Origin of the sequence: Marinobacter maritimus (genome assembly GCF_007671675.1) — a bacterium.
GTDB lineage: Bacteria > Pseudomonadota > Gammaproteobacteria > Pseudomonadales > Oleiphilaceae > Marinobacter > Marinobacter maritimus.
Map to the genome: position 1 here is coordinate 457,613 of NZ_VCGW01000003.1, position 115,343 is coordinate 572,955.

105 protein-coding genes, 4 pseudogenes and 1 riboswitch (2 of these 110 running past the window's edge) are annotated in these 115,343 nt (G+C 53.8%); of the genes and pseudogenes, 49 read left to right on the forward strand and 60 right to left on the reverse strand.

The features are described from left to right. Positions 1–571, reverse strand: the 5' portion of a protein-coding gene (gene moaB / locus FFI90_RS14240) for a molybdenum cofactor biosynthesis protein B (protein WP_144778720.1). 2 nt of this gene lie to the left of the window's left edge; 571 of the gene's 573 nt are visible here — the first part of the coding sequence; it begins with the start codon at positions 569–571; the stop codon is cut by the window's left edge — 1 of its three bases falls inside, at position 1. A gap of 363 nt (positions 572–934) precedes the next feature. Here moaB and rho point away from each other — a divergent pair, with 363 nt between their 5' ends. The 3 genes from rho (at position 935) to FFI90_RS14255 (ending at position 4,940) form a co-directional block, all read left to right on the forward strand. Further along, positions 935–2,197, forward strand: coding sequence for a transcription termination factor Rho (rho, locus tag FFI90_RS14245; protein ID WP_144778721.1), 1,263 nt, complete (start codon positions 935–937; stop codon positions 2,195–2,197). Positions 2,198–2,446: 249 nt separating this feature from the next. Further along, the gene (gene ubiD, locus FFI90_RS14250; RefSeq protein WP_144778722.1) at positions 2,447–3,934 is read left to right on the forward strand and encodes a 4-hydroxy-3-polyprenylbenzoate decarboxylase; all 1,488 of its coding nucleotides are present in this window, start codon (positions 2,447–2,449) and stop codon (positions 3,932–3,934) included. Between the two features lies 1 nt (position 3,935). Next, complete coding sequence (locus FFI90_RS14255; protein WP_144779028.1) at positions 3,936–4,940, forward strand: 2Fe-2S iron-sulfur cluster-binding protein; 1,005 nt, start codon at positions 3,936–3,938, stop codon at positions 4,938–4,940. 34 nt (positions 4,941–4,974) lie between these two features. Here the strand turns inward: FFI90_RS14255 and FFI90_RS14260 are convergent, their stop codons facing one another. From FFI90_RS14260 to FFI90_RS14285, 6 genes are all read right to left on the reverse strand, one after another. Continuing rightward, the gene (locus FFI90_RS14260; protein WP_144778723.1) at positions 4,975–6,216 is read right to left on the reverse strand and encodes a heme biosynthesis HemY N-terminal domain-containing protein; all 1,242 of its coding nucleotides are present in this window, start codon (positions 6,214–6,216) and stop codon (positions 4,975–4,977) included. Next, on the reverse strand, positions 6,213–7,310 hold the full coding sequence (locus FFI90_RS14265) for a uroporphyrinogen-III C-methyltransferase (RefSeq protein ID WP_144778724.1): 1,098 nt from the start codon (positions 7,308–7,310) through the stop codon (positions 6,213–6,215). The genes FFI90_RS14260 and FFI90_RS14265 overlap by 4 nt, the downstream gene beginning before the upstream one ends. A gap of 2 nt (positions 7,311–7,312) precedes the next feature. Further along, positions 7,313–8,125 carry a uroporphyrinogen-III synthase gene (locus FFI90_RS14270; RefSeq protein WP_144778725.1) on the reverse strand — a complete coding sequence of 271 codons (813 nt, stop codon included), beginning with the start codon at positions 8,123–8,125 and terminating at the stop codon, positions 7,313–7,315. Further along, positions 8,106–9,047 carry a hydroxymethylbilane synthase gene (gene hemC / locus FFI90_RS14275; RefSeq protein WP_144778726.1) on the reverse strand — a complete coding sequence of 314 codons (942 nt, stop codon included), beginning with the start codon at positions 9,045–9,047 and terminating at the stop codon, positions 8,106–8,108. The genes FFI90_RS14270 and hemC overlap by 20 nt, the downstream gene beginning before the upstream one ends. A 117-nt stretch (positions 9,048–9,164) precedes the next feature. Then, positions 9,165–9,935: a LytR/AlgR family response regulator transcription factor gene (locus tag FFI90_RS14280; protein WP_144778727.1), complete on the reverse strand. Its 771-nt coding sequence runs from the start codon at positions 9,933–9,935 to the stop codon at positions 9,165–9,167. Then, entirely contained in the window at positions 9,932–11,014 is a 1,083-nt protein-coding gene (locus FFI90_RS14285) for a sensor histidine kinase (RefSeq protein WP_425463106.1), read from the reverse strand. The genes FFI90_RS14280 and FFI90_RS14285 overlap by 4 nt, the downstream gene beginning before the upstream one ends. 59 nt (positions 11,015–11,073) lie before the next feature. Between FFI90_RS14285 and argH the strand changes: the two genes are divergently transcribed. The 8 genes from argH to FFI90_RS14325 all read left to right on the forward strand — a co-directional run bounded on the left by argH (position 11,074) and on the right by FFI90_RS14325 (position 20,980). Continuing rightward, entirely contained in the window at positions 11,074–12,483 is a 1,410-nt protein-coding gene (argH, locus tag FFI90_RS14290; RefSeq protein WP_144778728.1) for an argininosuccinate lyase, read from the forward strand. Between the two features lie 44 nt (positions 12,484–12,527). Beyond that, complete coding sequence (locus tag FFI90_RS14295; RefSeq protein WP_144778729.1) at positions 12,528–15,398, forward strand: class I adenylate cyclase; 2,871 nt, start codon at positions 12,528–12,530, stop codon at positions 15,396–15,398. Between the two features lie 70 nt (positions 15,399–15,468). After that, entirely contained in the window at positions 15,469–15,624 is a 156-nt protein-coding gene (gene lptM / locus FFI90_RS14300) for an LPS translocon maturation chaperone LptM (protein ID WP_144778730.1), read from the forward strand. Then, complete coding sequence (gene lysA, locus FFI90_RS14305; RefSeq protein ID WP_144778731.1) at positions 15,611–16,861, forward strand: diaminopimelate decarboxylase; 1,251 nt, start codon at positions 15,611–15,613, stop codon at positions 16,859–16,861. The genes lptM and lysA overlap by 14 nt, the downstream gene beginning before the upstream one ends. Positions 16,862–16,875: 14 nt before the next feature. Beyond that, a complete protein-coding gene (gene dapF / locus FFI90_RS14310) occupies positions 16,876–17,793 on the forward strand; it encodes a diaminopimelate epimerase (RefSeq protein WP_144778732.1) in 918 nt (305 codons plus the stop codon). A gap of 16 nt (positions 17,794–17,809) precedes the next feature. After that, the gene (locus FFI90_RS14315) at positions 17,810–18,556 is read left to right on the forward strand and encodes a DUF484 family protein (protein WP_144778733.1); all 747 of its coding nucleotides are present in this window, start codon (positions 17,810–17,812) and stop codon (positions 18,554–18,556) included. A gap of 52 nt (positions 18,557–18,608) precedes the next feature. Then, positions 18,609–19,532, forward strand: coding sequence for a tyrosine recombinase XerC (xerC, locus tag FFI90_RS14320; RefSeq protein ID WP_144779032.1), 924 nt, complete (start codon positions 18,609–18,611; stop codon positions 19,530–19,532). Then, a complete protein-coding gene (locus FFI90_RS14325) occupies positions 19,532–20,980 on the forward strand; it encodes a GGDEF domain-containing protein (RefSeq protein WP_144778734.1) in 1,449 nt (482 codons plus the stop codon). The genes xerC and FFI90_RS14325 overlap by 1 nt, the downstream gene beginning before the upstream one ends. Positions 20,981–21,013: 33 nt before the next feature. Here the strand turns inward: FFI90_RS14325 and FFI90_RS14330 are convergent, their stop codons facing one another. Next, a complete protein-coding gene (locus tag FFI90_RS14330; RefSeq protein ID WP_144778735.1) occupies positions 21,014–21,247 on the reverse strand; it encodes a DUF2789 domain-containing protein in 234 nt (77 codons plus the stop codon). Positions 21,248–21,342: 95 nt separating this feature from the next. Here FFI90_RS14330 and FFI90_RS14335 point away from each other — a divergent pair, with 95 nt between their 5' ends. Beyond that, on the forward strand, positions 21,343–24,126 hold the full coding sequence (locus tag FFI90_RS14335; RefSeq protein ID WP_144778736.1) for an ATP-binding protein: 2,784 nt from the start codon (positions 21,343–21,345) through the stop codon (positions 24,124–24,126). A 30-nt stretch (positions 24,127–24,156) separates the two neighbouring features. On the opposite strand, the gene FFI90_RS14340 is transcribed toward FFI90_RS14335, so the two are convergent. Continuing rightward, positions 24,157–24,522 (reverse strand): hypothetical protein, encoded by a 366-nt coding sequence (locus tag FFI90_RS14340; protein WP_144778737.1) that lies wholly within the window; start codon positions 24,520–24,522, stop codon positions 24,157–24,159. 226 nt (positions 24,523–24,748) lie between these two features. Here FFI90_RS14340 and FFI90_RS14345 point away from each other — a divergent pair, with 226 nt between their 5' ends. Both FFI90_RS14345 and FFI90_RS14350 read left to right on the forward strand, forming a co-directional pair. Next, positions 24,749–25,339, forward strand: coding sequence for a septum site-determining protein MinC (locus tag FFI90_RS14345; RefSeq protein WP_144778738.1), 591 nt, complete (start codon positions 24,749–24,751; stop codon positions 25,337–25,339). Continuing rightward, positions 25,317–27,584, forward strand: a complete 2,268-nt coding sequence (locus FFI90_RS14350) for a patatin-like phospholipase family protein (RefSeq protein ID WP_144778739.1) — start codon at positions 25,317–25,319, stop codon at positions 27,582–27,584. The genes FFI90_RS14345 and FFI90_RS14350 overlap by 23 nt, the downstream gene beginning before the upstream one ends. On the opposite strand, the gene FFI90_RS14355 is transcribed toward FFI90_RS14350, so the two are convergent. From FFI90_RS14355 to FFI90_RS14365, 3 genes are all read right to left on the reverse strand, one after another. Next, the gene (locus tag FFI90_RS14355; RefSeq protein ID WP_144778740.1) at positions 27,578–28,264 is read right to left on the reverse strand and encodes a GntR family transcriptional regulator; all 687 of its coding nucleotides are present in this window, start codon (positions 28,262–28,264) and stop codon (positions 27,578–27,580) included. The genes FFI90_RS14350 and FFI90_RS14355 overlap by 7 nt on opposite strands. Positions 28,265–28,350: 86 nt before the next feature. Next, positions 28,351–29,781, reverse strand: coding sequence for a cardiolipin synthase (cls, locus tag FFI90_RS14360; protein WP_144779034.1), 1,431 nt, complete (start codon positions 29,779–29,781; stop codon positions 28,351–28,353). Further along, positions 29,781–30,830, reverse strand: coding sequence for an AraC family transcriptional regulator (locus FFI90_RS14365; protein WP_144778741.1), 1,050 nt, complete (start codon positions 30,828–30,830; stop codon positions 29,781–29,783). The genes cls and FFI90_RS14365 overlap by 1 nt, the downstream gene beginning before the upstream one ends. A gap of 399 nt (positions 30,831–31,229) precedes the next feature. Here FFI90_RS14365 and FFI90_RS14370 point away from each other — a divergent pair, with 399 nt between their 5' ends. The 4 genes from FFI90_RS14370 to FFI90_RS14385 all read left to right on the forward strand — a co-directional run bounded on the left by FFI90_RS14370 (position 31,230) and on the right by FFI90_RS14385 (position 34,705). Beyond that, complete coding sequence (locus FFI90_RS14370; RefSeq protein ID WP_144778742.1) at positions 31,230–32,033, forward strand: alpha/beta fold hydrolase; 804 nt, start codon at positions 31,230–31,232, stop codon at positions 32,031–32,033. Positions 32,034–32,073: 40 nt separating this feature from the next. Further along, positions 32,074–33,156 (forward strand): SMP-30/gluconolactonase/LRE family protein, encoded by a 1,083-nt coding sequence (locus tag FFI90_RS14375; RefSeq protein WP_144778743.1) that lies wholly within the window; start codon positions 32,074–32,076, stop codon positions 33,154–33,156. Continuing rightward, positions 33,156–33,620: an acyl-CoA thioesterase gene (locus FFI90_RS14380; RefSeq protein ID WP_144778744.1), complete on the forward strand. Its 465-nt coding sequence runs from the start codon at positions 33,156–33,158 to the stop codon at positions 33,618–33,620. Before FFI90_RS14375 ends, FFI90_RS14380 begins: the two co-directional genes overlap by 1 nt. Positions 33,621–33,721: 101 nt before the next feature. Further along, on the forward strand, positions 33,722–34,705 hold the full coding sequence (locus FFI90_RS14385) for an NADP-dependent oxidoreductase (protein WP_144778745.1): 984 nt from the start codon (positions 33,722–33,724) through the stop codon (positions 34,703–34,705). A gap of 4 nt (positions 34,706–34,709) precedes the next feature. On the opposite strand, the gene FFI90_RS14390 is transcribed toward FFI90_RS14385, so the two are convergent. Continuing rightward, the gene (locus FFI90_RS14390) at positions 34,710–36,632 is read right to left on the reverse strand and encodes a cation:proton antiporter (RefSeq protein WP_144778746.1); all 1,923 of its coding nucleotides are present in this window, start codon (positions 36,630–36,632) and stop codon (positions 34,710–34,712) included. A 21-nt stretch (positions 36,633–36,653) separates the two neighbouring features. Continuing rightward, positions 36,654–37,445, reverse strand: a complete 792-nt coding sequence (gene tcdA / locus FFI90_RS14395; RefSeq protein ID WP_186317994.1) for a tRNA cyclic N6-threonylcarbamoyladenosine(37) synthase TcdA — start codon at positions 37,443–37,445, stop codon at positions 36,654–36,656. A 201-nt stretch (positions 37,446–37,646) separates the two neighbouring features. On the opposite strand from tcdA, the gene FFI90_RS14400 reads away from it, so the two are divergent. Continuing rightward, the gene (locus FFI90_RS14400; RefSeq protein ID WP_144778748.1) at positions 37,647–38,390 is read left to right on the forward strand and encodes an SDR family oxidoreductase; all 744 of its coding nucleotides are present in this window, start codon (positions 37,647–37,649) and stop codon (positions 38,388–38,390) included. Positions 38,391–38,415: 25 nt separating this feature from the next. Here FFI90_RS14400 and FFI90_RS14405 read toward each other — a convergent pair whose 3' ends face one another. From FFI90_RS14405 to speA, 3 genes are all read right to left on the reverse strand, one after another. After that, positions 38,416–39,054 (reverse strand): ChrR family anti-sigma-E factor, encoded by a 639-nt coding sequence (locus FFI90_RS14405; protein WP_144778749.1) that lies wholly within the window; start codon positions 39,052–39,054, stop codon positions 38,416–38,418. Then, complete coding sequence (locus FFI90_RS14410; protein WP_144778750.1) at positions 39,051–39,650, reverse strand: sigma-70 family RNA polymerase sigma factor; 600 nt, start codon at positions 39,648–39,650, stop codon at positions 39,051–39,053. Before FFI90_RS14410 ends, FFI90_RS14405 begins: the two co-directional genes overlap by 4 nt. A gap of 171 nt (positions 39,651–39,821) precedes the next feature. Next, the gene (gene speA / locus FFI90_RS14415) at positions 39,822–41,732 is read right to left on the reverse strand and encodes a biosynthetic arginine decarboxylase (RefSeq protein WP_144778751.1); all 1,911 of its coding nucleotides are present in this window, start codon (positions 41,730–41,732) and stop codon (positions 39,822–39,824) included. A 214-nt stretch (positions 41,733–41,946) separates the two neighbouring features. Between speA and speE the strand changes: the two genes are divergently transcribed. Together speE and FFI90_RS14425 are read left to right on the forward strand one after the other, a co-directional pair. After that, positions 41,947–42,828: a polyamine aminopropyltransferase gene (speE, locus tag FFI90_RS14420; RefSeq protein ID WP_144778752.1), complete on the forward strand. Its 882-nt coding sequence runs from the start codon at positions 41,947–41,949 to the stop codon at positions 42,826–42,828. Positions 42,829–42,838: 10 nt separating this feature from the next. Next, complete coding sequence (locus FFI90_RS14425; protein ID WP_144778753.1) at positions 42,839–43,336, forward strand: DUF6231 family protein; 498 nt, start codon at positions 42,839–42,841, stop codon at positions 43,334–43,336. 5 nt (positions 43,337–43,341) lie between these two features. Here FFI90_RS14425 and FFI90_RS14430 read toward each other — a convergent pair whose 3' ends face one another. The 5 genes from FFI90_RS14430 to glnK form a co-directional block, all read right to left on the reverse strand. After that, a complete protein-coding gene (locus FFI90_RS14430) occupies positions 43,342–44,526 on the reverse strand; it encodes a WD40 repeat domain-containing protein (protein ID WP_144778754.1) in 1,185 nt (394 codons plus the stop codon). Further along, positions 44,526–46,451 carry an alpha/beta hydrolase gene (locus FFI90_RS14435; RefSeq protein ID WP_144778755.1) on the reverse strand — a complete coding sequence of 642 codons (1,926 nt, stop codon included), beginning with the start codon at positions 46,449–46,451 and terminating at the stop codon, positions 44,526–44,528. Before FFI90_RS14435 ends, FFI90_RS14430 begins: the two co-directional genes overlap by 1 nt. Continuing rightward, on the reverse strand, positions 46,452–47,318 hold the full coding sequence (locus FFI90_RS14440) for a DUF4123 domain-containing protein (protein WP_186317995.1): 867 nt from the start codon (positions 47,316–47,318) through the stop codon (positions 46,452–46,454). A gap of 169 nt (positions 47,319–47,487) precedes the next feature. Further along, positions 47,488–48,756: an ammonium transporter gene (locus tag FFI90_RS14445; RefSeq protein WP_144778757.1), complete on the reverse strand. Its 1,269-nt coding sequence runs from the start codon at positions 48,754–48,756 to the stop codon at positions 47,488–47,490. A 69-nt stretch (positions 48,757–48,825) separates the two neighbouring features. After that, on the reverse strand, positions 48,826–49,164 hold the full coding sequence (gene glnK / locus FFI90_RS14450) for a P-II family nitrogen regulator (RefSeq protein ID WP_071264623.1): 339 nt from the start codon (positions 49,162–49,164) through the stop codon (positions 48,826–48,828). A gap of 427 nt (positions 49,165–49,591) precedes the next feature. Here glnK and FFI90_RS14455 point away from each other — a divergent pair, with 427 nt between their 5' ends. From FFI90_RS14455 to trmB, 3 genes are all read left to right on the forward strand, one after another. Further along, positions 49,592–49,846: an accessory factor UbiK family protein gene (locus FFI90_RS14455; protein ID WP_144778758.1), complete on the forward strand. Its 255-nt coding sequence runs from the start codon at positions 49,592–49,594 to the stop codon at positions 49,844–49,846. 85 nt (positions 49,847–49,931) lie between these two features. Beyond that, positions 49,932–51,458 carry a YifB family Mg chelatase-like AAA ATPase gene (locus tag FFI90_RS14460; protein ID WP_144778759.1) on the forward strand — a complete coding sequence of 509 codons (1,527 nt, stop codon included), beginning with the start codon at positions 49,932–49,934 and terminating at the stop codon, positions 51,456–51,458. A 71-nt stretch (positions 51,459–51,529) separates the two neighbouring features. Continuing rightward, positions 51,530–52,282: a tRNA (guanosine(46)-N7)-methyltransferase TrmB gene (gene trmB, locus FFI90_RS14465; RefSeq protein ID WP_144778760.1), complete on the forward strand. Its 753-nt coding sequence runs from the start codon at positions 51,530–51,532 to the stop codon at positions 52,280–52,282. A 7-nt stretch (positions 52,283–52,289) separates the two neighbouring features. Here the strand turns inward: trmB and FFI90_RS14470 are convergent, their stop codons facing one another. The 10 genes from FFI90_RS14470 to FFI90_RS14515 form a co-directional block, all read right to left on the reverse strand. Further along, entirely contained in the window at positions 52,290–52,823 is a 534-nt protein-coding gene (locus tag FFI90_RS14470) for a hypothetical protein (protein ID WP_144778761.1), read from the reverse strand. After that, positions 52,823–53,971: a radical SAM family heme chaperone HemW gene (hemW, locus tag FFI90_RS14475; protein ID WP_144778762.1), complete on the reverse strand. Its 1,149-nt coding sequence runs from the start codon at positions 53,969–53,971 to the stop codon at positions 52,823–52,825. Before hemW ends, FFI90_RS14470 begins: the two co-directional genes overlap by 1 nt. A 4-nt stretch (positions 53,972–53,975) precedes the next feature. Continuing rightward, on the reverse strand, positions 53,976–54,575 hold the full coding sequence (gene rdgB / locus FFI90_RS14480) for an RdgB/HAM1 family non-canonical purine NTP pyrophosphatase (protein ID WP_144778763.1): 600 nt from the start codon (positions 54,573–54,575) through the stop codon (positions 53,976–53,978). A 7-nt stretch (positions 54,576–54,582) separates the two neighbouring features. Further along, positions 54,583–55,041, reverse strand: coding sequence for a DUF4426 domain-containing protein (locus tag FFI90_RS14485; RefSeq protein WP_144778764.1), 459 nt, complete (start codon positions 55,039–55,041; stop codon positions 54,583–54,585). Then, positions 55,038–55,643: a methionine biosynthesis protein MetW gene (gene metW, locus FFI90_RS14490; protein WP_144778765.1), complete on the reverse strand. Its 606-nt coding sequence runs from the start codon at positions 55,641–55,643 to the stop codon at positions 55,038–55,040. Before metW ends, FFI90_RS14485 begins: the two co-directional genes overlap by 4 nt. Next, on the reverse strand, positions 55,640–56,788 hold the full coding sequence (metX, locus tag FFI90_RS14495; RefSeq protein ID WP_144778766.1) for a homoserine O-succinyltransferase MetX: 1,149 nt from the start codon (positions 56,786–56,788) through the stop codon (positions 55,640–55,642). The genes metW and metX overlap by 4 nt, the downstream gene beginning before the upstream one ends. A 133-nt stretch (positions 56,789–56,921) precedes the next feature. Further along, a complete protein-coding gene (locus FFI90_RS14500) occupies positions 56,922–58,886 on the reverse strand; it encodes a dynamin family protein (RefSeq protein ID WP_144778767.1) in 1,965 nt (654 codons plus the stop codon). A 266-nt stretch (positions 58,887–59,152) separates the two neighbouring features. After that, positions 59,153–59,737 (reverse strand): YggT family protein, encoded by a 585-nt coding sequence (locus FFI90_RS14505; RefSeq protein ID WP_144778768.1) that lies wholly within the window; start codon positions 59,735–59,737, stop codon positions 59,153–59,155. A 30-nt stretch (positions 59,738–59,767) separates the two neighbouring features. Then, positions 59,768–60,601 carry a pyrroline-5-carboxylate reductase gene (gene proC / locus FFI90_RS14510; RefSeq protein WP_144778769.1) on the reverse strand — a complete coding sequence of 278 codons (834 nt, stop codon included), beginning with the start codon at positions 60,599–60,601 and terminating at the stop codon, positions 59,768–59,770. Positions 60,602–60,663: 62 nt separating this feature from the next. Beyond that, positions 60,664–61,368, reverse strand: coding sequence for a YggS family pyridoxal phosphate-dependent enzyme (locus FFI90_RS14515; RefSeq protein WP_144778770.1), 705 nt, complete (start codon positions 61,366–61,368; stop codon positions 60,664–60,666). Between the two features lie 152 nt (positions 61,369–61,520). Between FFI90_RS14515 and FFI90_RS14520 the strand changes: the two genes are divergently transcribed. The 3 genes from FFI90_RS14520 to FFI90_RS14530 all read left to right on the forward strand — a co-directional run bounded on the left by FFI90_RS14520 (position 61,521) and on the right by FFI90_RS14530 (position 65,409). Next, the gene (locus FFI90_RS14520) at positions 61,521–62,555 is read left to right on the forward strand and encodes a type IV pilus twitching motility protein PilT (protein ID WP_144778771.1); all 1,035 of its coding nucleotides are present in this window, start codon (positions 61,521–61,523) and stop codon (positions 62,553–62,555) included. A gap of 174 nt (positions 62,556–62,729) precedes the next feature. Next, positions 62,730–63,851, forward strand: coding sequence for a PilT/PilU family type 4a pilus ATPase (locus tag FFI90_RS14525; RefSeq protein WP_144778772.1), 1,122 nt, complete (start codon positions 62,730–62,732; stop codon positions 63,849–63,851). A 121-nt stretch (positions 63,852–63,972) separates the two neighbouring features. After that, positions 63,973–65,409: an OmpP1/FadL family transporter gene (locus tag FFI90_RS14530; RefSeq protein ID WP_144778773.1), complete on the forward strand. Its 1,437-nt coding sequence runs from the start codon at positions 63,973–63,975 to the stop codon at positions 65,407–65,409. 39 nt (positions 65,410–65,448) lie between these two features. Here the strand turns inward: FFI90_RS14530 and FFI90_RS14535 are convergent, their stop codons facing one another. Beyond that, positions 65,449–65,811 carry a hypothetical protein gene (locus FFI90_RS14535; protein WP_144778774.1) on the reverse strand — a complete coding sequence of 121 codons (363 nt, stop codon included), beginning with the start codon at positions 65,809–65,811 and terminating at the stop codon, positions 65,449–65,451. A 194-nt stretch (positions 65,812–66,005) separates the two neighbouring features. After that, positions 66,006–68,750, reverse strand: a complete 2,745-nt coding sequence (gene polA, locus FFI90_RS14540) for a DNA polymerase I (RefSeq protein ID WP_144778775.1) — start codon at positions 68,748–68,750, stop codon at positions 66,006–66,008. 87 nt (positions 68,751–68,837) lie between these two features. Here polA and FFI90_RS14545 point away from each other — a divergent pair, with 87 nt between their 5' ends. Then, positions 68,838–69,176: a DUF2782 domain-containing protein gene (locus tag FFI90_RS14545; RefSeq protein ID WP_144778776.1), complete on the forward strand. Its 339-nt coding sequence runs from the start codon at positions 68,838–68,840 to the stop codon at positions 69,174–69,176. A 9-nt stretch (positions 69,177–69,185) separates the two neighbouring features. Here the strand turns inward: FFI90_RS14545 and FFI90_RS14550 are convergent, their stop codons facing one another. Further along, the gene (locus FFI90_RS14550) at positions 69,186–69,662 is read right to left on the reverse strand and encodes a fibronectin type III domain-containing protein (protein WP_144778777.1); all 477 of its coding nucleotides are present in this window, start codon (positions 69,660–69,662) and stop codon (positions 69,186–69,188) included. 308 nt (positions 69,663–69,970) lie between these two features. Here FFI90_RS14550 and FFI90_RS14555 point away from each other — a divergent pair, with 308 nt between their 5' ends. Beyond that, a complete protein-coding gene (locus FFI90_RS14555; RefSeq protein WP_144778778.1) occupies positions 69,971–70,375 on the forward strand; it encodes a hypothetical protein in 405 nt (134 codons plus the stop codon). A 129-nt stretch (positions 70,376–70,504) separates the two neighbouring features. Here the strand turns inward: FFI90_RS14555 and FFI90_RS14560 are convergent, their stop codons facing one another. Together FFI90_RS14560 and pyrE are read right to left on the reverse strand one after the other, a co-directional pair. Continuing rightward, positions 70,505–71,158 carry a DUF4124 domain-containing protein gene (locus FFI90_RS14560; RefSeq protein ID WP_144778780.1) on the reverse strand — a complete coding sequence of 218 codons (654 nt, stop codon included), beginning with the start codon at positions 71,156–71,158 and terminating at the stop codon, positions 70,505–70,507. A gap of 3 nt (positions 71,159–71,161) precedes the next feature. After that, positions 71,162–71,800, reverse strand: a complete 639-nt coding sequence (gene pyrE / locus FFI90_RS14565) for an orotate phosphoribosyltransferase (RefSeq protein ID WP_144778782.1) — start codon at positions 71,798–71,800, stop codon at positions 71,162–71,164. 81 nt (positions 71,801–71,881) lie between these two features. On the opposite strand from pyrE, the gene FFI90_RS14570 reads away from it, so the two are divergent. Continuing rightward, the gene (locus FFI90_RS14570; RefSeq protein WP_144778785.1) at positions 71,882–72,688 is read left to right on the forward strand and encodes an exodeoxyribonuclease III; all 807 of its coding nucleotides are present in this window, start codon (positions 71,882–71,884) and stop codon (positions 72,686–72,688) included. A 56-nt stretch (positions 72,689–72,744) separates the two neighbouring features. Here the strand turns inward: FFI90_RS14570 and rph are convergent, their stop codons facing one another. Continuing rightward, the gene (gene rph / locus FFI90_RS14575; RefSeq protein WP_144778787.1) at positions 72,745–73,461 is read right to left on the reverse strand and encodes a ribonuclease PH; all 717 of its coding nucleotides are present in this window, start codon (positions 73,459–73,461) and stop codon (positions 72,745–72,747) included. Positions 73,462–73,688: 227 nt separating this feature from the next. Between rph and FFI90_RS14580 the strand changes: the two genes are divergently transcribed. The 8 genes from FFI90_RS14580 to FFI90_RS14615 all read left to right on the forward strand — a co-directional run bounded on the left by FFI90_RS14580 (position 73,689) and on the right by FFI90_RS14615 (position 81,564). Next, entirely contained in the window at positions 73,689–74,555 is an 867-nt protein-coding gene (locus tag FFI90_RS14580) for a YicC/YloC family endoribonuclease (protein WP_144778789.1), read from the forward strand. A gap of 290 nt (positions 74,556–74,845) precedes the next feature. Continuing rightward, positions 74,846–76,072, forward strand: a complete 1,227-nt coding sequence (locus FFI90_RS14585; protein ID WP_144778791.1) for a tyrosine-type recombinase/integrase — start codon at positions 74,846–74,848, stop codon at positions 76,070–76,072. Between the two features lie 179 nt (positions 76,073–76,251). Next, positions 76,252–77,382, forward strand: a complete 1,131-nt coding sequence (locus FFI90_RS14590; protein WP_144778792.1) for a hypothetical protein — start codon at positions 76,252–76,254, stop codon at positions 77,380–77,382. Further along, positions 77,379–77,759: a hypothetical protein gene (locus FFI90_RS14595; RefSeq protein WP_144778794.1), complete on the forward strand. Its 381-nt coding sequence runs from the start codon at positions 77,379–77,381 to the stop codon at positions 77,757–77,759. Before FFI90_RS14590 ends, FFI90_RS14595 begins: the two co-directional genes overlap by 4 nt. 425 nt (positions 77,760–78,184) lie before the next feature. Next, complete coding sequence (locus tag FFI90_RS14600; RefSeq protein ID WP_144778795.1) at positions 78,185–78,535, forward strand: hypothetical protein; 351 nt, start codon at positions 78,185–78,187, stop codon at positions 78,533–78,535. Positions 78,536–78,566: 31 nt separating this feature from the next. Continuing rightward, positions 78,567–79,529, forward strand: coding sequence for a DUF932 domain-containing protein (locus tag FFI90_RS14605; RefSeq protein WP_144778797.1), 963 nt, complete (start codon positions 78,567–78,569; stop codon positions 79,527–79,529). An 85-nt stretch (positions 79,530–79,614) separates the two neighbouring features. Beyond that, a complete protein-coding gene (locus FFI90_RS14610) occupies positions 79,615–80,616 on the forward strand; it encodes a YqaJ viral recombinase family nuclease (protein ID WP_144779036.1) in 1,002 nt (333 codons plus the stop codon). Positions 80,617–80,676: 60 nt separating this feature from the next. Further along, positions 80,677–81,564 carry a recombination directionality factor gene (locus FFI90_RS14615; protein ID WP_144778799.1) on the forward strand — a complete coding sequence of 296 codons (888 nt, stop codon included), beginning with the start codon at positions 80,677–80,679 and terminating at the stop codon, positions 81,562–81,564. 120 nt (positions 81,565–81,684) lie between these two features. On the opposite strand, the gene FFI90_RS14620 is transcribed toward FFI90_RS14615, so the two are convergent. The 7 genes and pseudogenes from FFI90_RS14620 to FFI90_RS20520 form a co-directional block, all read right to left on the reverse strand. Beyond that, a complete protein-coding gene (locus tag FFI90_RS14620; RefSeq protein ID WP_144778801.1) occupies positions 81,685–82,305 on the reverse strand; it encodes an SCO family protein in 621 nt (206 codons plus the stop codon). Next, a complete protein-coding gene (locus tag FFI90_RS14625) occupies positions 82,302–83,144 on the reverse strand; it encodes a cytochrome c oxidase assembly protein (protein WP_144778802.1) in 843 nt (280 codons plus the stop codon). The genes FFI90_RS14620 and FFI90_RS14625 overlap by 4 nt, the downstream gene beginning before the upstream one ends. 20 nt (positions 83,145–83,164) lie before the next feature. Next, complete coding sequence (locus tag FFI90_RS14630; protein WP_144778804.1) at positions 83,165–83,806, reverse strand: DsbA family protein; 642 nt, start codon at positions 83,804–83,806, stop codon at positions 83,165–83,167. Positions 83,807–83,856: 50 nt separating this feature from the next. Next, positions 83,857–84,810 carry a cation diffusion facilitator family transporter gene (locus FFI90_RS14635; RefSeq protein ID WP_144778806.1) on the reverse strand — a complete coding sequence of 318 codons (954 nt, stop codon included), beginning with the start codon at positions 84,808–84,810 and terminating at the stop codon, positions 83,857–83,859. Positions 84,811–84,915: 105 nt separating this feature from the next. Continuing rightward, the gene (locus FFI90_RS14640; RefSeq protein WP_144778808.1) at positions 84,916–85,266 is read right to left on the reverse strand and encodes a DUF3703 domain-containing protein; all 351 of its coding nucleotides are present in this window, start codon (positions 85,264–85,266) and stop codon (positions 84,916–84,918) included. Between the two features lie 12 nt (positions 85,267–85,278). After that, positions 85,279–85,705 (reverse strand): annotated as a pseudogene (locus FFI90_RS14645) (signal peptidase II). A gap of 4 nt (positions 85,706–85,709) precedes the next feature. Next, positions 85,710–86,321: pseudogene (locus FFI90_RS20520) on the reverse strand (cation efflux transmembrane domain-containing protein). 436 nt (positions 86,322–86,757) lie between these two features. On the opposite strand from FFI90_RS20520, the gene FFI90_RS14655 reads away from it, so the two are divergent. Together FFI90_RS14655 and FFI90_RS14660 are read left to right on the forward strand one after the other, a co-directional pair. After that, entirely contained in the window at positions 86,758–88,164 is a 1,407-nt protein-coding gene (locus tag FFI90_RS14655) for a hypothetical protein (RefSeq protein ID WP_144778810.1), read from the forward strand. Positions 88,165–88,236: 72 nt separating this feature from the next. Then, positions 88,237–89,772, forward strand: coding sequence for a hypothetical protein (locus FFI90_RS14660; RefSeq protein WP_144778812.1), 1,536 nt, complete (start codon positions 88,237–88,239; stop codon positions 89,770–89,772). Between the two features lie 30 nt (positions 89,773–89,802). Here the strand turns inward: FFI90_RS14660 and FFI90_RS14665 are convergent, their stop codons facing one another. Beyond that, complete coding sequence (locus FFI90_RS14665) at positions 89,803–91,038, reverse strand: ATP-binding protein (RefSeq protein WP_246123591.1); 1,236 nt, start codon at positions 91,036–91,038, stop codon at positions 89,803–89,805. Positions 91,039–91,286: 248 nt separating this feature from the next. After that, positions 91,287–91,583, reverse strand: a complete 297-nt coding sequence (locus FFI90_RS14670; RefSeq protein ID WP_144778816.1) for a hypothetical protein — start codon at positions 91,581–91,583, stop codon at positions 91,287–91,289. Positions 91,584–91,990: 407 nt separating this feature from the next. On the opposite strand from FFI90_RS14670, the gene FFI90_RS14675 reads away from it, so the two are divergent. The 4 genes from FFI90_RS14675 to FFI90_RS14690 all read left to right on the forward strand — a co-directional run bounded on the left by FFI90_RS14675 (position 91,991) and on the right by FFI90_RS14690 (position 99,957). Beyond that, positions 91,991–93,172 (forward strand): hypothetical protein, encoded by a 1,182-nt coding sequence (locus tag FFI90_RS14675; RefSeq protein WP_144778818.1) that lies wholly within the window; start codon positions 91,991–91,993, stop codon positions 93,170–93,172. Between the two features lie 1,080 nt (positions 93,173–94,252). Continuing rightward, positions 94,253–95,470 carry a TolC family protein gene (locus FFI90_RS14680; protein WP_144778820.1) on the forward strand — a complete coding sequence of 406 codons (1,218 nt, stop codon included), beginning with the start codon at positions 94,253–94,255 and terminating at the stop codon, positions 95,468–95,470. A gap of 24 nt (positions 95,471–95,494) precedes the next feature. Beyond that, positions 95,495–96,745: an efflux RND transporter periplasmic adaptor subunit gene (locus FFI90_RS14685; protein ID WP_144778822.1), complete on the forward strand. Its 1,251-nt coding sequence runs from the start codon at positions 95,495–95,497 to the stop codon at positions 96,743–96,745. Positions 96,746–96,759: 14 nt separating this feature from the next. Then, positions 96,760–99,957, forward strand: a complete 3,198-nt coding sequence (locus FFI90_RS14690) for an efflux RND transporter permease subunit (RefSeq protein WP_144778824.1) — start codon at positions 96,760–96,762, stop codon at positions 99,955–99,957. 91 nt (positions 99,958–100,048) lie between these two features. On the opposite strand, the gene FFI90_RS14695 is transcribed toward FFI90_RS14690, so the two are convergent. Beyond that, positions 100,049–101,371 carry a sensor histidine kinase gene (locus tag FFI90_RS14695; protein WP_144778826.1) on the reverse strand — a complete coding sequence of 441 codons (1,323 nt, stop codon included), beginning with the start codon at positions 101,369–101,371 and terminating at the stop codon, positions 100,049–100,051. A gap of 289 nt (positions 101,372–101,660) precedes the next feature. Between FFI90_RS14695 and FFI90_RS14700 the strand changes: the two genes are divergently transcribed. Beyond that, positions 101,661–101,888 carry a hypothetical protein gene (locus FFI90_RS14700; protein WP_144778828.1) on the forward strand — a complete coding sequence of 76 codons (228 nt, stop codon included), beginning with the start codon at positions 101,661–101,663 and terminating at the stop codon, positions 101,886–101,888. A gap of 63 nt (positions 101,889–101,951) precedes the next feature. On the opposite strand, the gene FFI90_RS14705 is transcribed toward FFI90_RS14700, so the two are convergent. Beyond that, on the reverse strand, positions 101,952–102,620 hold the full coding sequence (locus FFI90_RS14705; RefSeq protein ID WP_144778830.1) for a response regulator transcription factor: 669 nt from the start codon (positions 102,618–102,620) through the stop codon (positions 101,952–101,954). A 225-nt stretch (positions 102,621–102,845) separates the two neighbouring features. On the opposite strand from FFI90_RS14705, the pseudogene FFI90_RS20355 reads away from it, so the two are divergent. Continuing rightward, positions 102,846–102,977: pseudogene (locus FFI90_RS20355) on the forward strand (IS3 family transposase); the annotation flags it as partial. Between the two features lie 213 nt (positions 102,978–103,190). Here the strand turns inward: FFI90_RS20355 and mntP are convergent. From mntP to FFI90_RS14730, 5 genes are all read right to left on the reverse strand, one after another. Next, positions 103,191–103,748: a manganese efflux pump MntP gene (gene mntP, locus FFI90_RS14710; RefSeq protein ID WP_144778832.1), complete on the reverse strand. Its 558-nt coding sequence runs from the start codon at positions 103,746–103,748 to the stop codon at positions 103,191–103,193. 6 nt (positions 103,749–103,754) lie between these two features. Beyond that, positions 103,755–103,925: riboswitch (yybP-ykoY riboswitch) on the reverse strand. 52 nt (positions 103,926–103,977) lie between these two features. Next, entirely contained in the window at positions 103,978–104,916 is a 939-nt protein-coding gene (gene dmeF / locus FFI90_RS14715) for a CDF family Co(II)/Ni(II) efflux transporter DmeF (RefSeq protein ID WP_144778834.1), read from the reverse strand. A gap of 155 nt (positions 104,917–105,071) precedes the next feature. Then, positions 105,072–105,749 carry a hypothetical protein gene (locus FFI90_RS14720; protein WP_144778836.1) on the reverse strand — a complete coding sequence of 226 codons (678 nt, stop codon included), beginning with the start codon at positions 105,747–105,749 and terminating at the stop codon, positions 105,072–105,074. A gap of 16 nt (positions 105,750–105,765) precedes the next feature. Continuing rightward, the gene (locus FFI90_RS14725; protein ID WP_144778838.1) at positions 105,766–106,500 is read right to left on the reverse strand and encodes a HupE/UreJ family protein; all 735 of its coding nucleotides are present in this window, start codon (positions 106,498–106,500) and stop codon (positions 105,766–105,768) included. Between the two features lie 46 nt (positions 106,501–106,546). Beyond that, positions 106,547–106,909: a hypothetical protein gene (locus FFI90_RS14730; RefSeq protein ID WP_144778840.1), complete on the reverse strand. Its 363-nt coding sequence runs from the start codon at positions 106,907–106,909 to the stop codon at positions 106,547–106,549. A gap of 81 nt (positions 106,910–106,990) precedes the next feature. On the opposite strand from FFI90_RS14730, the gene FFI90_RS14735 reads away from it, so the two are divergent. Continuing rightward, a complete protein-coding gene (locus tag FFI90_RS14735; RefSeq protein WP_144778842.1) occupies positions 106,991–107,269 on the forward strand; it encodes a metal-sensing transcriptional repressor in 279 nt (92 codons plus the stop codon). 13 nt (positions 107,270–107,282) lie between these two features. Beyond that, complete coding sequence (locus FFI90_RS14740; protein ID WP_144778844.1) at positions 107,283–108,587, forward strand: MFS transporter; 1,305 nt, start codon at positions 107,283–107,285, stop codon at positions 108,585–108,587. On the opposite strand, the pseudogene FFI90_RS14745 reads toward FFI90_RS14740, so the two are convergent. From FFI90_RS14745 to FFI90_RS14770, 6 genes and pseudogenes are all read right to left on the reverse strand, one after another. Beyond that, positions 108,553–108,813, reverse strand: a pseudogene (locus FFI90_RS14745) (transposase domain-containing protein); the annotation flags it as partial. The gene FFI90_RS14740 and the pseudogene FFI90_RS14745 overlap by 35 nt on opposite strands. A 242-nt stretch (positions 108,814–109,055) precedes the next feature. Then, positions 109,056–110,174, reverse strand: coding sequence for a helix-turn-helix domain-containing protein (locus FFI90_RS14750; protein WP_144778846.1), 1,119 nt, complete (start codon positions 110,172–110,174; stop codon positions 109,056–109,058). A gap of 34 nt (positions 110,175–110,208) precedes the next feature. Continuing rightward, positions 110,209–110,802: a hypothetical protein gene (locus FFI90_RS14755; protein ID WP_144778848.1), complete on the reverse strand. Its 594-nt coding sequence runs from the start codon at positions 110,800–110,802 to the stop codon at positions 110,209–110,211. Between the two features lie 1,108 nt (positions 110,803–111,910). Then, entirely contained in the window at positions 111,911–112,588 is a 678-nt protein-coding gene (locus tag FFI90_RS14760) for an inovirus Gp2 family protein (protein WP_144778850.1), read from the reverse strand. Positions 112,589–112,882: 294 nt separating this feature from the next. Further along, positions 112,883–113,098 carry an AlpA family transcriptional regulator gene (locus FFI90_RS14765; RefSeq protein ID WP_144778852.1) on the reverse strand — a complete coding sequence of 72 codons (216 nt, stop codon included), beginning with the start codon at positions 113,096–113,098 and terminating at the stop codon, positions 112,883–112,885. A 147-nt stretch (positions 113,099–113,245) separates the two neighbouring features. Beyond that, positions 113,246–114,358 (reverse strand): helix-turn-helix domain-containing protein, encoded by a 1,113-nt coding sequence (locus FFI90_RS14770; RefSeq protein WP_144778854.1) that lies wholly within the window; start codon positions 114,356–114,358, stop codon positions 113,246–113,248. Between the two features lie 437 nt (positions 114,359–114,795). Here FFI90_RS14770 and FFI90_RS14775 point away from each other — a divergent pair, with 437 nt between their 5' ends. Next, on the forward strand, positions 114,796–115,343 hold the 5' portion of the coding sequence (locus FFI90_RS14775) for a hypothetical protein (RefSeq protein ID WP_144778856.1). 61 nt of this gene lie beyond the right edge of the window; only the first 548 of its 609 coding nucleotides appear in the window; the start codon lies at positions 114,796–114,798; the stop codon falls past the right edge of the window.

Consider the following 115,343-nt stretch of genomic DNA (forward strand, 5'->3'; position numbering starts at 1 on the left):
AGCGGGCGGCGCGTTTGCCAATAACCTGCTGAAGGCGCTCAACGGCACGCTCCGGCTTTCGTCCAACCAGGGCTGAGAAGTTGCAGGGGCCGTGACGGCTGTCGAGCTGGGTGCTCAGAATACCGTTCCAACCGGTCCGGCAGGCTCCTGTAGAGCCTGGCAGGCAGAAGATCGCAGTATGGTTGGCAAGGCCGCCGAAAGCCCGGGACTGAATAGTGGATGTGCCTATCTCCGATGCTGACTGGCGGCGGAACTCCTCACCAAAACCCTCAATGGTTTTGTCCAGCAGTGGTGCAACGGCTTCCGGCGTGCTGTCGCGCTCGTGAAAGCCTGTGCCACCGGTAATGATCACTGCATGGACATCGGGTTCGGCAATCCAGGATGATATTGCTGCGCGTACCAGATAAACATCATCGGGCAGTATGCGTCGCGAAATTAAGCGATGTCCGGCCTCTACAACGCTGTCCTCAAGAAACTGGCCGGACGAGTCTTCATCCGGCCCTCGCGTATCGGAGATTGTGAGAATCGCGATATTGAGAGGTTTGAGTTCGCTGGTTCGTTCACTGCTCATGGACGGCACTCCGAAAATAACAAAAATGTTGATTGTAAGTATCCCCATCAGTGGCAGGGAATGGAAGGGAGTAACCCATCAGGGGGAGGCGCCGAGCCTTGCTGGCGGGCTTTTGGGCGGCAAGATTGACGTTTATTTGCCCCCTGCACTTGACATTGGCGGGCAAGGTAGCAGATTATCGCTCTTGCCCTACGAACGGTTGTACCCACTCTACTGGCTTCAATATTTATATTCCGGATTTTGTTTACGCCGGTTGCTTCATCTGGCCAGAACCTGTTTTAACAACCAATCAATGAATTTGTTCAGGGGCATCCCTGTCATCCCAACTTCCGTTTAATTCCATTCCTGAAAATCTAATAACCTATGAATCTTACTGAACTCAAGCAGAACTCCATGCCCGAATTGCTCGATATCGCGCAAGAGATGGGCCTCGATAACCTGGCACGTTCGCGTAAACAGGATGTTATCTTCACCATATTGAAGAAGCATGCGAAAGGCGGCGAAGATATTTATGGCGATGGCGTACTGGAGATTCTGCAGGACGGCTTCGGCTTCCTCCGCTCTGCCGACGCATCCTACCTGGCCGGGCCAGATGACATTTATGTCTCCCCCAGCCAGATCCGCCGCTTCAACCTGCGCACCGGTGATACCGTTGCCGGCAAAATCCGCCCGCCCAAAGACGGTGAGCGTTACTTTGCCCTGTTGAAAGTCGCTGAGATCAACTTCGACAAACCGGACAACGCCCGTAACAAAATCCTGTTTGAAAACCTCACGCCGTTGTTCCCTGATGAGCGTATGCAGCTGGAAGCCGGTAACGGCAGCACCGAAGACTTGTCTTCCCGTGTGCTCGATCTGGTTGCGCCCATTGGTAAAGGCCAGCGTGGTTTGATTGTATCGCCGCCCAAGGCTGGTAAGACCATCCTGATGCAGAGTATTGCCCAGTCTATTACTCGCAATCATCCGGAATGCCACATCATTGTGCTGCTGATTGACGAGCGCCCGGAAGAAGTAACAGAAATGCAGCGCACCGTGCGCGGCGAAGTGATTGCTTCAACGTTTGATGAGCCACCTGCGCGTCACGTTCAGGTCGCCGAAATGGTCATCGAGAAGGCCAAGCGTCTGGTTGAGCACAAAAAAGACGTGGTTATCCTGCTGGATTCCATCACTCGTCTCGCTCGTGCCTACAACACGGTTATTCCATCCTCGGGCAAAGTGTTGACCGGTGGTGTGGATGCCCACGCTCTTGAGAAACCCAAGCGCTTCTTCGGTGCGGCCCGTAATGTAGAAGAAGGCGGCAGCCTGACAATTCTTGCAACGGCTCTGGTGAACACAGGTTCCAAAATGGACGAAGTGATCTACGAGGAGTTCAAGGGCACAGGTAACATGGAAATTCACCTGGATCGCAAAATCGCTGAAAAGCGTGTTTACCCGGCTATCAACATCCGTAGCTCCGGCACGCGCCGCGAAGACCTGCTGATGAGCGAAGCGGATATCCAGCGTGTGTGGATCTTGCGTAAATTGCTGCACTCCATGGACGACGACACTGCAGCCATCGAGTTCTTGCTGGACAAGCTGAAAGACACCAAGACCAACGACGAGTTCTTCCAGTCGATGAAGCGCCGTTAAGAGTCAGAGTCTTGGCGCCTCTGGGATTGTGGGGCGGGCAGTACCGGGGAGATCCTCCCCGGACACGCCGTAAACCCATCCATGGGGGCTCGGCATTGCCATCCCTGGCAATGCACGGTCCGGGGAGAATCTCCCCGGTACTTCCTTCATGTTTTGTATGCGCGTTTTGCTAATCATCCTGTCTTGGCACTCAGTCAGAACCAATCTCTTTGAATTCACGTACATTGCCGGAACTAACCGGAGCCAACGATGAAATACAACGATCTGCGGGACTTCATTGACCAGTTGGAGAAGCTGGGTGAGCTGAAACGCATCTCAGTTGAAGTAGACCCTAATCTGGAAATGACTGAAATCTGCGACCGCACACTGCGGGCAGGTGGGCCTGCGTTGTTGTTTGAAAATCCCAAAGGCTACGACATGCCCGTGCTGGCGAATCTCTTTGGTACAACCCGAAGGGTCGCTCTGGGCATGGGGCAGGAGAACGTCACCGCGCTTCGGGACGTCGGCAAGCTGCTAGCCTATCTCAAAGAGCCGGATCCCCCCAAGGGCTTCAAAGACGCCATCGAAAAACTGCCACTGCTGCGGCAAGTGATGCGCATGAGCCCGAAAGTGCTCAGGTCCGCTCCCTGTCAGGACGTGGTGATCGAAAAAGATCAGGTTGATTTGTTCCAGATTCCAGTTCAGCACTGCTGGCCGGGCGACGCAGGGCCGTTGGTTACCTGGCCGCTGGTGATTACCCGCGGGCCCCATAAAGAACGCCAGAACCTCGGGATATACCGACAGCAGGTGATTGGCCGTAACCGACTGATCATGCGTTGGCTGAGCCATCGCGGCGGAGCGCTGGATTTTCGGGAGTTTCAGAAAGCGAATCCTGGTAAACCCTATCCGGTAGCTGTAGCTCTCGGGGCAGACCCGGCTACGATTTTGGGTGCTGTGACTCCGGTGCCTGATTCACTATCTGAATACGCGTTTGCAGGCTTGCTACGAGGCAGTCGTACCGAACTGGTGCAGTGCGGCCTCAGCGATCTGCAGGTGCCAGCGAGCGCTGAGATTGTTCTGGAAGGCTTTATTTACCCCGATGATAACGCGCCGGAAGGCCCTTTCGGGGATCACACAGGCTATTACAACGAAGTGGACGAGTTCCCGGTGTTCACCGTTGAGCGGATGACCCACCGCAAAGATCCGATTTATCACAGCACGTACACCGGCAGGCCACCAGACGAGCCGGCTATTCTGGGTGTGGCGCTGAATGAAGTCTTTATTCCCATTCTGCAGAAGCAGTTCCCTGAAATTGTGGATTTTTACCTGCCGCCGGAGGGCTGTTCATATCGTCTTGCAGTAGTGACCATGAAGAAACAATACCCCGGCCATGCCAAGCGGGTGATGATGGGCGTATGGTCTTTTCTGCGGCAGTTCATGTACACCAAATTTGTGATTGTGACCGATGATGATGTCAACGCCCGCAACTGGGAGGATGTGATCTGGGCTATTACGACCCGGATGGATCCTGCCCGAGATACCATGCTGGTAGAAAACACGCCCATTGATTACCTGGATTTCGCCTCGCCGGTGTCCGGCCTGGGCTCCAAGATGGGCATGGACGCTACCAATAAATGGCCGGGCGAGACAAGCCGGGAGTGGGGCGAGCCCATAGCCATGACCGACGCGATAAAACAGCGGGTTGACGAGCTCTGGGATAGCTTGGGGATTGAAACTTCGCCTACCCGCCCTGATTGATATGAACAACAGGTGTTGGCGGGTGTGCCTCAAGCCCTCCGGGATTTATTTTTCCGCAGCAACCGGTACAGATTTGCTGAGCGCCGCTGCCAATGCCGGTATCGCCGTTCCTTTCGCTTGCAAAAATGGCGTATGCGAGCTTTGCGAGGCACGGCTGCTTAGCGGCTCCGCTCTGAATACCCGAAACCAACAGATGATTCCGGTCGGCGCGCGACTGATGATGTGCAGAACCGCAGCGCTCGACCATCTTGAACTGGAGAATAGTGCCGTTATGGCAGCAGGAAAGAACCAACCCCGAAAGTTTCAGGCAAACGTCGTGGAAGTAAGTTCTATCAACCACGATGTGTATCGGGTTGAGCTTCAGTTGCCAAGGCGGCGGGAGTTGTCTTTTCACGCGGGCCAGTATTTATCGGTCAACCTGCCGGACGCTGAACCCTGCTACTTTTCCATCGCCAGCAGCCCGACAGAGCAGAACATTGAACTGCATATTCAGGCTTCACCGGAGTGGTTGTCAGCGCAAAAGGTAATTGACGCCCTGACCTCCGGTGAATCGGTCAATCTGGAACTGCCCCATGGCAAAGCTTGCCTGGCTTGTGCTCCGGAAAAACCGTTGCTGCTTGTTGCCGCTGGAACGGGCTTTGCGCAGATGAAAAGCCTGGTTGATTATTTACGCGGTACGTCCTTTGCTCAGCCGGTAAAACTGTTCTGGGGAGCGCGCCGCCATGAGGATATGTACCTCAGATCCATGGCTCTGCAGTGGGAGCAAGACTTGCCAGGGTTCACATTTCAGCCCGTGGTAGGTGGTGATGAGGACAGCGAATGGAGCGGGCATCACGACCAGCTCGTACGCGCGGTGCTCGCCTCTGGTATGGACTGGAATAACGTGGAAGTGCACGCCAGTGGCTCACCGACGATGGTTTACACGCTGATGGACGCCCTGGTGGAAGCCGGGCTACCACCAGAGGCATTCTTTTCTGATGTGCTGGAGTATGCACCTCGAAGTTGAGGTGCTGTGGCAGACTTCAGGGAGAAATGGCCGGTCAGGCTTTAGGCATGGGCAGTTTCGGTAGTCCGTTATCGTTTGCCAGCCCCTGCATCATAAGTTTTATACTCATTTCCTCGTCGCCCATGTGAGCGCTCAGGCGGCTTAGCTCTGCCAAACCTTCCCTGCTGCGGCGTAACCTCAAACTCGTTTCGAAATACTCCCGCGCCTTGCCCCAGAGCTCGTTGCGCAGGCTCAGTCGGCCAAGTGCCAGCAACAGTTCTGCATTGTTCGGCCGGTCTTTTAACCACTGTTCGGCGGCAAGAAGCTGTTCGTCCGGCATGCGTCCTTCAATCCGACCATAGAGATTAACCAGGTCGTCACTCCAGTGATTGTGCAGAACTTTTCGGAGCAAAGTTTCCGTCTGTTCCTCATCGCCCAGATTCGCCAGCAGGCGCGCGTAGTCCCCGATGGTTTTCTCGTCGCGGCGCAGAAAGCCTGGCAGCTCATCCCAAAGGCGGGTGAGTGGTTCCAGTGACGTGTTCGGATTCTCCTTCTGCTGGCGCCGGCAGTCTTCCGCCGCCTGCTCCAGCAAGTTGTGCCATACCTGGCGCTCCAGTTCACCCAGCTCGTTTTCCGGAAGCACACTGCGCTTGCGCAGCTCTGGCAGCAGTTTTGCCAGTTCGCGCCAGTCTTCGAGACGCAGGTAAGTGTTTTTCAGAAGCTTGAGCACAAAGGGATGATGCGGAGACTGCTTGCGCAGGCGTACCAGCGTCGCCAGAGCCTGCTCCTGGCGGTTGCCGGCAAGTTGCAGCTGGGCCTGGGTAATACCAACGGCCATATCCGAACCCGGCGTGCTTTCATACGCCTTTCTTAGCAGTATATCTACGGCTTCGTGGTCGCCGCATTCAAAAGCGGCCTGCGCTGCCGCCAGATAGTTGATCAGGGGGGTGTCAGCATTGCCGGCTCCTGATGTAAGCATTTTGCGTGCTCTTGGCCAATTGCCTTCCGCCAATGCAAGCAGGCCCTGTGTTGTGCGCCGGCGTGCCCGTCGTTCCTTGCTGCGGGAGACCCAGTTGGCCACCAGTCCACCACCTTGGCGCATACGGCGTATCATGCCGATGGTCAGCACAATCAATGCGACCAAGGCAATGAGTAATGCGAGACCGACCCAGAAGTTGGTTTCAATCAGGTAGTGACCGAGGCTGATGCGGATGTAACCCAGGTCGTACTGCAACCCAAGGGAAAGACCGGTGCCGATTAGCAGGGCAAACAGAACGATCAGAATCAGGCGAATCATGAATCATCGCCTCCGTTACCTTTTTCCAGCCGGCCTGCGAGCCGTTCTTTGAGCAGGTCCAGGGATTTGCTGATGTCGGGGAGGTCCGGGGCGACGTTGCGTGTGGCCAGCTCTGCAAGCGTGCTGCTCAGAGCGCTCACTCGTGGATTGCTCGCGTCGTACCAGTCGTCAACGGCCGCCTGGGCCTTGATAAGCGCACGCTCATACAGGGGTTGGTTGCCCCTGAGCACGGCCATTTCCGATTCTTCCAACATCAGTTGCAGGTTCAGCCGCGCATAGGCGCTCTGATCCGGGGACAACAACGGCTTCACCGACTCATCCAGGCGACGAACCACAACAACTTGCATCAGGGTAGATTTGAATGTCTGCCAACCTCTGGCCAGAATTCCAGGCTCTCCGCCGGCTTCAGGGTCGTCTTCTGCCTGTGAGCCGCCGACAAACCCAGGCGCCTGTTCGCTGATAAGCGCCTGGTCGGTGAGCTGGTGAACGCTGTCGATGGCAGCTTCGAGGGTGAGGTAAAGGCCGGTCCTGTCGACACTGGAGATGCCTTTGAGCGCCAGAATTTCACGAGCCAGCTGCTGGCGAACAGGGTACACACCAATATCGTCAGACTCTGTGAGCACTTCATCGGCAGCCTCGAGTGCGGAAAGAGCACCGCGAATGTCTTTTTCGATTAACAGCCGCTGGTTGGCAATGCGCAGCAGGTATTCAGCCTCCGCAAGCAACCAGTCGGTGCGAGTGCGGTTTCCGGCTTCCAGAAGCTCGCGGGCATTGTGATCAATCTGCCGCTGCTGGGTAGCGATCAATTCCCGCTGGGACGATAGCTTGTCTTCGAGGGACTGAAGGCGCTGGCCTTGTTGGCTGCCACGATCGCCATAAAGGTTCTCAAGCTGGGCGGTATCCTGCTGCAGGTTGCTCAGTGTTTGCATCGTAGCCTGTTGGCCGTTCCATTGCTGCCAGTTCCAGACAGCCAGCGCTGCAACGCTGATGAGGGCGATGATAGCGATAACCCAGACCGGCCAGATTTTCTGTCGGGCAGGTTGCTCTTGGGCAATCGGGGCGAGTAATTGTTTTGTTGTTTCAGTCACGGGCATCCTTACTTTGCTTTTCCGGAGCCACCGTCCCGGCCTGCCAGTTGTTCTGCGACGGCGTCCACGATGTCATTATCGGCAAGGCTTCCTGGTATACACGGAGCGTTGAATCCCGCATTGTGAGCCTGATCGGCAATGCGCCGGGCGGGCACAATAACGAGTCTATCGTATAGATTATGGCTGCAATTCGCACTTAGTGCGATGAGATTGTTCAGGGTTTCTCCGGAGAGCGCAATAATGGCTTCCGGCGCAAACTCCTCCAGCGCTGTGTTGATCTGCGCGGGTGTGTAATTCGGGCAGAATCTTCGGTAAAGCGGCATCACCGTAACTCGTGCGCCGCGTGCCTCCAAAGTTCTCCGGGTCAGCTCACGCCCCTCTTCGCCACGGGCCACGAGTACTCGTTCACCATCGAAATGTGCCAGCGAGGGCAGTTCCAGAAGCGCCTCGCTGGTCCAGCCTTCGTCGGGCTTGCGCGGGGTTAGTCCGTACTCTGCAAGTGCCTTGGCTGTGCCTGCTCCCACGCCGTACCAGTTCAGGCCGGCCGGGAGTTGGGGCCACCAGGTGTCCAGCTCTTCCAGTAACAGACGAGCCGCATAGGGGCTGACAGCAATAACATGGGAGAACTCATCGAGACTGAGAAGGGTGGTTCGCCGTTCCGGCGTTTCTGGCAGGGGTTCTCGAACGACCAGCGGGAATATATGGGTCTCGGCGCCGGCAGCTTGAAACTGCCGGGCCAGGCGCGACGCTTCCGGCTCCGGCCGGCAAATCAGAACGCGCCGGCCGGCCAGGCACGTCGATTCAGTGCGGAGTGTGGCCATAAATTTCAGCCAGTATTTTGTCTGCGCCCATAGCCAGAAGATCTTCGGCCAGTTCACGGCCCAGGCGTTCGCCGTCAGCCCGGGGTGCACGACCTTCCACGCGGAGGATCTGGGTGCCGTTAACCGCACCAACCAGTGCCCGCAGCCATAAAGTGTCGTCGTTTTCCAGCAAGGCATAGGCCGCGATAGGTACTTGGCAGCCGCCTTCAAGGCGACGGTTAAGTGCTCGCTCCGCCCTCACTCGGTCGGCTGTGTCCGTATGGTTCAGGGGTTCCAGCATGGCGCGCAGCTCGTCATCATCAAGCCGGCATTCAATGCCAAGAGCGCCCTGGCCAACAGCTGGCAGTGACACGGTGTCTGGCATGGAGTAACGAATGCGGTCCTGGAAGCCCAGGCGCTTGAGGCCAGAGCTCGCCAGCACAATAGCGTCGTAGTCGCCGGCGTCGAGCTTGGCCAGGCGAGTATTCACGTTACCCCGCAGAACCCGGATTTCCAGGTCCGGTCGGTAAGCGCGAAGCTGGGATTCCCGGCGCAGGCTGGCGGTGCCAACTATGGCGCCTTGGGGTAGGGCGTCCACGTTATCGTAATGATTGCTGACAAAAGCATCTGTCGGGTCTTCCCGTTCGCAGTAAGCAACCAGGCCCAGGCCTTCGGGAAACGCCATGGGTACGTCTTTCATTGAGTGCACAGCAAGATCCGCGCGGCCATCGAGCATGGCTTCCTCCAGCTCTTTTACAAAGAGGCCTTTGCCGCCGATTTTCGCCAGTGGAACATCAAGGATCTTGTCCCCCTGGGTTTTGATCTTGACGAGCTCGACAATCACGTTGTCATGGAGCCGTTCCAGCTCGGCTTTGATAAATTCTGCCTGCCATAGCGCGAGGGCGCTGCTGCGGGTTGCAACACGAAGGGTTCGTTTGGACATGATGCTCACTGTCGGTTCTGAAAATGTTCGCCAAGGTTACCTTGTGGCGTCGTAAAAGTCCCGTGGATGCCTGCGTTACATCGCCCGCTGCGGCAGGGTTTGTAGCGTCGGCCACACTTAGCCCGGTTGTTGCCCTTGAAGCCATTGGCGCACATTGCTGGCGTGCCGGCGACTTACCTGAAGTTCCCCCAGGTTGTCTCTGAGCGATACCAGATTGTGGCCCTCCGATGTGCGCTTCAAAGCCTGAATAAAGCGCACACCGACCAGTGTGTTGCGATGAATTCGGAGCAACTGGCGCGGATAGGCGTTTTCCAGTTCTTTCAGGGTGTAGTCGGAGACAGCCTCGCCACGGGAATGGTGAATGGTTACGTATTTCTGATCCGCCTGACAATAGCGGATCCCGGCTATATCGATCAGCTCGGTGCCCCTGTGAGTGCGAACGGCCAGTTGCTCGTTTCCTGCGGTATTCCTGCCTGCGCTGTTGTCGACGGGCTCTCCCGAAAATGCCTGCAGCTGCACTCGGTTGACCCTCCCGGCTCGGGCAAGAGCTTCTTCCAGCGCCTGCTTGCGAACAGGTTTCAGCAGGTAGGCTATGGCCTGCACATCAAAAGCCTGAATGGCGTAGCTGTCGTATGCCGTACAAAAAATGATAGCAGGTGGGCTGTTGAGCTTGCTCAGGTGTGCTGCCACCTCCATGCCGTCGAGGCCGGGCATGCGTATGTCGAGCAGCAGGATATCCGGTTGCAGCTCTGCTACCTGAGCGAGCGCCGCATCGCCGTCTCCGGCTTCGCCGCAAACCTGGTAACCCGGCAAGTCATCGGCCAGCCGCCGGAGGCGCCCACGGGCAAGGGGTTCATCGTCAACGATCAGAATCTTCTGTTTTGTCATGGATGCTGTGTGGTTTTTGGTAGCCTTAAGGTCACCGTGTAAACGTCTCCCTGATGGCTGTGCTTGAGAACGGCCGGATCCCCGAACAGGGCTTGCAGTCGTGCTTGTATATTGCTCAGTGCCATACGATTGCCGTTGTGCAAGCTACCATTGCCATCGGGCTTGGGGTTTTGCACCAGCAGATACACGAAGTTGCCGCGTGCTTCTGCTTCGATGCGCACAGTGCCACCCTCCGGGCGGGGCTGTATGCCGTGATACACCGCGTTCTCTACCAAAGGCTGCAGTGTCAAAGGTGGAATGGCCTGGCGTTCCAATCCTTCGGCAATGTGCCATTCCAACTTCAGGCGCGGGCCAAGGCGCAGGGCTTCGATAGCGAGATAACGTTGGCAAAGTTCAAGTTCTTTTGCCAGTGGTATGAGTTGGTCGCCGGTGCGCAAGCTGGCACGAAAGAGCTCGGACAGGTCCAGAACGGCCTCTTCGGCCTGCTCCGGGTCTGTCGCAATAAGGCTGGCGATGGTGTTCATGCTGTTAAACAGGAAATGTGGTTGTATGCGTGCTTGCAGCGCAGCCAGGTGCGCCTGCATTTCTGCTTCCCGTTGTTGCTGCCATTGGTGTTGCAGGTAGAAATAGCGCAGAACCATAAGAACAATTAACAGCGCCAGCAACAGTTTTTTGGCAATCGCCAGCCAGTCGATGATCCCTGGCTGAGGGTGCAGAACGTTGTCGGCAAACAGGCTAAAGGCGAGTACGTCCAACATTACGATCGTTGCTATCGCGAGGGTGGCGCGGGGCACTGAAATTCTGGCCAGCCTGTGTCGCAGCAAACAGATCAGCGCAGCGCTGGTAAGGGTGGTCCATTGCACGAACAGCGACAGTAGCGCGAAATAGTTCCAGTCAATCCAGCCATCGCTAGCCTGAACAATAGCCAGCACCAGCACCAGCAGCTCGCTGGTAATAAGCAGCATGAATACCGATCGCACCCGGCACAGATCCGGTACGAAGAAATCCTGTGTGGTGGCCGCTTTGTCCCCGTGCAGGGGAGTCTCTTTTGTCCGGGTCAGAATGCTATACTCCCGCAACGTTCAATGTACCCAGTTCCCGCCAGATAATGCCGGGCTGCCAGCAGGAAAGATAGACCATGACGGATCAGAAAAAACCTGACCAGGCCACAACCTCCGAAAAACCCTGGGGCGGGCGCTTCAGCGAACCCACAGATGCATTCGTGGAACGCTTTACGGCGTCTGTAGGGTTTGATCAGCGCCTGTACCATCACGACATCACCGGTTCCATCGCCCACGCGACCATGCTCGCCGAGGTCGGCGTTCTGACGATGGATGAGCGCGATCTTATTATTGAAGGTCTGAACGGCGTAAAAGAAGATGTTGAGGCCGGGCGCTTTGAATGGTCCGTAAGCCTTGAAGATGTTCATATGAATATTGAAGCCCGGTTAACGGATCGCATTGGTATCACGGGTAAGAAGCTGCACACAGGCCGCAGCCGCAATGATCAGGTGGCCACGGATATCCGTCTGTATCTGCGCGATGAAATTGACGTGATTGCCGAGGAGCTTCGGCGCCTGCAGTCTGGCCTGCTGGATCTCGCCGAACGCGAAGCCGAAACCATCATGCCCGGTTTTACCCATCTCCAGACCGCGCAGCCGGTTACCTTTGGGCACCACCTTCTGGCCTGGTATGAGATGCTGGTTCGCGACGCTGAGCGTCTGCAGGACTGCCGCAAGCGCGTAAACGTGATGCCGCTGGGCGCAGCGGCACTGGCCGGTACCACCTACCCGATTGACCGTGCCATGACTGCCCGGTTGCTGGGCTTCGACCGACCCTCGGAAAACTCCCTGGATTCGGTCAGTGACCGGGATTTTGCCATTGAGTTCTGCAGCTTCGCGGCCTTGCTGATGACGCACATGTCCCGCTTCAGTGAAGAGCTCGTGTTGTGGACTTCAGCGCAGTTTGATTTTATTGATCTGCCGGATCGCTTTTGCACGGGTTCTTCAATCATGCCCCAGAAAAAGAACCCCGATGTGCCTGAGCTTGTGCGGGGCAAAACAGGACGGGTGACCGGCCATCTGATGTCCTTGCTCATACTGATGAAAAGCCAGCCATTGGCGTACAACAAGGATAACCAGGAAGACAAAGAGCCATTGTTCGACACGGTCGATACCATCAAAGGGTGTTTGAAAGCCTACGCCGACATGGTCCCGGCTATTCGTGCCAAAGCCGATAACATGCGCGTAGCGGCCAAGCGCGGTTTCTCGACCGCGACGGATCTGGCGGATTATCTGGTCAAGAAGGGCATGCCTTTCCGGGACGCCCATGAAGTTGTGGGTACGGCAGTGGCTTTCGGTGTCGCCGAAGAACGGGATCTTTCAGATATGACCATCGAAGAGCTCAAGCGCTTTTCTGGCACCATCAGCGAGGATGTATTCGACGTGTTGACTCTCGAAGGCTCGGTTCAGGCCCGTGATCACTTGGGTGGCACGGCACCTGTTCAGGTGCGGGCGGCGGTTGCTCGCGCACGAAGTCTTCTCGGCTGAACCCACCTTGCCCGGATTGGGAAAACCTTTCTCAAGGAGCCGCCTTGACCGTACAGGCAAGACCGATTGCCCTGGATTTTGATGCGGGCATTGATCGCAAAACCCTGCGCCGTCTGCGGGACAGGTTTCTTGTGGTTAATCGCCAGCGCTGGGAAAGGGCGCGCTCATCGCTCACCCATCGGCAGCAGGTGGTGCTTGAGGTTTTGCCGTTGGTGTTTCATACCAATCATCCGGCTCTGCCCGGCTATCTGGACGCTGATTGCCCCTATGGCCTGAGCCACTACCGACCGGAACCGGCAACCATAGGTGCTGCAAGACGGCTGGCGCGTACCTTCAGTATTCGCGACGAAGGCCGGCGCCGGGCTGATCTGGAGGCACTGTTTCTCATGGGTAGCCCTGGTACCCTTGGGCACTCTGTCGCCAGTGACCTGGATGTCTGGCTGTGTCATCGGGACGACCTTCAGGAACCCGGTGTCCGGCGCCTTGAGCGCAAGGCCGCGAAGCTCACAGAGTGGGCCTCTTCCTTTGGCATTGAGCTGCATGTTTTCGTGTTCGCTGCGGCCGACTGGCGGCAAGGCCGGCAGCGCGCTGAGGTGAGTGGTGAAAACTGCGGCAGCGCCCAGCACTACCTGTTGCTCGATGAGTTTTATCGCACCGGGATCCACTTGGGTGGCTGTTACCCGCTTTGGTGGCTCATTCCCTCTGAACAGGAAGGCCGCTATCAGGAATGTGTCAGCAAGCTGGTGGATTACCGGTTTATTCGTGGCAACGAATACATCGATTTCGGCGCAGTGCCTGTCATCCCGGCCAGTGAGTTTCTCGGCGCCGGTGTTTGGCAACTCTATAAGGGCATTGATGCGCCCTGGAAGTCTATCCTGAAGTTGTTGCTTATCGAATGCTACGCGCAGACTCAGGATCAGCCGGTTTTGTCACGGGTGTTCAAGCAGTCGGTATTCAGCGGCATCACCGATGTGGATGTTCTGGATCCATATGTCATGTTGTATCAACGCCTTGAGCAGTGGCTGACCGCAGCAGAAGCCGAGTCGAGGCTGGACCTGGTGCGCCGCAGTTTGTATGTCAAAGCGGGGCTGCCGCTGACCCGGATCGGCGCGGCGGACCAGCAGGGAGCAGAGCCCTGGCGAGGTCGGCTTTTGAGGAAGCTTGTGGCCGGCTGGGAATGGCCGGAAAAACACATCGAAGCGCTGGATAATCGGCAGCGTTGGCGGGCAGAAGAAGTCTCTTCATTGCGCCGCGTGGTGGTGTCGGAGCTAACTCACAGTTACCGGCTGCTCTCCAAAATGGCTCGTGATCACGGCGAACAGTCCGCGATCAGCGCAAACGACATCAACTTGTTGGGCCGCAAACTCTACGCAGCGTTTCAGCGCAAGGCTGGAAAGATTGAGCATATTAATCCGGGACTGGCCCCTTCGCTGACAGAGGAGAATCTTGCATTTCACCATCAGTCAGAGCAGGGCGGCGCAGGAACAGGGTGGTTGTTGTACCGTGATCTGGAAGATCCATCAGACGCCTTCTGGCAGCCTGTTATCCGGCGCTCCGGAAATCTTGCGGAACTCGTGGCCTGGTGCTACTACAACGGGTTGCTGACTCGCTCTACTCGCCTTAACGTCCGTTCCGGGCAGGGCATCGCGTCCGTCAGTGAACTGCGGGAAATGCTGGATGCGCTTACGGGTTTCGTGCCCTTTCCTGTTTTGCCAGCCGGGCGGGAGGCTCTTGCCCGTGGCGTTCACCCGCTGCGCAACCTTCTTCTGGTCAATGTAGGTGTTGATCCGCAATCCCGCCTTACGGAACGTGGGCTGCACAAGCTCAGTGCCAGGCATGATTCGCTGGGGTTCAGTGGCGGGCGTGAAAACCTGGTTATTACCATTGATCAGATCACGCTTAACAGCTGGCACGAGGTCAGCCTTCAGCACTACGCCTCCGGTGATACCCTGATTCAGTGCCTGAAAAATGTCCTTGCTTCAGTTGCCCTCGCTCCCCGCAACGTTCCCGGTATTGAAGTACACGGTCACAATCGGGGTCATGGCAGCGCTATTGCACGGAGGGTGCGGGAGCTGTTTGCCGATGTGTTGCGCCAGTTTTTTGCCGGAGGCACCGGACCACATCCTTTGCGTTACGTGATCGAAATGGATCACCGGTACTTTCTGCTGGAGTTCAGTGGCACCGAACCCGGTTTCATAGCTCTGGAAAGCCGGGCGGCCCTGATGGAGTGTCTTGCTCAGCCCCGGGACGTCTACCTGCCGGTGGTGTTTGATCGCCACGCACTGCTGGACAGCCCGGCTTTGCGGGCTGCCTGCCAAGCCAGTCAGCCGGACAGCATTCAGGTGTTTTACGCTCTTCGGGGCGGGCGCGCGCAGATCCAGGTGATTGATGAGCGAGGTTCGCTGTTCGGCTGGGATCAGCCGATTACCAGTCGCCGCCATCTGCTGACACCGCTGTTGCGATTTCTGGAAAACCTGGTTGAGCGACGCACGCTGCGCAACCGCGAGGGTCCGGTGGCTCTGGCCGGAGTGCGGTGCTATGAATTGGTCGCAAACAACGGCCAATGGCGCCCGGAATATCGGCCGCAAGCCGATACCGGAGCCCCTTTGTCAGGGCTTGAAGTGCAAGCGGTGGGTGTGCAGGAAGGCGATAGCCGAGTTCGCTTTGATCTCTACTGTGGCGAGCAGGAGTTTACGGTACTGCAATACGGTGACCAGCTCATTCCCGCGGTTGCCCATTATATCCACTCACTGCGCCAGAGCCGTGATCGCTATCCGGTTTACCTTACGGATGTGCACCTGCCCCATGATCTGGATCCAAGGGTGTATCAGCAGGATATACAGACCAGCCAGTACCTCTATTACCGGGCTTTTCTGGAGGATGCCCTGAACCATGAGCTGGAAGCGCTTCGATAGCCCTTCGCCCTCGCCGTGCGGGCCGCGGGTCAGGTATACTTTGGTCATTATAAACTCAGGGGTGGCAAGTATGCGCGCGTGGACACTGCCGATCGCGATTCTGGTTGTGGCGGTCACACTCGGTGGCTGTGGCCAGAAAGGGCCGTTATACCGGGAGAATCCGGAAGCGTCAGCCGGCCAGTACCAGACTCCGCTACACGATCAGGAACCTAATGGATCATTTTAACTACCGTGACGGCGAGCTTTACGCCGAAGATGTGGCTGTTTCTGCCATTGCCGAACGCTTTGGTACGCCGGCTTATGTATATTCCCGGGCCACGCTGGAGCGTCATTACAAATCCTACGACGAAGCCCTGAAAAAGCGCGAGCTTCTCGTTTGCTATGCCGTCAAAGCCAACAGTAATCTTGCGGTGCTGAATGTGCTGGCGCGCCTGGGTGCAGGTTTTGACATTGTATCCGCTGGAGAACTGGAGCGCGTTTTGCGTGCTGGTGGCGACGCTGCCAAAGTGGTTTTTTCCGGTGTCGGTAAACAGGAATGGGAAATGCGCCGGGCCCTGGAGGCGGGTGTTCGCTGTTTTAACGTGGAATCCGACACCGAGCTGGACCGGCTAAATGCCGTGGCTGGTGAGCTGGGCGTCAAAGCTCCAGTCTCGCTGCGCGTGAACCCGGATGTCGATGCCGGTACGCATCCATACATTTCCACGGGCCTGAAAGAGAACAAGTTCGGCATCGATATCGCAGAAGCACCGGCTGTTTACGCCCGGGCTGCGGCATTGCCAAACCTGGACATCAAAGGCGTGGATTGCCACATCGGCTCGCAGCTTACATCGATTGCTCCATTCATGGACGCCCTCGATCGCGTATTAGAGCTGGTTGATGCCCTGGCCGAAGGCGGCATTCATATCCGGCACCTGGATATGGGCGGTGGCCTGGGCGTTACCTACGACGACGAACAGCCGCCTGAGCCGTCCGAATATGTTCGGGCTCTGGATGAGCGTATTGGTGATCGTAAACTGTCGCTGATATTGGAGCCGGGTCGGTCAATTGCGGCTAATGCCGGCATATTGCTTACCCGAGTCGAGTTCCTGAAGTGCACGGAACACCGCAACTTTGCGATTATTGATGCTGCCATGAACGATCTGATCCGACCTGCGCTTTACAGCGCCTGGCAGGCTATTGTGCCAGCGCAGCCTCATCAGGACGTTGAAGAAAAGATCTGGGATCTGGTTGGCCCTGTATGTGAAACCGGGGATTTTCTTGGTAAAGACCGGCCTCTCCGGCTCCGGGCTGGCGATCTCCTTGCTGTGCGTTCTGCCGGCGCCTATGGGTTCGTGATGAGTTCCAATTACAACACCCGCAACCGCCCACCGGAACTGATGGTCGACGGAGAGCAGGTGCATACTGTTCGCCGTCGCGAGACCATTGAGGATCAGCTTGCACCAGAAAGCTGCCTGCCGGCATGAGCGGAGAGCGGGAGATGATCCAGCATCGCAGAAGCCAGGGGCCCCTGCTCCGGTTCAGTAAAATGCACGGCCTGGGCAACGACTTTATGGTGGTGGATGCCATCAGTCAGCCTTTTCGGCTGGGCCCTGAGTTGATCCGGGAACTGGCCGACAGGAATTTTGGTATCGGTTTCGATCAGCTGCTGGTTGTAGAGCCTCCCGGTTTGCCGGATGTGGATTTCCGTTATCGCATTTTCAACGCTGACGGCTCCGAGGTGGAGCAGTGCGGCAATGGAGCCAGGTGTTTCGCGAAGTTTGTCCGTGATCAGCGCTTGACCAACAAAAAGAACGTTCGGGTCCAGACCGCCGCAGGAGTGATTGAGCTGCGGGTAGGCAAAGACGGCATGGTGATGGTCAACATGGGTGTGCCTGAACTGAGCCCGGCGGCTATTCCTTTCGACGCTGAACAACGCAAAAACGTGTACACCCTGGAAACGGGTGCGGGAGTGGTTGAGCTCAGCGCTGTTTCCATGGGTAATCCTCACGCGGTTATTCTGGTTGATGATGTGGATACAGCGCCGGTTGCAGATTTGGGGCCACTTCTTGAAAGCCACCCCCGGTTCCCGTCCCGCGCCAACATCGGTTTTTTGCAGATAGTCAGCCGCAGCCATGCACGCCTCAGAGTCTATGAACGTGGTTCGGGCGAAACCCTGGCGTGTGGCAGCGGCGCCTGTGCTGCCGTGGTGGCCGGGTGTTTGCGTGGCCTGCTCGACAAGCGCGTAGAGGTGGATTTGCGCGGGGGCCGGCTGGTCATTGAATGGCAGGGTGAAGGGACGCCTGTTATGATGGAAGGGCCCGCCACAAGTGTATTTGAAGGGCAGTTACGACTGCCCGGTGAGCCAGGTGGTAATCGGCGCCGAAGGCCCGGCCGCCCACACAAACAACGGATCTGAAAGCCAGGAGAGCACGATGACAGACCAAACGGCCCAACAGAAGGCCGGTGAGCTCACCCGGGAAGACGTGGCTGAGTACCTGAAAACCAATCCGGATTTTTTTATTGATCAGGATGACCTTCTGCGCAGCCTGACCCTTCCACATGACAGTGGCCGGGCAATCTCTCTGGTTGAACGCCAGGTGCATCTGTTCCGTGAGCAGCGGGACACACTGCGACATGAAATGGCCGAGCTGGTTTCTATCGCCCGTCACAATGATCGCCTGTTTGAAAAAAGCAAACGTTTGCTGATGCAGGTGATTGAAGCCCGCAATCTAGTGGATATGGCATCCACCATTGATGACAGCATTCGCGGTGACTTCGGGCTGGACGCCGCATCGGTGATCCTGTTTACCGACGCGGAAGTGCCCGGCAGCTCTCAGGGCGCGCTTCATGTTGTGAGTCCGGCGGAGGCCCGGAATCGTCTCGGCAACTTGCTGGAAGGCAGCAAGGCGGTGTGTGGCCAGTTCCGGGAGAGTGAGCGTGAATTTCTGTTTCCGGATCGGGACGAGCCCATTGCATCGGTTGCTCTGGTGCCTTTACGACACGACGATCTGGTGGGGGTTTTCGCCGTTGGCAGTTGCCAGTCAGGCTATTTTGACCAGAGTATGGGCTCGCTGTTCCTCAGTTATATCAGTGACACCCTCAGTCGGCTTCTGCCACCTATGGTTCAGCGCCATACCGCTACCCCACCGGTAACCGACCTAGCGACGGAGTCACGCTAGAGTGACCGCTGTACCCGTAACGGCTCAATTACCCCACGAGCTGAGCGGGTACATGCGTGATTTTATCCAGCACCTTGCATCTGAAAAACGCCATTCTCCCCGAACCTGTGACAGCTACCAGCGTGACCTGAATCGGCTTGCCGCCTGGCTTGTCGAACAGGACAACACGCAATGGCGGTCCGTCAGCGGTTATGATCTGCGCCGCTACGTAGCCAACCTCAGCCGCCAAGGGCTCAACGGGCGCAGCATTGCCCGCCATTTGTCAGCCATAAGGCGGTTTTATCAGTATCTGTTGCGGGAGCGGCTGGCCACGGACAATCCGGCTTTGGATATCCGAGCGCCAAAAAGCGGCAGACGCCTTCCTGCAGTAGCCGACGTGGATCAGCTTAACTATCTTCTTGATGCCTCGCCTGATGACCCACTGGAAGTGCGCGACCGGTGCATGTTTGAACTTATGTATTCCTCTGGTTTACGTCTGGCGGAACTGGCCAGCCTGGATGTCGACGCTGTTGACTGCCAAGGCGGTGAGGCTCGGGTGGTGGGTAAAGGCAGTAAAACACGACTGTTGCCGGTAGGCGGGAAGGCGCTGGAAGCGATAGCCCAGTGGATGCCCATCCGCGCCGGGCTGGCTCCCGAGGCAGAGAAAGCCCTGTTTGTAAGCCGTCGTGGCGATCGCCTGAGCCATCGCAGTATTCAGGCTCGCCTGAGCCGGTGGGGGGTGGTCAAAGGCGCTGACCAGAAGCTCCACCCGCACATGTTGCGGCATTCATTTGCCAGCCACATGCTTGAATCCAGCGGAGATTTGCGCGCGGTACAGGAATTGCTGGGTCACGCGGACATAGCTACTACACAAGTCTATACTCATCTTGATTTCCAGCATTTGGCTCGGGTTTATGATCAAAGTCACCCCAGAGCGCGCCGGCGCCATTCGCGTGGCTCTGACGACCAGAACTCCGGACAGGAAGGAAACAACTGATGTCATCGGATCAATCCTGGAAAGAAAAATATTTCCAGGAGCTTGAGGTTGCAGAACACAGGGAGGCGCATTGGAAGGCTGAACGCAATTCGCTTGAGCGCATGCTTGTGCGCACGTGCCTCGCATCCGAAGGCCAGGCGCCCGATCTCGATCGTTTGCTTGCCCGTGTTCGATCTGACTTGCGCAAGAACAAGGTTGAGGTGGATAGTTGGAAAGAGCTGCAGGAGCAGATAGATCTCCAGGTCGCGCTGTTGGATGATGTGCCTGCCCGAAACGACAATAATCGGCCCGCTCTCGCTGTCGAAGCGGTTTCTGATTCAAAGCTTGTAGCCGAAACCATGCATGAGGCGGAACTCCCGAATGACGCGCCCGATGTCGGAAGCCAAAGCCAGCGGCTTCGGATCGCCCGACGTGTTGGTCATCTTCTGGGACAGCTGCTTAGCCAGGTTTCATTGGAGCCCGAGGCCGAGAAGCGGGCGAGAAACCTTCAAAGGGCGCTGCTGTCCAGCGATAACTGGGACGAGCTGCGGGATGGGCTGAATCAGGTTGCGGATCTTATTGTCGCGGCCGTTACCCGCAGTCAGAGAGAGTTTGAGGCCTTTCTCAAGCGCCTTGATAAGCGGCTTGAGGCGTTGCAAGATCATTTTTCTGCGCAATCATCCGCGCAGTCAGGCCGGCAAGCAGCCGCAGAAACGCTTGATCGAAACATCCGTGAAGAAATAAAGCTGGTTGGCCGGCACATCGAAGCGAGTGATGATCTTCAGGATCTCAAACAATCCGTCAGTCGCCACTTGGAGTTTATAGGCCAGGCGGTTGGTCGTTTTCGAGTAGAGGAAACAGAGCGGGAAAAAATGCTCTCCGAACAGCTGCTGGCCGTGCAGGAAAAAGTGGCGGTTATGGAGGCACATTCAGAACGGATGCTGGGGCAAGTGCGCAAGGAACGTGAGCGGGCTATGACAGACCTCCTTACGCAGTTGCCCAATCGGGAAGCCTGGCAGGAACGCTTGTCTTTCGAGTTCAATCGCTGGAAGCGTTACCAGTACCCACTGACCGTGGGAGTTCTGGATATAGATCTTTTCAAACGGGTAAACGATTCGTATGGCCACAAAGCCGGTGACAGAGTGCTTCAGTTGGTGGCAAGAGAAATCAAACACCGCTTACGCAACACCGATTTCGCGGCCCGCTTTGGTGGTGAGGAGTTCGTGCTGCTGTTTCCGGCGACATTGCCAGATGCCGCCCTGGTTGTGATGGATAAGCTCCGGGCTCATATCAGTGCGCTACCGTTTCATTTCGGGGGTGACCCTGTAACGATCACCTTCTCTGCAGGCCTGGCGGGATTTGCCCCGGTCGATACCGAAGAAACTGTCTTCGACCGCGCGGATCGTGCGCTCTATTCCGCAAAGAATGAAGGCCGAAACTGCGTCAAGATCAGCCCGACGCCAAGTTAACGCAGATCGATTGATCGCAGCGGCCATATTGCCTTAATGTCGCATGATAGCATCCAGTTCGTCGATCACCTCCGCCCAGTCACTGTCATCTTCCAGGCCTTCTTCCAGAAGCTGAGACTGACTTTCAGACCAGAAAGGCGCATCTTGCAGGGCAATTTCACGGGGTAAGGGAGAATAGCGAGCGGTAAACGCTTCTATGCTCTTGTCATCTGATGGTAGCCCGAGCTGATCAAAAAGAGTGCTCAAGTTGTGTTTGCTTGTGTCCATGAAGAGCTTCTCCCGATTAACCACTGCCTGAATGAAATTTCATACATTTGCAGGTATTGTTCCCTGAAATGTAGTGCAACCTCTGAGGATATCCAGTGAAGGCCACCCTTCTGTTTGTATCTTGCTGGCTGTTGCTGGTTTTTCAAACCACGGCGTTGGCAGACCCACCCCAAGCCTCACCTGCGCCGGTTCTGGGTAGCAAGGATCTGAATTGGGTCGGTGAACAGGATAGCCTCAGGGTTGGCGTGCGTGCGGATCAGGTACCGCTGGTTTTCGATACCGGAAATGGGCACCTTGCCGGCACCTATATCGACTATCTTGCGCTGCTTTCAAGCAAGCTGGGCTTGCCGATTGATCCGCTCGTCATCAGCAGAGGCGCCAGTGCGGAGGCAGTACCCGACCAACCGGCAATCGATGCGCTGCTGACGACGAGAGTGCCGGGTACACCGGTGCCTGATGGACAACGTTTTACCAGCCCTCTGATGTCACTCACCTATGGCCTGTTCGTCAGTGCAGGCGACGCCGCAATCCGCTCTCTCGCCGACCTGGAGGATGGTCGCATAGCGGTGATTGAAGGCGATCCCAATCAGTACACCATGCTCGATTCAGTAGAAAGTTTTACCCCGGTGCCTGTTCAGAGCTTGAGTGAGGCTGTCAGTCATGTGTTGTCCGGCCAGGCCGACGCTTTTCTTGGCCCGGTACCTGTGGTGTCGGATTATCTTCAGTCGGCAATGATCAATGGTATTGGCCTGTCCGTTTTACTCGATCAGAAGTCGGTGGACGTAGTCTTTCAGGTGGATGAGAGCAACGGCCAGGTGTTTCGTGTTCTGAATCAGACGGTAGAGGCGATCAGCCATAATGAACATCGGGTTATAAGGCAATCGTGGCTGCAGGTGGATCTGTCTGAACTGGAACAGAGCGGGGTAGAACTCTCGGCTTCCGATGTCGACTGGCTAAGGCGCCATCCGGAATTAAAGGTTGCCTATCGCTCTGACTGGCCACCGTTTGAGTATGCTCAGGACGGGCGTGCTACCGGCCTTGTGCCTGATCTCGTCGCACGCCTGGAAAATCAGCTGGGGGTCAGGTTCGACAACACAATTCTGGAAAGTCGCGTCGTTGCCGAGCAGGCTCTGATTTCCAAAAAGGTGGACATTCTGCCCGGCCTGTCTCGCACGCCGCGAACAGAGGAGTCGTTTCTTTTTACCCGTGCCTACGTGAACGTGCCGATTGCACTGGCTATACGGGATGATGGGCGTTTTATCGGGGATTTGCGGGAACTGCGCAACGAGCGAGTGGGAGTGGTGAACCGTCATGCGGCGCATGACTACCTGCTTATCAACCACCCGAATCTGGACCTTTACCCTGTCGCAACGGTAGAGGATGGGCTGCTGGCGCTCTCCAATGGCGATCTTGATGTCATGGTGACCCACATTCCCGCAGTCAGCTATACGGTTGCCAGGCTGGGCCTGTCCAACCTGAGGATTACCAGCATCACGCCCTACCAGTATGATCTTCGGCTTGCGGTTCGCAAAGACAGTCCGGAGTTGCATCGTATTCTGAATAAGGCACTGGGTAGCCTTGAGCCAGCTGAAACCGAGGCGATCTACAACCGGTGGATCCATCTCGATATTGAGCAGGAAGCCGATTACACCGTGGTTCGCCGGGTAGTGCTTATCGCTATCGTGGTAGTGCTTATCTTTCTTTACTGGAACCGCAAGCTCTCACGGGAGGTGGACGAGCGGATCCGCTCTGAAAATGCGCTGCGCCGCAGTGAAGATGAGCTGCGGGCAGCGAAGCTGGAGGCGGAACGGCTGGCCCGGGAGGCGGAGGCAGCAAGCCGGACCAAAAGTGAGTTTCTGGCCAATATGTCCCATGAAATCCGGACACCCATGAATGCGGTGATCGGCTACTCGGATCTGTTGAGCAATACCGTTACCGACCCTCAGCAACGCAACTATCTGGATGCCATCCGGGCGGGCAGTCGCAGCCTGTTGATGCTGATTAACGACATTCTTGATCTCTCTCGTATCGAAGCCGGGAAAATGCGCTTGGATTACTCACCGGTATCGGTACGCCGCCTGCTTGACGATGTTCGCCACATCTTCGATTTGCGTGCGCGGGAGCAGGGCATCACGCTGGAGGTGAGTGTCAGTTCAGACATGCCTGCTACCATGATGCTTGATGAAACCCGATTCCGTCAGGTGTTATTCAACCTTGTCGGTAACGCCATAAAGTTCACCCATGAGGGGGGAGTGGCCGTGCGGGCAACTGTTAGGTTAGCCAAGGGTAAAACGGGGAAAACTCAGGAGCACCAGACCTACTGTCTTTCGGTCAAGGTAACGGATTCCGGCATTGGAATCCCTTCCGATCAGCGCGACCGGATCTTCGACGCGTTTGAGCAACAGGAGGGGCAGAATACCCGCCGCTACGGAGGCACAGGGCTGGGGCTCGCTATCAGTCGTAAGCTGGCCCAGATGATGGGTGGGGAGCTGGAAGTGGAAAGCGAGCAGGGGAATGGTTCGGTGTTTACGCTCACCTTGCCCCAGGTTGAAGCGACCGGCGAACAGGCAGAGGACGAAGGTGAGACCAAGGAGTCCGAACGATTACTGGCGCAGACATTGAGTATGCAGGAGCGGGGTTGGCTGAGAGAGCAGCTGACGGCAGACTTTGGCAATGAATGGGAAGCCGTGCGCGAAAGCGGTGATCCGGAAGAGATGAGAGCGTTTGCGCTCCGCGTGCTGGAATGGGGTCAGCGGTACCGCTCCCGGTCAGTAACCAGCTTCGGGGAAAAACTGCTGGCAGATGTAGAAGCTTTCAATCTTGACGCCGTCAACAGTGCGCTTGAAGCGTTTCCAAAACTGCTGGGGCGAGCGGACTAAATAAACTTGCCGATACATCGCGCGGCAGGGTTATAAACAGTCGAATTGAGAACGGCGATCAAAAGCGACAGAGACCATGTCGTAGCCGGAATCAGACAGGCTACGAACCAGTTCCCGGTCTTTCAGCAGGGCCATGCAGACTTTGTGAACGCTGGCCTGGAGTTGTTCCGATGCGGGCTGAGTGGCCGCAAGGCGAAAATCCACGATCAGGTACTTGCGCTCGATCGCGGCAGAAACCGGAACATCCTCACGCTCGACGCTTTCATAGCCGATGTAGGTTGCATGATCCTGAGGGAAAACCTGGCTCATCACGATATCCAGATTTTCCGCCTGGACGGCTGGCGCAAAAAGCAGCGTTGCCACGGCTGCAGTGCGGATCAGATTCTGGATCTTCATGGTGTTGGCTCCCCGGAAGACTCTCCGGAACAAATGTAACGCAATGTAATGTTTGGTTACTGTGGATTATTGCAAAGACGACCGTTAATTACGCGGGGTTTGACTGATTTTTTTCAATTGTTTGCAGTTTGCATACATTGGGCCGCAGGGTTCTGTGTGCGTGGGGCTCCCCTGGCGTTGATCTATCAACTATTATGAAACGAAAATCGACGGCGGGAGAATTGCCATGTATCAGCTCGTATTCAAGGGTGAATGTGCCCCCGGCATTGAAATGGCGACGGCGCGCCGCAATGCTCGCACGCTTTTCAAGGCCAGTGTTGAGCAGGTAGACCGCATGTTCAGCGGCAGCCCGGTGGTCATCCGGAACAAACTGGATGAAGATCAGGCCGAAAAGTATCGGGCGGTGCTGAGAAAACACGGCATGATCGCCTATGTTCAGCCCATGCCCGGAAGCCAGTCGCAGGCAAAGCCAACGGTCCGGTCGGCCAGCGCCGCGCATGAGCCCGCGAAAACCGTTTCCCAACCTGTCAGCGCAACGCCCCGGGCTGGCACTCCAGATGTTGCTCCGGGTAATCGCTTGCCAGTAGCCGGTGACAAGGTAGATGACATTCTCACGGGATCGGCGCTCGGGCTCGATCCCGTCGGTGTAACTCTGGTTGAGCCGCAAGTGATAGAATCGCCGATGTTCCAGCACCTGGAAGACTGGACGCTGGCGCCGGCTGGCAGTGACATAGGTGTTGAGCGGGATCTGCCCCCACCCATTGTGCCGGACGTTTCGCACCTCTCGTTGGTAGATGACGAGCCAGACAACAAGTGAGTATGGGATTTATGGGATCGGCCAGGTTTTGAAACGATTATCCGAACTGCCCCCCGTCTGTCTGGTTTTAGCACTCCTTGTATCGCTTCCGGCTGCGGCCGCTGATAGCGCCGCTGAACGTCCCCGGGTTGGCGTTGTGCTCAGCGGCGGCGGAGCCAAAGGTATGGCCCACGTAGGCGTACTTCGGGTGCTGGAAGAAATGCGCATTCCGGTGGACATGGTGGTAGGAACCAGCGCAGGCTCGGCGGTGGGCGCTCTCTATGCCTCGGGTATGTCGGTAGCGGAAATCGAGCAGCGCTTTATCAGGCTGGACTGGTTATCGAGCTTTCGGGATGACCCCGGCCGGGCTTACAAGCCGGTTCGCCGGAAGCAGGTAGACTGGCGATTTCCTGTGGCGCCGGGGCTCGGTGTCAGCCTGGATGGTCTGCATCTGGGTGCCGGCATTATCGCCGGCCAGAATCTTGGTTTTATCCTCAACGAGCTGACCCGCAGCGTTGCGCTGGTTGAAGATTTCGATCGCTTACCCATTCCCTTTCGTGCAGTTGCAACCGACCTGGAAACCGGTGACATGGTGGTAATTGGCCTTGGTGATCTGGCTACGGCCGTGCGAGCAAGTATGAGCATCCCCGGTGTGTACGCTCCGGTCAGTCTTGACGGCCGTTTGCTGGTGGATGGCGGCATTGCGAATAACCTGCCGGTGAGTGTCGCCCGTGACATGGGCGCCGACGTCATTATTGCGGTTGATATAACCGATGAACTGATGGGGCCGGATCAGCTGCGGGAAGCCTTCTCTGTATTCGGCCAGCTAACCACCATCATGACCCGGCGCAACGCAGATCAGCAGCTCAAGTTGCTGGGTGACAAGGACGTGCTCATCCGGCCAGATCTGGAAGGCTACGGCTCGGCTGATTTCTTTAACGCCCCGGCATTGTTTGAACTGGGTGCCAGCGGCGCTCGAGCGCATGCGGTGGAACTCAACCCTCTGGCTGCGTCAAACGAGGCCTGGCATGCATACCGGTCGCGACTGGCCTCTGTCAGCCACAGCGCAGGACTGATCGTCGGCATTGAGATTGAGCATGATCGCCGGCTGGGCCAGGAATTCATCCGGGAGCGAATACGGCAAAAAATTGGCGAACCTCTGGATGTAGGCGAACTGGAAACAGATCTGAACCGCATATACGGGCTGGGTTATTACGAAACCGTGTCTTACTCCCAGTCGCCATCACCAGATGGAACGCTTTTAACCATTAAAGTTAAAGAGAAAAGCTGGGGGCCCAATTACCTGTCTTTTGGTTTGAACTACGAGGACAATTTGGACGGCGATACCCGGTTTAATCTCGCGGCTTCCCTGCGAATGACCGAACTGAATGAACTCGGTGCTGAGTGGCAGACAGGAGCCCAGCTGGGTACGGAACCGCGCGTCCGAACCCAATGGTATCAGCCGCTCGATTATGGTTATGAGCGTTTTTTGCTGGCGGGTGCTGAATATTCGCGCGACACAGTCAGCGTATATGACTCCGGAGGTGAGCGTGTTGCAGAGCTGGATGTGACACTCCGTCAGGCGGATCTTGGCCTCGGAATGGAGCTAGGTGGCAACGCCGAGGTCAGCTTCACCTACGCCCGCGGGTATGCCACTGTAGACAACCAAATTGGTGCGGCGGTCGCGCCCGAGGACGCGGTTCATCAGGGTTATGTCAGCCTTCAATTGGTGCACGACTCTCTCGACGATGCCTTCTTCCCGCAAGAAGGAGCGTTTGCCGGAATCCGTGGCCGTGTCGAGCGTGAAGACCTGGGTTCCGATCGGCATTTCGACTCGATAACGGGTATGGCGCTTGGTACGGGAAGCTGGAAGAGGTTTACCCTGACAGGACTGCTCTATGCTCATACGGTGACCCGCGGGGATGCGGGAATTGAAAATACGGTGCGCCTGGGTGGTTTCCGGCGTTTATCCGCCTACTCTCCGGGCCAGATTACGGGCGACAGTGCGGCTATGGCGTCTGTTTATGCCCGCCAGACATTCGGAGGCCCGATTACGCCATGGTTTGCAGGAATGGGGCTGGAGACAGGAAACGCCTGGGAGTCGCTCAGTGATGCCGGGTGGAACAGCTCGGTAAAATCCTGGAGTATCTTTGCGGGCGTGGACACTTTCCTCGGCCCGGTACAGGTGGCAACGGCGTACAGCAATAAGGACAGCTGGGCGGCTTACCTGAATATTGGTTTTTCGTTTGCCCAGATTTTCTATTGAGTAAGCCCGGCAAGGGTTTCTGTACCTGCAGCAGCCTCACGTACTTGCTGGCACTGCTGAATGGCATAGCGGCGGAGTACGGAAGCAAGCCGGTCTTCGTCTCTGTCCCTGATCGCGCTGATGGATTCACGCATGTGCGCCAGATTATCCTCCAGGACTCGCTTGCCTCCCCGATTGAAGGCAACGAAGGCACAGCGCCTGGCCGATGGCCAGAGATCATCGATTGCCGAGAGAATAAAATAATTGTCGGCGTAAGCCAGAGAAGCCTTGGTGTATTCAACACCCAGATCCAGAAACGCCACCAGATCATTCCTGCTGAAACAGCTTTCCATTTGTTGGTACAGCTGCTCCAGCCGCTCAAGATCCTCCGGTTGCCATTGCCTGGCAAGCTTTCGGCCGGTGTGGGTCAGGTACAACTCCAGCGTTTCGTAAAGGCTGTGCACAAAATAATCGTCCAGTGTTGTAACAAACGCGCCTTTGCGGGGCACGTTATTCACCAGGTGGCGCTTTTCAAGAAGTAGCAGACCCTCACGAATTGAGCCATTGCTGACTTCCATCTGTTTGGCCATGGCTGACTCGTAAATCCTCTCTCCGGAAGCAAGCTGGCCGAAAACAATCAGGTTCTCTATGTGGCGGGCGACCTGTTCGGTCAGTGTAACTTTGGGTTTGAAGGCCGTCATTGAAGGTGTTCACTGAGCTCGATTAGCGGAATGAGAGAAGAATAGTCGCATATTCTCTCGTTTGGGAGCCAGCATCCATGAACTGCCTACAGCAAAGGTGCAAGCAAGCGAACCGCCCGGCAGGTAAGCCGAAACAGAATAGAGCGGCCCTCATAGTCGTGTTCAGTCATCTTGCGGCAATGGATGAGGTCTTCTGTGAGCATGGAGTCCACGTCGGACACAAAAGACTCGGAGGTATTGATCGCCATGATTTCGAAGTTGAGACGCATGGATCGGTTATCGAGGTTTGCGGTGCCTACGGCCGCGTAGTGCGTGTCGACCAGGACCACCTTCTGGTGCATGAAGCCGGGTTGATACCGATAAATGCCAATGCCGGCCTGATTAGCCTGCAGCAGGTACGAGTACGCCGCCAGGCGGACAAGCTGACTGTCCGATTTTTCCGGGATGATGATTCGCACATCCACGCCGCGAAGAGCAGCCAATTGCAGGGCATTCACGACCTGCACATCCGGAACAAAGTACGGTGAGGCAATCCAGATGCGGGACTGAGCATTGTTAATGCAGTTAAGAAAAAACAGCGTGCAGGTCTCCCAGGTGTCTGCAGGGCCGGTGGGGAGTACCAGAACCTGCTCCTCTCCTGATTTATTACCTTCAGGGGCCCAGTCCAGATCCGGGAATTCATCACTGGCCCAGTTCCAGTCTTCCAGCCAGGCAAGCTGTAACCCTGTCACAGCGGGGCCTTCTATCTGGCAGTGAGTATCCCGCCAGGGCTCCTGGTCGTTCACGGCGCCAAGATACTCATCGCCCAGGTTGATGCCCCCGACAAAGCCGATCCTGCCATCACAGACCAGCAGCTTGCGGTGGTTGCGGAAATTTATCTGCAACCGGCGGCGCCGGATGTTGCCATCGCCAAATGAAGCAACCCGGGCGCCGGCTTTTGCCAGTCCTTTCAGGTAGGTGCGGGACAGCCCGAAGCTGCCTACGTCATCGTACAGGAACCATACCTGCACACCTTCTGAGAGCTTCTGTTCAAGAATGGTTTTGATGCGCTGGCCAATCTTGTCGGAACGCACGATGTAGAATTCTAGAAGAATATAGGACGTTGCGTTCTCCATGGCTGTAATCAAGGCATCGAAAGTCGCCTCGCCATCGCGCAGCAGTGCGCACCGGTTTCCTTCGGTAAAGGGCTGTCGCCCGAGTTTGCAAAGAACCTGCAGTTGTTTGTCGAGTTGCCTCTGCTCCGGGGTGGAGATAGAAGTTTGCTGTTGTTCAAAACTGTTGAGAAGTTCGGAGAGAGACTGATCTCCCATACGGCGTGCTTTGATATACCCGCCGAAACGTGAGCGGCCAAAGACCAGAAACAGCGGCACAGTGATATAGGGCAGGCCCAAAAGGCCGACAATCCAGGCGATGGCGCCCTGGGTGGTGCGGTAAGTCAGTAAAATACGATAAATACAGGCAGCAGAACCCAGATAGAGAAGGGTGACTGCGACTGCCAGTATTGAGGTGTCAGGCATCATTGATCGGGTTCCCGGGTAAGGTGCTGGGCACGGTACTGAGCCGGTGCAATACCTGTCCAGCGTTTGAAAGCTCGACTGAACGCGCTCAGCTCAGAGAATCCCAGAAGAAAAGCGATTTCCCCAAGAGCGTAGTGATCAGAAGCTACGTAGCGCAGGGCTTTGTCTTTTCGCACCTGCTCCACGAGTTCATGAAAACCCAGCCCTTCTTTTTTAAGCCTCCGATAGAGAGTCTGACGACTCATGTGGCACTGCCGGGCCAGGGTGTCTGCATCAATCTTGTCGGTCGACATTTGCCGCGATATCAGTTTGCGGATTTTGCGGCCGAATGAACGCCGGGTTTGCAGTCGTGCCAGTAGACCATTGACCTGTCGGAGGACGGCTGAATACACATAAGGGTTGCGGTGAGGAATCGGGTGGCTCAGGTGGCGGCTGCTGAATGCCAGCCGGGTTGCTGATGCGCCGAAAGTGACAGGGCCTCTCAGCAGTTTTTCATATTTGTCCGCGTAATCCGGGCGCGGGTGAGCAATTTCTGCCCATTCGGCCTGAATTCCGGAATAAATGAAATGTCGAGTACGGCACAGGGCTGCAGCCAGAGTGCGATCCATATCCTGACGGCAGTAATGCTCTGGTGAATCCGCCTGCCAGGTCAGAATGGCCTGATCGCCGGTCTGCTCGAAGCTCAGAGTTACCGATTCGTTGATCAGCCTGTGCAGGCGCACATACTGGGTTACCGCCTCGCCCAGAGTGTCGCAATTAAAGAAGACATGCCCAACCAGGCCCATGCGTTCCGGGTCGATAATCTGCCCGGCATTCAGTCCTATGGCCGGGTCCCCGGTGACTTTTTCGGCGTGTTCCCAAAGTTTGTAGTGCGCCTGAGCAGGCACGCGCCGGTCAGGGTCCTCCAGCGCTGACATATCCAGACCGATAAGTTCCTCTACGCGACGGCTGTCAAGAACCCCCTGGCGGCTCAGGTAATGAACCAGTGCCAGCGTGCTGGAGGCAGCAACGAAGAGTGTCGTTGTGGTGTCCTTTGGCGCAGTGTTCACATTAACCGTCTCATTAACGGGTTGTCATGGATGCTGATACAAAATGTCAAACGAGTGGGACAGTCTGTCAACGGGTTTTGCCTTCTTGAACGATAACATTTATTCATCAGGTTGAAGTAATTGGAAGGCCAGCCGGGAGGCTTTTATGGAACACGAAATTTTTGTACCCCGTACCCAACGTGAGCGTGAAAATGTTGTGGCACTTGCTGAGTACTTGAGCGACATTTATTGCTGCTAAGTATTCAGGAGCAACATTTATAACCTTCGGACCGGGCTTTGCCCGGTCTTTTTTTGCCTCAAGAAAACCCTCACCTTCTTTTGCTCCACTTGCTCGTGTTACTGGCAGTGTTACTGTATTGGCACTCAAACAATACTATCCCTGACGGAGATTGCCTGCCTATGAGCGTTAAACTGAACCATAGAATTACCGGAGAAGGGCCCCCCGTGATCCTGTTACACGGCGTGTTCGGGTCTCTCGAGAACCTTGGCGGTATTGCGCGGAAACTGCATGGCGAGTGGCAGGTCCATGCCCTGGATCAGCGTAACCATGGCAGCTCCCCCCATACGGATACCATGGATTACCCTTCTATGGCAGCGGATGTGGTGGCGTATATGGATGAGCAGGGGATCGAAAAAGCCTGCCTGTTGGGGCATTCGATGGGCGGAAAAGTCGCCATGCAGGTTGCTTTGCAAGCACCTGAACGCGTCGAGAAACTGATTGTTGCAGACATTTCGCCCGTGTCTTACAAGGCTGGCCACGACGCCATCCTCGACGGATTGAAACAGATCGACTTGAGTAATGCGCGTTCGCGCAGGGATGCTGATGCACAGTTGGCCCAGTTTGTGGAGATGGCAGCTACTCGGCAGTTTTTGCTTATGAACCTTGAGCGCATCCCGAAGGAGGAGCAGACCAGTGATGGCGCGGTGTATCGGTGGCGCCTGAACCTGAATGCGATCGAAGCCTGCTACGCCAATCTGGCCAAGGCGCCCGAAGCAGGTGCCCCTTTTAACGGCCCGGTTCTGTTTCTGAAAGGTGCCGATTCCGCTTATATCCAGGAAAAACACCGGGATGAGATCTACCGGCTGTTTCCGCATGCTCAGTTAAACGTTATTGAGGGCGCCGGGCACTGGCTGCACGCTGAGAAAACGGACACGTTTGTAGCGCTTTGCCGGCGGTTTCTGGAAGGTCGTGATGCAGATTGAACACCGGTAACAAGGAACGGATAACGGGCAGGCTTAAAGTATGAAGTACTTAATGGCAGGTTTACTGGTTTTATTCCTCTTGCTGGGTGGGTTTCTCCTGGCGCCGCCACCTATCGACGCCCAAGCATGGCAGCCGCCGGTACCTGAACCCATGACCGGTTTGCTGGCACCTAATGAACACCTGCGCGAAGCAGAGTTGTTGGCGCTGGGGCAGGTCTATGGGCCTGAAGACACAACCGTCAACTCGGACGGCGTGGTTTTTGCGGGAACCCAGGACGGGTTCATTGTGCGCGTGTTTCCGGACGGTCGAATTGAAAACTGGCTTTCCACAGAAGGCCGTCCCCTTGGGATGGTATTTGATCCAGAGGGGAACCTGATTGTTGCCGATGCCTGGAAAGGGCTTCTCTCTATCACGCCGGATGGCGATATCACGGTGCTTGCCACTGAGGCTGAAGGCGTTCCCTTCCGGTTCACCGACGATGTTGATATTGCAGCCGATGGCCGGATCTATTTCACCGATGCCAGCTCCCGCTTCTACCAACCGGACTACCAACTCGACCTGTTGGAAATGAGGCCCCATGGCCGGCTCCTACGGTACTCCCCGAAAACCGGTGAGACAGAAGTTCTGCTGGGCAACATGCACTTTGCCAACGGTGTTGCCGTGGCACCGGGCGGCGATTATGTGCTGGTAAACGAAACCTGGAAGTACCGCATTCTGCGCTACTGGATCAACGGCCCCAAAGCCGGCCAGTCGGAGGTGTTTGCGGACAATCTGCCCGGGTTCAACGATAACCTTGCGGTGGACGAACAAGGCCGATTCTGGGTGGCGTTTCCTGCGCCACGCAATGCCAGTATTGATAGCTTGCATCCTACCCCCTGGCTTAAGGAACTGGTCGCCAAACTGCCGCAAAGCCTGCAGCCCGCACCCATGGAATATGGTCTCGTTGTGGCGTTCGACAGTGAGGGCAATGTGATCACCAGCCTTCATGACACCAGTGGTACGCACCTTCAGGAAATCACGTCAGTGAATCCCCATGATGGTTATCTGTACTTCGGTTCACTTCACAATGACCGCATAGGGCGCTTGCCGTTGCGTGATATTCCGGGCCTTGGAGAGCCTTAATGACAGAGCAAAAACCAATACATTGGGATCTTCCCGACCCCTTCACTCTTGAGATTCTGGTGGTCGAAGACGATACCGACGAGCTTGGGCATGCCAATAATGTGGTTTATGTGCGCTGGCTGGAAGATATCAGTTGGGCGCATGTCAAGAGCCTGGGTATGACTTGGGAACTGCATGAGGCCACGGGCAAGGCCATGGCGATCACCCGTACCGAGATTGATTATCTTGCGGCCGCCAACCCCGGTGATCGGCTGATCATGGGCACCTGGCTCACCGGCTTTGATGGCCGCTTCCGTTCTGAGAGACAGTTCCAGCTGGTACGCCCGAAAGACGGGAAAACTCTGGTTCGGGCGGTGTCGACCCATGCCTGTGTCGATCTCAAAACCCAGCGCCCCTCGCGCGCACCGAAAGAGTTTGCAGATATTATGGCTGCAGCCTGTGTTAGCGGAGGAAAAGGCCTGTAGCCTGTCTGAGTCACTATTGCCCGCAACTTCTGGTAACCTGAAGTACGACAGAATATCCCGTCGCAATCCGTCACTATCAGCGCCCTATTCCGGAGATACCCATGGATACATCTATTGATCAGCATTCCGAATCGTCCATGAAAAAGGTGGTCTACCGCCAGTTTGGTGAGCGTGATGTTCTGCAGGTCGTAAGCTCGGATATGCCTTCACCGCAAGAAGGCGAAGTTCTGATCCGCGTTCACGGTGCCGGGCTGAACCCCATCGATTGGAAAACCCGCAAAGGGTTCGGGTTTGTGGCGCAGCAGATTGAAAGCTCGCTGCCGTGGACACCGGGATACGATGTGGCCGGGGAAGTGGTTGCCATCGGAGATGGCGTAACGACTTTGGCGCCCCGAGATCGGGTCATGGGAATGATTGGCTTTCCGCTGGATGGTGGAGGCTATTCCGAGTATGCCCTGGCAAGGGCGGATGAGCTGGCTATCGTGCCGGAAGAACTCGATCTGGTAACGGCAGGGGCGCTGCCACTCGCGGCGCTAACCGCCTGGCAGGCACTGTTTGAAGTGGCCAAGCTTGAGCCCGGGCAAAAGATTCTGGTGCACGCGGGCGCCGGAGGCGTGGGGCACCTGGCAGTGCAGTTCGCGTTGGCACGGGGCGCCCATGTTATTGCAACGGCTTCAGCGGGTAACCGGGATTTTCTTGCAGAACTTGGTGTTCATGAAGTTATTGATTATCACACCACCGATATCGCCGATGAGTGTTATGGGTTGGATGTGGTGCTGGATCTGGTTGGTGGCGACACAGGTAAGCGGTCCCTGCGCACCTTGGGTGAGAATGGCATGCTGGTTACAGTCCCTACTATTACTGCAGATGAGATCATCAGTGCGGCCGAAGAGTTGGGATTGAAAGCGCACGGTATGACCGTTCGTCCGGATGTGTTTCATCTGGATGAAATTGCCGAGCTTATCGAAGATGGCGACGTGAAGGTGCACATAGAGAAGGCGTTTTCGCTTGACCAGGTCGCACAGGCCCACGAACTTCTTGAAGGTGGGCATGTGCGCGGCAAGCTGGTGCTGGACTGCCGCTAGGCGCTCAGTTTCTTGGTGCAGAGCTTTCTGTTGAAGGCTCTTCACCTGGGACTGAAGGATTTTTATCGGGAGCTGTCGGCTCCTTCCCAAGAGCTGAAGGCTCTACGCCATTTCCCTTGTCTTTTCGCTCTTTGCGATTCTGGGGGGGTACCAGGCTGATCAGTATCCAGTCGTCATCGGGTTTCAGGTCGTCCATGCTGCGAACTGGCTTGATACGGCTCTTGCTGTCGAATATAAACAACACCAGAGCCTGGCCCTGGTATTTCGCCAGAAAGTCGTTGTACTCAAATTCTTCGCTGAGCTGGGTGGTTTTTATCGAGTAACCCTGGCTCGCCAGGCTGGCGAGTTTGGCATAGCTTATGTCGTTGAACAGGCCGCGGGTCATCTGGATTTTACCCGCCGTCTGGTGTCGCGCCTTTTGATCCTGATCGCCTTCCGAAAGGCTGAACACATTGGTGTCACCGAACCAGTCCAGAAAGTGGTAAGTCGCCAGCGAGTTCATGTGTTTGTAGGGCGAGATAACCAGTAGGTTACCGATTCCCGTGAGGTCAAGGTGGGTTGAAGCATGCTCGGAAACCGGGTTGCCAAAGTACACCTTCAGATTATCCATCCGCGCCTGGCGCACGTTCTCCCAGTTGGTGTCAGCCAGGGCAACCGGCACTTCATGCTTTTTTAACGCCTGCCCGATCATGCGGGCAACCGGGTTAGCGCCGAGAATCAGAAATCCATACTCTGCAGGCTCAGTAACTTTCAGCAGCCGGGCGATAGGCCGGGCTGTCAGGCTTTGCAGGGTAACGGTGGCAATAATCAGTACAAACACCATGGGTACGAGGGCTGCCGCGCTTTCGTAGCCAAGCTTCTGTAGTTGAAACGCAAACAGGGCAGAAACCGCCGCAGCCACAATGCCTCTGGGCGCAATCCAGCTCAGAAACAGTTTTTCCCGCCAGTTCAGGCCGGTGCCGATCGCTGATAGGAATACGCTAAGCGGCCGGGCAACAAGCATCAGCACTGCCAGCACCACGGCCAAGCCCCAGCCCAGATCCGCAATAGCAGCGAATTCTACCCGCGCCGCCAGAATGATAAACAGAGCCGAAATCAGCAGTACGCTCAGGGATTCCTTGAATTCAAGAATGCTGTCGACGGAGACCTGCTTCATGTTGGCCATCCAGATACCCATCACCGTTACCGTGAGCAGGCCGGACTCGTGGGCCATTTCATTGGAGAATGCATAGACGCCCAGCATGAAGGTGAGCGTGGCGGCGTTGTGCAGATAATGCGGCATAAGGTGTTTGCGCAATACCAGGCCATTCAGATAGCCGGCCAGGGCTCCGAGGACGAAACCGATCAGCAGGGTTTTGCCAAAAATATACAGGGAGTGACCAAACACATTGCCCTGGCCCCAGGAAACAATACCCTCGAATACCAGAACGGCCAGCAAGGCGCCCACTGGATCAATGATAATGCCTTCCCAGCGCAGAATATTCGCCAGTTTGGCGCTCGGGCGCACGGAGCGGAGCAGCGGTGCAATAACCGTTGGGCCGGTAACAATGGAAATAGCGCCAAAGAGCATGGCGACGGCCCAGGAAATGTCCAGAACCCAGCGTGCCGCCAAGGTGCCGATAATGCCGGTGACGATGGAACCAACAGGTATGAGATTGCGGGCCATTTTGCTGTGCCCGCGAATTTCATCAAAACGCAGGGTCAGGCTGCCTTCAAACAGAATGATGGCAACGGCCAGTGAAACCATCGGAAACAGCAGGTCACCGAACACCTCGTCCGGATTGAGAAAGCCCAGCACCGGGCCGACGAGAATCCCTCCGGCAAGCAGAAACAAAATGGCCGGTACTCGCACACGCCAGGCGAGCCACTGAAAAGATAATGAGAGGATGCCAATGCTTGCAAGAATTACGACTGTACTGGCTGGCATAAAGATTGGGTATCCGTGTGGTTATTGGTTAGTGCGCCGTGCAATGCGATTTAGCAGCCGGGAGGCTGCGAACAGACCAAAACTGGCAGTCACCGGACAGGCAGCGCCAAAGCCGGACGCGCAATCCAGCCGCGAGGGGCCTGCGGTTGCAGGTTTTTGCAGGCAGACTTCGCCATCTCCGGCCGGGTACGTCAGCTGTTCTGTTGAGTATACGGCCTCAATGCCGAAGCGTCGCTTGGGATTGCGGGAGAAACCGTATTCCCGGCGCAGAAGATTACGAACCTTGGCCAATAAGGGGTCCTGAGTGGTTTTGCTGAGGTCCGCTACCAGAATTTTGGTGGGGTCTGTCTGGCCACCCGCGCCTCCGGCGCAGATGATCGGAATTTTTCCACGCTGGCAGTGAGCAATCAGTGCGGCCTTTGGTTTTACGCTGTCGATGGCATCGATCACACCTGTCATGTCAGGCGTGATCAACTCCGTGAGGTTCTTCAGCGTGAGAAAACCAAAGTGAATTCGTATATCCGCATGAGGGTTGATGGCTTTCAATCGCTCGGCCATGGCATCGGTCTTGGTGCGCCCGTATTGGCCTTCCAGAGCATGAAGCTGGCGGTTGGTGTTGGACACGCAGATATCATCCATATCGACCAGGGTGATGGTGCCAATGCCGCTGCGCGCCAGTGCCTCGGCCGCCCACGAACCAACACCACCCAAGCCAATCACGGCAATGTGGGCATCGTGAAAGGCGTGCAGGGCGCGGCGCCCATACAGCCGTTCAATACCGCCAAAGCGGAAAGCGTAATCGTCGGCGTTCATGCGATCTCCGTTCAGATCCGGGCGCAAGCCGGAGAAACTCAAAGGGCGCGATTATACCCCAGTGCCAGAGCAGACAGAAAATTCCTCTCTGGGTGATTTCAATGCTGATCCATACGGCTGTTCCAATTTCGTGGTTCACTCGTTTGTGCGGTCTGCTGTGCCAATTGTTCGTATATCGTTGTGAACACAGGGAGAGATAACATGAAGCGAATTCTGGTGGCCGGTGTGTCCGGTGCGATTGGTGGAGCCTTGGCAGAAGCGATCCTGGAACGCGATGAAGAATCTGTTGTGGTGGGCTTGTGTCGTGATCCCGGGAAGGTGCCTGAGCCATTGCGCAACCAAAGTCGGATGACACTGCTGACGTGGAATGCGGAGGATGATCAGTCACCGGATAGCGTTGCCCGGGGACTAGGAAAAATCCTTCCTGCTTCGGAGGGTATAGATACGTTCATATACGCTGCCGGTTTGTTGCACGACAGCGATATGTTTCCCGAAAAGCGGCTGGAAGAGTTGAAAGCGGAAAGTCTTTCCCGGGCCTTTGCGGTGAATGCATCAGGCTTTGCCATACTTGTTCAGGCGCTGTTACCTTGGCTCCGCCATCGCGAGTTCAAACGGATTGTCGCCATATCTGCCAAGGTGGGTTCGATTGAGGATAACCGTATGGGGGGCTGGTATGCGTACCGAAGCTCGAAAGCCGCTCTCAACATGCTGGTTCGAACGCTTGCGGTAGAATTACCCCGCCGCTGCAAATCTGTTGCCTGTGTATCGCTGCACCCTGGAACAACCGATTCCGCCTTGAGTGACCCCTTCAAACAGTCTCTGGCGCAGCTTCAAGTGCACAGCGCCGACGACACTGCCAAAAATCTGTTAGCTGTCATTGAGGGGATAATGCCTGAAGACAATGGCCGCTTTCTGAGCTGGGACGGATCGCAGCTTCCCTGGTAGAAAGCGGTAATCGGGGTGTCAAAAATCACCTTATGAAGGGGTTGAGCATCCGGGTGAAGGTTCCGGTCAACTTGACCGGTGCGCTCAGCACAGAAAGTGTTATGCAATCTTCGCATCCAACCGCGACCGGCTTGTGTTCATCCTGGTCGGTCAGAACGACAAAGTCCCACTGGTTGAAAACGCCATTCTGATCAGCGAAAGCACCTTGTAACACGATGGTCGTTTCAGTACCCCGATGGGTGTGTGCGGGCGCTTTGCCTCCGGATACCAATTTTTGCAAAACCACCTGCTCATTCTGGCCGGGAAATTTCTCGGTTATATCCAGCACACTGACATCACCCAGCTGGCGCTTCCAGGGCAGGTTGTTAATGTCCTCTCCCAGCAATTTCTGGAGAATACTGATTCTGGGTGCAGGTTTTGCCGCAGGTTGGGGCGTTGGGGAGCTGTCTATTTTTGCCAGAATGCGGTCAAACATTGACTCGGAGACGCTGACTTTCGGCTGCTGCTCCATCATCACAGCGCCCAGGCTGTCGAGAGTATCTGCCCGGCTGCGGCAAAGGGAGCATTCGTTGAGGTGCAACCGGATGCACAGGGCATGAGGTTCGCTCAAATTGCCTGCACTGTATTCCATCAGGCTCATGCTTTCGGGGTGGTGCCGTGTCATGCTTTCTGGTCCTGCAAAATCACTTTCAACTTGTTCAGCGCGAGGCGCACCCGGCTTTTGACCGTGCCGAGGGGAATATTCAGTTCGTCAGCCACCATCTGGTGGGACTTCTGCTCCATATACACTTTCGCTATCACGGTAATCTGTTCTTCTGGCAGGTGTTTCAAAGACTCTCTCACACGCCGCTCGGACATCAGGCGATGCAGTGAGGTTACGGGTTCGTTATCGTCCTCGCCCGGGATTTGCCAGAGATCTTCCGTCTCAACTTGCATCTCTGCGCTGGTACGGCGCATCTTGCGCAGCATATCGATACGCTGGTTACGTGCGATGGTGAAGATCCAGGTTGAAGCTGCGGCTTTCTGCCAGTCGTATAGACATGCTCGCCTCCAGATTGAGACAAATACTTCCTGCACCAATTCTTCAGCGTGACTGGCCATACCGTTTGCCATGGCGTAATACTTGAGCTGTGGGGCAAAGTGTTCAAACAACGAATGATAGGCTTGGCGATCCTGGCTTTTCCCCACCTTCACCAACAGCTGGCTCCAAGGGTCCTTGCGGCCCTCACCACGTGTTGGTTTCTGATCCAGTGTGGACACCGGACGCTCCTTGACTGTCGAATGATTTAATATTGTTACATTGCCCATTGTATGCACTCGCCCGGGGTTTGTCAGTTCTGGTACTTACGCGCCGGCTCTTTGTGCAGATCAACTTGATGTAAAAGTTATTTTGTAACCCGGGTGATTTTTGTTCTGCTATTCAGAGAAACCCTAGTCTTCCAGATAGGTATACCCTTGAAGTCCGGCGGCCAGTTCCTCCATCAAAGGTGCCTGGGCATCCTGAGGCAGGTTGCTTGCTGAAAACTTCTCTCTATAGGCTGCCAGCAGAGCTTCGGGTTCAAAGTTCACGTACCTGAGCACGTGGGCAACCGTATCGCCGATTATGGGAACGCCGGTGTCGAATCCCCCTGAGTCGTTCAGGCGCACATCCACGGAATGGGTGTCTCCAAACAGGTTGTGCATGTCGCCCAGAATTTCCTGGTAAGCACCGGTCATGAAGAAGCCCATCAACAAGGCTTCGCCGGGTTTATCTTCCGGTAAGGGCAGGGTGGTTTCCGTGCCCTGGCCATCTACATAACGGTCAATGCGTCCATCGGAATCGCAGGTTATGTCCTGAATCACCGCACGCCGGCTGAGCGGGCGGTTGAGGCCGTTCACTGGCATGACGGGAAATATCTGGTCTATGCCCCACACATCGGGCAGCGACTGAAACAATGAGAAATTGACAAACAACTTCGCGGCCAGTTTTTCATTCAGCTCATCAATAATTTCACGGTGAGCTCTGCTGTTTTTATCGAGCTGCCCCTGCAGAAGTCGACAGCAGCGTATATAAAGCGTCTCGGAGTCCGCGCGTTCCTGCAAAGAGAGCGTGCCGTGGGCAAACTGGCCGTGAACATCTGCCATGGCATGCAACACATCGTGATAGATTTCGGCCAGCGAGCGCGGAGATTCAGGGTCCTCAAGGTTTTCAAGGTCGCGCCAGAGGTCCTGCAGTGGCGCCGGTGAATCCTGCCTTGGCTGTTTGGCGGATTGTTCCTCCGGCTCCTCGTGGTCAATCACATTGGTTACCAGCACCGAATGGTGTGCGGTCAACGCTCGGCCAGATTCGCTGATCAGATCGGGGTGAGGATGGCCGTGGCGATCGCATTCGGCTTGCAGCACGTGCACGACGTTGTAAGCGTATTCGTGCATGCTGTAGTTCATCGAGCAGGCGCTGCGGGAACGAGTACCCTCGTAATCAACACCCAGGCCACCGCCGATATCAACGGTGTTCACGGGTGCACCCATCTGCCTGAGTTCACTGTAAAAGCGCGCGCACTCACGAAGGCCTGTTTGAATATCACGGATATTGGCAATCTGTGAGCCCAGATGAAAGTGCAGCAGCTGAAGCGTGTCCAGAGCGCCCGCTTTGCGCAAGGTATTCACCACGTCCAGAACCTGGCTGGCAGACAGCCCGAACTTGGATTTTTCACCGCCGGTGTTTTGCCAGTTGCCCTTGCCGATAGTCGCCAGCCGAACGCGCACGCCGATAAGTGGTGACACCTCAAGCTTCCTGGCTTCGTCCAGAATGAGCGGCAGCTCAGACTGCTTTTCCACCACGATATAAACCCGGTGACCCAGTTTCTGCCCAATCAGCGCCAGGCGGATGTACTCCCGATCCTTGTAGCCGTTGCATACGATAACCGAGCCAGGCCGCCGTGCCAGGGCAAGCACCGCCATCAGTTCTGGCTTGCTGCCAGCCTCCAGACCAATTTGCCCATTGCTGGCGGCTGGCTCTGCGGCGATCAGCTCCTCAACCACCCTGCGTTGCTGATTTACCTTGATGGGGTAGACCGCGGTGTACCGCCCTTTATAGTCATGTTCTTCGGCAACTTTGTTAAACGCATTGCACAGCTTGTTCACCCGATCGTGAAGGATGTCCGTGAAGCGGATAAGCACGGGTAGCTGGAGCCCGGAGCCCACCAGTGAGCGAGTGAGCTCGGGCAAATTGATCTCGGCCTCACTCTTGCCGCGGTTTGGCCGGATAACAACCTCGCCCTCCGGATTAACACCGATATAACCATCGCTCCATTGGGCGATGTTATAAACCTTGTGAGCCGGGGAGTTGCTGGTATTGCTCATGGCTTCTGTCCTTCTGGTAAAACCGGGGCCGGGCAGGTCGGCTGAATGGCTGGTATTGTAGGGTTTAGCCTTTGCAGCTGAAAGTCTTCGCTGTCGTTTATCAAGGCCGCACGGTCGCTAAACCGCAGAAATCCCCAACAAATATTTTGGCTGGCCGCTGCACACCTCTACAATATGCACTTCAAATATGCCCCAGGTTTCGCAGGAGAGCACAATGACAACGCTGAGCAACAACTGGTTTACCGAGGTCTTCCAGGATCAGGGGACCGCATTTTCCCTGCAGGTGAAAAAGAAACTGCACGAAGAGCAGACGCCGTTTCAAAAGCTGGAAATCTACGAAACGGAAACCTTCGGTAACCTGATGGTGCTGGATGGCTGCGTAATGCTGACCACCCGGGACAATTTTCTTTATCACGAAATGATGACCCACCCGGCTTTGTTTACCCACAAAAAGCCGAAAAAAGTTGTGATTGTTGGTGGCGGCGATTGCGGCACTCTGAAGGAAGTATTGAAGCATCCTGACGTTGAAGAAGCCTGGCAAGTTGAAATTGACGAGCGTGTTACCCGTATGTCCGAGGAGTACTTTCCCGAACTCTGCGAATCCAACCATGACCCGCGTGCCAATTTCTTCTTTGGCGACGGCATAAAGTGGGTGCGGGAAGTGGATCCCGGCAGCATCGATATCCTCATTATCGATAGCACCGACCCGGTCGGCCCAGCAGAAGGCTTGTTTGCCCTGGATTTCTATCGTGATGCCATGCTGGCACTGGGTGATGGCGGTATTATTGTGCAACAGAGCGAATCGCCATTGCTGCACACCGAAACCATCATAAAAGACATCCATAACGACATGCGGAAAGCCGGCTTCGACCACGTGCAAACGCTGCCATTTCCACAGCCCGTATATCCCACCGGCTGGTGGAGCTGCACCATGGCAAGTAAAGACAATCCGGTAAGGTATTTCCGCGAGGACGACGTAAACAATCGCCCGTTCGTGACGCGTTACTACAATTCAGGAATTCACCACGGTGCGCTCGCCATGCCGCAGTTCATGATTGACGCGCTGGAAGACGAAACGCGACCGGCAGAGGGTTAGTTCCAGCTCTATGATCAAGCAAAACGAACCCAGCCTGACGCCTCAGCAGGCGCTTGCGCAAACCCTGGACGATTGTCAGCCTGACACACTGCTGGTATGCGGCACGCTGCCGGTTCGTCTGGGTCGGGCCTGGCACAAGCAGTATCCGGACAGACTTTACACCGAATTGTTGCTGTCAGCTCCCAACAACGGTCTGCCGTCGGCGGACACACACGATCTGGCACTGATTGAGGGCGCTCTGGAGCAATTGAGCCATGAAGAAGGCACCCTGATGCTTGGCCAGCTACGCAACTTTGGCACGCACCGGATAGCCGTGATTATCACCAGCGAGTCGGGCTGGCAAATGAGCGACTTCCTCAGCCTGGGTTTCACACGTCAGGAGCACTTGCATGGCACTCCAGCCCGCACGCTGTATACCTACAACATCGATAGTTACAATAGGCGGCGGGACTGGAACAACCCCCAATACTGGGCTAACCCCGAAATGTGGGACAAGGCACGCTGGTGAGCGTCCTACTCCACGACCCAGATTCGCTCCAGAGTCAGCTGATCAGGATCAAACTGATACACACTGATACCGCCGGTAGACTGATGCCCCATCGCCAGAATACCGGCCTCGGGTGAGGTGGCGATGGCGGTATTGCGGGAGTATTGGCTGCCGTAGGTGACCAGTTTGGGTGATTCGCCCAGATCAAAGTATTTCACGGGCCAGGGGCTACCGGTTTTGAATAGAGCGGCCATGTGACTGTTGTTGCCGAAGCGGAGGTAGTATTCGCTGTTGTGGATGAAGGCTAGGGCTATGGTGAAGGTATGGAGGCCTGCCGATGCTTCGATGAGGCCGCTATCGTCCCAATTTCGTAGGTCACCCGTTTCGTATGGTGAATCATCAAGGTAAACGCCACTGTGGTATGACGATAATCGATGCTTCATATCCGGCTGATTAGTGTTCCAGAACAGCCCGATTCCAGCTTCGTCTGCACTAACAACCCATTGTCCATCGGGGCTGAGCGTCGCATGGGTTTTGGAGGAGTTGCCATCCAGTTTCGCAGTCGGTTTTCGGGCTTCGATGTTCCATAAAGCAACACTGTAAAGGTAACGGTATTCTGCACCCTGATCCAGAACATCTTGTAGTGATCGATAGTAAGGTGGTTCAAACCCTTTAGGCTCGCCACTCCCTGCAGAAACCATCAATTGCTCCGAATCGTCCATTGAGAGATTGAGAAGTTTGTGATATCCAAAAAAAGCTCTGCCATCGGTTGCCTTCAGTGTTTCTGTAGATCCATCTTCCGATCGTCGAAATATGCCCCAACCAATGTCAGAGTAGTAATAGGTGTTGAGGTCCTGGGTCATAAAATGACCATAGGTGGGTTTGTCCAGCTCAAAAGCTTTTTGGACCTCGCCGTTTACCGATTGAGCGGTGACAACATTGTCGAGACCCTGCCAGAGAAACGTGGGTTGCTGTTTGATAAAGTATGCGCTGTAGATGTTGGCGTTGCGGCTGATAATTTTACGGCGATGTTTTTTTAAATCCCAAAGAATCAGCTTCTGATCCTTGTGGGCGGTGATGGCAAATGCCCCGTTCTCGGAAACAGAGGCGCTCATGATCGGTCCGGAGGAGTGATAGCCTTGCCACAAACCGTACCCAGCAGCCAACATCAGCCCCAGTAGCAAAAGCGTCCGTAAATTGAATTTGCTCATCAGTAACGTCCAAACTTTGAATTTGCCAACAATCTGTTTTGCATGATTTCCCGTTGATAGATTTCTTCAAATAATTCTTGGGTTGGGGTTTTCATACCTGAGTGGATGAAAAGCCACTTTGACTGGTTGGCAGGAATAAACTTGCCGTCATTCAAAGACTCGAAGATGAACTTGTCAAATGCTGTTGCCTCCTCATTAGCAACCTCATCAAACCCCACATACCCCAGCGCCGGCCTCGGCGATTGCTCCGGAAACCAACCATTCACCGCAAGCTTCTTCAAACGAAAAACATAATCCTTGGCTATCTGCAGGCTTACGCTGGCTCGGTGGTTCAGGGGCGCCAGCAGGGTGTAGTCCGGTGGCCGCTCGCCGTTACGCAAGCAATCTATGCAGGGCTGCCACAAGGCATCAGCTTCGGCAAGAATGTCTTTTTCGAGCCTGTCCCAGTTTGCTTGGACGGTTTTCTTGACGGCTTCGGGTACATACGCCGAGCGCTGAGGATGGGCCGTTTTCCCGGCTTCAAAGGTGAGGGGCAAGTAATCCTTGTAGAGCTTTTCAATGGCAGGCCCGAAGCCGTTATCCAGAAAGCTCGGGAAGCACCACCATTTTTTGTTATAAGCACCGTGCAGTTTACCGAGTATTTCATCCATTGGGGCATCGGCCTTGGCCAGAGTCCAGGCAGTCATTGCCAAGGGTTGAATGTGGTGCAGGGCCTTTTGCCACCAGGCTCTGTCGTCGGCATTTTCTGGCCCAAGAATCCCGTCGCCACGGGAATGCAGCACCACAATTTTGCGGGCTGCGCTATGGGCGGAAGGAAACACCCCTAGCCCCAGAGGGTGTACATCGCGGCTGTTGTTGTTGGTAAGTGCGTTGTCGGCAACGGCGGGTTGCCAGAGAAAGAGGTGGTCGACCAGGTTGCTTCTCCCTATCGTGCCCACAATGTTCAAGGCAGTGAGCGCAACCCGGGCGCCCAAGGAGTGGGAGATCAGGTTGATGGCAATGCCTGCATCCGCCAATTGCAGCAGTAGCGGGGCCAAACGTCGCCCGCTTGTCATAGCATTCAGCTCAGCTTGCATGAAGTCGGTGGAACCCGTATCGCCGGGCCAGGAAATGTTGATGATTCGGCTGTAAGGCATCCAGTCCTTGCCGTCAAAACCCGCTGCGCGATTCAACTGGTACTCCATGTGAATGGCCCAGCTGTGAGCGCCTGTGCCATTCACATCGTCATCTTCCAGTGGACTGGCGGTAAACTCCGATAGGGCTTCCGTGTCCTGCCAAACTGTAGCCTTATTAGGGTGCCAGGCGGTTCTGGGGCCTGGCCCATGGCCGCCGTAGTGTTTTTGACTGTCTTGGCGGTTCAGGAACCGCCCCCACTCTCCATGGGACACGTTGTAGCCATGGATGTAGATAAGCGCGTTATTACCGTTTTCCCGGAAGTAATCCAGTTGTTCGTCTGTTAGTAAATCACCCGATGCCGGCGCCGGCTCCCGTAGGCTGATGATCACCGGCGGCGGCAGGTGTATGACCCTGGCTTTGCGTTCGCCCTGAATAACGGTGAGGTCTACGCCCTCGTCGAGGTAATGGCCGGGGGCGAAGCGGCGTTGTTCGCTTACGGTATCGAAGCCTATCAGGTGTTCTCCCTCCGGCTCCTCCGGCCAGTGCCATCTGGCGTTGCCTGTGACGAGTTGAGTGAAGATAGCTTCGGCATTGTCTGGCGTATGTTCTGTGCCATCCTGCAGTGCCACCGTTGCAACATGGCCACTCTCATCTTTGATCGTGCCTGCGTTGATAAAAGCCTTGGGGCGCCTGAGGTTATCCGAGCGTTGTAGACGCACATTTGCTGTTTCGTGCGCGCAAATGGGCGCGCCATGGGCTCCCAGAGGTGCTGAGCTGGGTGAAAAGGGCAGGTTGCTTGCGGGTGTCATTCAGGTTCCCTCCTGTGAATGCGTCAGTGTTGCAAGTGTTTCCAGTGTGTCTGACCAATCGGCTCCTTGCCTGGTCTTGCGTACCGTCGTAAGTTCATCTTCGCTCAATACTCTGGTAAAGCCTTGCGTTACCAGAAGTCCAGCTCCTTCTATCAAAGCTTGCTCATTCGGAGCACTCAGCTCTATCAACTGCTGGAACCAGGAAGAAACGAGGTCATCAGCCAGCCCATTGCCTTGCGCAAGAGACGTTGCCAAAAGATGGCGGCGATAGCGTTCCACTGCAGCAAGATTCTCTTTGGTTAGCACAAGGGGTTGCGAGCACAGCTCATCTGACTCGTTCGAAACAGCCTGGGCTTTACTCGTCACAAGAGACCAGTTAGCGCCCGCATAGTGCCCATGAATTGCGGTTAACGGACCAAGCACCCGCAAACGCTGATAGGGTGAAAGCGATGCCCCAAGGCTGCCAAACGTTGCTGGATCTGCATAACGAAAAAGGCTGTCACCGTGGGGAGCACTAACGGTATTCAGGCTCACAAAGTGATCGCGAATGTCTTCCAGTGTCAATAATGGGCCGTGCAGTGCCAGAGCCCTACCTTCTGCCAGCCAGTTACGCAGCCAATTTTCACTCTGGCTTGTGGTGGGCAGGATAATCAGAGGGCCATCATGGGCTTGTTCACGGTATTCCGAATGGATATACGGCAAGTCGTAAATGGGTGCTGGGTCGTGCTCAAACAGCAGGCGCAACACTTCAGGGTGTTTTGCCTGATCAACCAGATACCAGCCGGCATCTGCGTTCGATGGGGTTTTGTGATGGTAAAACGACGTGGTTGCGTGAGCCTTCTGGCTCAGGGCTGTGGAGTCCTTCATGGCTGCCTTCATCTATCCTTAGATGACCAAAATGCAGTGTGATAGTAGCGGAACCCGAAAACACTGTCACCTTCCGGGGCTTGTCAAAACCACTTTCAAGAAACAGGACTCCTGAAAATGAGAAGGGGCGCCCAGCCAGGCACCCCTTCCAGTTCATCTACAGAGATTGTTACTTGCTGCTGACAAACTCCGGATAGGCTTCCATGCCGCACTCGGACAGATCCACGCCCTCGTACTCTTCTTCTTCGCTGACACGTACACCCATTACCGCTTTGATGATGCCCCACACCAGCAGACTGGCAAGGAATACCCAGCCGAAGATGGTTGCAGCGCCAATCAACTGTCCGCTGAAGCTAGCGCCACTGTTAGTGACAGGAACCAGCATCAGCCCGATAAAACCACACACACCGTGGGCCGAGATGGCGCCCACAGGGTCATCGATGCGCAGTTTGTCCAGGAAGATGATGCTGAATACAACGGCTACGCCGCCCAGACCACCCCAGAGGGTTGAGATCAAAGCACTGGGTGTAGAGGGCTCGGCGGTGATAACCACAAGGCCTGCAATGGCGCCGTTGAGAAGCATGGTCAGATCCGCTTTGCCGAAGAGCAAGCGCCCGGTAATCAGCGCGGCTATAGCACCGCCGGCGGCGGCTGCGTTGGTATTGAGGAATACCATGGCAACCGAGTTGGCGCTAGCGATATCGCCAAGCTTCAGAACCGAGCCACCGTTAAAGCCAAACCATCCCATCCAAAGGATAAAGGTGCCCAGCGCAGCCAGAGGCAGGTTGGCACCGGGGATGGCACGGATTTCGCCGTTGGGGCCGTATTTGCCTTTCCGGGCCCCAAGCAACAGTACGCCGGCAAGTGCAGCGGCCGCACCGGCCATGTGAACAATGCCGGAACCGGCAAAGTCGCTGAAACCAAGATCGCCCAGGTTATAAAGCCCGAAGACGTCCTTGCCGCCCCAGGTCCAAGAGCCTTCCAAAGGGTAGATGACGCCAGTCATGGCGACCGCAAAGACAAGGAATGCCCAGAGCTTCATGCGCTCAGCCACAGCGCCGGATACGATTGACATGGCGGTGGCTACGAATACCACCTGGAAAAAGAAATCCGCCGCGCTGGAGTATATCGCTCCGCCTTCGAAACCATCTTCCCGGGTGGCGAAATCCCCTAATACCGCTGCGGCATCCGTTTGCTCAATGCCGTTCAGTAACAGGGAGCCGTCGTACATGATGGCGTAGCCACATACCAGATACATGGTGCAGGCGACGGCATAGAGCGCGACGTTTTTAGTGAGGATTTCCGTGGTGTTTTTGGCCCGGACCAGCCCGGACTCGAGCATGGCAAAGCCTGCGGCCATCCACATCACTAATGCACCGCACATCAGAAAATAAAAGGTGTCTATTGCGTACTGCAGGTGAAAAATATTGCTTTCCATGAGAGGCCCTCCGCACGAGGCACTTCAGATTGGTTTTTTTGCGTTAGCTGCTAAATAATCAGAGCAGGGTCAGACGGCTTCTTCGCCCGTTTCGCCTGTCCGGATCCGGATCGCCTGTTGCAGTTCGGTCACGAAAATCTTGCCATCACCGATCTTGCCGGTATTGGCGGCCTTGGTGATGGATTCGATAACCTGATCCAGCAGGTTGTCGCCAATGGCAACTTCCACCTTCACTTTGGGCAGAAAATCCACTACATATTCCGCGCCACGATAGAGTTCTGTGTGGCCTTTCTGCCGACCGAAGCCTTTGACCTCAGTGACGGTTACGCCTTGTACGCCAATCTCGGATAGTGCCTCGCGGACATCATCCAGCTTGAAAGGCTTAATGATCGCTGTCACAAGTTTCATTGCTTTCTCCTTGGTAAAGCCGTCTCAACAGTGAGAGCCCACCGGCCAGTTGTTGAGTTCGGGGTGCTGCCGCTTCGCACGTCAATTGTGCGGATTGCGTGCAAAAGCTTTAGCACCGGGTATGCCAACGCAAAAAAATACTTTTTAATCAATGCTTTGGTTTGTTTTGGCGGCCATTTTGTATAAATTGGCTCGCCAGTTTACGCACCATAATGAAGCACCTTGTCACCCCGTGAGCCAGATCGGAGCAGGCCAGGGGGTGAGCAGGGCTATTATAGTGTTCACCGTGCCTAGTATGGCAGGGCTGGCGGTGTGATACACTCCTGCAAACCGACCACGGTGCTATTCTATTGCACTATCCAGGGCCGTGGCATTGGCCTGGTCTTTTGGTTGAAACTGAACGCTATTTTAATCAGTGAGGTGATGAGTGAAAGGTCCACAGGATATTTTCGCGCAGCTACAGGGGCAGTTCGGGCAGTTTGTTCCGGATATGGCACGTGCAGCCCGGGAAGACTTTGAAACCCAGGCTCGCGCCACGGTTATGGCGGTTCTGTCGCGCCTGGAGTTGGTAACCCGTGAAGAATTTGATGCCCAGCAAGCGGTGCTTATGAAAACCCGCGAGAAGGTAGAGGCGTTGGAAAAAAGGGTTGCTGAGCTGGACAAGGCTTCGAAGGCTCAATAGCTCTGAAAAATTTCCCGGCAGGACGCCGGGGCGGTCGGCTTATCCCGGCCACCATATTGATACTCACAAACCATGGAAGGTTGTTATGCTTGCCGTCGTTCATTCCCGCGCCAGCATTGGTGTTTCCGCGCCCGAAGTCACCGTTGAGGTGCACCTCTCAGGCGGTCTTCCTGCCCTCACTATTGTCGGCCTGCCGGAAACCGGCGTGCGCGAAAGCCGGGAGCGCGTCAGAAGTGCTCTGCTGAATGCGGGGTTTGAATTTCCTGCCCGTCGAATAACAATCAACCTCGCGCCTGCCGACCTGCCGAAAGAGGGCGGTCGCTTCGATCTTCCTATTGCGCTGGGCATTCTTGCCGCCTCCGGGCAAATCCCTGCAGAAAGCCTGTCTTCCTGTGAATTTCTTGGTGAGCTCTCTCTCGATGGTGCGCTTCGCCCGTTAAAAGGTGTTCTGCCTGCGGTGCTGGCTGCGCGTAGAGAAGGCCGGAGCTTGTTGATACCCAATGGCAACGCCGAAGAAGCAGCCCTTGCCAGCCAGGAAGATGTGCTCTCGGCTGGTCATATACTCGCGGTCTGCGAGCACTTGTGCGGCCGTGCCCGGCTGGTTTCTGTGCCCCGGGCCGTACCGGAATCTGCAGCTGTTGTCGGCATGCCGGACCTGGCCGATGTGCGTGGCCAAAGTGTCCCGCGAAGGGCGCTGGAGGTTGCGGCGGCGGGCGCGCACAATCTGATTTTTTTCGGCCCGCCAGGAACGGGTAAGAGCATGCTGGCCAGCCGCCTGCCCGGAATTCTGCCAGACCTGAGCGATGAACACGCCATGGAAGTAGCCAGTGTGCATTCGGTTGCCGGCCAACCGCTAAGAGCAGGAGGCTGGCGCCAGCCTCCGTTCAGATCCCCGCATCACACCGCCTCCGCGGTCGCTCTGGTGGGCGGTGGTAGCAGCCCCAGGCCCGGAGAAATTTCCCTGGCGCATCGTGGTGTACTTTTTCTCGACGAGCTGCCGGAGTTCGAGCGCCGAGTTCTGGAAGTGTTGCGAGAGCCCATGGAAACCGGAGAAATTTCGATCAGCCGAGCTGCGCGTCAGGTCAATTTCCCTGCACGATTTCAGGTCATTGGCGCCATGAACCCCTGCCCGTGTGGCTACAGTGGGCACCCGAGCATTGAGTGCCAGTGCACGCCCCAGCAGGTGATGCGTTACCGGTCTAAAATTTCCGGTCCCTTGCTGGACCGGTTTGACCTGCACGTGGAAGTGCCCGTGCAAAGTGGTGACGTACTGATGCAGTCCGGCGGTGACGGTGAACCCAGTTCCGTCGTGCGCGAGCGCGTGGCGCATGCGAGAGAGCGCCAGGCCCGGCGCGGATGCGTTAATGCCACCTTGTCCGGTCGCGAGTTGCAGGAAGCCTGCAGCCTTGAGTGTTCTGGTGAAAAGCTGCTTTCGGGAGCTATGGAAAAGCTGGGATTGTCCGCCCGGGCACTGCACCGGATACTGCGCGTTGCCCGCACTCTGGCGGATCTTGACGGGTCGGATGTGGTTGCGCAGCCGCATCTGGTGGAGGCACTGGGCTACCGACAGTTTGATCGCCAGACCGGCAAGAACTCTGTGGTATCCGCCTGATTCTTCCTACTCTGGTAAACTGTGCGCAAACTCCATTCACAACACCCGCAGCCTGGGGTTAAGGATTGCAGATGACTGACCAGAAAGAACCGCACGACCTTGGCGACGAAAATGCACCGAAACAGACGGCCAGCGACTCGCCTATCACCACCCGCCGTGGTGTTCGTAGCTTTGTGTTGCGTCAGGGGCGCATGACGGAAGGCCAGAAGAAAGCTTATGAGCGCAGCTGGCCGAAGTTTGGCCTTAGCCGTGAAGATGGCATGATTGATCCGCGCCAGATCTTTGGCCGGGATGCCATGCTCAACCTCGAAATCGGTTTTGGCATGGGCCGTTCGCTAGCGGATATGGCGGAAGCTGCACCGGAGCAGGATTTTATTGGTGTGGAAGTTCATCTGCCAGGCGTAGGTGCTTTGCTCAAGGACATCGAAGATCGTGGGCTTGAGAACATCCGCGTTTACAATATAGATGCCAATGATGTGATTGATTTATGCCTGCCAGACGCTTGCCTGGATCAGGTGATGGTGTTCTTCCCGGATCCCTGGCACAAAAAGAAGCATCACAAGCGCCGGCTTGTGCAGCCTGAATTCGTGCAGCGTATCCGCCATAAGCTGAGAGTAGGCGGTATCCTGCATCTGGCGACAGACTGGGAAAACTACGCAGAGCACATGATGGAAGTGATGGGAGAGTCCGAAGGGTTTGCCAATACCCAGGAGCAGGGCGAGTACTCACCGCGTCCGGAATATCGCCCGGTTACCAAGTTCGAGAAACGTGGCGAGAACCTGGGCCATGGTGTGTGGGATTTACTGTTTCACCGCACTAACTGATAGTGCGCTAGCCCGGCGCCAATGGATGGCGCCGGGCTGCCCGGACAATAACCAATCCTGCGATGCCAAGTGTCAAAGCGGTAAATTTGGCCAGCGCGCTGATTGCCGCGGCAAGACTTATGGCGTCTGTGGGCGAGTTCAGGTTATTGAGTAACAGAACGTTCTCCGTCACATCGGCCAGGCCTGCGGTTACAAACAGTGCGCGGATCCAGCGCGCAGCCGTGCGCTCGCGAACGCCAGGCCTGTCCAGAGTGCAGTGTCGGGTTAGCAGTATCAGCGTAAGGCAGTAGACGGGGATAAACAGGAAGTCTAGCCATAGGGAAAGCTTTGCCCGTTGCAGCCCTTCATCTCCCCAGCTTTGTACGATAGCCAAGGCCTGTTCGGCGTTCCCGGCCAGTTGGAAGCTGACGATCCCCTGATGCGCCGACCCCATTTTCAGGGGCTGATTGATCAGCAGCAAGGCCGCCAATAGAACCAAGGTCGCAATCAGGCAAGCTTTCAGGCTTTTGGGTAAAGCCGTTAATCCCTTTTCCGTGTCCATTACAGAAAACGCTCCAACAGACTGTTCAGATACCTTTGCCCCAAAGGTGTCGCCTGAAGCCGGCCACTGATCAGTAGTTTATCTTCACGCAGTTTCTCAAGTTGTACCGCAACGGATGTCAGGGGTAAACCCGTGCGTTCGAAAAAAAGGCTTTCATCCACACCTTTTCGCAGACGGAGCGCATTCATGAGGAATTCCAGAGGGAGCTCCTTCGCGTCGATTTTTTCGCGCCCGGCGGTGCGGCTGCCGACTCGGTTCAGGTAAGCATCTGGCTGTCGTGTTTTCCAGTAACGCCAGATAGTGCCGTCTGGAAGGCTGATTTTTCCGTGGCCTCCCGCACCTAGCGCCATATAGTCCCCGAACGACCAGTAGTTGAGGTTATGCTGTGATGCCTTGCCGTCACGGCACCAAGCAGACACTTCATAGTCGCTGAAACCCTGCTGCTGAAGGTACTCGCCGCCGCGTTGAGCGATCTCCCAGAGATGGTCGTCATCCGGCAAGTCCGGTGGCCGGCTGTAGAATTCGGTATTAGGCTCCAGGGTCAGCTGATACCAGGACAAATGTGGTGGTTCATGGCCCATGGCTGCTCTGAGATCTTCGAGGGCCTCGCCTGGGGTCTGGCCGGGCAGGCCATGCATCAGATCCAGATTGAAGTTATCAAACCCGGCTTTTCTTGCGGCGTCGATAGCCCTGTGGGCTGCCGTGCTGTCGTGAATGCGGCCAAGGGCTTTCAGGTGCGCCGGATTGAAACTCTGCACGCCAATCGACAAGCGATTAATGCCGGTATCACGGAAGGCTTCGAATCGACCTTCCTCCAGGGTGCCCGGGTTGGCTTCCAGAGTGATTTCTGCATCTGGTGCAAATGTCAGGCGCGCTCTGAGCCCCTTGAAAAGCTTCCGGTAGAAGTCACCACTCATCAATGATGGCGTTCCTCCACCGATAAACACCGTTTCAACCGTACGGCCTGATGCAAATTCAAGATCCTGATCCAGATCTTCGAGCAAAGCATTCAGGTAAGCGGATTCCGGGAGGTCATTCTGGATGGCGTGGGAGTTGAAATCGCAGTACGGGCATTTACGCACGCACCAGGGTACATGGATATACAGGCTTAGTGGCGGTTTGACCGGCACCGGTGTATGGGTGGTCACCGGCTCAGATCTCCGCCCGAAGCTGTTCCATCAGCAGTGCCAGGGCCCGGCCCCGGTGGCTTATGCAGTTTTTTTCTTCCCTGCTCAGTTCAGAGGCGCTGCAGTTCTTTTCCGGGCAAAGAAAAATCGGGTCATAACCAAAGCCGCCATCACCTTGCGGCGCCCTGAGTATCGATCCGGGCCAGCGGCCGTGGCAGATAATGGGTGTCGGATCCGCAGCGTGCCGGAGATACACCAGCACACAGTGAAATTGCGCACCGCGTTGACTGTCGGGTACATCGGCCATGGCATCCAGAAGTGCGTTCAGGTTATCAAGATCGGAAGCGCCGGCGCCGGCGTAACGTGCCGAGCGAACTCCGGGTGCGCCGTTCAGTGCGTCCACGGCCAGGCCACTGTCATCCGCCAGTGCGGGCAAACCGGTTTCCCGGGCGGCGTGACGGGCTTTCAGGATGGCATTCTCTACAAAGGTAACGGCCGGCTCTTCGGCTTCGCCAACGCCCAGCTCGCCCTGGGACACTGGAACCAGGCTCAGTGGCGCAAGTAGCTGGGTAAATTCACTGATTTTGCCTTTGTTGTTGCTGGCAATAACAAGTTGCTCGGGCATGGTCCGCTCAGTCGCTGAAAAGAGTGTGGGCGAATCGTACCGGCAGATCCTGGCTATGCCCGGAAGGGCGAGCGGTCACGTTGAACGTCATCAGTTCGCCGGATGAATACTGGTATTGGGCTATAAAGTACACGGAATCGCCTTCCTGTATTCTGCGGAAGGCCAGAAACTTTACCTGTTGTATGTCGTTTGAAGCCTTGCCTTCCACCTGGCCGGTAACGGGCTTGAGAATGCCACTCTCATTTTTCTGCATAATGGCAATGTTGACGATGCCAATCCCCTTGCTGCGCTGCAGATTATTGGCCTTGGCTGTCTCGGGTGTCAGGAAGGTGCTGGGCAAAACGCTCCAGTGCACCTGATAGTCCCCGAAGTCCTCGGATTCGGCATGGGCAGGAAGGCTGATAAGAGCAGCGAACAAAGCCACTGCCGCTAAGGTAAATATGCTATGTAAAGTGTTGGTTATCATTGCTGTTTCTCCCGGGTAATACGGTAAATCGCGATCTCTCCCAACAAATTGGGCCACAAGCGCGCCAACCAATTGTTCTGGTGCTGACCGTCCACCACACGTCTACTCTTGATTCGAATGCCTTTTTGGCGACACAAGGCCTCAAAATCCTTGAAGGTGCATAGCCGTATGTTGGGCGTGTTATACCATTTATACGGAAGCGCCTCGGATTCGGGCATACGACCACTGAGAGCCAGCCCCCAGCGCAGGCGCCAGTGTGCAAAGTTGGGGAAGGTGACTATGCCTTCATCGCCAAGGCGCAGCATTTCATCCAGCACCTTGTCTGGCCGTCGCACGGCCTGCAGTGCCTGTGTCATCAGTACAATATCAAAACTGTTGTCTTCGAAGTTGTCCAGCCCCTGGGTGTCCAGGTTTTGCTCAATCACCGAGACACCACGATTCATGCAGGTGGTTATATGGTCCGGATTGATCTCCAGGCCAAAGCCGCTGGCATTGCGTTCCCGCTTGAGGAAGTCGAGCAGGGTGCCGTCGCCACAGCCAAGATCCAGCACGTGATGGCCGGGCTTTACCCATTGCTGGATGATTTCGAGATCCGCCCTCATGCGCCCACCTCCCTGGCAACCCGGTCCATGTAAGCAGTGAAGATGTCGGTGTAGCGCGGGGTTGGAATCAGAAACGCATCGTGACCCCAGGGCGCATCAATCTCTGCGTAGCTGACCTTTCTGCGGGCTGCGATCATGGCGTTCACCATCTCTTCAGAGCGGGCAGGCGTAAAACGCCAGTCGGTGCTGAAGGACAACACCAGGAACTCGCAGCTGGCTTTCGCCATGGCTTTGGAAAGGTCGCCATCAAACTCGTAAGAAGGATCAAAATAATCCAGCGCCCGGGTCATCAGTAGATACGTGTTGGCGTCGAACACTTCCGAGAAGCGTTCTCCCTGATAGCGGAGGTAGCTTTCCACCTGGAACTCGGCGTCGTAACCAAATTTGTAGGCCTGATCTCTCAGCTCGCGGCCAAACTTTTCGCCCATGGAGGCATCTGAGAGATAGGTGATGTGCCCGACCATCCTGGCCAGCATAAGACCGCGGCGGGGCAGGGTGTTGAAGTCGTAGTATCGGCCGTCGTGGAATTCCCGGTCTGAGGTGATGGCCTGCCGTGCCACTTCGTTAAAGGCGATGTTCTGAGCGGTCAGGCGGGGGCTGGAGGCGATGGCTACTGCGTGCTTCAGGCGATCCGGGTAGTCCAGGCTCCACTGCAGCGCCTGCATGCCGCCCAGAGAACCACCCACCACGGCTGCCCAGCAGTCAATCCCGAGACGATCCGCCAGCAGTGCCTGGCTTTTTACCCAGTCACCAACGGTGATGACCGGGAAGTCCGGGCCATACGGCTTGCCGGTGGCGGGGTTGGTTGAGTTGGGGCCGGTGCTGCCATGGCATCCGCCCAGATTATTGAGGCTGACAACAAAGAAGCGATTGGTATCGACCGGCTTGCCCGGCCCGATGCAGGTATCCCACCAGCCTGGCTTGCGGTCGTCTACGGAATGATAGCCGGCGGCATGATGGTTTCCGCTCAGGGCATGGCATATGAGCACAGCGTTGCTGCGATCAGCATTGAGTTCGCCATAAGTCTCCACAACCAGATCATAGCGCTCCAGTGCTTGTTCGCACGCCAGCACTATCGGTGTTTCAAAATGGTATGTCTGTGGGGTGACTACCCCAACAGAATCCACAGGTATGGGATCAGACATCGGCGCGAAGGGTTCCTGAATCGGTCCGTTAGTGACTGCTTTGCTGGTAGGGGTAAAACCTCTATCAGCAAAGCAGTTTAAAGGCGGGCCGTCATGGCTGCAACCGACAGGCTCTGTGGTGGCCGGCGAGAGGTTAGATAGCGCCGGAGATATTAACCACTTTTTGCTGGATCAGGGTGGGCGCGGGTTTGCGGATCTGGCGCTGCATAGCGTCGGCTAATTCCAGTTGCCGGCGTAAATCGCTGATAGTGTTGTCCAGCCGCTCACGCTCGAAACGACCGTCTCGATCGTTTCTTACCATATCCCGGAGGCGCCGTATTTGATGCTCCAGCAATTGTTTCTGTTCCATGGAGTACTGCATGATTGGTAGCAGTGCTTCTGAAGGCCAGCGCTCCACATCGCTGCGCACTCGGGAATGCAGGGTTCTGGCTTCGCTCACCATCACATTGAAAAAGCGCTGCACCAGAACGGACTGCTCTGTGAGGAGGTTCTTGGGGCTGCCACGGAAACGCCGGGCTTTTTTGCGCAGTTCTCTCACCGCAATGACATGTCGGCCGGCACGCAGTGGAATAGGCTCCAGGTGCCGGGCACGGGTATCCTCGTTATATCGGCGGTAGATGGAACCTACCATTTTCTCCGCAAGGCGGCCCTCGCTGAGCAGATTGCTGAAATCGCTCTCGAGAAGCTCAAAAAACTGATCCATGGCCCTGTTCATGCCTGCGGTGGTCCAGCTTTTCGACATGCTTTTGCGGATCTTCCCGGCGTGGGCCTCAAAGCGATCTTCGGCGACCAGGCTTTGCAACATGTCACCTTGAGAGCCCATCAGCCTGCGGCTTGAGCGCAGCGTGATAAGCTTTTTGTAGTAGAAGTCGTAGTCTTTCTGAGCGCGATCGGCCAGCCGGGCGAGGGCTGCCTTGTCCATGGTGGTACCGGAGCAAGCCTGGGACTCTTCTTCGAGCGATTCGAGACGGGTCTGCATCACCGCCTGGCTATTTTGCAGCATGCCCAGCAGGTCATTGATCAGGCTTTGGGTGATCAGCTGTTCCTTGTGCATGAGAATACGCTGGATAATCAGTTGTTCCAGGTTGCCAATGTTGGAGCGCGTAAACAGATCGTTGTCTTTCCTGACCCTGGCGACCAGGCCCTGTTTGGCGGACAAGGGTATTACGTCCTGCTGCCGGATGCCGAGGTGGTCCGCGGTATACCCACGCACTCTTTCGATGGCTTCGTTGGTGTGCTTCTCGCCCTGAAGGTCGTCCCACAACACATCGATTTTGTTCAGTACCGCAAATCGCCCTGCGCGGTGATCGGCATTTTCGGTATCTATGTGCTCTTTCCAGATGGTCATGTCGCTGGCGGTAACGCCGGTATCTGCACTGAGCACAAAAATAACGGCATGAGCTTTTGGCAGCATGCTGATGGTGAGCTCTGGTTCAGAACCGAGGGCGTTAAGGCCCGGGGTGTCAAGAATGCGCAGGCCGCGTTCGAACAGGGGGTGACGAATACTGATTTGGGCATTGCGCCAGGCCGGAACCAGAACATTGCCCGGGTTGTTGCGGTCATGCTCTAACATGCCTTCATCAAAGCCGAGCGCTCGCGCCTGATCGGTATCAACACTTTTAACCCGGGCAACTTCCCCCAGGATCTCACGCATGATTTCAGGGTCACGCTCATCCAGGTCGTGCTTTACCCAGCGTTCGGGCTGTTTGCGAAGTTGCTGTAATGACAGGTTACCGGTGCGAGTCTCTATGGGGAGCAGCATCAGGTAGTTTTCGTTGGCGCTGCGGTCAAAAAACAGCTCGGTCGGGCACATGGTTGTGCGTCCGGCCTGGGAGGGCAGCATGCGTTGCCCAAACTCCGAGAAAAACAGCGCGTTTATCAGCTCTGTTTTGCCACGGGAGTACTCACCCACAAATGCAATGGTGAGCTCGTCCTCAACCAACAACTCAAGGCCATGACGGATCCGCGTGCTGATGTCTTCAGAGAACAGGTTGTTATCCTGGAGCCATAACCGGTAACGGCCAATCTGGCGGATCAGCTCTTTTTTCCAGTTGTGGTACGCCTCTACCTGCTGAGTCAGGTGCCCCTGATGATTCATCGGATTTTCCTTCTACACGACTTCTGGCGTTCCCCGGGCAGATTTGCTGGGATCCACGTGGCGACGAAATGGTGACGCATGAGTTAATTAATTACGGTTAATACTAGCTTGTTCCTGGAGTTTTTGCGGCTGAGTGCTTGCAGGTGTGTGGCTGTTATTGACATGACTTGAACGAAAAAAGCCGCAAAATCAACGAAGTGAAGATGCGGCTTGTAGCTCGGGCTTTTTGTGGAGAACTGTTACAAATTGTTTGTTTGTGACGTGGTTTACAGTCCCAGTCCAATCGCCCCTAGGCCGACCGCGACTTTCATATGGTCAATAACAACAGACAGCACGTTAAGGATCAGGAAAACAATAATGGGTGACAGGTCCAGTCCGCCCATGGATGGCATCAGTTTTCTCACTGGTCGCATGACGGGTTCTGTGATCTGGGCAACCAGTTGTATCGCTGGGTGACTGCTGCCTGGTGCAATCCAGCTGACGACAACAACAGCGATAACAGACCAGAAGTATATTTTGACGATCAGGTCCAGTACGGAAACCGCGCCCCAAACCAAAAGTATGAGTGGGTTAAATGATGGAATGCCGCCGCTCAGCGCGACAAGAATCAGGAAGAAAGTGATCGCCTGAATAAGAACGGCAAGAACCAGCGCTGCGCCGTCAATGCCGCCCCAGCCAGGAATGACTCGGCGCAGGGGTCTGAGCAAAGGGTTGGTGGCCTTCACCGCAAACTGGGAAATCGGGTTATAGAAGTCGGCCCGAGCCAGTTGCAGCAAAAAACGCAACAGTATAATCGTCATATAAAAGGTGGACGCGATCAGCAGGATCGTAATCAGGATGTCTGCCAGCATGTAGCCGTTTCTCCGTTGTCAGTGACTGTTTTACTCTTTGCCTGCCAGTTCTTTGGCCATTTCTTCTGAACGTTTGTACGCAGCGTTATACGCTTTCTTTACCAGAGCGCGCATTTCGCCTTCTTCAAACGTATTGACAGCCTGCTCTGTGGTACCGCCCGGAGACATTACATTTTTCTTCAGCTGAGCTGGATCATGCTCGCTTTTGGCGGCCATTTCTGCCGCGCCTGCCATGGTCTGAATGGCAAGCTGCCGTGCGGTTTCTGCGCTCACGCCGGCGTCAGTTGCCGCCGCCTCAAGAGCCTCAAGCATCAGGAAGAAATAGGCCGGGCCGCTGCCCGAAAGTGCCGTTACGCCATGAAGTAGCGCTTCATCCTCAACCCACACCGCAATGCCTATGCCTTCAAAAACCGACTGCACCATTTTTTTCTGGGCGCTGGTAACGCTCTCGCTGGCAAACAGCCCGGCAGCTCCCTTGCCGACCAGGGAAGGGGTGTTGGGCATTACCCGCACGATCGGAAGACCGCCGCCAAGCCATTCATCAAGCGTGTCGGCGCCCAGGCCCGCTGCAATCGATACCATCAGTGGCCGGGTGTTCTGGGCGATAGGTGCTATATCGCGGCAAACGTCCGCCATTGCCTGAGGTTTCACCGCAAGTACAACCATGTCTGCCTGCTGAGCGCAGTACCGGTTGTCTGTTGTGACACTGATTCCAAAGCGCTTTCGAATGGACTGCAGGTGCCCGTCGTCTGGCGCGCTTGCCCATATATTGCTGGCTTTGAATCCGCTATCCAGCATGCCGCCAATGATGGCGCTGGCCATGTTACCGGCACCGATAAACGAAATGGTTGGTGATTTGCTCAAGGTCTGCTCCAACGGTTATTCGGTTAGACATTCGGATCCGATAATAGCAGGAACCGGTCAATTCAGCTTTTGCGCGGGCGTTCGCCAAAGACGGCCGTGCCAATACGAACCCAGGTGGCGCCTTCTGCAATCGCCATTTCGAGATCGCCGGACATCCCCATGGATAAAGTATCCAGTGGCCCTGCTTCCGGATAGTCCCGCCGCAACTCCTTCAGAGTATTGGCAAGCTTGCGGAAGCTCACTCGCAGGGCGGATTCAGCCTGTTCCGGGTCGGGGATGGCCATCAGCCCCCTGAGTTTGAGCCCCGGTAACTGGCTTATCCCGGAAATCAGCTCTGGCAGTTCATCTGGCTGGCACCCGGATTTGCTATGTTCATTGTTAATATTGACCTGAAGGCAAATATTCAATGGGGGCAACCCTGTTTCTCTCTGTTCGCTCAGGCGCCGGGCCACTTTCAGACGATCCACGCTGTGCACCCAGGAAAAAGCGGAGGCAATCTGCCGGGTTTTGTTGGACTGTATCGGGCCGATAAAGTGCCAGTCGATCTCGGTCAGGTCGCTGAGCTCGGCCATTTTGTCCAGGGCTTCCTGAAGATAGTTTTCGCCAAATGCCAGCTGGCCACCAGCTACTGCTTCTCTCAGCTCCTCTGCTGGCCGTGTTTTACTGACCGCCAACAGGCTCACAGAATCGGGTTTTCGGCCTGCCTGCATTGTTGCTTTTTGTATGCGTCGGGTTACGCTCCCGAGGTTGTCTGCTATGCTGCTCATAGTATGAAATAGTCGCGTTTGGTCTGTCTGTTAATTGCCAACACGTTACTCGCAGGTCACTGAAATGCCAAGTGATCGCCAAATGGTAAGAGCCGGGTTGTGCCGAGCAGACGCTACCTGTGTAAAAAAAGAAAAGCCTTCCGAGGACTTCAATGGATATTACTGAACTGCTTGCCTTCTCGGCGAAACAGGGTGCGTCTGACTTGCATCTTTCCTCCGGCCTGCCACCGATGATTCGTGTTGACGGTGATGTTCGCCGTATCAATCTTCCGCCCCTTGAGCACAAAGAAGTGCACGGGCTGATATACGACATCATGAACGACAAGCAGCGCAAGGACTACGAGGAATTTCTGGAAACTGACTTTTCCTTTGAAGTGCCGGGTGTCGCTCGCTTCCGTGTTAACGCATTCAACCAGAATCGCGGGGCTGGCGCTGTTTTCCGTACTATTCCCTCGAAAGTGCTGACAATGGAAGACCTGGGCATGGGCCAGGTGTTCAAGGATGTGTCCTCTGTACCGCGAGGGCTTGTGCTGGTCACCGGGCCGACGGGTTCCGGCAAGTCCACCACGCTGGCGGCAATGATTGATTACATTAACGATACCCGCTATGAGCACGTTCTCACCATAGAAGACCCGATTGAATTCGTGCACGACTCCAAGAAGTGCCTGGTTAACCAGCGGGAAGTGCATCGGGATACGCTGGGCTTTAACGAAGCTCTGCGCTCAGCGTTGCGGGAAGACCCCGACATTATTCTGGTTGGTGAGCTGCGGGATCTGGAAACCATCCGTCTGGCGCTTACTGCGGCGGAAACCGGCCACTTGGTGTTTGGCACTCTGCACACCACTTCAGCGGCAAAAACCATTGACCGTGTGGTAGACGTGTTCCCGGCAGAAGAAAAATCCATGGTGCGCTCCATGCTTTCGGAATCGCTGCAGGCTGTTGTTTCCCAGACACTGATGAAAAAAATGGGCGGTGGCCGGATCGCTGCCCATGAAATCATGATTGGTACCGCCGCGATTCGTAACCTGATTCGTGAAGATAAAATTGCCCAGATGTACTCGTCAATCCAGACCGGTGCGTCGCTGGGCATGCAGACGCTGGATCAGTGTCTTGAGCGCTTGTTGCAGAAAGGTCTGATTTCCCGTGATGCTGCGCGGGCCAAGGCGAAAATGCCTGACAATTTCTGATTTCGAGCTTTCGGGAGAAGGAGAGAGGGGCCAAACTGTGCCAGGACACTCCGAGAATACGTCCCTGTAGGCTTGTCGGCAGCATCCATGCTGCCGACAGTCCCGGCGCAGCTTGTCACCTCTCTCCCCGGCGTTTATCGGGTCGTCATATAAAAAGAATGTAGGTAATCAATAATGGAATTCGAAAAACTGCTTCGCCTGATGGTAGAAAAAGGGGGGTCAGACCTCTTTATCACGGCCGGTGTTCCGCCCAGCATGAAAGTGAATGGCAAAGTGCTGCCGGTCACGAAAAACGCGTTAACGCCGGAACAGACGAGGGAGTTTGTATACGGGGCCATGAACGAAAAGCAGCAGGCCGAGTTCGAAGACTCTCATGAGTGTAACTTCGCTATCAGCGCCCGCGGCATTGGACGGTTCCGGGTGAGTGCGTTCTTCCAGCGCAACCTGTGTGGCATGGTTTTGCGGCGGATTGAAGTTAAAATTCCTCAGATTGACGAACTGTCGCTGCCAGAAATAATAAAAGAGCTGGCCATGACCAAACGCGGCCTCATCATGTTTGTGGGTGCGACGGGTACGGGTAAATCAACGTCTTTGGCGGCGATGCTCGGGCACCGGAATCGGAATAGCCGGGGCCACATCATTTCCATTGAGGACCCTATCGAATTTGTGCATCAGCACCAAGGCTGCATCGTGACGCAGCGGGAAGTCGGAATTGACACCGAGAGCTTCGAAGTGGCGCTGAAAAACACGTTGCGACAGGCGCCCGACGTCATCCTCATTGGTGAGGTGCGTACCCGTCAGACCATGGAATACTCCGTTCAGTTTGCCGAGACGGGTCACCTTTGCCTTGCAACTCTGCACGCAAACAACGCCAACCAGGCGCTTGACCGGATCATCCAGTTTTTCCCGCCCGAGCAGCACAATCAGATCTGGATGGACCTGTCCCTGAACCTCAAGGCTATCGTGGCGCAGCAACTGATTCCGACGCCGGACGGAAAAGGCCGTAAGGCTGTTATTGAAGTTCTTATTAACACACCTCTGGTAGCGGATCTGATCCGGAAGGGTGAGGTGCATAAGCTCAAGGGTTTGATGGCGAAATCCAACGAGTCCGGTATGCGGACATTCGATCAGGCCCTGTATGAGCTTTACGCTGAAGGCTCTATAACCTACGAAGATGCGCTGGCCCACGCCGATTCGGCTAACGACCTGCGCCTGATGATAAAGCTGGGTACGGACGCCCAAGGGGCAGACAAGTTATCGTCTTCTGTCGACAAGCTGACGATTCAGGATGATTGATCGGGTCTTTGCCAGCGAAAGCGGTAAATGATTAGGGTTTTAAACTAGTAGCTTTGGCATTTGAGGCGGCAGGCTGCGGCTGCGTATACTCGGCCCAAACTATAAAGGAGATACCGCTGTCATGAAATCTACACTGCTTACCCGTGCTGTTCGGCTGGCTACATTGGCCGCAATTGCTGCCCCCGCCAGCGTTTTTGCTGGTGGTTTTTCCCTCAACGAACAAAGCGCCAGCGCTATGGGCGTTGCAAACGCCGGTGCTGTCGCGAATCCCGAGAATGCGACTACTGTTTTTTTTAACCCTGCAGGCATGAGTCAGCTAAAGGGTACGAATATTTCTTTTGGTGCTGCTGTTCTCGATATTGATGCCAAAGCAAAAAACGGAGCCAGGGCAAACAATCAGCTCCCGTCCGTCCTCCCCCAAAGCGAGGTTCAGGGTACCACTGGTGGTGACATTGCAGATCCGGCAGTTTTGCCAAACATTTATCTGACTCACGAAATCAATGATTCGATTGATGTGGGCTTCGGCATCCACGCACCTTACGGTCTGGCTGCCGACTATGATGACGAATTCGTTGGTCGCTTCTTCGCAGACAAAACTGAGCTGACGGCGCTCTCATTTACGCCAGCCATTTCCCTGAATAACGGACAGGGTTTGTCTATGGGGATGGGTCTGAACGTCATGTATGTTGAAGGTAAGCTTACAAAATTTATGGATAACTCGGGCACTCTCGGCAGCGCCCAGCAAAACAGCATTCCTGTGGCTCCTGGAACTCCAGCTCAGGGATATGCTGATATTGAGGGTGATGACGTTGCCGTCACTTTTCAAGTTGGCTTCCTGTATGAATTGAACAGCCAGACTCAGATTGGTCTGAAAGCGCAGACAGGCACTGAGCTGGAACTTAAAGGCGATGCCAAGTTCACAAATGTTGCGGCTCTGGATCCGAACCTGGGAGCTGTCGGGGCGCTCAACTCGACCGAGCCGGCCAGAGTCCCGCTGGCAATCCCGGAAAGCATCAGTGCCGGTATCCGGCATCGCCTGACAGATGAGTTCACGGTTCTGGCAGGAGCGACATACTCCCGCTGGAGTCGATTTGAGTCTCTGGACATTTACGGGCGCGATTCCAGCAAGCCGTTGACCAGTCAAAGCCCGGGTGGCGAGCCTGGCAGTGGTCAACTGACTCATATTCCGGAAGAATGGAAAAACACCTGGCAACTCAACGTGGGCGGTATCTGGCAGGCAACGCCTGAGTGGGCACTCAAAGCTGGCTATGCCTGGGATGAATCGCCGGTTGATCAATATGTTACGGCACGCATTCCTTCCAGTGACCGTCACTGGCTGACGCTGGGTGCGCAATGGAAACCGGCTCAGAGCGGCTGGACTGTAGATGCTGCGGTAGGCACCTTGCTATTCACCGACGACCCGAAAGTGCTGGATAAATCCTACGTTCTGACCTCGGGAGGCACTGCTGCAAGCACTAGGGATCCAAACTCATTCTACGAGGGTGAGTACGATCTTGAGGCATGGAGTGCCGCTATTCAGGTCAGTAAAGCTTTCTGATCCGCTGCTCTCGCCCTGGGGCTGATTCCATTTCCGGAATCAGCCGACCACTTGTCCCCGATAAATTCTTTTCTTGGGCCGGGGCTCCTCCTCGGATTTTTCCGTTTGTCGTTCGCGTCTACCCGCCCTGATCGGCTGCCCTCTATACGTCCTCAGCACTTGACTTGGCTCTCCTTCCGCCGCGTTCAGTTCCGGAACCCTCTGTTTCAATGCGTTCCAGGTATGAATCAGCTGACGAGATCTGGTTTTGCTGGCGTATTCGGCCAAATGCTGCTCCAGGTTGGCCTCGTCGTAATGGAGTTTTACCCCGAATTCGGACTGAATCAGACGCCGACATTGGTGAACCAGTTTTAGCAGGTCAGGGTCAAACAACCAGCTGCGTTCGCTCGTTATTGAATTCATGGAAAGGCCTCACATCAGTGTCACTGCAACGGGTTTTATCCCGGACCTGCGAATAATGCAGGTTTTGTGCCGTACAGGATGATTAGTGGAATCACTGGTTTGTGAAAGACTGTATAACAAACACGCCCTGTTTCTGTGCGGTTCATATAGGACACGAACAGAAACAGGGCGCTGTGTTTCGGTCTTGGCGTGGGTTAGTGGGCCTGATCCCAGTTGTCACCAACGCCGGCTTCTACCAGCAGAGGCACGGCCAGAGTTGCGGCGCCGGACATGCGCTTGATCAGCCCTTCGCGGATCTCATCTACCGCTTCTTCTTTCACTTCAAGAATCAGTTCGTCGTGCACTTGCATGGTCATGCGAGCGGTATCAGCGTGTTCTGAAAGCAACCAACTTTCCACTTCAATCATCGCCAGCTTGATGATGTCGGCGGCTGTTCCCTGCATGGGGGCGTTGATAGCAGTGCGCTCTGCAGCCTGTTGAAGCTGCTTGTTGCGCGCGTTGATTTCGGGCAGGTACAGGCGACGGCCAAAAAGGGTTTCAACAAAACCGTCGTCATGGGCTTGCTTGCGTATGTTGTCCATATATCGCAAAACACCTGGATAGCGTTCGAAATACCGGTCGATATACTGTTGTGCCACTTTGCGGGCTACATCCAATTGGCGGGCCAGACCGAAAGCCGACATGCCGTAAATCAGGCCGAAGTTAATGGCTTTGGCGCTGCGACGCTGGTCACTGCTTACGTCATCCAGCGCCACGCCAAAGACCTCTGCCGCTGTTGCTTTGTGGATGTCCTCGCCCTTTTCAAAGGCCGTTAGCAGGCCTTTGTCGCCAGACAGGTGCGCCATGATGCGGAGCTCAATCTGAGAATAGTCCGCAGCGATCAGTTTGTAGCCTTTCTCGGCGATGAAGGCTTGACGAATGCGCCGACCTTGCTCGGTGCGGATAGGGATGTTCTGCAGGTTGGGCTCCGATGAGGACAGTCGCCCGGTGGCGGTTACAGCCTGGTGGTAGGAAGTGTGCACACGGCCTGTGCGGTGGTGAATCAGCTCTGGCAGCGTGTCTGTGTAGGTGGACTTGAGCTTGCTCAGGCTGCGGTGCTCCAGAATCAGTCTGGGCAGTTCATGCTCATGAGCCAGTTCCTGCAATACGGGCTCGGCGGTAGAAGGCGCGCCCTTGGGGGTCTTCTTGATTACCGGAAGCCCCATTTTTTCGTAAAAAATAACCTGTAACTGTTTGGGGGAGCCGAGATTGAAGTTCTCTCCTGCCACCTCGTGCGCTTCTTTTTCCAACTCGGCCATCCGTTCTGCCAGTTCCTGACTGTGCTGGCGCAAAGTGCTGGCTTTGATCAGCGTTCCGCGTTGCTCCATGCGCGACAGCACCGGCACCAGGGGCAGGTCTATGTTTTCATAAACTGATTGCAGCTTGCCAACCTTTGCCAGCTGGGGGCGCAGAACCTGATGCAGGCGCAGGGCTATATCTGCGTCTTCTGCGGCATAAGGGCCGGCCTTTTCCAGATCCAGCTGGTTAAAGGTGAGCTGTTTAGCGCCTTTGCCGGCAATGGATTCAAACGTGATGGTTTCTTCGCCCAGATAGTTCCGGGCCAGGGTGTCCATGTCGTGGCGAGACGACACGGAATTCAGCACATAGGACTCCACCATGGTGTCTTCTGCGATGCCTTCCAGACAGATGTCGTGGTTGGCCAGCACGTTTTTGTCGTACTTGAGGTTCTGTCCCACCTTTTTCTGTTTCGGGTCTTCCAGCAGAGGTTTCAACTGAGCCAGTACAGTCTCCCGGTCGAGCTGTTCTGGCGCGCCCATGTAATCGTGGCCAAAGGGTACGTAAGCCGCTTCACCTGCTTCAGTGGCGAACGATACGCCCACCACCTCGGCGTGCATGTAGCGCAAGCTTGTAGTTTCAGTGTCAAAGGCGAACAGCTCTGATTTTCTGAGTCTTGCGACCCACTCATCGAGTTCGCTCTGGTTTGTTATAACGCTGTAGCGCTTTCCCTGAGGAGCTGGCGGAGTGTCGTTGCTGGTTTCTGCTGCCTGATTACTGCCGTCTTCTGCGGGTTCTGATGCCTTGGCTTCCAGTTCGGCAGTCCAGCCGCGCAATTCATATTCACGGAACAGTTCCAGCAGATCTGCGTCGTTCTGTTGTCGCTCCTCAAGGTCTTCCAGTCCAAATTCCAGGTCTACATCCATTTTTATGGTGGCCAACTCCCGGCTCAGGGGCAGGGTATCAATGGCTTCACGCAGATACTCACCAATCTTGCCCTTGATCTCGTCCGCATGCTCAATCACGCCGCCGAGATTGTCATAAGCCTGCAGCCATTTCACCGCTGTTTTCGGGCCGCACTTGTTGACGCCAGGAATGTTATCCACTTTGTCGCCCACCAACGCCAGGTAATCAATAATCTGGTCGGGGCGGACGCCAAACTTCTCAACGACACCGTTCGGATCCATCCGGGTTTCGGTCATGGTGTTGATCAGCGTTACGTGGTCGCTGACCAGCTGGGCCATATCCTTGTCGCCGGTTGAGACCACGACATCGATGCCTTTGCTGGTGGCTTCATTTGCCAGAGTGCCAATCACATCGTCGGCCTCCACGCCCTCCACAATCAACAGTGGCAGCCCCATGGCTTTTACCATCTGGTGAATGGGCTTAATCTGCACGGCCAGATCGTCCGGCATGGGAGGGCGGTTGGCTTTATACTCTTCGTACAGATCGTGACGGAAGGTTTTGCCTTTGGCGTCAAACACGACGACCAGCTTTGAGCCGGGGAAGTCCTGCTCGAGGCGCCGGATCATTGCGATAACGCCTTTGATCGCACCGGTTGGGTGGTTCTTGCTGGTGGTCAGTGGTGGAAGTGCATGATAAGCACGGAATAAATAGGACGAGCCGTCCACAAGCACCACAGGTGGGGTCTTTTGTTCAGTCATGTCAAAGCGGGTCCGGAATCTGATTGAAGCGTGGGTTGGCTTATGCAACTCTGTACTTAATTCGATGGGCAAAAGGGTATCACGAAAATGAAAAAAATCGTCTGTTCCGCATTTCTGCTTGTCTTCGGCGTTGCGCCCGCGTTGGCACAGGACAGCGGTGCTCTGGATGAGACCCTTGTAGAAACACCCAGAGAGCCGGTTGTGGTTTCTGACTATCAGTCATCCAGTGATGGCCCGCAGATCGTGATTCGGCCGGGTGATGGCGAGGTATTCTACGAGTATCGGGTGAACGGACAGCTCATGGAAATAAAGGTTGTGCCAGAGGTCGGTCGTGAGTACTACCTGGTGCCGGCTGATGGCGGAGGCTGGATACGAGAAGCTGATTCCGGCATGCTGGTGCCGAGCTGGATTTTGTTCCGCTGGTGAGCGTTCCGCTCAGATCAAATCGACCATGACTGCTGGAGAGCGTCTGCTTTCCAGCCCCTGCGCGTCAATTGTTGTGATCGCGAATTCGTAAGCGCCAGGCGGTAGGCTCGTGAGAGGCTGGCTCGTCCGCTCTGGATTATTGATAGGTATTACGTTGAAGCGATCTTCATGTCGTAAACGGTAGTAGATCCGGAATCCTGCGATCTGCCCAGGCTTCAATGCTGAGCCGTCTTCACGTGTTTGTGGTGCGCTCCAACTCAGTGCTTTGGGCGGCTTTGTTTCTTCTGCTGCTGTGTTAGCCGGTTTTTCTTGCCCAAGTGTTTCAAGTAACCCACCTGTAGCCATGTCGAGCCGACTGCTTGCAAGCTCCGATGCGCGCAGGGTCGACGTGTGTGTGCCCCGGTCGTCTTCCTGACAGCCGGCTAGCAGTGCCAGTGCGGAGATAAAAAAAATAAATGGCAGGCGGGCGAGCAGGGTAATCTTCATCGCACTGTCCTTAGCACCTTCGCGCCAAGGCTGGCGTCGCGGACTTTATTATTAATAATGGGTTTGCAGAAACTTAAAGTATTATGCGAATTGAGGGGCGAGTGACAAGTGAATAATCCGTAAAATTACTCATATGCGACGTATGCACGGCGCCTGTTTTAGTATGAACATTCTAATTTTCCCCGGTAACCTTGGTTACAGAATCAAAGAAAAGCCTTCACCTTAGAGCTGATCAAGCAGGCTAGGCCTCAGTCAGAAGCGATAAGGGAAGAGTTTGAAAATACTTCAGTAAACCAAGGAGAAGTGACATGGGTAAACTTAAAACATATCAGGAACAGCTTCAGGAAATCGTAAACAAAGGCATCAATGCTGCTGAAGAGCAGCAGAAGAAGCTGGCAGCCAAGCCGTTTGACTACGCTGAAAAGCTGGAATCAGAAGCGCGTGAGTACAGTGTTAAAACTTTGCGCACACGTTATAACGGCTACAGCGACAGCCTTTTTGGCCAGCTGCGCACTCTGAACAGCCGCTTTGGCAGCTTCGCAGCCGATCTGGTTGCAAAGCTTGAAAAAGAAGCAGTTGAAGGCGCAGACGCAGTATCTGAAGCGGCAGACGACGTATCCAAAGCCGCTCAGGATACCAAGAAGTCGGTAGAAGCCAAGAAGCCCGCTGCGAAGAAGAAAGCAGCAGCGAAGAAAGAAACTGCTTCAGCCTGATTCAAGGTGATGCAGTAATGCCAGCACAGAGCTTGCGCTGGTATACGAAAAAGGCGCCAAGCTGAGTTTTGGCGCCTTTTTTATTTTTAATGGCGGTGTAAATGTGGTGTCGTTGCCGGCGACAGCGTATTAATCTGGGGTTTGGTCTGGGTCCAGTTCCAATGTGCGAGTTTCGCCGGTAACTTTTTCGAGCCGTTTTACATCGACCTCAAACGACCGTATCAGGGCATCTGTTTCCTGAGTTTGCCAGGAAATTTCCCTCTCGATATCGCGGATCTGTGATTCAAGGCGGCGGATTTTTTCGAGAGTCGCGTCTGGTATTTTTTGTCCGGATCGCTCCATGTTCGCGGCGCGGCTTTGCTCGTTATCGAGCTGGCTTGAGATGACGGAGATGTTACCGCGCTTGAGCTGAATCAGGCCTCGCAGTTCATCAAGCTTGCGATGCATGGCTCTGATTGCCTGGTCTGGATGGCTGAAGCGCTTCAATAGTTGGGCGTCTTTTTCGCGTTGAACGGCGAGTTCCGCCTGGCGCTGTTTTTCAGCTTCGCGAGCGGAGATTTCATCTTCTGTCGGTGCCGGCGGGATGACTTCCACGACGCGCCCATTTGAGTTGAGGATGTCGTAGCCGCGCTTTGTGGCTGGTTGAGGAATGGTGTTGCTGATTACGATCTGGCCTTCGTCATCCGTGTAGCGGTACATGCCAGCCTCCGCTTGGGGTGTCATGCCCAGCGACAGCAAAAATGCAGAGGCAGTAGCTGAAATTACGGTCAGGCGCTTGTGCATCAGTCAGACTCCGTAACGTTCCCGGTAGCTGGCTACCTTTGCGGCATGGCCAGAAAACTCCGGATTGGTTTCAAGATAGTCCAGAACCTGCTCCAGGCGGATGATACTGACCACCGGGATGCTAAATTCGCTCTCTACTTCCTGTATGGCTGAGAGCTTGCTGTTGCCTCGCTCCTGTCTGTCCAGGGCGATGAGCACACCAGCCGGCTCCGCGCCTGAAGCCCGGATGAGGTCAATGGATTCGCGTATGGCAGTGCCAGCGGTAATCACATCATCTACGATTAGTACTTTACCCTGCAACGGGGCACCAACAATATTACCGCCTTCGCCGTGATCTTTCTTTTCTTTACGGTTAAAGGCAAAGGGCTTGCTGTTGCCCTCGCGTGCCAGAGCCATGGCAGTCACGGTTGCCAACGGAATGCCCTTATAGGCAGGCCCGAAAATGATGTCATAATCCAGACCGCTGCGGTCGATGGCTTCAGCATAAGCTTTGCTGAGCTGCAGCAGGTCATCCCCGGTGTTGAATAGCCCGGCGTTGAAAAAGTAAGGGCTGGTGCGGCCGGACTTGAGGGTGAAATCACCAAAACGAAGTACGTTACGGCGGATGGCAAATTCAATAAAATTTTGCTGATAGTCGTGCATGGCAAGGCTTCTGGCGGGTGTGGATCTTTTAATAACGCGTGAAAACGGTATCATACACACAAACCGAATCAGGGAACACGTATGCGGGTAGTATCAATCAGCGTCAATGGTCTTGCCCGGGCCGTTGATAAAGGTTTCTTCGACTGGCTGGCCGAGCAGGATGCCGACGTTGTCTGTGTTCAGGATCACCGTATGCGCGCCTATGAAATTGAAGATTTCAATCTTATTCCCGAAGGGTATGAGGCCTACTTCATAGATGGCGAAAATAATGAGGACGGTGGCGTGGGTATTTACACGCGGCATTTCCCCAAGGCCATCATGTACGGGTTTGCCAACGAGCAGGCGGATCGCGAAGGGCGCTTTATTCAGGCGGACTTTGACAAGGTTTCGGTTGCCTCTGTGCTGGCGCCCTGTGCTCTTGGGCGGGAGGAGGAGTTGATCAGCGAGGATGATCTGACCGTTCTGGACCATAAAGATGATTTTATGGATGCGTTTGGGCTGCACATGCAGAAAACCCTGCGTAAGCGTCGCCAGTTCATTTTTGGTGCCAATCTGCAGACGGCACAGCATGTGACAGACGCCAGCCCGCTATACCATAAGTTGGACTTTTCCGGTTTCTTGCCCCACGAGCGTGCCTGGTTGGATCGTTTGTTTGATGAGATGGGCTGCGTGGATGCGTTCCGTGATATCAACAAGCAGAGTAATCAGTTTACCTGGTGGCCGGAGCAAACCGAGGGTTCGCGGAAAAATGCGGGTATTCGGGTAGACTATCAGTTGATGACGCCAGGTATTCGCAAGACCATTCAGGATGGCTGGATTGACAACACAACCCGCTTTTCCGATCACGCTCCGGTGATTATGGATTACGATATAGAGATTGGCGTGTAATTATCTGGGGAAACGCCTGTGCAACGGTGCCTCCCCAGACTTGAGAGTTGTCTTCCTTAGCCTTCCAGCGTTTCTTTCTGCAGTACGAACAACTTCTCAATGCCTTGCTTGGCCAGTGCCAGCATGCTGTCCAGTTCTTCCTGAACAAACGGCGCAGCTTCTGCAGTTCCCTGAATTTCGATGAAACCGCCCTGGTCAGTCATGATCACGTTCATGTCGGTTTCAGCTTCGGAGTCTTCCGGGTAGTCCAGATCAACCACCGGTGTGCCTTTGTATATGCCCACCGATACCGCGGCCACCATTTGCTTCAGCGGTGATTTTTTCAGGCGTTTGGTTGCAACCAGGTGGTTCAGGGCGTCGACCAGAGCCACGCAGCCGCCAGTGATGGCTGCCGTGCGGGTTCCGCCGTCGGCCTGGATAACGTCGCAGTCGATGGTGATGGTGTGCTCGCCCAGAGCTTCCATGTCGACGGCGGCACGCAGTGAACGGCCAATCAGGCGCTGGATTTCTACGGTGCGTCCGCCCTGTTTGCCACGGGCAGCTTCGCGGCCCATGCGGCTACCGGTCGAGCGGGGTAGCATGCCGTATTCTGCGGTGATCCAGCCTTTGCCTTCGCCACGCAGGAATGGCGGTACTTTGTTCTCTACGGAGGCAGTGCAGATAACTTTGGTATCCCCAAATTCCACCAGCACGGAGCCTTCGGCGTGGCGAGTGTAGTTCCGGGTAAGGCGAATCTCTCTGGGTTGTTCGGGCGTTCTGCCGCTTGGACGCATAGTATTTCCTGATTTCTGAGGTAAGTGTCCGGAAGCCTGTCCCGGGCGGATTCGGATTTGAAAGCCGGCAAGTATAACACGTTGAGCTCGGGTACCGGGTGACAGGGCAGGGCTCTCATGGCTGCCTGCATCGGAGTTTGAAGTCGGGTTCGCCGCAAGTGATCGCAGCCTGATAGACTCGGGTTCTATAATCAACGATCACGACCAATGACCAAGCCGGAGCTGCCATGATCAGAAGTATGACCGCATTTGCCCGGAAGGATGCTCAGGATGTGCAGGGAACGCTGACCTGCGAGATTCGGACCGTCAATCATCGCTACCTGGAACCGTCTTTCCGGTTGCCAGAGGTGTTGCGCGAGCTTGAAAATCCTTTCCGGGAGGAACTGCGAAAGCAATTGAAGCGAGGCAAGGTGGATGTGTCGATTCGTCTGCAGTCGACCGAAGCAGGTACGCCAGGTTTTGAGATTAATGAGGACATAGCCCAGGCGGTCAATGAGGCCGCAAATCACGTTAATCGAATGTTGGATAACCCTGCGCATATCAATGCTCTGGATATTCTGCGTTGGCCCGGAGTGTTGTCGGTGCCTGAGCAGGACTTCAGCTCTGTCCGGGAGGCAGGTATAGAACTGTTCAAACAAACGGTTGAGGAACTGGCGGTTGTCCGTGAGCGGGAAGGTGAGCGTTTGCGGCCTTTGTTTGAAGACCGCCTGACGGAAATGAAAGCGCTGGTTGCGACGGTTCGTGAGGGTATGCCCGGATTGCTCAAAGCGCAGGAAGCCCACCTGCGTGAGCGTTTTCTGAAAGCCAAAGTAGAGCTTGATCCGGAGCGCATTACTCAGGAAATGGTCATGTTGGCGCAGAAGAGCGATGTGGCCGAAGAGCTGGATCGGTTGGATGCACATATCTGTGAAGTGACAGACACCCTCAAGCGTGATGAAGCCATTGGTCGCCGGCTCGATTTTCTGATGCAGGAGCTGAACCGGGAGGCCAATACCCTGAGCAGCAAGAGCATTGATGCCGGTGTTACCCGGGCAGCAGTCGATTTGAAAGTGCTGATTGAGCAGGTTCGGGAGCAGGTACAGAACATTGAGTGATGTCCATTGGTGTTCATAAGTGTATTTAAGTAACTGTTTTTTAAAGCTTATAAATTAACATTGTCTACTGGCATCTATCAAGATCTAGTTTAATCCGGCATTAAATGGGGGGTATAATGGGGAGTGATTTGACGCTCTCCCCATTATAGGTGCGATTTTCCCATGAGTACTCCCCACTTTAGGCTCTATCCCCCGAACTGGCTTCTCTTGTCAGGCAGTGTGTGCTGCCCAGCTCCAGTAGCTGCCAGGTCAAACGGTAACTGTTTGATGACACGCATAGGGAGGAAGTAATGGGGAGCTTTACAGTTAAGAAAGTTCAATCTCTGATCAAAGAAGGTTCACCAGGCCGCTTCAGTGATGGGGGAGGGCTATATCTGATGGTGCCCAAAAAGGGCGCACCCTACTGGATGCTTCGATACACGCTCGCTGGCAAGCGGCGTGAGTTGACGCTTGGTAGTTGCGAGCAGATTTCTCTGGCTGAAGCACGAGAGCAAGCTGTAGAGACCAAGAAGGGCATTCGCAGTGGCCTAGATCCGATTGAAGCACGTAAGCGCGAGGAGCAAGCTACTCTCCGAACCGTCAGTGATCTCTTTGGTGACTGGTGCCAAGATCTAGAGAAACGCCTCAAGCACCCTCACATCCCAAAGCGAATCTTTATAAAAGAAGTTGCACCCTCAATAGGGCAGTTCACCTTGGATAGCGTTACTCCACTGGATGTGCGGGCCATCGTCAGAGCGGTAGCCAACAGCGGCCGCCCGGCCACCGCAAACGATACTCTGATGTACCTGAAGCAGCTGTTCAACCATGCCATTAAACTGGGTCTGCTCACTTACAATCCAGCTGCGGCCTTCAGTGTCACTGATGCCGGAGGTATAGAGAAGAGCCGAGACAGGGCACTTGCTCTTGACGAGATTTCAAAGGTTTTCAAGATCTTCCGAGAAAACAGTGACAGCCTCACCCGAGACAATTATCTCGCCTGCGCACTACTGCTCGTTTTGGGTGTGCGAAAGACAGAGCTTACGGAAGCTCGATGGTCCGAGTTCGACTTGGAGAACCATCGGTGGCAGCTATCTGGGGAGCGCAGCAAGTCAGGTGCCGAGATCGTCATTCCGCTTCCCCTTCAAACTGCCAGTTGGCTGCATGAGCTCAAAATCCGTGCCGCGGGCTCAGGTTATGTTTTTCCCAATCGGCGCAGCAGCAAGCAGCCCTACATGGGCAAGGACACGTTGAACCGCGCCATTTCCAAGCTATTCGGTAGAGAGCCGGGGAGGAAAATACAGCCAGAGAACATGATGGGGGATGTCGCCCCGTTCACCGTGCATGACCTGCGACGTACTTGCCGTAGCTTGTTGGCTTCTACTGGTGTGCCTGGGCATGTGGCGGAGCGCTGCCTGAACCACAAACTGAAGGGGGTTGAAGGGATCTACGACCGCTATGACTACTTCGACGAGCGAAAAGAAGCCTTGGTCAAAGTGGCGGAGTTGGTTGCGCCGTCCATTGATGGTGCCCCTGGTTAATCGCCCTTTATCATTTTTATATTTTTTCCTTAGTGAAGAAAGGCTGGTTGCCGGCCTAATTACAGGAAAAATCTAACGAAATGCACTATGATCGGAACGAAGTTGCGATAATTGCTGGTGAATAGGCAAGTGATAGTAGCTGTTACAGAACTTCAGTGACTATAGGAGCATTGCTCAAAATGGAACGAGTATCTTTTCTCAAACCAAGGATGGCGGGGAAGCGCTTTGACGACCATGCGATTCCTCTGGAAATGCTCAAGGAGCTCGCGGTATTGGAGGAAATGATCGTTGAGGTTGCTAAGTGGCATTACCTTAGTGATCATCCGAAACGCGAACGCTCACCCAGAGGTTTCACTAAAGGTATTTCCGTCAAGCTGACCGCTATTGACGAGGGCAGTGCTATGCCTGACATGTCACTGTTCGTCGATCAACGCCAACTTGTAACGCCAGCAAATCAGGATTATTTTGAGCGCGCCCGAGACAGCATCATCGACGCAATAGAGGCGGCAGAGCGAAATACTGAGATCAAACAACATCTGCCAGAGTCACTGCTCGGCTACTTCGATAAGCTTGGAAGAGGTCTGCGTCCGGATGAATTTATTGATTTTGCCCCAGGGGTAGTCGGGCGGAGCGCAAGGTTGAATCAGGCTACGCGACGAGCATTGAGGCTGGCTTCTTCGCAACTGCAAGAACTGACTGAGGAGGTTAGCTTAAGAGGGATAATTCCTGAGGCAGACCAAGCCAAGCTTAGTTTTGAGTTGGAAGCTATTGGCGGGCTTAGAGTTTCAGGGCCTATTTCGATGCAGCACTTTGATACCATTGTCAAAGCTTTCAATGGTTATCGAGACGGACTTCGAGTGAGTATACAAGGAATTGGTCTCTTTAGCCGGAACGGCCAACTGAAAAGCATGGTGGAAGTTGAGCACGTCACGCTGTTGGACGAATGCGATGTGGGCGCTCGGATTGATGAGCTGCGCCTGCTGCAAAATGGTTGGCTTGACGGCAAATTAGGCAAATCTCTGGACTCTGGCCAATTGAACTGGTTGGAGAGTCGGCTGGATTCCTACCTGAGTGAACCTCTGCCATCTCCCTATTTATACCCGACCGCAGAGGGTGGTGTGCAGTTAGAGTGGAGCATCAATGCTTACGAGATAACATTGGATGTTGATCTGGCAGCCAAATCAGGACACTTTCATGCTTTGCATATGCCCACTGAGCAAGAAAGTGAATTAGAGCTGGACCTCTCAAAAGACGATGACTGGGAGGAAGTTGTCAGTATGCTTGCAAAATTGAACGGAGAGTACTCGTGAAGGAAGACACCCGGCTACTGAGGCAAGTCCATCCAAGCTTTATCCAAAATGGCAGAGTTTCTTCGCAGGCCTTTCGACCTACTCCGAAGGACGGTAAGAAACTGTCGGTATATGACGGTGACGCTATAGAGGCGCCAGCCGCTTATGAGCATTACACTAAATCCCTGAGACAATCCTCGAACGGAGTTATGGCCGTGACTTGTCAAGAGTGTGCGCAGTTAGAACTTGATGCACAGAATGATCCTTTAGAAGATTTCCCCGAACATGCGCTCATCGACTTCAGTCCTTATGGTACAAGTGCAACCGAAAAGAAGGCTAAACTTCTGAGGAAAAGGGCAGAGGAGCGTAATTGGCTTTTCTGGAATACTGGTAGCTGATTCCGACTCGCCTTTCCCCTCAGATTCGCGGCAGGCTCGAGTTCTACAGTGAGGAGCATTCTCAGCGGCTTGCTCCCGAGAAATGGTAGTCGGTTTCTCTCTGGAACTTTTCACAGCTGAGGCATCTTTTGGGCAAGTGGTATACCTGACGTTCCTTGTTGCGACTTACCACAACACACGGTTTGTTTGGCTTTGTCCATTTATGGCGCATGCTGTTACCAGCCATGTGCGTCCTATTTTTTGATCTTTTTAATATGCACCTGTCAAGCCTAAAAGCTCCGTGAGCGTTTTTTAATCACGTCTTACCGTTTTCGTTAACAAAAGCATCACCTCTCGTATCCAATCAACGAAATTTCAAACATATATCACCTCTGTGAACCAAGGTCCTAACAATGCCTTCCCTCCCAATTCACAGAGGAAAACCAATGTCTGAACAATGTCCTAACTGCCAGTCTGTCCGGATTGGCAAGAACAATTACGGTAAGAAAACGGCTGGTGTGGTCGGAGCGTCTGCTGGTACTTATGGCGGCTACGCGGCTGCAACGGCTGGTGCTCAAGCGGGTGCGTCTCTTGGGGTCGTTGCTGGCCCCGTTGGTGCAGCGGTAGGTGGTATCGGTGGTGCCCTAATCGGTGCGTTGCTTGGTGGCGCAACCGGTGCATCTGCTGGCGTGATTCTGGGCGATGTCCTGGATGATCGTGTTCTCGACAACTATCACTGCCTTGAGTGCGGCTATTCCTTCAGTACTGATTCCGACTCTCACGACGATATCCGTTAATTCCCCTCGCATATTTCAAAGGAGAACAACCATGGCTCATCTTGTTGAACAAATGGCCTACGTTGGCCAAACCCCGTGGCATGGCCTGGGGAGTGAACTGACTTCAAATCAGCCCTTGGAAGTTTGGGCAAAGCAGGCTGGCTTGGATTGGCAGATTGAAGAAAGCCCGGTGCGCTTCGTCACCAATTCCGGTGGCCCTCTCGGAGAGATTTTGGCTTATCCGGATAGCAAGGTGCTGTATCGCTCGGATACCAAAGCTCCATTGTCTGTTGTTGGCAACCGGTTCAAGGTTGTTCAGCCAGAAGAGATCCTGGAATTCTACAGGGATCTGACAGAAGTCTCTGGTTTTGAGCTGGAAACAGCAGGTGTTTTGAAAGGTGGTCGAAAAATGTGGGCACTGGCGCGTACCGGTCAATTTGGTGTGCTGAAGGGCAACGACCAAACCAATGGCTACGTGCTTCTGGCCACAGCCTGTGATGGAACCATGGCCACAACCGCACAATTCACCAGTATTCGTGTGGTGTGCAACAACACTCTTGCGGTTGCGCTGAAGGATGCCACCGCAACGGCAGTTAAGGTGAAGCACAACACTGCCTTTGATGCGAACCTGGTCAAGAAGCAGTTGGGCATATCGGTTACTGCGTGGGACGACTTTATGTATCGCCTGAAAACATTGAGCGAACGCAAGGTCAAAACCACAGAAGCACGAAACTACTTCCTGAAAGTGTTCACGGAGGATGTGAAAGAGGGCGTCGGTAAAACTAACGAGCGATCCATGGCCCGCGCACTCGCGCTTTATGAAGGTGAGGGCATGGGTGCCGCTTTGGCCTCGTCAGATGGCACGGCTTATGGAATGCTGAGCGCAGTCACTGAATTTATCGACCACCACCGCAGAGCCAAAACCATTGATCACCGGGTAGATTCTGCCTGGTTTGGAACCGGCGCCGCCGTTAAGAACCGGGCGCTAGAGCAGGCCATGTCACTTGTGGCTTAACACTGCTTACTAAAACCAAAACGTCATAAAGCCCCGCTTGAGCCTATTGCTCTTGCGGGGCTTTTTTATGTCTGGAGGAAACATCATGGGCATGAGTGCAAAAGCAATTCAGAAGCAGCGTCCAGCTTTGCGGCTGGTCTCCACCAAAGATCTAAGTCGGGATGAATGGCTGAAGGTGCGCAAGAAGGGTATTGGCAGTAGCGATGCCTCTGCAGCCATTGGCATGAACCCGTATCAATCTCAGCTTGAGCTATGGATGGTCAAAACGGGCCGGGATGCTGGTCTGCCAAAGCCAAATTCCGATGATCCTAAATCCCCTGTGTACTGGGGGCATGTCTTGGAGCCAATCGTCGCTGAACAATACAGCCAGCAGACAGGCCGAAAGGTGCGCCGAGTGAACGCGGTGCTGCAGCATTCCGATCCTGACAAACACTGGATGCTGGCTAACCTCGATTACTCGGTAGCAGCCGATGACGAGGTGCAGATTCTTGAGTGTAAAACCGCAGGGGAATTCGGATCGCAGCTCTGGAAAGACGGTGTGCCGGATTACATCCAGTGCCAGGTTCAGCACCAGTTGGCGGTCACTGGCAAACAGGCAGCGGATGTGTGCGTTCTGTTGTGTGGCCAAGAGCTCAAAATTTACCGGATTGAGCGGAATGAAGAGCTCATCGATGCCCTGATTACGCTGGAGCGTCAGTTCTGGGATTTCGTGGAAACGGATACGCCACCACCTGCCGATGGAACCGATTCTGCAGACCGCGCACTACGCCATCTGTACCCGGTAGATCAAGGCGAAACTCTGGACTTCAGCCAAAGCAAGGAGCTGTCCCAAGCCTTTGACGAGCTTCTGGCTATCCGGTCTGAAATGGAAACCCTGAAGTCTACAGAGTCGCACCTAAAGCAACGAATTCAGAGCCAAATGGGGGAGGCCTCAAAGGCCACCTTCCCAAGCGGCAGTGTTAGCTGGAAACGAAGCAAAGACTCCGTTGCGTTGAACACCAAAAAACTGCTTAAGGAACAGCCAGAGCTGCTGGAGCATTACCCACTTACCAGGCCGGGAAGCCGGCGATTCCTCATGCAAGCATGAACACCCCTTGGCCACGCGGGTATGACAAATGCCCCGTGGCCCTTTTTCAGGAGAGTCATCATGATTAAAGGTTTAGCGATTACGCCCCCGGTGTTGGGGCGTATCAGTATTGGTCGGGTCGTTGAGAAGAACGGTATCCGGCTACCTCAGAAAGATAATCAATTTACCATTACCTCGCAGATTCAGGAAAAGGATGGGTGGCTACTGCATCCCATGGACGAAGAACTGCGAAAGGATGCGCCAAACGGCAAGCTGCGAACCATTCCGGTACGCATGTTGTTCAACGATGCGGATCTCAATTTGCGGGCGGAATACACCATGTTCGACCGGAAAAGTGGACGACCAATGTGTGTAGGTGATGGCGATACATGTAGGCGCCTCACGCAGTCAGGAGTGCAGTCCTTGCCATGCCCGGGGCCAACGTTGTGTGAGTTCGGTAAAGGCGGACTGTGTAAGCCCTACGGTCGTTTAAACGTAAAGGTGGGTGATGACGATGACCTGGGTACATTTATCTTCCGCACCACTGGCTACAACAGCATACGGACACTGGCGGCGCGGCTTAGTTATTACCAAGCAGTCTCTGGGGGCTTACTGGCATACATGCCGCTGGAATTGAAGCTTCGAGGGAAGAGCACGACGCAAAGCCGTCGCACACCGATCTACTATGTGGATTTGGTGATCAAGGAAGGGTTTTTGCTGCAGGAGGCTGTGGCTGACGCAAGGGAGAAAGCTAAACAAATGAAAGAGGAGGGCGTTAACCAGAATGCGCTGGACGCTGCGGCGACGAAGGGATTTGGTAATGCACTGTTTGAGTATGATGAGGATGAAATGTCTGACGTGGCGGAAGAGTTTTATCCAAGCGAGCCGCCCGCCAAAATGAATAATCCTTCAATTAGCATGTCGACATTTCAGAGGGGCGTGGAGAGAGATAAGTTGAAAACAGGTTAATCAAGGGTGACAAAACAGGCAGCCGAAACACCGGCTGCCTGTAAACGAACTTCACATTTTTTCCAGAAAGGGAGTCCGTGGATGCGGAAATGTGAACCGAGGCATCAATTCCGACTGAATTCAGGAACCCTCCTGAATAAGAGCTATGAGGTCATGTCGAATTTCTTCCCCGCTCAGATCGGTTCGCATTAACAAGCGGGGGTTGCCTCCGCGATCAAATACATAAATTGCGCTGCTGTGGGACACGGCATAATTACCATCCGGATCCGGTTCCTCATAACCGAAGGTGGTCCGATATCTTTTTGCCAGTTCGCGAAGTTGAGGTTCTTTTCCGGTGAGCCCCACAATATTGTCACCAAAAAAATCGACGTATTTTGCGAGGCGCTCAGGCGTATCACGTCGAGGATCGACACTCACGAACAAAGTGAGTACTTCTTCCTGAAGCTTCGGGTCCAGGCCACTGGTTGCCTGATTGAGTTTTCGCAGGGCCGTCGGGCAAACATCGGGGCACGAGGTAAACCCGAAAAACAGCATTCTTACGCGGCCACTGTAATCACTGCCAGACACCGGATCGCCTTGGCTGTTGATTAAGTCGAATTCCAGCTCAGGCATCAGGCCACTGATATTTTTCCCATGCCAGTCCTCATCGTTGCCAAAACAACCAGTAAGCAGCACGGGCATCACCAGCAATAAAATAGCCGGTAAGGTCTTTGTCCAGTGTAGCCAGAAACGGTTGATCATGAGGCTCTTTCCTGCAGCTTTTTGGAATGATTGGTGTATTTCCCGTCTTCATGCATGGTACGGCGGAGTATCAGAAGAATGCCGAGGACGCTCATCATGGCAGGTGGAATGTAGGTCAGTATACCGCCGAGGAGTTGGTCGACTTCCGGGTCCAGGGGCCAGGCACGGCCACAGACTTCGTAAACGTCGTAAACCATGTCTCTTGAGAATACGATCCATGCCCCCAGCAACATCTGGAGCACGCCTGCCGCCGCAAGCAGTAACATCCGTCTTCCGTAACCCAGTGACGAGGTAATGGCGGGTGGCCGGGGATCAAAAATCAACCACCAGAATAATAATCCGTCCAGCAGCATGCTCCAGTTCATGATCCAATACAGGTCTCGGCTGAGCATGGCGTCGAAATGAATTGGTGGCCACAGCCAGAAATAGATAAGACCTACAAACAGGAAGAGAGCGATGATGGGGTATTGCAGTACTTGATACACCCAGCCCACAGGCCGGAAGGCATTTTTTAAGCCGGGACTCATTCTGCTGTGCCAGAATCGCATTACTGGTAGGGGGTTCGACAACGCAATCAGTATTGGGCCGATGTGGTGAAGAATGAGGTGCTGGCCGCGATGGACGAAGAACATATACTGCGCGTAATAGTCGAAGCGAGTCTGCATGACGCCATAGCAAATCATGACGCCCAGAATGAAGGCAAAGATCCTCAGAGCGCCCGGCCGCTCTTCGTCTGGCATTCGCAGAAGGCCGACGCCGTAAAATCCAAGCACGAGCATAAAGCTCAGCACGGTCAGCGGCGAGAAATCGTAAGGTAACAGGTAGACGAGTAGTGACATGAGTTTGCCGGGTCAGTTTTTTATTTCAGTGCATTTACTTCGGAAGTCACCAGATCATACAGCTGCTGGGGCCCGAGCTTACTCAATGGCTGACCATTGACAAAGAAGGTAGGCGTGCCTGTAATCCCGACTTTCTGAACGTCGGCAGCGTCCTGCTGGATGATGGCATTGATTTCTGGCGCGTTCATCTGATTTCGAGCTTTGTCGACATCCAGCCCTGCTGACCTGGCAGCTTCCCAGGCGGCTTTCACCTCCGCATCATCATGCCATTGCGGCTGTGCTTCCATGACGGCATTAAGTACGGATACATAAACCCCTTGATTGCGGGCCGTTTCAAGAATTCGGACGGCTTTTTCCGATCCTTTATGAAACAGCACGTAGCGCAATACCAGCCGCACGTTGTCCGGATAGGCTGCAAGAATCTGTTTTACGTAGGGGTGCATGGCCCGACAGCCTTCGCAGGAAGGGTCGAAGAATTCAACAATGGTGACCGGCGCGTTTTCGGGGCCAATAACCGGTGAGTGGTCCCTCACAAAGGGTGTTTGTTCGACCGTGGCTGTCGCCTCCGTCGAGCTCTCGGATCGGTCGTAAATAACAAATGCGGCGGCAAACACGGCCAGGCAGAATGCGCCAAGGCTCAATACAAGAGTGCGGGTTCGCATGTCACATTTCTCCAGAAAGATCTGATGTATTAAAACTTAACGAACATCAATCAATGGCCTTGGTGGCCACGATTGTGTTGCGGTCCCTCATCGTGTCCGTACAGCACCGCTCCTTCATGTGGGTAGTGTGGGTGCTCGAATTCAAGCGTGGTATGGGCAATCCCGAAACGGTTTTTAAGAACACCCTTGATCTGAGATTTTATGGCTTCAATGCGGGTCCATCCCTGTTCAGTCAGAACAATATGGGCATCCAGCGCGGGTGTGTTTTCCTGCATTTGCCAGAGGTGAACATGGTGCAGTTCGGTGACGTCCTCTACCTCCTGCACAGCCTGCAGAACCGCTTCTCCGTCAACATCTGGCGGGCAGCCTAGCATCAGAGTGCGCACGGGCGCTCCAATTTCGGTGAAGGCAAGATAAAGGATATAAACTGCAATGCCGATGGTAATGGCCGGGTCGACCCACCACATGTCGTACAGAATGATGAGGGTGCCCGCCACGATGACCGCAACGGAAGCCAGGGCGTCCGACAGGTTGTGCAGAAACAGCGCGCGCATGTTCACACTGCCTTTTTGCATGGAATAGGTCAGAAGTGCCGTCAACGCGTCAACAACCAGTGCCACAGTAGCGATAATGACAACCGTCCAGCCCGCCACTTCGGTCGGTTCAACGAGCCGCATCCCACCCTCATAGATAAGGTAGAGCCCGATCACAATCAGCGTGGTGTAGTTGACCACCGCCGCAACCACTTCAATCCGACCGTAACCGAAGGTCATGCGGGAATCGGCAGGCCGGCGTGCAATCTTGCGCGCGGCAAAGGCAATAATCAGGGAGGCCATGTCGGAAAAGTTATGCAATGCGTCTGCGATCAGTGCCAGACTGCCTGAAAAAATCCCCCCGACAATCTGCGCGACGGTCAGTATCGCATTTGCCCAGATGGCAACGGCAACCCGGCGGTCGCCACTGTTCGGGTCAAGATGAGCATGAGTATGGTCGTGATCGTGCATGGTTACACCTACCAGTAAAATAAATCAGGGAGCTTTATGAACCCTGTAGTAACTATAGAGTCAACGCTTAACCTTGCAGATTGATGGAGTATCCGCCGCTTTGGGCTATTGTCTGGCACTTCGTTTCAGCACCTGAGCCAGATCTTCCGGCAGTGGCATTGATGCAAAAGGGCTTACGTTCGCGCGCCCTTTGTTACCAATGGGAACCCAGATGCGGGAAAAGAACAGGGCGGCAATCGTTCGAGTGAGCTGTCCCCGAACTTCGTGCATGTCTCGTAGATGCCAACCGAGTTTTAGCATGTGCAAGTGGGTGGCCGCATGGGCCAATGTGTATTTCTGGCTGAGGATATGGGCGCGTTCAAGATGGGTGAAGGCTTTCTGCAAATCCCCCACCCTTTCTGCCTCGTGGGCCGACTGAAGTTCCGAACGAAAGAACTGTCTCAATTCACTGTGCATGGGTGCCTGGTCCTATTTATTTACAGAATCGATTGTTTGGGAGGGCGAGTCTTCCGACTGTTTGTCGCGACTGTTTTCGGCCCTAAAGCTCGTGGCCAAAATCATGAAAACGCCCAAGACAATGAAAATGTCGGCAAGATTGAACGCCGGCCAAAACCAGGATTGCCAATGGAAATCCAGATAATCGACAACATAGCCTCGAAAGATTCGGTCGATTACATTTCCAATTGCGTCGCCAACCCCCGCCATTGGCGAAGAGACTGAATGTGACACCGGTGTTCCAAACGTGCACCTAGTTAAAGAACGAAGTGATTTCGATGGATTCGCCATAGGCCATAGATTGCTGGACGAGCCACTTAATGACTTGGTCTGCCAGCACGATCAAAGCGGAAAGGCTGAAAAAGGTCCACGCTGAAACCTTTGCGGATTCTCCCTGCATCGAATTAACCTTTTAGTGCGAGGATGCGCTTGGCACCCAAAAGAACGATACCGCCGATAATCAGGTCGGGATAATGGGAGCCGGTCCATGCGACAAGAGCCCCGGCAAGGATAACCCCCAGGTTTATAACCACATCATTGGCCGAAAATATCCAACTGGCTTTCATGTGGGCACCGCCCTCACGGTGTTTGGCGATCAAGGCCAAACAGCTGACATTGGCAATAAGGGCGACAGATGCGATGGCCATCATCATCAGTGACTGCGGTTCACTGCCAAACAGAAAACGCCTGCCAACTTCAATAAAGTGCCGGACTCCTCGGACTGATTGGCGGTCGACGATTCAGCCGCCCTGACGGATTCAGAGGTAGCAAACACCCAAGCCCAGAGTATCCAGTCTGTGGGTAATAGGCTCGTTTTCGCCTTGATGAATAATTTCCAGTTTTCGGTTCGTTAAATCGAATGAGAGTGACAGAACGTTGTCAAAGCCACCGAGAGCCATACGAATTATCCGCTCTTCCGACGGGCAATCCATTTTTGACACGTTATAAGTGCTGACGTGGGTGCCAGATGCAGCGGCTGTAGGAATGTGCGAGTTATTATCCATGGCAGATTTCATACAGCTGCATTGTTCTTTGCAAGCTTTGCTCATTGTTTGACTCCAAAGTTATCTCATTACCGATGTGAACTTTAAACCCTGTAGTTACGAGAGGGTCAATGTTTGTTCAGTAGCTTGAGGCCAGTCTCTTAATCAGCGGCTATTCGAAGGGTTACCACCCTCTTTGATCTTATAGTAACTAAAGTTGAGCGTGGTCTCTGAATGCAGGGAAGCCGCCTTGCAGGTTTCTCAAATATTTTCAGGATTTCAAGTTCATTTAAGGTTCGTGTGAGAGTCTAAACATGAGTTATATCAGGTTACTTAATGGCGGGAATGCTTCATTCCCGCCTTTTTTTTGACCTTTCGTCCGTTGTCTTAGCTGGTTTTAAGATTTACGCCACTATCCAGACGAATCGGAAAACACAAACAGTCGAAAAAGAAACTGAAGGGGAATAAGTTGAAACGCAACATTCTGGCCACTGCAATTACGGGGATAACGACATTGTCGGGAAGTTGGGCCGCAACGGCTGCGGAAATTGAATTCCATGGTGATATGGATAACCGATTTCAAGCCTACACCAACCAAAGGGATTGGTTTGCTGGCGGTAACTCGGGCGGCGGTACGCTGAAAGATGAGGAGCCGACCGAGAGCTTTGGCGAGGTCAAGTACCGGTTTTGGGCGAAGGCAACTTCTGATGACAAGAAAGTTACTGGTGTTTTCGCAACAGAGATTGGTGGCATCCGCTATGGTGAGGGCTCAGGTGGCGACTATTCCGGTGATGGCGTCAACATTGAAACGCGGTGGGCCTACGTGGATTTTTTGGTACCCAACACGCTAAACCAGCACGTATCGCTCGGCTTGCAGCCAGTGTCAGTGAACCGACATGTCTGGAGCGAAACCGCTACAGCCGCAGTGTGGAAGGGCTCGCTGGATTCCGGTTTTGACTACCAGTTGTTATGGGGGCGGGGTGACTCTTCCAATGAGAGCGGCGTTGACTCAGGCCAGGATGAAGGCTGGGATGGAGCGGACAACTTCGCGATCAATTTGAATAAGCGTTACTCACCTAACCTCAGTGCTGGCCTCTTTTACCTCTACCAGATGAACAATCAAATTGCTGAGGGAGTAGGTACGGTAAATAGCAGGGAATATGAACTGAAGAGCATTGCGGATAACTCCAAATATTCCGTTTCCAGCCTTGGGTTGGAGCTGGATTATGATCAGGAAACATCGCTGGGCCGCATGTTCCTGAAGGGCACGGCGATTGCCCAAAGCGGCACAATAGAGGGAGTAAATTTCGTTCCTCTGAATGGCGCTACAAACCCCAATACGAGCTACGACCTTTCGACTTTTCTCGGGCGAGGAGAGCTCGGGCTGCAGTTCGGCCCAAACCAGTTGACGTACACCGTGCTCTACGCATCAGGCGATGGCAATGAGCAGGATGGGAATTTCGACGCCTTCATCGCCACGGATGTAGACTTCAGCGACAGTATGATTTTTCAGGAAAATATGACGAGCGATGACTATTTCGCAGAAACGCCCTATATCCTGGACAAGGGGTATTTCATGAACAAGCTGCAGCTCGATCATAAGGTGGCTGCCAATATCACGGTTAGCGGAATGATCGTCTACAACCGCTTGGCTGAGGATGTCGCGCTTGCAGGCGGAACGTCCTCAAAAGATCTCGGGCTGGAATTTGGGTCCAAGGTCTCCTACTTCCCATACCCTTCGTTGGAACTGTCGGCAGAGGCTGCATACTTGGCGTCAGGCGATGCCATGGATGCGCTGGAGGAAACTGCCTTGCAGGACGGCAAAAGCGATCAGGACATTGTCCATGTTGCAGGTCGGGTAAGGTATAAGTTCTAACAATGGCGGGGTGGTGGTGGCACCGCCCCGTTCTTGTTCTCTGAAATGAATCCGTATTGAGTGACCTTTTCTATGATTACACGTTCTGCAGTATTTGTGTCCCTGATGATGCTACTAGCTGGTGCGGTACAGGGGGTTGAGCGTGGGCTTCCAGCAAAGGCAGAAGTCACTCAGGTAGATCGTGATCAAAAAGTGCTCTCCCTCACAGTTGACGATGCCATTGTTGAGGTAGGTGACTTATTTGTTGTGTTGCAGGAACCTGGCGATGCAGACACCTCGGAAAAAAAACCTGCGGTCATCGGCATCGAAAGTGTCGAAAAAGGTCGGGCGCTGGGGAAGGTGCTGTTTGGCGCGATGCCCTCTGTTGGAGCTGTATCGAAACGCTTTTACCGTATTCCGGCGGTGTTCACTGACAGAGCCGGCGATCCCAGGCCGGTAACGCCGGTATTGAAATCCAGATTTCCTGATCTTTTGTGGCTGGATGAGTCAGAAACGTCGAGGGGTGTGCCTTTAGTGCGTTTCCAGGTTACCGGGAGAGGTCAAGCCGTCGCGACCTATAATAACACCTGGTTGATCGGCATTGTACAGACTGATACCGAAGAAGGTCGGGTAGATTCAGTTAAAAAAGATGGCTCCTCAGCTTCTCCCTTTGTCAGGCTGCCCATCAACGCAAAATCGTTGTCTGCGTTTCGCTCTGGCAACAATTATTATTTCGCGGCAGAGCATGGAAACAAACTAAGCTTTTTCCTTGTTGATTCCGATGGTTCCGTTCAAAGCCTGACGTCCATTGAGGTGCCTCGTCGAGAGAAAGTCATACGAATGGACTGGTACGTTTCAGAAACCTCGTATTACCTCATTTTGAATCAGTGGAATGGCCGTCGCGTTTCAAGCTCTTTGATCCAGTTGGACAATGGGAAGGCCAAAGCCATCGGTTTCATCCCCCTGCTTTTGGGGTTGCAGGATTTAGATGCTGACGGTCGCCGGGAAACTATTCTCGGGCAGTCTTTCTACTCCGAACAGGGGTTTGGTTCAGAGATTTATGAAATATCAATCTCATCGAACGGGTTTAAAAAGACCAATTACGAAAAGCTGAGCAGATACGCGCCAGTATTTCAGGTAACTGGGGCCGTTGTTCAGAACAAATCTGAACCGTTGAATATGGTGACAGCCTCTCAGGGTGAGGTTTCATTTTTCCCCTCTGGCGCTGAGGGCTCCCGTCTGGGCTATGAGACTGGAAAGGGAGTTGCAGGCACGAGTATTACTTACGACGTGTCGCCGGAGTTGGTGTTTAGTCCGAGGAAAACACTGTTTTTACCGAACCTGCTCGTGCGCTCCGATGAGGACGGAGTTAACATCGGGATTCCGCAGAAATCCAGTGCAGCTGAAAACATGATAGGCGTTTATGATACGCGTGTTGATTGGTTGACGCTAAGGTCCGGGAAATCTCCAGAAACGCAGTCAACAAGTCTTGTAACGTCGGCTCCGGTGTCCCCAGTCTCGGGCAATACAGGGTTGTTCTTTATGTCGTCCGATGAGAGTTCTATTCGAAACGACGGTGTCGGCTTTGAGACCTTGGTGTATAGCGCTTTTATACCGGCAGGTAACTGACTAGAGGTGGTTAACCTGCCCATGTAGTCGTCAAATGCTCCTGGGAAGCTCGATTAAAACCCGAAGACCACCTTTGGGTGATGTTGAAAAATGCATGGCACCAGCGTAATCGTTGACGATTTCGTCAACGATTGATAGCCCAAGGCCATAGCCAGGAGTTTTTTCGTCCAGTCTTTTCTGACGCTTGGTAAGGTCGGCAAGTTGGTGTGAAGCTACTCCTGGGCCGTCATCTTCAATAAGAATAGTCAAGGTGTCATCGTGAAGCTTCAAGTGTAAATAGACTTCCTGACAACACCATTTGCCAGCGTTATCAAGTACATTGCCTAAGATCTCATTAAAATCGCGCTCATCAATTGGCCAGACAAGCTCTCTGGGCAATGCTTCTTGAAGATGGATTTGTTTGTATGGATAGATTCGACTGACTACGTCCACCAGTGCCAGAGTCTTCTCAATGATCGGTGTCGCCTTTCCAATATACTGACCGGACATTTCGGTTTTTCTCATTTGAGTGTCGATCAGTTCGTGCATTTCAGACAGTTGATTCTTCAGCTGATTAATGATTGCTGTAGGAATAGCGTCGTTGCTGACGACAGAGTTCATGACAGCGATCGGAGTTTTCAAGCTATGAGAGACATCCGCCGCAAGGTGGCGTGAGCGATTCAGTTTTTTGTCATAGGACTCGAGCAACCGATTAAGATGTTTTACCAGTTCGTTGAATTCTTCAGGCACGTTCTCATCCAGCCTTTTTCGAGTCCCTTTTTTTAGAGCAGACAGTTGTGCGCTCATTCTTTTTAGTGGCTTTAGAGCGATAGTGATCCCAATGAAAATTATGATGATGATGGTAATCAAAATTGTAAAAGAGATCGTCCATATCAGGACGTGGAGCTTGTCAAGAGTGTTTGGGGAATAAGAGTCCCTCTCAATGATAGTAACGTTAAATTGGCTGTTATCGCTATCAAATATCTTGTTGTAACCAAGCGTGGATAGACCGTTATCGGGTATGTGAAAAATTCCAGGTTTTCTGAATTTTTTTATGAGTTCTATGCTTGGTTTGATATCTTCGCTTGTGGAAGATCTGCCTTGGCTATCTTCAATATGAGCGGAATATTGCGATAAAGCATGGTTGCTGACAGTAGATTTTTTAAGGTTTTTTTTATTTATTTTTAGTTTTTCTGAAAGCCGGTTGGCCGCGGACTGTAGCTGCTCCCTGTGAAGCTCATCATGGATATAGTCAATTAGAAAAGTGTGTGAGGTGAATATTAGCACAGAAAAAATGAGCCCGGTTAGTGTCAGGAACTTAAAAAGTTTTCGCTTTATAGATGATTGGTTTCTGGGCATTTTCTTCTAAATTAATGGTTAAGGGAAGTGGTTTTTAAAGTTGGATTAAAAAAGCCGCACTAACGAATTAGTGCGGAAAAAAGGAATGGTGGAGACCATTCACAATGCAGCGGAATTTTAAAAACTATTTATCGATAATAATGTATTTTTAGCTCATGAACGCTAATTTATTTTTTCTAGTGATTTATCTGGCCTGCTGAAAAGTTGTCTGTTTTTGATAGGACAATATCGCCAGATTTAATCATCCCATGAAAAACCTCATCTTTCTTAGAAAGTATCAATTTCCGGCGGGCTTCCATTCCTAATTCAGAAAGGGCTCCTTGTGTCATTGCTCGATGTTGTCTCTTCATGTCCTGAATGTTGTGATCTGTCAGTGCTTTTTTTGCCAGTGTACTGTCGTTTCCCTCAGAGGCATTGAGATTGCCGGAAACCAAGGTTATTACAATTGATGCGAGCAGTAGGTTTTTTCTCATAACGCCACCTTTAAGTTTAATGAACTTAGCGCTATGTAAGCAGATGAACTTTAACTCAGTTTGAAAAAATGAAATTAAGAACATGACCGAACAGAAAGATTTACCAAAACTAGGAGGGGTGGGCTCGATAGGAAACGTTGACACAAAAGTATGAAACGGCATTTTTCAATTTCGTTTCAAGTTCATTTGCTATTAATGATGCGTTGATATGGTAGAGAGTGCCAGATCAACGAAGCGATCACCGGGCAGAGACGTTATCCGGAACGTTTCAGGGGATGGCATGCCAATGCCAGCTACCTGTTAGGTGACTTTCGACTCAGTGCTGTGCTGATCAACAAGCTTCGCACAGTAGACAGTATGTGACTGATTATCTAATAAAAAGTCTAACGAAAATTTGGAGACAATAAATGAAAAGATCAAAGTTAGGAACCTCCATCCAAACGGTGACATCCCTGTTGATTTTGGGTATTGCCGGACCTGCTAGCGCGATGAAAATTGTGGGCAATGCTGACGACATGTCAGAACTCGAAAATTTTTCGGTTGAAATATATGGATATGCGCGACTGAACGCGAGCTACGATATAGACGAAGAAATTGCTCTGGGTGCTCGTACCGGCGACTTCAGTCAAATAAACACGGGAAGTGATGAGGCGAACGAAGCTGGTGGCAACTTTGGTGCCGACGCTTTCCAGAGCCGAATTGGCGTGTTAACCACTCATCCATCAGGCCTTAAAGTGAAGGTTGAGGGTGACTTTGAAACCAATGGAAATGGATTCCGACTCCGCCACGCTTATGGCGAATATAAGGGGGTCCTAGCGGGCCAAAACTGGTCTAACTACACCAGTTTTGTTGGTTATACGCCCACGATCGATTTTGATGGTCTCCCGGGCAATGCTGGCAATCAATTCCGTACTGCTCAGGTAAGATACACTACTGGGCCGTTATCGGTTTCACTGGAAGAGCCGCTCAGCTATAACGGTCTGATCAACGGTGCAGGCGGTGGCAGTGAGAAAGAGAGCCTACCCTTGGTATCAGTTCGCCTGGAGGACTCCGTAGGAGCCCTCTCATACTCAACAGCAGGGTTTCTGAGACAGCTTGGTTATGATAACGGCACTCAGGACGACAGCGCCATAGCCTACGGCGCATTTGGTGCGGTCACACTCAACGTAACAGGCGCATTGAACCTGAATGCAGTTATTAATTATACCAACGGCTCGAACACTAACCTTTACCGCTCGGGTGAAAACTATGGTGCTGAGGACGGGTACGTTGATTCGTCGGGTAGCCTCGAGCTTATCAGCGGCTACGGAGCAACGATCGGTATGAGCTATGACCTCGGTGGTGGTCGTTCCATCAATGGCGGCGCAGGTATGACCAATGTGGACTGGGACGACGCTCTTGCCGATCTCGGCGCCGCTACGATTAGCGACAAGCATGAAAAAAATACCAGTGTACTGATCAACTACCAATGGACACCTGTTAAGAGTGTGACCATGGGCGTTGAATACGGGTATTACATGGTTGATGAGGTCGACGGCGACGATGGGGACGCCAGCCGCCTTCTTTTCGCTGCACAGTATAACTTTTAACCCCCTTGTCAGAGAGATGAGTTTTAACTGCCGGACCGGAGTTGTAATTTAGTCCGGCCCGGCAGTTAAGTCCTAAAGCCGTTGCTCAAGAGACAATACGTTTTTCAAATCTATGCCGCTGGTTCGATCCAGTGACGTCTCTAACGCCGGGGCAGCGTTACCTGTCGTTGGATCTTCCTTCTGTCCAAAGCATGTGACTGCGCAGCACAGCTTCCTGGTCAGTAGTCTCGTCGATCACATAGGTACAGACCTGCTCGTAGCCGCTGAGTGATACTCACTCACCACAAGTCCTTATGGAAAATGTTAACCAGCGCTATCGCGACCACACGTCGAGACCTTGCACCTGGCGGTTTCACAGGGTTTCTCGGGCTTCAATCAAAGGTGATGCAAGGCAATCGGTAGGTTTGGTGTATGGGGCTTGCCGATATACAGCCACGATGGTGAGCGTATGCAACATACCTCGTCACTATGATTCGTCTGGCCAAACGAGGTCAATCCTTTCTTGACTCGGTACTTTCTTTGCCCCGTGACGCTGTCCAGCACAAAGGTAAGGCCACTGAGTAAGGGGCAGATGTTGCTGACATATTCCAGCATAATGGCGCGACCCACTGTTCGGGCACAACCCGTCTTTGGCGGACCGGTTGATATCCGCTTTACAATCGGCACTACCTATAGCGCTATAGCGCGTGCCGAATCGATGGGCTGGCAATCGCGCTTATTCTCTGCCCGGTTGTGCAGATTGCCTTCCCGAGCTGGGGGCTGAAATATTGAAAATCTTTGAACAGTTTCCGCGTCATTGCGGTAGAGGTCATTCAGAATCATATAGAGCCGCTCAGTAATTGTGTTTTTCTCTTTGCCACAGATTATAAATTGTCTCCCGCCCTGCCATCAATCCACCCCCTTGCTGACTGAGTTCCTCTAATACTCGCCCCGAAGCTATCTTCGTAAATTTTTCGGAATTCCGATCTGAATTCAAACTCATTTCAAAGTTTGCACTTATTATCCTGACCTCTTCCTACCTCCTCATGGGCGCACCGTGCCTATGATTTTACGGCTATTAATCGCTTCGGGAGAAGTACGATGAAGGCAAACAAGCACTCGCCTCGGGCGTTTCTGTGTTCAATATTATTATGCACTCCTCTTTTCGCTCAAGCGGAGACCGCTAATTGGGCGAATTGGTTCTCTGGCCAGATCAGCAAGCACCCGGATGTGCTGGCGGCGACAGAGCAGTCAGCAGCCCGGAAAGCGGATGCTGAGGCAAGCGAACAACCGCTGTACAACCCGGAGCTGTCAGTAGGAGCCAACAGGACGGGCAGTGAAAACAATTTTGAGGCAGGGTTTTCACAAACGATTGACTGGTCTGATCAACAGGGTGCGCTAAAGGAGAAAGGAAAGCTTATACGGCTTTCCGCTCAAGCAGCCTTGAGTGAGGCAGTTTTGGCGCAAACGTCAGAATCATTATTGGCGCTCGTCGAGTGGCGTGCCAGCAAGCTTGATGAGGAAATTGCCGAATCTCAACGGCAGCGGCTGAATGCTTTGCTGGACCTGGTTGAGCAACGCCAGCAGGCCGGCGACCTGGGTCGTGCCGACGCAGAGTTACTGTTTTTAAGCCTCTCCCAGCAGCTGAGTGAAGTGACCCAAGCGAAGGCTATTGTTGATCAGGCGGAAGCCCGGGTCAGGGAGCTTTTGTCAGACTGGGGGCCACGAAATGGCGGGATTCCAGAATCGTTTTGGGCAGAGCTCGAATCCGAGGTTGGTGATACTGATTTGCTGGCACACCCGGCAATAGCTTCTGCCCGAGCCCAATGGCAGGTCCTGCGGGCTGAGGCGGAGGTTGCCCGGCGCAGGGCAACAGCGTCGCCCACGGTCGGGCTGAACGGAGGGCGTGATGGAGGTGAGAATGTGGTGGGGCTTACTTTCTCGATCCCTCTGAATGTGCGCAACAATTACAGCGCCGAAACCAGAGCCGCCAATCGACGCGCATTGGAGGCTGAAGCCCGTTTTCAGGCGCTCTATCGGAAACAGCAATATGAGCTGGCGGGAGACCGCGCTGCTTGGAAAAGATACGACCAGCAACTCAACCGATGGAAAGAGCTATCCCGGGGGCGAGTGGAAAGAAGTGCTGATTTGCTAGAGCAGCAGTGGCGGCTCGGTGACATCTCCACGTCCGAATATCTTCTGGCTTTGGGCCAGCGGGGGGAGAGCCTGAAAACAGGCATAGAGCTGGAGAAACGGGCGCAGTTGGGCCTGATCGAACTCTTGCGCCAGTCCGGTGAACTGGCCACCCCATTCCGTTAATGTTCTGGAAACTGGATATCTATCATGAGAAAAACTCTGATTTCTGTATTTGTATTGTCGCTGTCTGTGACCACCCCTCAATTTGCGCTGGCCGAGGAAGATACTCTTAACGAGAAAGACCACGAGCATGCCGCCGCTCGTGACGACCACCAAGAAGACGCTGGCCAAGAAGACAAGCAAGAGGATGGACATGCTAACGACCGTGACCATGAAGGGGAAGATGGTCACGGTCGAGAAGAGGAGAGTAATCGTGGGCATGAAGAAACCACTGCGGCAAGCATCAATGTAAAGCAGAAAAAAGTTGCAGGCATTGAGGTGGACTCCCTAGAGAGTCGCCGGATCGATTACGAAGTATATGCACCCGGCGAGCTACTTACTAACGGTTATACCAGCTATCACGTGTCTCCTCGGGTTGCGTCAGTGGTGTTGCGCCGTCACGTGGAATTGGGTGAGCACGTAACCAAGGGCCAGTCGCTAGTGACCCTATTTAGTGAGACTGTTGCACAGGCGCAGGCTGATTATAGAAAGGCCTACCCAGAGTGGGAGCGAATCAGCGAGCTGGGTCGTTCGGTGGTTGGTGATCAGCGGTTCAATACAGCGAAAGCCAATATTGAAGCTGCCAGGGCAACTCTGCTTGCCTACGGACTAAACGCTGCTGATATTGCTGCGTTGAAAGCCCGCGGCATGGGAAGCCTGGGGGAATATACGCTCAGGGCCCGTGTGGATGGTGCCGTGCTGACTGATGATTTTGAACAGGGACAAAGAGTCGAGGCTGGCCAGCCGCTGGTCACTCTTGCAGATGAAAACGAGCTTTGGGTAGAGGCTCACTTACCAGCAAACTCCGACATCGTTCTTGAGCAGGGGTCGGAAGCAGAAATCAGAGCAGCTGGTCGTGTTGCTACGGCAACTGTGTCCCAGGAAGCCCACACCATCGATCCTGTGACCCGTACGCGGATTGTCAGACTCGAACTGGACAATCCGGAGGATCGATTTCATCCCGGGATGTTTGCAGATGTGTATTTCCGATTTCAGACTACGGAGTCGGTGCTTGCGGTACCGGAGAGTGCGTTGATGCGGGGAGCCGATGGCGACTGGACGGTCTTTGTGGAGGAAAGCGAAGGGGAGTATGAACCAGTGGAGGTGGAGTTGGGCCGCTCAATTGGCGGGCTCCGTGAAGTTTCCGGCCTGACTCCAGGCAAACGAATCGTTTTTCAGGGGGCATTCTTCGTGGCTTCTGAGATTGCAAAAGGCGGCTTTGATCCACATAACCACTGACCTCAGGAGCCATTATGTTCAACCGAGTTGTCGATTGGGCGGTTCAGAACCGCCTGCTTGTTCTTATTGCCCTTGCGGTGTTGATCGCTACAGCCGCATTTCAGATACCAAAACTGAATCTTGATGCTTTCCCCGATGTTACAAATGTTCAGGTTGCTGTCAATACGGAGGCGCCGGGGCTTGCGGCTGAGGAAGTCGAGCAGCTGATTACCTATCCCATTGAAGCAGTGATGTACGCGTTGCCCGATGTTGAGGAAGTGCGATCCATTTCCAAAACCGGGTTGTCCGGCGTCACGGTGGTGTTTAAAGAGGGCACCGATATCTATTTCGCGCGCCAACTGGTGTTCGAACGATTACAGGCCGCCAGTGAACTCATTCCGGATGGTGTCGGGGTGCCTGGAATGGGGCCGAATACATCTGGTCTTGGCCAAGTGTACCAATATCTGCTGATAGCGGATCGGGATTCGGGTTACGACGCGATGGAATTGCGCAGCCTGCACGATTGGTTAGTCAAACTGTTATTGATACCAACGGAGGGCATCACCGAGATTCTGTCTTTTGGTGGTGAAGTCCGTCAGTACCAGGTGAACGTGAATCCGGCGCGAATGCTGTCCTATGATTTATCACAGAGCGACGTCATGGAAGCCCTGGAGAGCAACAATTCCAATGTTGGGGGCTGGTACATGGGCCGCGGACAGGAACAGTTGGTTATTCGCGGTATGGGCTGGTTAGGCAATGGCGAGCAAGGTCTGGAACAGATCGGTCAGGTACCCGTTAAAACCAGTGGTGGCATCACTGTGACGGTGGATGATGTAGCCCAGGTGGAACTTGGCACTGAAATTCGCCAAGGCGCCGTTACTATGACCCGTAAGGACGAAAACGGCCAAGTGGAACAACTGGGTGAAGTCGTTTCCGGAATTGTGCTTAAACGAATGGGGGCCAACACTAAAGCGACTATCGACGGGATTGAAGCTCGTATTGATCGCATAAACCAAGCTCTGCCTGAGGGAGTTCATTTTGAACCCTACTACAATCAGGCGGATCTGGTGACCAAGGCGGTAGAAACGGTAACTAATGCATTGTTGCTGGCTTTTGTGTTTATCGCAGTGATACTTGCGCTTTTCTTGATGAACCTCCGAGCAACTATGTTGGTGTTACTCTCGATACCTATCTCCATTGGTATCGCTTTGATGATCATGGCCTGGCTCGGTCTCTCTGCTAATCTGATGTCTCTTGGAGGAATTGCCGTAGCAATTGGCATGCTAGTGGATGGTTCCGTTGTTATGGTCGAGAATATGTTCAAGCATCTGACGCACCCTGATGCAGAGCACGATGCCCACCGGGAGGAATTGCTTGAAAACGATTCTGACCCATTGGATGCATCCCACGATGATCATGGTATTGCGCTTCGACTCCAGGAAGCGGGGCGCGAAGTAGCGAGACCAATCTTTTTTGCTACAGCGATTATCTTGGTCGTTTTCATGCCGCTATTCAGCTTTGAAGGAGTAGAGGCCAAGCTCTTCCAGCCTATGGCAATTAGCATAATGCTAGCCATCGTGTCCGCTGTGATTGTGGCACTGGTGATTGTGCCCGCGTTGGCGTCTTTTGTGTTCCGGAAGGGCATCCGGGAACGGGAAAGTTTCGTGGTAAAACCTCTGGAAAAGCTCTATCGCAAGGGCCTCAACTGGTCGCTAAACCATACCCGTATAGTTGTCAGCGCAGCGGCCGTTCTCGTGGTGCTAGCGGCACTGGTTGTACCTAGGCTTGGTACTGAGTTTGTCCCTGAGTTGGAAGAGGGAACTATTAACGTCCGAGTGACGCTGGCCCCCTCATCAAGCCTTGATACGGCTCTTGAAGTTGCACCAAAGTTGGAAGCCATGTTAATGGAGTTTCCAGAGGTAACCTACGCTCTGTCCCGGGCTGGTCGAGCGGAAATAGGCGGCGATCCGGAGCCAGTGAATAATGTTGAGATTTACATTGGCCTCAAACCAACATCAGAGTGGACCAGCGCCAGTAATCGCTATGAACTGCAGGCGCTGTTTGAGGAGAAACTCGAACAGCACCCAGGACTGCTGTTTAACTTTTCTCAGCCTATCGCGACCCGCGTTGATGAATTGTTGTCGGGTGTCCGCGCGCAGCTGGCCATTAAACTCTTTGGCCCGGATCTTGACGTACTGGCGGCGAAAGGCCAACAGATTGAGGCAGCGGTGCGAACGGTTCAGGGTACCCGAGACGTGGCCATGGAGCAGATTGCTGGTGAGGCACAATTGGTAGTCCAGCCAGATCGTCAGGCACTCTCCCGCTATGGTCTTGCAGTGGCTGATGTGATGAGCGTTGTCCGGGATGGTCTGGGTGGCGCTGCTGCGGGCCAGATCATAAATGGCAATGAGCGGTACGATATTTATGTGCGCCTCGCCAAGCGTTTCCGGGAAGATAGGGATGCCATTGCCGATCTCCGGTTACAGGCACCATCTGGCGCGTGGGTCAGACTCGGCGATGTTGCCGATGTCTCAATACAGTCGGGCCCTCCTCAGGTGCGCCGTGATGATGTGCAGCGCCGTGTGGTCATTCAGTCCAATGTCCAGGGTCGTGACATGGGTAGCGTGGTTGCCGATATACAGGATGTTATTGCGTCAGAAGTCGATCTGCCCCCTGGGTATTCAGTCGATATCGGTGGCCAGTTTGAAAATCAGCAGCGAGCTCAGAAGCGGTTAACAATTGTGGTTCCTGTCTCCCTGGGCCTGGTTGCATTGTTGCTGTACTTTGCTTTCAGTTCGGTTGGCCAGGCGCTGTTAATCCTTGTCAACGTGCCGCTTGCTGTTATTGGCGGGGTCTTTTCACTCTGGGTCTCCGGCCAGTACCTTTCGGTACCCAGCTCGGTTGGCTTCATCACGCTATTTGGTGTGGCGGTGCTCAATGGGGTTGTTATGGTCGAAAGCATTAACCAACGAATACAGGATGGGGTAAATGTGGATATCGCGGTGTTTGAAGGTGCCGTTTCTCGTTTGCGTCCTGTCTTGATGACAGCGATCACCTCGGCTCTCGGCTTGATACCCATGCTATTGTCGACGGGTGTGGGGGCCGAAATCCAGAAGCCCCTGGCCAGTGTAATTGTCGGTGGTCTTGTGACTGCAACTTTCCTGACGCTGTTTGTTTTACCGGTTCTATTCACACGGTTCTCAAGAGCTAAACTCGGCGATATGCAACGGTAGAAGGGAGGCGGAAATGCATAGTTGCTGTCACAAGCAGGACAGGGTAATTCCGCCGCTATAGCCGGGACGGCAAACTAACTACTGTTGTGCTTTACTCTGGGAAAGGAAGCATGACTGTGATTCTGGCGCCCCCTGTTTCTGAAGATCCAATGTCCATCTGTCCGAAATTGTCTTCTAGAATTTCGGACACGATGGACAATCCCAATCCAAACCCAGGAACTGTTTCATCAAGTCGGGAACCTCTATCCACCACTTTTGAGGCCGCTTCTGGAGAAATTCCGGGGCCGTCGTCAGCCACTTTTATCGTTAGCCCGGAAGCGGTCTGGCTAATTGAAACGTCAACCGCGGTCTGACTCCACTTCCCGCCGTTTTCGAGCAGGTTACCGAGTAACTCTGATAGGTCCTGACGTTCCATGGGCCAACTGAATTCATTCGGCAAGGAAGTTTTAATGCGAAAACTCCTGTCGGGAAAGATTTTTTCCATGACAGAAATTACATTGTCCGCTATTTCAATCGGCAAACATGTCTGTCCCATCTGTCTGCCGGATATATCAGCCTTGCTCATTCGGTAGTTCAGGGACCGGCTTAGATCCCTTAAGTTGGAGATCATGAACTCTATGTCGTCGCGGGACGGAGGTAGTGAATCAGTGTCCGACAATATCGCGAGGTTGGCAGAAATTGAGGTCTTTACCATGTGAGAAAGATCAGAGTTGACGCGGCGATGGCGGTCAAGGCGGCGACTTGCGAGTTCAAGTAAGTTGTTGAACTGCTTGATCAGCGGACTGAATTCCTCTGGTGCGTTAGGATTCAAACGACGTTGTTTGCCAGATTGCAGTCGCCTCATGTCGTCCTTGATGTGCCCGATTGGTTTCAATGCCAGGTAAGTGGTGGCACCTACCAGGGCCATGAGAACAACGAGTAATAATGCGGAGGCAGCGAGCAAAGTCAGGTGAGCCCAAACGGATCGCTCAGCAAGTCCACTTTCCATTTCTAGGATGGTGATTGAAGAAAGTGGGCTATCAATTCTGACATCCCGTTTTAACCCAAGAAGGCCATCTGCACCCGGGGGTATTTCTACAAAACCTGCAGGTTTTTCTGAAACCATGCGCAACTTTGTTTGATCTATGTTGCTACTGGCAATGATGCTTCCGTCTTTCATTTCGACGATGAGGGCGTGTTCCAGCAGCAGTTGGAATCGATAAATCATGCTGCTGATCTCGTCTGGCGCCGGCGCTTCGTTTTCAATGATGGCCTGTAAACTCTCCACCTCTTTGTCAAGGCGATGTTTTCTGGATTCGTTCGATAGCTGCTCTATTACATAAGTGTGTGAGAAGAAAATAAGCAGAAAATACAAGAGGCTGAAAATGATGCCATATTGGAGTGCCGTTTTTCGGATGCTTTTCTGCGTTGTCATGATGTTAGTTATGGTCGATTAAGCGGAAGAGGTGCTAGCTGAAGGCTAGAGAGGCGTCTGAACTCGAAAGCATAGATGGGATTGATGGGTGTCGCAACCCACGTCAGCCTGAAGGGTTCCTGCCCTTGTTCATAGGTAGACAGGTAGGGCGCAGTCTCATGGTTTTCAGGCAGTTGAATACCTATAAATTACGTCCATTTTCAAATTTGTTTAAGGTTTCGATGTTCTACTGAATGTGAAAGGTGATCGAATTTCGTTGGTTAACCTGGAATACATACCGGAGCTGTTTATGAAGAAAGTGTCTGTAATTTTAATAGCAACTTTTCTGGGAAGCGGGGCTTCCATAGCCCTCGCAGGGGGCCAAGCAGATAGATATAACGAGGCAAGAAGCTATCCCAATAAGAGTATTGATGAACGCTCCTCCGGTTATCGTTTTGAAGAGAGCGAGACTGTCAAAAAATTGAAGGAAGAGCATCGAATGATCAAGGAGCTAGTTGCCGATTTCTTGAAAAAATAGTGATTTTTGGTCTTCTATGCGAGTCAGGTTGGAGTTGCTGACGTGACTCGCGGTATGCATTTGCTAGTGAGGATTTCTCGCAAAAAAGTAACCTTGCCCTCTCAATGTCTTTATCCTTTCTTTTCCAAGTATCTTCCTAAGTCTTGTTACATATACTTGCACGACATTTCTAGTTGGGCACCTCTCAATATTGTAAAGCGATTCAACAAGGTCATCCTGGGAGAAGACTCTGTCAGGGGATCGAAGGAAGCATTGTAAAAGGCGGTACTCTGTTGCGGTTAGCCTGAACTCTTTATGATCGGGAGTTGTTAGCGTTCTGTAGGTTGAATTGAGAAGAAACCCATCAACAGCTATTTTATTGGTTGTTCGCCCGTCTTTTCTTCTTATTATGGCGCTAAGTCGAGCTTTCAGTTCATCAAATTCGAACGGCTTGGGAAGATAATCATCCGCCCCGGCATTCAAACCTTCAACTCTCTCTGTCCAGTTGGACCTGGCCGTTAGAATCAGGATAGCCTCATCCTTGCCATTGCTTCTCCACTTCCGCATCAAAGAAAGTCCGTTCTCGTCGGGCAGTCCGACATCGAGTATGATTGCTTGGTAACTGCTTGTCTCTACAAAAAAACTGGCCTCTTTGCCGTTTCGGGCCACATCTACCGTAAAGTTTTCCTTCGCAAGCCAACCAGAGATTTTTTCTGCGAGTACCGCGTTATCCTCGACAATTAGAACTTTCATCTATAGGCGCCGTTCTGGATGTTAAAAAATTTGGCCGTCACCCATCTTGAGTGCAAACTAAAAATAGCTCAGAGATTGGGCTTCAAGCGACCCGCTATAACAACAGACGAAGCTGAATCTAGCTTGAAAAAGACGTTAATGTTAGGACAGGTTTAAGGTAGATTGGTCTTCTGCCGCTGATCGTGATGACCAAGTAACAACGCAACCGCTACTCCGACGAGTTCAAGGCTGAGGCTGCACGAGTCGCAGATCTATGGCTGGCGGTCTGCCGCCAGGAAAAAGGCCCATGTTTCAGGCCGTGAAGCCGAGTTGGCCACTGAAAACGTCCGGCTCAAGCGCCAGCTCTCGGAGCAGACACACTCCTCGGAAGGCTAGTCGGCAGAGAACTGAGCTGTGCCGACCAGTCGCCAAATTAATTCTATTCAAATGCCAGTTTACGACTTCCGTTTTCAGTATGAATTCAGGTTGTTGTAGTTTACTGCGTCTTGAAGCAACACCCATTAAAGGCAGTTTACACTGTGCTGAGAGCTACCCTGCTATTAAAGCATGGTAGCTCTCAGTTTGTGGGCGCTAAAGGTGGCTCGATAATATCCACACGCCGACACCGATGAGCGTAACACCACCAAAGATTTCCGCTCTGTGTCCCAACACGGAACCCACAACCCTCCCTACCATCACGCCCAGTGTCACCATAAACGTTGTCGCCAAACCAATCAGACCAGCGGCAATCCAGATGTTTACGTCTATAAACGCCAGGCCCACGCCTACTGCCATGGCATCAATGCTGGTGCCAATTGCGGTCAGAGAAAGCTTCAGGAAGGACTGTCTGGAAGGTTTCTCCATATCTTCCGCACCGGGTTTCAGGCCTTCGTAAATCATGTGTGCCCCGAGAATTACCAATAGGGAGAAGGCTATCCAGTGGTCCCAGGCCTCTACGTACGACGATGCCGACTTACCGATTAACCAACCTATCAGAGGGGTTATTGCTTCAATTGATCCGAAGATTAGCCCGATTCTCAGCGCGTCGGGAAGGCGGGGGTTTTTGAGGCTTGCGCCCTTGCCGATCGCAGCTGCAAAGGCATCTGTAGACATGGCAAAGGCAAGCAGAATGAGGGCAATTGGGTTCAAGTAGATATCTCCGGTCGGGCATGTTGAGTCCACGATATATCCACACGCCCGACCTCAGGCATGAATATATCGATGGTCTCGCCAACCGAGAGGTGTCCGTACCATGGCATGTGGCCAGGTATGTTGATACGAACTCTTCCGACTACCGGAAGCAGGCTACTCCCCAAAGAAACGCTAGCTTAGCAGTCATTCTCAGGAGCCACAAACCAAGATTAGGCTTTGTTTCTGCTTACTTAGGGTCAGACTCCACAGTATATCGCTGTGGCTCCACGGTTATATGCATCAAGGTGTGGCAGCGAGCCTGAATTCGTTGTCTGTAAAAATCAGGCGACTCCGGTTCGTACGAAACAACAGAAACAATAGCTGCATAGATGTTGGGGCCGATGCTCCAAAGGTGAAGATCGCTAATTCGTGTATCGTCGTCCTCAATAGCGGTTTTGACACTTTCTTCCAGATCGCTGCGCTGCTGGTCGAGCAACACGCTGGAAGTCTCCTTGAGCAGAAGCCATGACCAGCGGGTGATCAATGCAGCGCCCACGAGCCCCATGAACGGATCCAACCAGTTCCAGCCTGCATATTTACCTGCTAACAGAGCCACAATCGCCAACACTGAGGTCAAGGCATCGGCGAGAACGTGAAAATAGGCGGCCCGGCGATTATGATCGTGGTGCCCGTGATGATGGTGATCATGACTGTGTCCATGGTCGTGATCCCCTCCACCGAGTAACCAGGCCGAGACGCCATTGACCACCAGACCAATCACCGCGACAAAGATTGCTGCATCAAAGGATATGATGACCGGATTAATAATGCGTCCAATGCTTTCAATCGCAATATAGAGCGCGAAACCGGCTAACAGGACGGCTCCAGTAAACCCGCCCAGCGCATTCACCTTGCCTGTACCAAACGAGAACTGCCTATTGCCTGCGTTTTTGCGTGCGTAGGCATACGCGAATGCAGCAATGCCCAATGCGACCGCATGGGACCCCATATGTAGCCCATCGGCCAACAAAGCCATCGAGCCATAGATAATACCGGCCAGAATCTCCCAAACCATCATTGTTACAGTTAGACCGACGACGATGAGAGTGCGAGTTTCTCCGGAGCGCTTTTGGTCTTGACCGAAAACGTGATCGTGTTGCCACTGATCGAGATTATGACGGTGCATTTTAAGCGTTCCTGGGTTGGAGAGAATAAAACCCTCTGAGGTATCAGAGGGTAGCCAGATTGATATTTATAGTCTGAGTCGTAGCCCGCCACCCGATCGGGCCTATCTAAAGTCGATAGGCCCGATCCTGGCAGTTATTATTCAGGCGACTTCCATCACATCGCTCTCTTCATTTCGCCATAGTCACCCTCGGTGCGAAGCACCAGCGTGACGTCGTTGTCGTTCCGGTTACGGAAAAACCAGCCGTGATTTCCAGTGAACGCAGCTTCCAGTTCGCCTTCATCTTCCGGCACACCACGACCTTTTTCATAGGAGATGGACTGCCCACCGCCATCACCGTGGGTGTCGAAGTTGACGGGGCCGCCTTCAGTTTCCCAGGAGAAACGCGCTACGGCCCCTTCCTGCATAGTGAGCTTGAACTCTGTGCCTTCACCAGGCGTAAGGGTGACGCGCACCTCGTCTTGCCATTCGGGTTCGGCGGCGGGTGCCTGGACAGGCTCCTCCGCTTTTGGCTCGGCTGCAAGTTCAGGTGGTGTGGCTGCCTGGGGTGCTGTTTCAGCAGGCTGTGCTGCGCTCTCCTCGCTGGAGGATTGCACAGACACCATCTGGGCGGCTTCGTCGGCGGCTGCTTCTTCCACGAGTTGTACCTTGATTTCACCCATTGCCGTCAAACCAAGCAGGCGGCCAGCGCCTGTAGGATCCAGGGCGTATTCGGAGGGCATCACCACGGTTACGAGCAGCACCAGTGCTACGATGGCTGCGATGATGGTGGAGCGAACCAACTGCGCGGAGCTGGGTAATTCGTTACGTGTGGGCATATCGGTGTTGTACATAAAAAAGTCTCCAGAATTAAGCAATGAAATAGCCGGTTAGCTGAAAGCCAATGAGCAGGAAGCCGGCACTCATCATGGCGATATTGGCGGTATAAGCATGGCGGAAAAAGCCATCGGTTTTACGCCAGTAGCTCATGACGATAAGGATCATCGCCAAGGCCAGAAGCTGGCCGATTTCCACACCCACGTTGAACGCGAGCAGGTTCGGTATCAGTCCATCCGGGGAGATGTCGTACTCAATGATCTTCGTGGACAGACCAAAACCGTGAAAGAAGCCGAAGATCAGCGTGGCAGCCTTGGTGTTGGGCTGGAAGCCGAACCAGCGCTGATAGGCGCCCACGTTATCCAGTGCCTTGTAAACCACCGACAGCCCAATGATGGCGTCGATGATGTAGCTGTTGATGCCGACGTTAAAGTAGACACCCAGCAGCATGGTGGTGGAATGCCCCAGCGCAAACAGGCTTACGTAGATTGCGATGTGCTGCATGCGATAAAGGAAGAAGATGACCCCCAGAAGAAACAGCAGGTGGTCATAACCGGTGACCATATGCTTGGCCCCAAGGTAGATAAACGCAATGAGGTTTACCCCAGTTATTTCCTGGATGTAGCCCTTGTCTCCCTGGGCAATGGCATGAGCCAGCACATCGGCGCTCATTCCGAGCAAACCGAGTGTCAGGAATATCCAGATCAGACGGCGACCGCCGGCGGCTGTGTGCGCACGCCAATGGCCGTCAAGCAAAGTTGACAACATAACGACTCCAATTGTTTTCGTTTAAAAAGCTGCGGTGCAGCAAGGCTTAAACAATCAGAGAGTCTTTTGGAGGGCGGTCGAGCCGGTAACGAAAGCTGCGGGGAGAATCTCCGGCGCACGGAATAGGCTGCCGGAGTGAGATCGAACAATCTGAGATGGAGCGGATCGCCGGATGATCCACGGATTCGTGGCTGTGATTTCCAGCGTCGTGGTGCTGATGAATGTCGGACTTCTCGTCTAAATCATTGTGGCTGTGCGAATAATCATTTTGATTCTCCGACACAAAGCCACTCAGCTCTGCGACACCATGAGATGACGCCCCACCGATTACTGAGAACGTCATGCCAGCCAGAGCAAGCAGCAGGGCAAGAAACGGAGTCAGTTTTTTATGATAGGTGGCCATAATCATAAGTGCGGGCTTGTTAATCTGGCTGTTGGATTAATTCGGTGATAGAGAATATCATCCCCCTAGGGGGGATAGGAATTAAAAATGGGAAATGATCACAAGCACCACTCACATCCGCAGATCATCAAACGCCTGAAGCGGGCTCAAGGTCACTTGGGCAGCGTGATAGAGATGATGGATGCTGGGCGATCCTGCCTGGAACTGGCGCAACAGCTTCATGCTGTGGAAAAGGCCATTCAACAGGCAAAGCGGGTGTTGGTCCAAGATCACATCGAACACTGTCTTGACGATGCGATTGGTCCACTAGAGCCCGATCAAAAAAAGCGTATTGATGAGTTCAAAGCCATTGCCCATTACCTTTGAATGTTGCTGAGCCATGCTTGATATTCTGAAACACAGAACGTACCGGCACCTGTTCTTCGCTCAGGTAGTTGCTCTGCTGGGAACCGGCTTAGCAACCGTTGCGCTCAGCCTCCTGGCGTTTGATTTGGCGGGCGACGAAGCCGGTCAGATATTGGGCACTGCGATGGCGATCAAGATGACCGCCTATGTGCTGATCGCACCACTAGCCTCGGCGTTCGCGGAGAGCGTTTCCCGCCGGATGCTGTTGGTGTCACTTGATGTCGTGCGCGCCTTAATTGCACTAGCGTTGCCTTTCGTTACCGAAATCTGGGAGGTGTATGTGCTAATCGCCGTACTCCAATCCGCCTCAGCTGCGTTCACACCCACGTTTCAGTCCGCCATTCCGGATACCCTTCCGGATGAGGACGATTACACTCGGGCCCTCTCCCTTTCTCGCCTCGCATACGATATGGAAAACCTGGTCAGCCCAGCGCTGGCTGCGGTGATACTGCTCGCCACAAGTTGGCAGGGACTGTTTTCAGGAACGGTCATTGGTTTCATTGCGTCGGCGCTGCTGGTGGTTTCTGTGGCGTTGCCGTCGACTGCTAAAACAGAGAAGCCCCGTGGGATCTATGAACGTGCCGGGCGCGGTTTCAAGATCTTTTTAGCAACGCCTCGGTTGCTGGGATTGATGGCATTGAACCTTGTTGTCAGCTTGGCCGGTTCAATGGTGATTGTGAACACAGTGGTGTTGGTCCAGGGCCAGTTTGGCTTGACCGACCGGCACACGGCGATGGCTTTTGCGGCTTTTGGCGGAGGATCGATGCTGGCCGCATTCGCCTTACCGGCTTTGCTGAAACGGTGGCAAGATCGTCGTGTCATGCTAACGGGGGCGGGCATCCTCATTTCCGGGCTGGTCCTTGCAATACCTGTAGACAGGCTAGGCTGGCTGCTGCCGGTATGGGCATGGCTTGGTGTTGGTTTTTCTACTGCACAAACCCCTGTTGGCAGGCTACTCACACGATCATCCCATGGAGAAGATCGACCCGCGCTCTTTGCCGTACAGTTCTCTTTGTCCCATGCAGGCTGGCTGGTTGCGTACCCGTTGGCCGGTTGGGTCGGATCGGTCGCTGGAATGCAGATTACTCTGGTTATGCTGGCCAGCCTTGCGTTGATTGCACTGATCCCAGCTATCAGGCTTTGGCCTTCTGTTGATTCAACAGAGCTTCTTCATTCACATGATGATCTGCCCGATAACCACCCGCACACCGCAACGTCTGGCCGTGAGCATGTCCACCCTTACATTATCGACAGTCTGCACTCGAAATGGCCGGACTAACGCTGTTTACACCACCATCAACCCTTACCAGTGATATAGTCGACTTCCAGTTATGAGGTAATAGCCTATCAATGGCGCTGCTCTTTTGCGTCGGCAGTCTTGTCAGCACACCCTTCAGATAAGCATACGGCTCGTGTCCACTCAGCTTGGCAGGCTGGATCAGAGTCATCACCGCAGCCGTACGTTGGCCACTTTTAAGTGAGCCAGCGAACAGCCAGTTATTACGGTTATGCAAGTGTTTCCACAACAAGAAGAAGTGGCTTTTCTGTCGGGAATCTTGAGCTCAAAGCACAGTTGCGAGCCCGGCATCAGTTGGTAATGCCCGGCGAGGACTTTGATACGGCTAGAAACACCCGTTGGCGGAGGGGCTTTTGGTAAGGGGCGACTCGTTGAGTGCTGCTTCTGATTTATTGATGGGCAGAAAGGCGTATCCCTTCTGTCCATCGTTTGAGGTTAACACCAGAATATTTATACAAGCGTTAGTTTCGGTGGTTGAGGTTTATTTCGCAGCTGGACGTCTATTTGGCCGAGTAGCTGTGAATCCAGTCCTGTTACTTCCCCCAGGAACGACCTTTTTACTTTGAGCATTTGTGCCAGCTCATCTATCCCAATTGAATGATTTTCAGATAGAGCCTGTATTGCAGTGGCTAGCAGTTCAGGCGGCTCCTTGTCGATTAAATAATCGTCTTTTTCCCCGCTGCCCTCACCATATTTGCGGAGTGTAATTACACCGGTTTTGTATTGCTGCTCGGTTAAGAGATCCAACTGCCGTGCTCTGTAAAGAATGGCCGCTTTGCTCACCTTCCAGGTTTGCTTGAATTCGCGGATACCAATCCAATTAAGTCGATTTCCTCTGGGGCGTGGGAACAATTTGGCCATCATGGTTCGCGGCAATAGGAAAGCACTGGCAAAACGGTTGGCTTGGCTTTCCGTAGTCCTGTCACCTGTAACAACGCCCTCATGCATCACTAAATGACCCAGCTCATGCGCAATATCAAAGCGCTGCCTGCAGGTATCAGTCTTAGCGGTGTTTCGCACTATAAACGGTCTCTCGACCGCCACAGATAGGGCGTCAATGTGCTTTGATACTCCCGCAAACGTGGTGACAACGGCGCCGACGTTCTCGGCAAGCCGTGTCATGTTATCGATTGGCCCTAAGCCAAGGTCCCAATGTTTGCGACATGACTCGGCAATTGCCTCGATATCGTTCACGCTGGTCACATGGTCGTAGCAGGGGATGTTCATCGCTGGGAGCTTTAAGTAGTCTTCCAGCACATGAATGAGCTTGTTGACCATTTCGCCCCTTGCTACCGCTATTTGCCTGACACTGCTCTTGGTAGTCATCAAACTACGGAAATGAAACTGATCCTCATGCAGCTGCAACTTTCGGTTTGAAAAAAAACCAACCTCAACATTGAGTGCTTCAGCGAGCTCAGCTGAAAGCTCTGGTGTGGGATTACTTTGCCCCGTTTCCAGTTTGTGTAGGTATTGGCGAGACTTTTCGACCTTTTCCGCCACCTCTTCAAGCGAAAGCCCGCAAAAAATGCGGGCTAACCTCAGGGCGGCTCCTTCGAACTCTGTGGTCATGCTAGCTTACTCACGTTGTCCAGCCTGAGACTGATCAGGGAGTGATCTTTGTGTGTGTATCGACAGCATCTTTGCCGCCCCTTAAATGTACGGCCGCTGGCGGGAGCTGTTTCGATTTTGGCACTGCATCGCCCACCGCATAGGGGCTACTGACGCCAGGCTTGTGTTCCCAGAGCGACACCTTGTCCTGCAGTTCATTAAAGCCTGCGAAGTACACCCTATCCTCATCCTCTTCCGTCATTGCGCGCTCAATGATAAAACGCCACATTACTGGAGTAACCATGTCTATAGGGAAGAGGTCATCGGTCCTGTTCTGTTTGAAGAATCCTCGCTTTCTGGGATTGTCCGGGTCGTCTCTGAAAAATCTGAAAGGTACTTTTTTCCCGATGCAAAGCGTGACATCCATGCCAGCATGGCTAACGCTCAGCCAGTCACGCTCCTTACACAAGCCCATGAGGCGATTACGACATCGACCGAACACTGCAGATTCCTTGGTGTAAGCGTCATCCCACTCCGAACTTAATGCGCTCAAAGTTTCATGCCTGAGGTCCAGCAATTCGTTTGCAATATCAGTCAATCGATCATTGGTGAGCTCGGGATAAAACGTCGATGGGAGGGGGAGTGTCATAATCGTCTACCTGGCAGATTCTGTTATTTGTCAACCATTGGCATGTTCGGGCAAATTCTCCATTTTGTCAACCAGTAGTCCCGCCTAAAATTGATTGGGTGATTTTATGGATTGCTATGTAGGGGAAGAACGAGAATTTGCGCTTAACTACCATGAGAGAAACTCAAAGCCTCGCCTACCGCTATGGGATTCAGATAAGTCTTCGGCAATCCTGGCGACAGAATACTCTCGCTCATAACGAAGATCGTCAGCTTGGGATATGCGCGAGGGCAGGAATAAGTTCCGTTGAGTTCCATACACGGCCACTGTCTTCACGCCTCTTAGCTGCTCAACGATGTACAAAAAGGTCTGATTGTCAGCGCTGGGACAGCAAGTTTCGATGATCCTTGAGATCTTGCTCTGCAAAGAATTCCGATCCCGTATCGTTGCCGTGGGTATTACGCAGGACTGTACGTCCGCCCAGTTATCGGGATCTGCAGGCTGAACCCAGTCCCGTTTGATTCGCTGAATTAGTTGTCCTTGGGTCTGCAAATTAATCAGGTTTCGCGATACGCCCATGAAAAATGTGAATACGGGTGTCACTCTGGGCCTCCCGTTTTTTGTTTGATTTACGTCCAGCTGCAGAAGCCGCAGCGTGGTTCTAACATTGTTTCTCCAGAATCCTTGTGCACCGGCGATAGATAATTGCTCTAGCAGCGTTTCTAGCTGTTTTCGGAGATCTAAAGGAGCGCAGGGTACGCCCGCCAGTGTAATGGCCATCCAGTTTGGAAAAAGTCGTGGGTCACTTTTCGACGTATGCGTGAATTCGCTGTTAATCGCCGATCGTAGTGCCGATGCCCAATTTTGACCTCGCATTCGTTGGCAGTCAGGGCAAAACCGGTGATGACAGGCCAGCAAGTGTGGATTGGTTACGACACGCTCAAACGGGTACGTTTTCACGTTTTGCCCGCACTCGTGAATCATCCTTGCTTGGTAGTTTGTTGCTTCATTTCCTTGAAAGTACGCAGCGACTTCCGCAGTCGTTGGCGGTTGGTTTGGTTTGTTTTTCATAAGGGTTGCTCTTTAAGGCGAAACGGGTAGGCGAGGATGGGTGGAGAGTGGAGCCTACTCAGCTGCTGGGGGTTCTGCTCGTGCCGAAGTTGTGACTGCCTGAGCCAAATAGCTTGCTGGCGAGCTTGGCGAAGTAGCTTAGGCGGCGGAAAAGGTCATCGTATTGCTCACCCCTCCTGATCCTGTAGATGGCATTACTAGGGATGCTCACAGCTCCGTCAGGCAGATATTCGTCGATTCCTAGCGCACTTGCCCAGGCGCTGCTGATCATGCCGTAGAGGCTTCCTGAGTAGGGGTTGAATTCGCCCAATCCACGGAAAGTCTGTTTGTTGAAGAAGAGAACGCAGTGGTAGTGCGGCTTGCCATTCTTTCCAAATTCTCTGGTCCAAATGAAGTGAAGTTTAGTCGGATGAAATCGCTTCCCATCTCTTAATGTCCGTGCCTCTCTTGCTTTTATTTTGGCCTTCAACGAGGAGGTAAACTTGCTGAACACAGGCCGCAAATCTGGCTGAGCCATCCAGTTGAACTGGAAAGGAAGTCTGAGTTCGACTCTGACGGCCATTATGCTGGAGTGGTCTTGAAGTGCTCCCTGAATCGTTTCATCAATGCGTTGAAGATAATTGTAAATGAATGGCCCCTGCTGCCAGATAAGAGGCATTCCGCTGTAGAAGTAGCCATTGTAAATCCAGAGGTTTGGATCTGAAGAGTGTCTGTAGAGGTAAGGTGTGTCAGTCACGATTGTTTCCTTGTTAGTCAATTATCAGACACAGTGATCCCTAGGTAACCTGCTTGATGGATAGGTTTCCTATAGGTATCTGATCTAGTTATTCAATTGGTTGTGATATGGTGATGAGATAGATGGCGTGATGCCGGTAAGTAAATACTATTTAAAGCCTACACCAGGTTAGCCGGTGCGCCTTGAATGTTGGTTTCGGTTTGATCGGGCGAGCTTGAGGATTTCAGAGCGTCGATACTCTGCATCAATATCAAGGCTGTTTGGATAGGCGCGGGTTATTCCCGAGGGAGTCAATCAAGCAACGGAATTACGGTTCATCGGGTGGTTTTGGATATCGCGGTTTTCAATTTTTTCTGTAATCCACTCGTGTATCTCGGCGTCAACCCAGCCGACACTCCTACCGCCCAGGGGGATGGGTTTGGGGAAAGTGCCTGCACTGATGTACTTATATATCGTCGAGCGGGCTAGGCCGGTCATGCCAGTTACCTCTTTGAGCCTGAGAATCTTCATGTTTGGTCTCCTATGTTGTTTGTGTCCAGATCATAGGAGGGACCGTGTAAGGAATGATCTATGGCGAGCTATCATCGTCCCTGATTGCCTTTCTCGATGCAGGAGTGTGTTGATCGTCGAGTAGGCGGCGAGGCGAAAGGATAGAGGTCACGTTCTGAGTGTGATTCGCTCAAGCCTGATTTTCGAACGTTTGCCGATGCCAGAGGGTAATATCCGATAGGTTGTCATTGGTGTGTTCAGAGTACTCGCCCTTTTTGGCAACTTGCCCACCCGGATGCACAGCGATGCAAGCTGATGGGATAGTTCCTCCAGGTCGGCGCAGAGGCTGTAGAACATGCGGCTGTATTCGCCACTCTTTTTTACTGCGGTAGGGCGCCCTCCGGTCAATTCTTGAACAAAGCTCTCACTGGCGTGGTCTTGGGCATTCCTCCATTCTGATTCTGAAAGGATTGAACTTGGATCGCTCAGCAGTTTTGCCGCATAGCGCTCGATGACGCACTGGGTATACAGTTTTGCGGCAGGGCGCCAAAGAAGGTCGGGCGCATTCTGTTCCCATGAGCCAGGGCTGATCCGTGTCTTCTTTATGCTGGTAGGTGTTGCGGCATGCTGTGCTGCAGATGCGAGGCGATCACGTGACCCAGGGTGACCGAGTTTCATTGCAAGTTGATCCATTTCCGTCGATGTACAGCCTTTCCCTTGAATAGGAATTGGTTCCGCTTGAATGCCTGTCGCTCTTAGGGTGGGGTGGTTGAGGTTCAGGTAATAGATAGAGTTGGGTTTTCCAAGAACGGCTCCCTCGACCAGGCCTGGAACGATCTCGGTGATGAGCCCAAGCTCTTGAAGCTGAGAGAGTCTTCTCTGCATCTGTGGCCTAGGGATTCCGGTGTATTCGCTTAGTTTCGATTGGCTCGTCTTTGAAACTACCCCTGAATGATCCGCTTTGGCCAGAAGTATAAGCAGTAGCATGAACAGGCTGTTGTTCAGGCCAGCCTGTGCAGCACGATTCGGATATTTCAGCCTGTTACTGATTAGATTGAAGCTCTGTTTGACGAGCCGGGCTCGAAAGAAGTCCTGATTGTTTATATTGCCTCTCCAACTTCCTGCGACTGCCCTTCTCAATTTTCTTGGCCGGCCCAGCCAGCCTTGTTCCGTGATTTCTTCAATAAGCCCTTCGTTCCTTAATTTATGCAGAGCCCTGAACGATGCCTCCTTGGTAAATCTGAGGCGTTTTCCGAGCTGGACGCCGTTTTCTCTTACCAATGCAAAACTCCCAGCACTGGTAGTGCTTTCTGAGATGAATAACATAAGGATGAGAAAAAGTTTTTCATCTGCCTTAAGATTCGGGATGATTGAGTTTAGGCATTGGAGCGAGGAGTGCATAAGCAGTTAAATTACCATCTAAAAACCGGAATAAACTAACCTTATCAAATTTGAGTACCTATGAAAATATAGAATTAATTAGTAAGCGAAACGTGTAAATTACGTTTAAATGACGTGTAACGTAATATTTAATAACGTTTCACGCTGGTTTAAAACAAATTTTTACACGGTTTTGACTGTCATTTTTGAACATTTTGTGTACGTTTAGGGCATGTCATTTAAAACTAATGCAGTATGCAATTGATTAGCTTGACATCTATAGTTGTGTGTATATGTACTTACTTTTCGGGTGTTAGTGTGGCAATAGGAGAGCGAGCATGAGTGGTCAGAGACCGTGGTCGAACAAACTGGGAGGGCTTCCGGTCACGGCTGTAATTGGCGACCAGTCGCTTGCAGATCCAGTCAAAGTATCTCAGTGGCTGGAAGGCGCGGACGAGTTTCAATGCCAGTGGGCAGTGCGATATCTGTGGCGCCAGGTTTCAAAAGACTCCCTAGAGCTTTACCTGGGTGATTGGAGTCATGGTCAATTAGGAGGTTTGGTCGAATGGATGCTTTGCGGTGAAGGACTAATGTTCGGAGGGTCGTGCTTTCCCTTGCCACTTTTTGGAATTCGTCGACACGGGGCGGACCACTTTGCCAAGGCAAGAAATGCCTGGAACCAGCGCGTAAATCGACAAAGAAAGGCCGAGCAGGCCGCTAATACAATAACCGTGGATGCCGACACTAAACGCAAGATTCAGAAGTTAGCGGCTGAGCACAACTTGAAAGGCGATGAGTTCCTTTCGCTCCTGATAGACCTTGTTGCGGAGCGGCGTGGAGCAGTTGAGGGTATTTTAAAGCAGCGCAGGGAAGTAAAAAGAGCCGC

Coding starts and splice junctions, on each gene's coding strand:
- rho (WP_144778721.1), top strand. CDS start 935: ATGAATCTTACTGAACTCAAGCAGAACTCCATGCCCGAATTGCTCGAT.
- ubiD (WP_144778722.1), top strand. CDS start 2,447: ATGAAATACAACGATCTGCGGGACTTCATTGACCAGTTGGAGAAGCTG.
- FFI90_RS14255 (WP_144779028.1), top strand. CDS start 3,936: ATGAACAACAGGTGTTGGCGGGTGTGCCTCAAGCCCTCCGGGATTTAT.
- FFI90_RS14260 (WP_144778723.1), bottom strand. CDS start 6,216: ATGATTCGCCTGATTCTGATCGTTCTGTTTGCCCTGCTAATCGGCACC.
- FFI90_RS14265 (WP_144778724.1), bottom strand. CDS start 7,310: ATGCCCGTGACTGAAACAACAAAACAATTACTCGCCCCGATTGCCCAA.
- FFI90_RS14270 (WP_144778725.1), bottom strand. CDS start 8,125: ATGGCCACACTCCGCACTGAATCGACGTGCCTGGCCGGCCGGCGCGTT.
- hemC (WP_144778726.1), bottom strand. CDS start 9,047: ATGTCCAAACGAACCCTTCGTGTTGCAACCCGCAGCAGCGCCCTCGCG.
- FFI90_RS14280 (WP_144778727.1), bottom strand. CDS start 9,935: ATGACAAAACAGAAGATTCTGATCGTTGACGATGAACCCCTTGCCCGT.
- argH (WP_144778728.1), top strand. CDS start 11,074: ATGACGGATCAGAAAAAACCTGACCAGGCCACAACCTCCGAAAAACCC.
- lptM (WP_144778730.1), top strand. CDS start 15,469: ATGCGCGCGTGGACACTGCCGATCGCGATTCTGGTTGTGGCGGTCACA.
- lysA (WP_144778731.1), top strand. CDS start 15,611: ATGGATCATTTTAACTACCGTGACGGCGAGCTTTACGCCGAAGATGTG.
- dapF (WP_144778732.1), top strand. CDS start 16,876: ATGATCCAGCATCGCAGAAGCCAGGGGCCCCTGCTCCGGTTCAGTAAA.
- FFI90_RS14315 (WP_144778733.1), top strand. CDS start 17,810: ATGACAGACCAAACGGCCCAACAGAAGGCCGGTGAGCTCACCCGGGAA.
- xerC (WP_144779032.1), top strand. CDS start 18,609: ATGCGTGATTTTATCCAGCACCTTGCATCTGAAAAACGCCATTCTCCC.
- FFI90_RS14325 (WP_144778734.1), top strand. CDS start 19,532: ATGTCATCGGATCAATCCTGGAAAGAAAAATATTTCCAGGAGCTTGAG.
- FFI90_RS14330 (WP_144778735.1), bottom strand. CDS start 21,247: ATGGACACAAGCAAACACAACTTGAGCACTCTTTTTGATCAGCTCGGG.
- FFI90_RS14340 (WP_144778737.1), bottom strand. CDS start 24,522: ATGAAGATCCAGAATCTGATCCGCACTGCAGCCGTGGCAACGCTGCTT.
- FFI90_RS14345 (WP_144778738.1), top strand. CDS start 24,749: ATGTATCAGCTCGTATTCAAGGGTGAATGTGCCCCCGGCATTGAAATG.
- FFI90_RS14350 (WP_144778739.1), top strand. CDS start 25,317: ATGACGAGCCAGACAACAAGTGAGTATGGGATTTATGGGATCGGCCAG.
- FFI90_RS14355 (WP_144778740.1), bottom strand. CDS start 28,264: ATGACGGCCTTCAAACCCAAAGTTACACTGACCGAACAGGTCGCCCGC.
- cls (WP_144779034.1), bottom strand. CDS start 29,781: ATGCCTGACACCTCAATACTGGCAGTCGCAGTCACCCTTCTCTATCTG.
- FFI90_RS14370 (WP_144778742.1), top strand. CDS start 31,230: ATGAGCGTTAAACTGAACCATAGAATTACCGGAGAAGGGCCCCCCGTG.
- FFI90_RS14375 (WP_144778743.1), top strand. CDS start 32,074: ATGAAGTACTTAATGGCAGGTTTACTGGTTTTATTCCTCTTGCTGGGT.
- FFI90_RS14380 (WP_144778744.1), top strand. CDS start 33,156: ATGACAGAGCAAAAACCAATACATTGGGATCTTCCCGACCCCTTCACT.
- FFI90_RS14385 (WP_144778745.1), top strand. CDS start 33,722: ATGGATACATCTATTGATCAGCATTCCGAATCGTCCATGAAAAAGGTG.
- FFI90_RS14390 (WP_144778746.1), bottom strand. CDS start 36,632: ATGCCAGCCAGTACAGTCGTAATTCTTGCAAGCATTGGCATCCTCTCA.
- tcdA (WP_186317994.1), bottom strand. CDS start 37,445: ATGAACGCCGACGATTACGCTTTCCGCTTTGGCGGTATTGAACGGCTG.
- FFI90_RS14400 (WP_144778748.1), top strand. CDS start 37,647: ATGAAGCGAATTCTGGTGGCCGGTGTGTCCGGTGCGATTGGTGGAGCC.
- FFI90_RS14405 (WP_144778749.1), bottom strand. CDS start 39,054: ATGACACGGCACCACCCCGAAAGCATGAGCCTGATGGAATACAGTGCA.
- speA (WP_144778751.1), bottom strand. CDS start 41,732: ATGAGCAATACCAGCAACTCCCCGGCTCACAAGGTTTATAACATCGCC.
- speE (WP_144778752.1), top strand. CDS start 41,947: ATGACAACGCTGAGCAACAACTGGTTTACCGAGGTCTTCCAGGATCAG.
- FFI90_RS14425 (WP_144778753.1), top strand. CDS start 42,839: ATGATCAAGCAAAACGAACCCAGCCTGACGCCTCAGCAGGCGCTTGCG.
- FFI90_RS14430 (WP_144778754.1), bottom strand. CDS start 44,526: ATGAGCAAATTCAATTTACGGACGCTTTTGCTACTGGGGCTGATGTTG.
- FFI90_RS14435 (WP_144778755.1), bottom strand. CDS start 46,451: ATGACACCCGCAAGCAACCTGCCCTTTTCACCCAGCTCAGCACCTCTG.
- FFI90_RS14440 (WP_186317995.1), bottom strand. CDS start 47,318: ATGAAGGACTCCACAGCCCTGAGCCAGAAGGCTCACGCAACCACGTCG.
- FFI90_RS14445 (WP_144778757.1), bottom strand. CDS start 48,756: ATGGAAAGCAATATTTTTCACCTGCAGTACGCAATAGACACCTTTTAT.
- glnK (WP_071264623.1), bottom strand. CDS start 49,164: ATGAAACTTGTGACAGCGATCATTAAGCCTTTCAAGCTGGATGATGTC.
- FFI90_RS14460 (WP_144778759.1), top strand. CDS start 49,932: ATGCTTGCCGTCGTTCATTCCCGCGCCAGCATTGGTGTTTCCGCGCCC.
- trmB (WP_144778760.1), top strand. CDS start 51,530: ATGACTGACCAGAAAGAACCGCACGACCTTGGCGACGAAAATGCACCG.
- FFI90_RS14470 (WP_144778761.1), bottom strand. CDS start 52,823: ATGGACACGGAAAAGGGATTAACGGCTTTACCCAAAAGCCTGAAAGCT.
- rdgB (WP_144778763.1), bottom strand. CDS start 54,575: ATGCCCGAGCAACTTGTTATTGCCAGCAACAACAAAGGCAAAATCAGT.
- FFI90_RS14485 (WP_144778764.1), bottom strand. CDS start 55,041: ATGATAACCAACACTTTACATAGCATATTTACCTTAGCGGCAGTGGCT.
- metW (WP_144778765.1), bottom strand. CDS start 55,643: ATGAGGGCGGATCTCGAAATCATCCAGCAATGGGTAAAGCCCGGCCAT.
- metX (WP_144778766.1), bottom strand. CDS start 56,788: ATGTCTGATCCCATACCTGTGGATTCTGTTGGGGTAGTCACCCCACAG.
- FFI90_RS14500 (WP_144778767.1), bottom strand. CDS start 58,886: ATGAATCATCAGGGGCACCTGACTCAGCAGGTAGAGGCGTACCACAAC.
- FFI90_RS14505 (WP_144778768.1), bottom strand. CDS start 59,737: ATGCTGGCAGACATCCTGATTACGATCCTGCTGATCGCGTCCACCTTT.
- FFI90_RS14515 (WP_144778770.1), bottom strand. CDS start 61,368: ATGAGCAGCATAGCAGACAACCTCGGGAGCGTAACCCGACGCATACAA.
- FFI90_RS14520 (WP_144778771.1), top strand. CDS start 61,521: ATGGATATTACTGAACTGCTTGCCTTCTCGGCGAAACAGGGTGCGTCT.
- FFI90_RS14525 (WP_144778772.1), top strand. CDS start 62,730: ATGGAATTCGAAAAACTGCTTCGCCTGATGGTAGAAAAAGGGGGGTCA.
- FFI90_RS14530 (WP_144778773.1), top strand. CDS start 63,973: ATGAAATCTACACTGCTTACCCGTGCTGTTCGGCTGGCTACATTGGCC.
- FFI90_RS14535 (WP_144778774.1), bottom strand. CDS start 65,811: ATGAATTCAATAACGAGCGAACGCAGCTGGTTGTTTGACCCTGACCTG.
- polA (WP_144778775.1), bottom strand. CDS start 68,750: ATGACTGAACAAAAGACCCCACCTGTGGTGCTTGTGGACGGCTCGTCC.
- FFI90_RS14545 (WP_144778776.1), top strand. CDS start 68,838: ATGAAAAAAATCGTCTGTTCCGCATTTCTGCTTGTCTTCGGCGTTGCG.
- FFI90_RS14550 (WP_144778777.1), bottom strand. CDS start 69,662: ATGAAGATTACCCTGCTCGCCCGCCTGCCATTTATTTTTTTTATCTCC.
- FFI90_RS14555 (WP_144778778.1), top strand. CDS start 69,971: ATGGGTAAACTTAAAACATATCAGGAACAGCTTCAGGAAATCGTAAAC.
- FFI90_RS14560 (WP_144778780.1), bottom strand. CDS start 71,158: ATGCACAAGCGCCTGACCGTAATTTCAGCTACTGCCTCTGCATTTTTG.
- pyrE (WP_144778782.1), bottom strand. CDS start 71,800: ATGCACGACTATCAGCAAAATTTTATTGAATTTGCCATCCGCCGTAAC.
- FFI90_RS14570 (WP_144778785.1), top strand. CDS start 71,882: ATGCGGGTAGTATCAATCAGCGTCAATGGTCTTGCCCGGGCCGTTGAT.
- rph (WP_144778787.1), bottom strand. CDS start 73,461: ATGCGTCCAAGCGGCAGAACGCCCGAACAACCCAGAGAGATTCGCCTT.
- FFI90_RS14580 (WP_144778789.1), top strand. CDS start 73,689: ATGATCAGAAGTATGACCGCATTTGCCCGGAAGGATGCTCAGGATGTG.
- FFI90_RS14585 (WP_144778791.1), top strand. CDS start 74,846: ATGGGGAGCTTTACAGTTAAGAAAGTTCAATCTCTGATCAAAGAAGGT.
- FFI90_RS14590 (WP_144778792.1), top strand. CDS start 76,252: ATGGAACGAGTATCTTTTCTCAAACCAAGGATGGCGGGGAAGCGCTTT.
- FFI90_RS14600 (WP_144778795.1), top strand. CDS start 78,185: ATGTCTGAACAATGTCCTAACTGCCAGTCTGTCCGGATTGGCAAGAAC.
- FFI90_RS14605 (WP_144778797.1), top strand. CDS start 78,567: ATGGCTCATCTTGTTGAACAAATGGCCTACGTTGGCCAAACCCCGTGG.
- FFI90_RS14610 (WP_144779036.1), top strand. CDS start 79,615: ATGGGCATGAGTGCAAAAGCAATTCAGAAGCAGCGTCCAGCTTTGCGG.
- FFI90_RS14615 (WP_144778799.1), top strand. CDS start 80,677: ATGATTAAAGGTTTAGCGATTACGCCCCCGGTGTTGGGGCGTATCAGT.
- FFI90_RS14620 (WP_144778801.1), bottom strand. CDS start 82,305: ATGATCAACCGTTTCTGGCTACACTGGACAAAGACCTTACCGGCTATT.
- FFI90_RS14625 (WP_144778802.1), bottom strand. CDS start 83,144: ATGTCACTACTCGTCTACCTGTTACCTTACGATTTCTCGCCGCTGACC.
- FFI90_RS14630 (WP_144778804.1), bottom strand. CDS start 83,806: ATGCGAACCCGCACTCTTGTATTGAGCCTTGGCGCATTCTGCCTGGCC.
- FFI90_RS14635 (WP_144778806.1), bottom strand. CDS start 84,810: ATGCACGATCACGACCATACTCATGCTCATCTTGACCCGAACAGTGGC.
- FFI90_RS14640 (WP_144778808.1), bottom strand. CDS start 85,266: ATGCACAGTGAATTGAGACAGTTCTTTCGTTCGGAACTTCAGTCGGCC.
- FFI90_RS14660 (WP_144778812.1), top strand. CDS start 88,237: ATGATTACACGTTCTGCAGTATTTGTGTCCCTGATGATGCTACTAGCT.
- FFI90_RS14670 (WP_144778816.1), bottom strand. CDS start 91,583: ATGAGAAAAAACCTACTGCTCGCATCAATTGTAATAACCTTGGTTTCC.
- FFI90_RS14675 (WP_144778818.1), top strand. CDS start 91,991: ATGAAAAGATCAAAGTTAGGAACCTCCATCCAAACGGTGACATCCCTG.
- FFI90_RS14680 (WP_144778820.1), top strand. CDS start 94,253: ATGAAGGCAAACAAGCACTCGCCTCGGGCGTTTCTGTGTTCAATATTA.
- FFI90_RS14685 (WP_144778822.1), top strand. CDS start 95,495: ATGAGAAAAACTCTGATTTCTGTATTTGTATTGTCGCTGTCTGTGACC.
- FFI90_RS14690 (WP_144778824.1), top strand. CDS start 96,760: ATGTTCAACCGAGTTGTCGATTGGGCGGTTCAGAACCGCCTGCTTGTT.
- FFI90_RS14695 (WP_144778826.1), bottom strand. CDS start 101,371: ATGACAACGCAGAAAAGCATCCGAAAAACGGCACTCCAATATGGCATC.
- FFI90_RS14700 (WP_144778828.1), top strand. CDS start 101,661: ATGAAGAAAGTGTCTGTAATTTTAATAGCAACTTTTCTGGGAAGCGGG.
- FFI90_RS14705 (WP_144778830.1), bottom strand. CDS start 102,620: ATGAAAGTTCTAATTGTCGAGGATAACGCGGTACTCGCAGAAAAAATC.
- dmeF (WP_144778834.1), bottom strand. CDS start 104,916: ATGCACCGTCATAATCTCGATCAGTGGCAACACGATCACGTTTTCGGT.
- FFI90_RS14720 (WP_144778836.1), bottom strand. CDS start 105,749: ATGTACAACACCGATATGCCCACACGTAACGAATTACCCAGCTCCGCG.
- FFI90_RS14725 (WP_144778838.1), bottom strand. CDS start 106,500: ATGTTGTCAACTTTGCTTGACGGCCATTGGCGTGCGCACACAGCCGCC.
- FFI90_RS14730 (WP_144778840.1), bottom strand. CDS start 106,909: ATGATTATGGCCACCTATCATAAAAAACTGACTCCGTTTCTTGCCCTG.
- FFI90_RS14735 (WP_144778842.1), top strand. CDS start 106,991: ATGGGAAATGATCACAAGCACCACTCACATCCGCAGATCATCAAACGC.
- FFI90_RS14740 (WP_144778844.1), top strand. CDS start 107,283: ATGCTTGATATTCTGAAACACAGAACGTACCGGCACCTGTTCTTCGCT.
- FFI90_RS14750 (WP_144778846.1), bottom strand. CDS start 110,174: ATGACCACAGAGTTCGAAGGAGCCGCCCTGAGGTTAGCCCGCATTTTT.
- FFI90_RS14755 (WP_144778848.1), bottom strand. CDS start 110,802: ATGACACTCCCCCTCCCATCGACGTTTTATCCCGAGCTCACCAATGAT.
- FFI90_RS14765 (WP_144778852.1), bottom strand. CDS start 113,098: ATGAAGATTCTCAGGCTCAAAGAGGTAACTGGCATGACCGGCCTAGCC.